Below are 112,807 nucleotides of genomic sequence, written 5' to 3' on the forward strand. Positions count from 1 at the left end.
CAGCGCGAGGGTGAGCATGATCTTCAGCGGGAAGCCCATGGCGAAGGCGTTCAGCGCCGGGGCGGCGCGGGTCAGCAGGCCCAGGCCGATGTCGGCCAGCACCAGGACCACCAGCAGGGGACCGGCGATCTGCACCGCGGCCACAAACATCTCCCCCACCGCTCCCACCAGGGATTCGGCCACGTACGGCAGCCCGATCCCGCCGCCCAGCGGGATGACGGCGAAGGAGCGGAACAGCCCGGCGAGCACCAGCTGGTAGCCGTCGGAGGCGACCAGCAGGGCCAGGGCGGCGAAGTGGAAGAAGCGGGTGAATTGGGCGCCGTTGATCATTGACTGAGGGTCGAAGCCCTGGGCCATGGCGAAGCCGCCGAAGAGGTCGATGAGGCTGCCGGCGGACTGGATGGCGGAGAAGACCAGCATGACCATGAATCCCATGGCGGCCCCTGCCACCAGCTCGGAGACGACGGCGGCCAGGAACGGCCCGGTGGCCAGCGACTCGTAGCCCCCGGACAGGCGCGGGGTGACTGCAAGGGCGAGCCCGATGCCGAGCATTCCCTTGATCCGCAGCGGGATGGCGTTGTGCGAAAAGGGCGGGGCAATGACCAGGAACGCGGTGACGCGCACCGCCGCGAGCATCATGACCTCCAGCCAGGCCAGCGGCACGGTGGCCAGCATCCTTACCCGCCTCCCAGCAGGGCCGGGATCTTCTCGAAAAGCTCGTTGGTGAAGAGCACCATCTCGGCAATCATCCAGTGCCCGCACACCAGCAGCGCGATGGCGACGGCCGCGGCCTTCGGGACGAAGGAGAGGGTGATTTCCTGGATCTGCGTCATCGACTGGAACAGCGAGATCGCGAAGCCCACCACCAGCGAGGTGATGAGCACCGGGGCGGCAAGCTTCGCGGCGACCAGCAGCCCGGACAGGCCGATGTCCAGGACGGCGTTCGGATCCATTAGCCGCCGCCGATCCGGTAGGAACCGATGAGCGCGGTGATGACCAGGCCCCAGCCGTCCACCAGCACGAAGAGCAGGATCTTGAACGGCAGGGAGATCATCACCGGCGGGAGCATCATCATGCCCATGGACATCAGCGCGGAGGAGACCACCAGGTCGATGACCAGGAAGGGCACGAAGATCACGAAGCCGATGATGAAGGCGGCGCGCAGCTCGGAGATCATGAAGGCAGGGATCAGCGTGGTCAGCGCGACGTCCGCCGGGGTGGCGGGGTTGGGCAGTTCCGCGGCGCGGGTCATCAGCGCGATGTCCGCCTCGCGGGTGTGGGCCAGCATGAATTCGCGCAGCGGCACCACGCCGACCTCCAGCGCCCGGGTCAGGTCGATGGTCCCGTCCAGGTAGGGCTGCACGCCGGTTTCGTTCATTGAGGAAAGCACCGGGGCCATGATGAACAGGGAGAGGAAGAGCGCCAGGCCGGCAAGCACCTGGTTGGGCGGGATGGTGGGCAGCGCCAGGGCGTTGCGGGTGAAGGCCAGGACCACGAAGATCTTGGTGAACGAGCTCATCATCAGCAGCAGGGCCGGGGCCACCGAGAGCAGCGTGATGGCGATGAGGGTGACGATCGCGGAGCTGGGGGTGCCGTTGGGGCCGTTGATTTCCACCGACAGCCCGCCGTTGTCCCCCGGGGTCCCGGGCTCGATGGGCGCGGCAAACGCGGAGGTGGTCCCGATCCAGGACAGCACCAGCAGGAAGGCAAGCAGCAGCCCGGCCAGAAGTGCCGGCCGGGCGCGCGAGGGCAGGGAGCGGCGAAGCAGGTTCACGAGCCGCGTCCCGCCCGGAGGGCTGCCGCGGCGTTGCGCCAGGTCTGGGCGGAGAGGATCGAGCCTGCCAGCGGGCCCGAGGGCACACCGGGTGCCGGAGGAATCGGGGTTCGGGTGCCGGCGGCCGGCGCCGCCGGGTCCGCCGGGTCCGCGGCAGGATCGTTGACGAGGGTTTGGTGTGCGGGCGCGGGGCCCAGACGCATGGCGTTCAGGCTCTGCGCGAAGGCGCGCGAGCGTTCGGCCATGGTGCCGGGCGCTCCGGCCTGTTCATGCGGTTCGGGCGCCGACGGCTCGGGGGCCTCGAAGGAATCGAGCACGCTGATGGAGGACTCGGCCACGCCCAGCAGGTAGCGCCGGCCCTGCACGTCCAGCAGCACGACCGAGGACTTGGCGCCCAGTCCCTGGCGCTCGACGATCGACAGCTGCGAGGCGCGCGGGGACCCGAAGCGCGTCAGCACGCGTTTGCGCAGGTAGAACAAGAGCCCGAATACCGCCGCGAGCGAGACGATCACCCGCAGCACCAAGAAGAAGGATTCCACCGCTAGGACTGGCCCTCGTTCACGTCGAGGATCTGGGTGATGCGCACCCCGTAGTCCTGGTCCATGACCACGACCTCGCCCAGGGCGATCAGCCGGCCGTTGAGCAGGATGTCCGCCGGTGCGCCGGCCGAGCGGTCGAGTTCCACCACGGCACCGGGTTCCAGTCCCAGCACGTCGCGCACGGACATGCGGGTGCGGCCGATCTCCACGGTCAACGCCATTTCCACGTTGTTGATCCGACCCAGCCGGCTGGCCACGTCCTCGCGCGCCTCGGCGGCGGTGCCGGCCGGCAGCGAGGCAGGTTCGTTGTTGCGGATGCGGATGGCGAAGAACCCGATTTCTTCCTCGGCGCTGCGCAATTCAAAGCACACGGTCTCGGCATCTGCGAGCATCACATCGGGGTGCACCGCGGAATCGGTTGAGAGCACGCCCGCGCCGAGCACGCCGGTGGCTGCCTCGAGGGCCGGACGCAGGATGTCCGCTGCGGACACCAGCGAGCCGGGCCCGCCCGGGGCGCCTCCCAGCAGCGGGGCTGCCACAGAAAGCAACACGTCGGCGGAGTGCTGCCCGACGAAGCCGGCGACAACCAACTCGCCGGGCCCCTCTAGCATCGAGGCGTCTCGGGACCCGGAATGCAGCACCGCGGTGACCGGGGAGGTGGTGGGCAGCATTCCTGCCAGCGCCTCGGCGGCGGCCGAATACAGCGCCGTCGAATGCAGGACCGGGATGGATGATGGTTCGGGATTCAAGAGGGACTCTCCTCGGTAGAAACGACGACGGCGGCGATCCGGCCGCCGCGGGTACCGGCTGCGGCGGTGCCCAGGCGGCGGCCGTCAACTGACAGCTCGAAGGGCCGGTGGACGGGGTGCGGCAGTGGCAGCACGTCTCCCACAGCCAGGTTCAGGATGGTGCCGGGGGTGACGAAGGCCGGTCCCAGGGCCAGGGCCACGTCCACCGGGACCCCGGCGAGCGCCTCGGTGAGCAGCTCGGTGGCGTTCTCCACCGGGGTGCGCGGGTTGGTTTCCCCGAGTTGCGGCAGCAGCATGTCAGCGGGCACCGCGACCGAGGCCAGGGTGCTGCGCTCGCCCACGCGCACGCGCAGCCAGGCGGCGATGACGATCTCCGACTTCGTGGCGGCCTGCGCGAACTGGGAGTTGTGGTGGATTCCGGAGACCACGAGCTGGCGCTGGAGCAGGGCGCCGAGCGAGTAGTGCAGGTCCTCGAGCGCCTCGTCCATCAGCCCGCGCACCAGGGTCTGCTCGATCCGCGTGTACTTGCGTTCGGGAACCTCGGTGGCGGTGGGGCTGCCGAGCATGTGCGAGACCCAGTTCAGGGCTTCCGCGGCGGGGAACTGGATGACGGCGCGCGCGCCGTGCCCCTCCGCCTCGCAGAGCACCATGGTGGTGGCCGGCGGCAGCCCGGCGACGTAGTCGTCGTAGGACTGCATCAGCACGTACTCGAGGGAGACCTGCGACATGACCCGGATCTTGGCCGTCAGCTGGGTTCCCCATTGGCGGGCGAAGGTCTCGAAGGCCAGCTCAAGCACGCGAGAGTGCTCGCGGGCCAGCGTCGTGGGCCGGCGGAAGTCATAGACCACCGCGGCAGTGGGGTCTGGAGGTGTTGGATTGGGCCCACCCGCACCGGGGTGTCCCGTAGGCAAGAGCGTCACTGGCACCACTATCGGCTGGCGACGGCCGATCGGTTAGCGGGCGGGGACAAATATTCCTCCCGGATTCCCACGGAAGCCCCGGTGGTCACCTGACTAGGGCGTTTGCGACAGAAGGTCCCTGACCGACTCGGGCTGGTTGGACAGCACCACGATGTCGACCCGACGGTTCAGCGAGAGGTCCCTGTTGCCGGGAACCGGCCGGGCGTCCCCGTAGCCGACCGAGGAGATCCGCGAGGCCTTCACTCCCCCGTCTTCGACCAGGGAACGCAGCACGCCGGTGGCGCGGGAGGCGGAGAGCTCCCAGTTGGTCGGATAGGGCTCGACCGGGCGGCGTTCGTCGGCAAAGCCCTCCACCTCGAAGTAGCGTTTGGTGGGGGCCAGCACCGGGGCGATGGAGTCGATGATCTCGCGGGCGTTGTCGGTGAGCTCGGCGCTATTGGGCACGAAGAATGTCTCGGCGCTGACCAGCCGCACGGTCAGGCCACGGTTGTCGATGGAGAAGTCCGCCGCACCCGCGTGCCCGGAGTCCTTCAGCCGCTTCTGGATGCGTTCCTTGAGTGTCAGCAGGTCGGCCTGTTCGTCCTGGGCCAGGGCGAGCAGTGCTTCCTTGGTTTGTCCGTCGATCTGGCTGCTGGCCAGCAGCCCCTCGGTGCCCACCAGTTCGGGCGGGACCACGATGCCCTCGGCGGTGTCGGCGGTGACGCTCTGCTCGGTGCCGAACCCAGTGGCCAGGGAGTTCTTCAGTTTCGTGTACTTGTCCTGGTCGACCGTGGACATGGCATAGAGCACGATGAACAGGCACATCAGCACCGTGACCATGTCCATGTAGGAGGCCATCCAGCGTTCATCGGGCCCGTCGTGCCCGGATTCGGCCGACTTGCGCCCCTTCCGGCCGCCGCGCCTGCCGCTGCTGCGCCCGCCGCTCACGCGGCTTCCTTGAAGTCATCGAGCAGGGCCTTGGACCCCACCTCCGCCGAATCCTTGCCGTTTTTCTTGCCCAGGACGTGGGGCGGGACCATGGCCTGGAGCTTTTCCTCGAGCAGGATCGGCTGGCTGCCGCCCTGGATCGCCAGCACGCCCTCCATGGCCAGGGACATCCTGTCGATCTCGAGTTCCGAGAGCCTGCGCAGGCGCGCGCCGATGGGCAGCCAGATGAAGTTGGCCGAGACCAGCCCCCAGAGCGTGGCGACGAAGGCAGCGGCGATCATGTGACCGAGCTCGTCGGGCTTGGACAGGTTTTCCAGCACGTGGGTCAGCGAGACTACGGTGCCGATGATGCCGACCGTGGGGGCGTAGCCGCCCAGGGTGGAAAAGTACTTGTGGGCAATCGCGTCGGTGCGCTCGCGGGTGGAGATCTCGTCTTCCAGCTGGTCGCGCAGCTCGTCCCCGTCCATGCCGTCGGCCATGGATTGCAGTGCCCGGCCCAGGAACGGGTCCCTGGTTTCCCTGGCCTCGGATTCCAGGGCCAGCAGGCCCTCCTTGCGCGCGAGGTCGGCCAGCTCGACCAGACGGCTGATCAGCTCGCCCACCGGGGCGATCTTGCCGCGGAAGGCCGAGGGAAGAGACTTGAAGGCGATGATGGTGTCGCTGATGGTGCCGCTGGCGATGCCCACGGCGATGGTTCCGAGGAACACGATGATCATCGGGGCCGGCAGCAGGATCGAGGAGACGTTGGCGCCCTCCATGAACAGCATGGTGAACATGGCGCCGAAGGCCAGCAGGAGGCCAATGATTGTTGCTGGATCCACGTGGGGCGTCCTCTTATCGATGCGTCAGGGGCGAAACGGATGGTTGGGGCGGCTCGTAGTGCCGCGCCAGCGAGACCACCCGGGCGCGATGAGCCGCCACCAGGGAAATGACTTCTTCCATGGTTTCGGTGACCACGTATTTGGCCCCGTTGACCATGAACACCACGGTGTCGGGGTTTTCCTGGATCCGCTCGATGAGGTCGGCATTGATCGCAAAGCGTGTGGCGTTGAGCCTGGTTACAACGATCACTGAAGCACCCCGTTCTTTCACAGGAGCACTCTCGGCAGAAAGGGCCGCCCCGTTAGCCAACGGGGCGGCCCTTCCATGATTTGCGCCGGTGGCTAGCGCTTGAGGTTGGCCAGTTCCTGGAGGACCTCGTCGCTGGTGGTGATGATCCGGGCGTTGGCCTGGAAGCCGCGCTGGGCGACGATCAGGTTGGTGAACTCCTGGGAGAGGTCGACGTTGGACATTTCCAGCATGCCGCCGGAGATGCTGCCCATGCCGGGGTCTCCGGGTGCCCCGTACTCGATGGCGCCGGAATTCGCGGTCACGGTGTAACCGGAGCCGCCGGTCTTTTGCAGGCCGGAGGGGTTGGCCACCGTCCCGAGCACGATCTGCGCGATGGCCTGCTGGGAGCCGTTGGAGAAGGTCCCGGTCAGCGTGCCGTCAGATCCCAAGGTGTAGGACTCGAGGGTTCCGGCGGAGCGGCCGTTTTGTTCCGAGATCGACACGGTCTTGAGCCCCGCGTACCCGGTGAGCACGGACAGGTCAACGGCGATGCCGCCGAGGTTCATGGTGCCGCCGTTGAGGGTTCCATCGTTGGCGAGGGTCAGCGTGGCGTTGCCGGTGGCGCCGGCGCCGTCATTGGCCGTGACATTCCAGCCGGTGGCGCTGCGCGTGAAGGTCATGGTCATGGTGCGGCTGCTGCCGTCAGCGGAGAAGATCTCAGCGTCCTGCACGATGGATCCGCCGGTGGCCGTCTCCTTGGGCAGATTGCCGGTGAGTCCGGCGGCGCTGGTGCCGACACCAGGCGCCACGAGGTCTCGCGGCAAGGCAATGTCATTCAGTGCGCCGCCGGCGGGCACCACCCCGTTAGTTGCCATGCGACCCTGCACGATGCCCCCGTCGGGGCTGGTCAGCCGTCCGTTGGCATCGAATTCAAAGGCTCCGGAGCGGGTCAGCGAGGTGGCGTTTCCCGAACGGGTGACGAAAAAGCCTTCTCCGGCAATCATCATGTCCGAGGAACGTCCGGTGCTCTGGGACGAGCCTTGCCCGAAGTTGGTGGAGATGCCGGCGACCTGCACGCCGAGGCCGACCTGGGCGGGGTTGCGTCCGCCGGCGTCGGCACCCGGGGTGGTTGCACCTTGGGTCATTTGCGAGAGGGTGTCCTGGAACTGGACGGACGATGATTTGAAGCCCGAGGTGTTGACGTTGGCAATGTTGTTGCCTGTGGTGTCGAGCATGGTCTGGTGGGCGCGAAGACCGGAAATTCCTGAATACAGTGAACGAAGCATGGTGGATGTCTTTCTGCGTAGGAGGAAATGGGGTGGATCAAGAAATCTAAGGGCGGGCGACTAGGCCCCGGTGGCTTCCTGTTCGGTGGCCTCGGGCACCGGCCCCGCGCCCTCGGGCGAGGTCTGCGGGGTCGCTTCCTGCTCCGGATCGGGAACGGGAACGGCAGGTGCCGCGACGGAGGTGACCTGGGCGTAGGGAATCTGCCGTTCCCCCACGGTAAGAACGGGTTCGCCCCCAATGAAGGACACCGCGGTGACCACACCGGAGACCGGCGGTTCACCCCCGGTGGTGACTTCCCGGCCGATCAGCGAGGACGCTGCGAGGCGCTGTTGGATGTCCAGCGAGGCTTCCTGGGTGGCGCTGAGGGTGTTCATGCGTTCCATGGAGGCCAGCTGCGTGGTTTGCGAGATCATCTGGTTGGTGTCCATGGGCGAGCTCGGGTCCTGGTTTGCCAGCTGGGTGACCAGCAGGTGCAGGAACACCTCGCCGTCCATGGACTGCTTGGGAGCGCGGACGGGAGCGGTCGTTGCGCCGAATTGCGTCGCTTCGATGGGCGGCACTGTCATGGGGTGTCCTTTCTAGGCCATCACGTCGAGATGGGAAGTGTCGTGCAGGGCCGTGGAGGTCACCTGGTCCTGTGGTTCGCGGGCGGGCTCGTCGCGGGTTCGCAATCCCGGAGCAGCGGTGGGAGCCAAGGGACGGGGGTCCCCGCCGCCAGCCCCCTGGCTGCCGCCGTGGCCGCCGGGTGTCGCGGCCGAGTCCGATCCGGCGGAGAGCGTGATGGTGCCGGATCCGCCGGCCGCCAATTCGCGGCGCAGTTCGGGCAGCATCGCCCGCAAGGCCTCGCGCCCGGCGTCCGTTGGCGCGGAGAGCTCCATGCGGATGCCCTCCCCGCCCAGGACCGCCTTGACGGTAATGGGGCCCAGCGCCTCGGGCGCGATGTTCACGCTCATTGTGCGTTCCCCGTGGGGACCGGCCGCCAGGGTCGCGATCGGCCCGAGCAACTGCCGGTGCAGTGGCGCGGGTGCCGGGGTGCGCACCACCGGGGTCTCCGCGGCCGATGCCCCGAGCGGCTCCACCGCAGCGACTCCCATGTCGGTGGAGAGCCGGGCGGGCGAAATGGAGGCGGTGGCGGCAACTCGCGCTTCTTCCTGGCCGGGTCCCACCGGGATTAACGGGGCCGTCGCGTTGGCTGCTGCGGGAGCCGCGTCCGAGCCCGGCAGTGCCTCGGCGGCTTCTCCGGCCGGTGCTTCCCCCCCGTGCCCGGGTGGGATTGGAGTGGCCGCCGCAGTGGGGGTCCGTGCGGGTTCGACAGCGTCGGGGCCCGCCCCCGGGGGAACTGGGTCTGCCGGAGATTCGGCCAAGACAGATGCAGGGGCTGCCTGCTCCAGTCGTGTGGCGGGCAGTCCCGCGTCGGAGATGGCAATCCCCGGTGTGGGTGCGACCGGCAGCGCGACCCCGGCTTCCGGCACCTGGGCAACTGCCCTGGGGACCTTGGCCACGGGAAGCGATCCGGCTCCCGGGTCCTCTGCAACCCCAGGCAGCTGCAACGTCAGCAGTGGAGTCTCCGCCACCGGGAACGGCGGTCGAGTAGCAGAGCCACGTGCCGTTTCCGCGGAAACCTGGGCAGTGGAACCTGCAAGGCCTTCGCTTCCGGTTGCCGTATCGACGTGCGCGGCAGTCGGTGTGGTGGCCGCTGCTCCTGCGGGCTGCGCCGTTGCGGCCACGAGAGCAGGATGCCGTACCCGCTCGTTCATGACGCCGCCGACAAGCGCAGTCGGTGCCGTGGTTGGCAGGGAAGCAATGTCGTTGGTTTCCGCCGGCTTCGGCTCGAGGGACGTTGCTGAGGATCGGTGGATGCCTGGTTGCCCGGTTTCGGCAGTCACCGTTTGCGCCGCGACCCCTTCCCGTGCCGGCGATGGGTGAATCCCTGGTTTCCCCGTTTCGGCAGACATCTCTTCGGCGGAGACTGCTTTCATGGCTTGCGTCTTGGTTGCCTCGGTTCCCGCGCCCGGTGTCGGCTTCGCGGGCATCGGCGGAGCGGAAACCATGGAGGCAAAAACCTCGGCGAACTCGCCGGCCGGAACCATCCCGGTGTCCTTCGGACCCCGGGCAGCGACGGATGCCGGCGTTGTTCCGCCGGCTGCCGCGGAGGCCGGCGGCAGTGCCGCGCGTGTCAAGGGAATCATGCGCCGTTCACCGCCGTGGAGAAGAGGGCACGCTGGGCCGCGACGGTGGACTCGGCCTGCAGCGCCTGCGTAGTCGCTGCTGCCGCCTTGGCCGGGGCAGGAATCTTGGACTCAGCCGGTGCTGTCGTTTCCGAGGGAACAATTCGGCGAATCGTCATGATTGTGGCATCCGTTTCAAAGAGCTCGCGGATGCTGACCGTCTCCCCCGGACGCGGGGCATGGATCATTTTGTTGTCGCCCAGGTAGATGCCGATGTGGCCACCGCCCCGGGTGACGATCAGGTCCCCCGGCCTGGCCTTTGCCAACGAGGGAACCTCGGTTCCCTCCTTGGCCTGTTGCCGGGCCACGCGCGGGAGTTCGACACCCAGGTCCCTGAAGGTGTGTTGGACGAAGGACGAGCAGTCGAGGCCGATCTTAGGGTTGTTGCCGCCCCACACGTACGGGATGCCAAGGTATTTCTTGGAGGCCTGGACCACGTCCGAGCCATCCACGCCGTCCGCCGTTGACGGCGGTTCGCCTACCGCCTTGGACCTGTCCACCGCGGTGTCGGATTTTGGCGCCGTGGCGGCAGAAGGCGTCGGGGCCGGGGCGGCGGGGGCGGCAGCCACGGAGGGTGCCATCGCCTGTTGCAGGGCCTGGGTGAAGGATGCAGGTGTCGCGGGAAGCGCACCGGAGGATGCACCGAGCCCCGGGACGGCACCGGCCAGCGCCATGGCCGTCGCGGAGCCGGCGGGCGATGCCTCGGTCTTCGCTGGTGCCGGGGTGCCGTTGACCCGGGCAAGTGTCGATTGGATCGCGCCGATGCGCGTGGCCATGTCGCTGAAGCTCACGGTGTCTTCCCTTCAAAAGCGTTGGTGGCCCCCAGGTCGTCGAGCAGGAATTGCTCGCGGGAGAGGGCTTCGGTTCGTACCTTTGTTTCGTGGCGGTCGGCCAGTTTTTCCAGGGCCTTGAGCTCCTGCCGCGCCTGCCGGTGGGCTTCGCGCGCTTGTTCCGCTTCGGTGTCCAGGGAGGAGACCAGGGTGTCCAGTTCCAGAAGCATGCCGCGTGTGGAAGCACGGGAGGCAACCAATGCCATGAGCGTCTCGCTGTCCACCGGTGCCTGTTCGGCCGTGGCCATGGCGTCTCGCATGGCGTTTCGTTCCAGGGTCCGCTGTCGCAGGCCCCTGTTGGCGGCGGCCAGCTCGCCGGCTGCCTTCGTTTCCTGCAGCCCGCGCAATCGCAGCAGGCCCGAAAGTGCAAATCCCCTGGACATCAGGACACCCCCATGTTCCGTAGCAATGAGTGAAGTTCGCCCCAGGATTGGGCGCCGGGAACGGGCTCTTCGAGCCGCTGCTGCAGGAAGCGGTTGATGGCGGCCTCATGGTCGACCGCCGCATCGGCCAGCGGGTTGCTTCCGCGCTGGTAGGCACCGACATCCAGGAGATCCTGCACGGAACGACGCGCGGCCATGAGCTTGCGCAGCGTGCCGGCGGCATTGGCTTGTTCCCTGCTGGTCACGCGGGAGGCGACGCGGGACACCGAGGCAAGCGCATCGATGGAGGGGAAATGGCCGGAGACCGCCAGCTTCCTGTCCAGGACAATGTGTCCGTCCAGCAGGGAGCGCGTGGCGTCAGCGATGGGTTCGTTGTGGTCGTCCCCGTCCACCAGCACGGTGTAGATCCCGGTGATGGAGCCTTCCGCGGAGGTCCCGGCCCGCTCGAGCAGGCGTGCCAGCAGGGAGAAGGTGGAGGGCGGGTAGCCGCGGGTTGCCGGCGGCTCCCCCGCAGAGAGCCCGATCTCGCGCTGTGCCATGGCCACGCGGGTCAGCGAATCCATCATGAGCAGCACCTGCGCACCGGACTCGCGGAAGGACTCGGCAATGCGCGTGGCCACGAAGGCCGCCCGCAGGCGCATGCGTGCGGGTTCGTCGGCGGTGGAGACCACGACGATTGAGCGGGCCAGGCCTTCGGGGCCCAGGTCTTCCTCCAGGAATTCACGGACCTCGCGCCCGCGCTCGCCGACCAGGGCAATGACGTTGACCTGGGCCGAGGTCCCGCGGGCGATCATGGACAGCAGGGAGGACTTGCCGACACCGGATCCGGCGAACAGCCCGATGCGCTGGCCGGCGCCCACCGCGGTGAGTGTATCCATGGCACGGACGCCTAGCTGCAGCGGGGTGGTGATCCGGCTTCGTTCCAGAGCGGCCGGTGCCTGGTGCTCCATGGGAACGAGCACATGCTCGCCCAGCGGACCGTGCCCGTCAATGGGCTGGCCCAACCCGTCCAGCACCCGGCCAAGCAGGCCCGTGCCGACGGGAATATAGGCGGCAGAACCCTTGCTGTGCACGAAGTCGCCGACGCGGATGTCGTCCATCGGTCCCAGCGGCATGCAGTGCAGGGTGTCGCGACGCGCCGCAACCACCTCGGCGGCGATCTTTTCATCCCCGATCTCCAACACGGTGCCCAGGGGCGCGTTCAGCCCGGAGACCTCGAGCCCCAGGCCAACCACGGAGCTCACCACTCCCATCCTCACGGGTTCGGCCGCCAGCAGGGCCGCGCCCAGGCCGGTCCAGGACCGTGCATCCAGGCTCACGGCGTTGCCCCGCGCAAGGCCTCGCAGGCCCGTTCCAGGGCGGTGGAGATGCGTGCGTCAAGGAATCCTTCGTCGAACGCGGTGAGCGCATCGCCGCGTGCCAGCGTGGCATCGGCAACCAGCGCGATCCCGGTTCCGGGAACCGTGCCCAGATCCAGCAGGGCAATGTCCTGCGGGTTCATGCGAATTTGGCGCACCGTGGCCTCGTCGATGCCGCCCATGGCGCGATCCAGTGCCGCCTTTGCCCCGAAGCGGTCGTTGGACAGTTCGGCGCCCACGATCTTCTCGGCCAGGAGGAGGGCCGATTCCACCAGCACGGTGGAGGCAGCTTCCAGCACCGGGACGGTGCGCGCATGCAGGGCATTGGCCGCGGCGCCCAGGGCGCGCACGGCCTCGGCGTGTTCGGCGGCACGTGCGGCATCCGCCCTTGCCGCTGCTAATGCCAGGTCCTCGCGCTGGGTCCTGGCCACCGCCTCGGCGGCACGGATGCCCTGCGCGTAGCCGGTGGCATATCCATGTGCCTGCGAGTTTCCCTGCTCGCGTCGGGCGGCAGGGGACGGTGCCAGGGCACCGAAGTGGGCGGGTTCGAAGGCCGCCGGATCAGAGGACATAGTCTTCCTCGTCGCCGCGCTTGATGGTGATCTCGCCGCTGGCTTCCAGCGCCCGGATGGACTGGACCACGTCGGCACGTGCCTCCTCGACCTGCGAGACCCGCACCTTTCCCATGGAGGAGATCTCGGCGTCCAGGATTTCCTTGGTGCGGTCGGAGATGTTGGCGCGGATCGTTTCCTCGACCTCGGCGGCGGCACCCTTGAGGGCGAAGGCGAGGGTCGAGGCATCGACGCCGCGCAACACGCGTTGCACGTCGCGCCGGTCGAACTTGACCAGATCCGCGAATGAGAGCATGCGCGAGCGCACCTCCTCGGCCAGCTCCGGATCGTGTTCGTCGAGGGAGGCGAGCAGGTCCTTTTCGATCGTGATGTCCGAGCGGTTCAGGATGTCGACCAGTGGTTGGATGCCTCCGACCGCTTCGAGTGGTTCGTGCGTCGTGATGACCGACCCCGTGCGTTTCTTCAGTTCCTCGGCCACCACGCGAACGGCCTCGGGCACGGCGGTGCCCATGGTGGCCAGGGACCTGGCGGATTCGGTGCGCAGCGGAGCCTCGAATCCGGCCAGGACGGCCGAGGCGACCTCGGGGCGCAGGTGGGCCAGGACCAGGGCGATGGTTTGCGGCAGTTCGCCGTCGAGCAGCGAACCGATGTGCGCCGGTTCGGTGCCGTCGAGGAATTCAAAGGTCATCCCCGCCATTGTGGAGGAAAGGCGGTTCATGACCGTGCTGGCCTTTTCGCTGCCGAAGGAGGCCTCCAAAAGTCCGGCGGCCATGTCCCGTCCGCCACGTGCGCTCGGCTTGCCGGAGGTCGCCAGATCATGGATCTCGCGGACCGTGTCTTCCACCAGGGAAGAGTCCACCCGGCGCAGGCGCACCAGCTCGGCGGCAATCTCGTCTGCCTCGAATTCGGTGAACTGGCGCATGACTTCCGCCGCGTTGTCCTGGTCCAATTGCATCAGCATGATGGCGACCTTTTGGGTGCCGGTCAGCTTCCCGGGCGTGCCGGATCCTTGGGCCATTATTCGTTCCCCTTGTCATCCATCACGGCGCGCAGGTAGTCGGCCATCTTGGCAGGGTCCCTGGCCGCGAGGGCCGAAAGTTCATCGCGCTTGACGTGATGGGGCGTGACCAGCTCGGCCACGGGCGCCACGGCCGGAACCTGGCTGATGGCCATGGTGTCCGGGTGGGCTACCTCCGCGGGCGCCGGCGGCAGCGAGGTGAATTCACGGAACTCGCCCAGGTCGACGGGTTCCCGGTTTTGCTTGTTTCGCCGCACGTACAGGGCGTAGACAACGGCAAGGATCAGGGCCAGGCCAATGACCCCCGCAATGATCAGGGAGCGCTGCAGTTCCGCGGTGCGGGCCGCCTCCTCGGCCGCGGCGGCAGCCGCGAGTGCTTCCTCCGCGGCTGCGGCGCCGTCTGCGTTGAATGGCACGACCGAGACGTTCACGGTGTCGTTGCGTTCCTCGTCGATGCCGGCGGCCGTGCTGACCATTTGGGTGATGTCGGGGATGCTCAGTCCCTGGGTGGCGGCGGAGTTCAGGGCGACGGACACGCTTTGGCGGTTGAGGTTTCCGGAGGGGATCAAGCGGTTCTCGGTCACCTTGTTCACCGCGTTGGTGCGTTGGTTGTCGGTGGAGGTGAAGGTTCCCTCGCCGGCGGTGCCGCCGGGCACCGCAATGTTGTCGGGGCCGAGCACTCCCGCGCCGGCACCGCCGGTCCCCTCGTATTCCTCTTCCTTGCTGGATTCGGTGAGCGCGGGTTCGCCTTCGGGGTTGGTAAAGGATTCTTCGGTTCGTTCCGCCGACTCAAGGCTCAGGTCCGCGGCCACCGCGACCGTGGCGTTGCCGGGCCCCACCACGCGGTCGAGCATGGCCTGGATGACGCCGGCAACCCGGGTTTCGTAGTCGGCTGCCTGCTTCTCGGCGCCGCCGGTCAACCCGACTCCCGCAGCCGACAGCAATTTTCCGGTGGAGTCCACGACCGAGATGTCCTCGGCCTTCATCCCGTCAACGGCGGCGGACGTCAGATGCACGATTGCCTGCACCTGGTCGCTGCCCAGGGTCACGTTGGGCTTGGTTTCAACGAAGATCGAAGCGGTCGGATTGGTCTTTGATTCCACGAAGACGGTTTGTTCGGGGATGGCAAGCTTGACCGAGGCCAGGTTGACGCCGTCCATGGCCTGGATGGTGGTGGCCAGCTCGCCTTCGAGGGCGCGCTTGTAGGTGACAGACTGCTGGAATTCGCTGGAGGTCACGCCCATGTCGTCAAGCAGCGAGTATCCGCTCGTGCCTGCGCTGGGCAGCCCCGCCGCGGCGGCCTTGAGCCGGGAGTCGTACACGTTGGCCTCGGGCACCAGGATGGTGCCCCCTCCCCCGGTGAGCTCGTAGGGAACCGAATCGGCCTTCAACTGCTCGACGACCCCGGAGGCATCCTCGGGCGCGAGGCCCGTAAACAACGGGGTCATCTTGGGCTGGCTCATGAAGGAAACCAGGGCGATGGTTCCCAACACCAGCACGGCAATGCCGATCAAGGCAATGGTGCGTTGCGCCAGGCTGAAGCCGCGCACGGCCTCCATGGTCTTGGCCAATGGGGCTGGAACGTTGGCCACTAGGCTTGCATCCTCATGACCTCGTTGAATGCCTCAACGCCGCGATTCCTGAAGGTCGATATCATTTCCAGCGCGACCGCGGAACGCGTCGAGGCCAGCGTTGCGGCGTGGATGTCTGTCAGGTCCCCGGTCACGGCCTTGATTGAAAGGTCGTTGGACGTCGCCTGCAGGGATTGGACCTGGTCCACTGCACCGCCGAGTGCGGTGGCGAAGGCGGAGCCGTCGGTGGCTGGTGCTCCAGCGGGTTTCAGGTACCCGGTGGCAAGGGTCGGGCTGACGCCCGCGACGGGGCCGATTTCGAAGGCCATTACTGGTTGCGTCCGATCTGAAGGGCTGCTTGGTACGTTTCCTTGGCGCGGTCCACCACGGCCGCGTTGACCTGGTAACCGCGCTGGGCCATGATCAGGGACCCCATTTGCTCGGACATGTCGATGTCCGGGTAGCGGACGTAGCCTTCCTCGTCTGCCAGCGGGTGGTTGGGTTCATGCACGAGACGGCCTTCGGCATCCCCGAATTCCGAACCGGCGACATATACGCCCGTGTTTTCGGCGCCGGCCTGGGCCAGCACATAACGGGCCCGGAATGCCTCGCCGTCCGTGGCGGTGGCCGTGTTTGCGTTGGCGAGGTTGTCGGAAACGGCATCAAGCCATTTACGGTGAACTGTCAAAGCGGTGCCGGCGATGCCGATTGCGTCAAGCATTAGTTGCTCCGAAGTGCGGTGCGGATGGAGTTGAACGGCCCCGATGCGGCCTGCGTGGCGAATTGGTAGCGCAACACGGTGTCGATGTTGGACAGTGTCTCGGTGTCCAGGTTGACGTTGTTTCCGTCGAGGCGCGTGGGCTCCAGCGAGGTGGAGGTGGTGGCAGCCGTGGCGCCGTTGCCTTCGGCGACGGACTTGGCCAGCGCGGACTCGAACTCAACGCGGCGGGCGTGGTAGCCAGGGGTGTTGACGTTCGCGATGTTGTTTGCGATGGCACGCTGCCGCAGGGCCAAGCCATCCAAGGCGCTTTCCAGCGCCAGGGATGTGACGGAATTGAACACGACGAATCGCTCCAAGGTCGTTGTGTGGCCCGTCCGTGGGCGCAAAGGGGAAATGAGCAATCCGTGCTCATAAGAGACAATCGGCCACCTAAGGTGGGCCGTTAGCTATATGGGTTATCCGACCGAATCAAGGTAAATGGAGGTCGCTCCCGCCTCCCGCGGGACCGATGTCACGGCGCGAAGCTGCCGTGCGGCTTCGTCGCGCCGCTGTTCCAGAACCGGCTTGAGCGTTTCCATTGCCTCTAGCAGTAATGTGGCCCGCGGTGCCAGCGCCGAGGGCAAATCGCCGATCCCCGCAGGTGGATGCCACGACGTGGCGGGCAGCTCCCGCTGCAGCTCTTCATCGGGGGCGCAGTCGCGCAGTCCGGCCAGCTGGTCCTCCAACTCGTCAAGCACACGTACCCATTCCCCGGAATTCCGGACCGGCACCGGCTGACTAGCCAATGTGGACTCCGCCGGCGCTCGGGACGATCGGAGCCGACGCCGCCTCGTGCCAGGTTTGCCGCAGCGGCTCCATGAGTCCGATCGCCTGCCGGGTCAACACGGTGTCGCGTTTGATGTTGGCATCAATCAGCAGCTGGGTGGCGAAAGCATAGATGCTGTGCAGCCCCGGGGCGCCCGACCATGCCTCGGCGTTCAAGCTGGAGACGAGCTCTGAAATGATGGCTTGGGCGTGCACCAGGTTTTCCGAGGCCGCCGGCCAATCCTCTGCCAGCTGCGCGGCTTCGGCGCGATTCAGGTCCACCAGCAGGCGGTCGTAGAGCATGGTGAGCAGACGTGCCGGGCTTGCCGAAAGGATGGCCTCGCGTTTGAGTTGGGCACGCTTCTGGGCGGGGTTCATCATCACTTCGATTGGTTGTTTGTCGGGAGCGAGGCCAGTTGCGAGGCCAGGTAGGACTGTTGGGAGTTGAGGTTGCTCAGCTGCACCTCAAGGGTCGAATAGATGCGCTTGAGCGTTGCTTCCCTCTTGTTCAGACGCAGATCCCAATCGGCAATCTGGTCATCCAACCGGGTCACCAGGGATTCCTGGCCGGTGATCCGGGAGGTGATTGCCCCCTCGTACTTGTCCGACAGCGCCGTAGACACGGTGGCGACTCGCGAGGAGATCGTCCGCAATACCGTCTCGACCCGTGCAGGGTCATCGGCAAGGGCCGCGGCGAATTTCTCGGCATCGAATTCGAGCTTGCCATCCTTGGTGATGGATATGCCGATTTCCGAGGGCGACCGAGAATCAATGGGCATGATCGCGGCATCCATGACGCGTTGTTTGACGTCGCGGGCGGTACTGTCCCCGGTGAAGATCATGCCCTTGGTGGCACCGCCGGCGCCGGTGGTGACAGCGGAATTCGCGGCAATGAAACCGAAGAGACTGTTGAGGGTATCCACCAGATCCGAGGCGGTCTTTGAGGTGGCTTCTGTGTCTCGTTGGACGGTAACCGTGACGGGTTCGGCCGACACCTTCGCAACGGTGACATCGACCCCGGGCAGCAGGGACGTGAAGGTGTTGGTGGTGGAGCTGATGGCCTGTTCGGCTGCGGTGCCGGACCAGAGAGTGACCTCCGCGTCCTGGGCGGCACGGACCTGCGTCATCGGAACGGTGGTTCCGGAAATCGTGAAGGAGTTCTCGACACCGGTTTCGCTGGAGGAAAACTGCACCCGGTACTGGTCGTTGCCGGCGGAGATCTTGGCGGCCTTGACTCCCGAGTCGGAGGCGTTGACGGCCGAAATGATGTCATCCAAGGAATTCGATTGTGCCGCGATGACAGTTTCGGTCCCGTCGGCCGCGGTGATGGTGAAACTGGATTCGGCCCATGCAGTGACCGGGTCCGAGACCTGCAATTGACCTTGGGCCAGTTTGGTGACTGTAATGTCCAAGGTTCCCGGGCTGGCCCCTGCGGATGCGGTTGCCTTGACTCCGTCGGTGCTGGTCGTCGTGCTGAAAAGCTGCAAGGACTCCGACTTGGCCAGCTTCATGGTCAACGTGGCCAGGTCCGCAACCTTGGTGTTCAACGCCTGCAAGGCGGATACCAAGGTCTGGGTGGCACTGACCTTGTTCTTCAGGATGTTCTGCGGGATCGCCTCGACCTGCATCAAGGATTTGATCAGTGCTGTGGTGTCGAGTCCGCTTGCTAGTCCGTCAAGTGCCAGGCCCATATTGTCTCCGCTTCTACCTTTGGTGTGGATACCGCGAATCTCCCGTGACAGGCGCCTGACTCAGTGAGTCGGTGCCTGTCACGGGAGATCGTTGGATGCTTGGCGTTTTCCGGAAACCATCCGTGGTTCCAAAAGCGCCTAGCTGCTAATCGGCTTTGGATGCTTAGCCGAGGAGCTGCAGGACACCCTGGTTGGACTGGTTGGCCTGCGCGAGCATGGCGGTACCGGCCTGGGACAGGATGTTCGAGCGGGTGAAGTTCACCATTTCGCCGGCCATGTCGACGTCGCGGATGCGGGACTCTGCAGCCTGCAGGTTCTCGCGGGAGACGTTGAGGGAGTTGATGGCGGATTCGAAGCGGTTCTGCACTGCACCCAAGCCGGCACGTGCCGTGGAGGTTGCGGTGATCTCCGTGTCGACTGCGGCAATGCTGGCCAGCGAGTTGGCGGCGGAGTCAACCGTGAGTGCCTTGACCGCTGCGCCCAGACCGGAGAAGTCGGTCATGGTGACCGCGATCTGGTCCTCTGCGGCGGTGCTGCCGGCGCCGACCTGGAAGGTCAGGGTCGGAACCGAACCATCAAGCAGCTTGATGCCGTTGAAGTTGGTCGAGGCGCCGATACGGGTGAGCTCGTCGCCGAGGGCGTCGATTTCGGTCTTGATGGCGCCACGGGATTCGGCGTTGTTCGAGTCGTTGGCACCCTGGACGGCCAGGTCACGGACGCGCTGCAGGATGGAGTGGACCTCGGTCAGGGCGCCTTCGGCGGTCTGGATGACCGAGATGCCGTCCTGGGCGTTGCGGGCTGCAACGTTCAGGCCGTTGACCTGCGAGCGCAGACCCTCGGAAATTGCCAGACCGGCAGCGTCATCGGCGGCGCGGTTGATGCGCAGGCCCGAGGACAGCTTCTCCAGCGACTTGGAGAGGTCGTTCTGCGTGTTGGAAAGGTTGCGGTGAGCGTTCAGTGCCGCGATGTTGGTGTTGATCTGCATACCCATGGTGAATTCCTCCGTGAGACGGGTGTTTGTACCGAGGTCCGTCCGTGGACCTCAATCACCGACTATCGGCAGCCGAATTACGCTTGTTAGCGATTGAAGGAAAATGTTCTTCGGGCGGGCTAGGCGGAAGGCGAGAACCTATTTGCTGGCAGACCTGCGATCCCGCCGGCGACACGCTCGCCAAGGTCCTTGAGATAGAGCTCGCGACGCTGGGTCGCGGCACGGGTCAGGGTCGTTTCGGGCGCGGGTGCCTGTTCAGGTACGTAGCGCATCTGCAGGCCCTCGTGAAGCAGCTTCATGGCCGTGGTGCGTCTCTGGGAAACCGCCGAATGAGTGACACCCATTTCGGCGGCAAGATCCTTCACCGTTGATCCCTTGAAATAGATGCGTTCGATGATGACGCGCAGGTTTTCCGGCAATGCGGCAACCGCATCCCGGATCACCTTCGTGCGCTCCGCCTCGAGCAGGGCCTCTTCGGGGGTTTCGGTTCCGGAAACCAAATAGTCATTCATGGTGTCCTCGATGGACACCACCGTGCGGGCCGAATCGCTCAAGATGGCAAGGGTGGCTTCCTGGTCCATGCCGAGGGCCTCGGATAGCTCGGAAACCGTGGGGGTTCGGCCCAGCGCTGCCGTCAGGGATTCCTGAACCGTTCGGGTCGCGGTGATTTTCTTCCGGGCTCCCCGGGTGGCCCAGTCATTTGAGCGCATGTCGTCCGCGAACGCCCCAAGGATGCGCCGGCGGGCGTAGGCACCGAAGGGAACGCCAAGGGTGTCGTCGAAGGCATCCGCCGCAGTAATGAGTGCGATGGCCCCCACCGAAGCAAGGTCTTCACGGGAGAGATGCGTGGCCTTGGCGCATAATTCCGCCGCCAGATATCCAACGAGGGGAAGGTTCTCTAAAACCATCTGGTTGCGTGCCTGTCGCTCCACCCGGATCGTCCTTGTCAATTTGAGTGATGATCAAGCCACCGGTTGTTGCCGGTGGCCACGTACGTTTTTCCCCAAACGCGAATTGCCCCAGAAATGATGTTAGCCGGAATATCCCCAAAAAGCGGATTTGAAAGCCACCTAAATCGAAGTTGTACAGCTAACGTTCACTTTGAGCCGGCCGATAGACTTCAGTAACTGGGGATTTATTGGGGGCACAACAGTCTGAAGGGATGCAAGTCATGGGAACCAATGAGCTTTCGGCCCTGTTGTGGAAAGAACGGGAACTACTGGAGCTGCTTCACTTCAAGTTGGAGGAAGAGCATCTGTTGCTGGTTTCCGGGAAGTCGCAATGGATAGCGCTGGCGACGCGGGAGATCGAGAACATTCTCGAAAAGGTCCACGCCGCCGGCCTGTCCCGCGCCTTGGAGGCGTCGCAGCTTGCGTCGAATTGGGGACTCGACGCCGCTTCACCGTTGTCCAAGATCATTGAGGCCGCACCTCCGGGTCCGTGGAATGAGATCCTCACCGCGCATCTGACCGCCCTGCGGGACACCACTGCCGAGATCACCAGGCTGCGGGACACCAACGAGCAGTTCTTGCGCGCGGCCTACCGCTCGACCCAGGAAACACTGGCGACCCTCGGCGAGGACACCTCGCTGTACGGCCCCTCCGGGGGTTCGGCATCACATGGCTCCGGTGCACACATCATCGACACGAATCTGTAGGGAACTGACATGAGTACGTTCGGCGGACTAAATACGGCCATGTCCGGCCTCAACGCGGCGCGCCTTGCCATGGAAACGGCCGGAAACAACCTGGCCAATGTGGGAACCACCGGATACACGCGCCAGCGAGCTGACTTTGTTTCGGCCGGATCCGTCGCGTCAACGGGCATGCTGGCGTCCCGGCCCGGCGTGGGCCAGGGCGTAGTGCTCACCGGCATAGCCCGACTCGCCGATGCCCACCTGGATGCGCGCGTGCGCGGGACCGTGGCCCTGGCAGCCCAGTCCGACACCCGTGCCGAGGGCCTGACTAACCTCGAAGGGATCCTGCGGGAACCGGGCGAGAACGGCCTCTCCGCGTTGCTCAATGACTTTTGGGCGGGCTGGGAGGACGTGGCCAACCAGCCCGGCGAGTCCTCCCCCGCCGCTGTCCTGCTGGAACGTGCCAAGGCCGTAGTTAACCGGATCGGCCTGTCCCGCAGCGAGCTCACCGACCAGTGGGCGGCCCAACGCCAATCCCTGGACACCATGGTCAGCGACGTCAATGCAGCAGCAAACACCGTGGCCGGACTCAACGCCCAGATCCGTTCCTCCATCGCATCCGGGGGAACTCCCAACGCCTTGTTGGACCAGCGCGCCGCGCTCACCCAAGGCATTGCCGAGCTCTCCGGGGCGAGTGTCCGGGAGTTGCCCGACGGCACCGTGGATGTCCTGATTGATGGCAACGCCTTGGTCACCGGCTCAACGGCCCGGCCGTTGGAGGTAACCGGCTCGGCAACCTTTGACGGCGGCACGGCCCCGTCCTTGCAGTGGGCCCACCGCCCCGGCCAACCCGTCGCGCTGCAAGGCGGCCGCCTCGCCGGAACCGTCTCCCTGCTTGCACCGGCCGATGCCACTGGAACCGGCGGTTCCTTGGCGGAAGCGGCGAAGTCCCTGGACGACGTGGCCCGGAAACTTGCCGAAACCGTCAACACCGCCCAGGCCAACGGCAAGACGGTGGACGGCAATCCCGGTCCGCCGTTCTTTGACATCGACCCGAACGATGCGGCCCGCTCGCTCAAGGTGGTTGCCACCGGAGCCAACGACCTGGCCACCGCCGGTGCCGGTGGCGGCAAGCTGGACGGTTCCAATGCCTCGCGCATTTCCACCTTCGGGGACTCGCCCGATGGACCGGACGCGTTGTGGGCCACCATGGTCATCAAGATCGGAACCGCCACCAAGGCTGAGGCCCAGCAGGCCGTCTCGGCTGCGGTCGCGGCGGCAGGAGCCGTCAATGCCCAGCACTCCGTCTCGGCGGTGTCAATCGATGAGGAGAACGTTGCGCTCATTGCCAACCAGCATGCCTTCCAGGGCGCCGCAAGGGTCATGACGGCAATCGACGAAATGCTCGATACCCTGATCAACCGCACCGGCCTCGTCGGACGATAAAGGAGCAGGCCCATGACCCGAATCACCACCGCGTCGCTGACCACCACCACCGAGCGCAACCTGCAGGCCGCCATGGCGCGCCTGGCCACGATACAGAACAAGGCCGGCACCCAAAAGGAAATCAGCCGGCCCAGTGACGACCCGGCAGGGACCGCCAACGTCATGGCCCTCCGCGCGAATCAGCGCCAAAATGAACAGTTCAGTCGCAATGTACAGGACGCCAACGGCTGGCTTTCCACCGCTGACAATGCCATGGCGGCCGCCACCGACCTTCTCCAGCAGGTACGCGACCTCACGGTCAAGGGCGCCAATGACGGTGCCCTGTCCCCCGATGCCAAGGAGGCCATCGCGCTGGAACTGGACGCACTTCACGACGCCCTGCTCACCGCGGCGAATACCCAATTCATGGGGCGCCACGTCTTTGCCGGCACTGCGGATGGTCCCAATGCCGTTGATTCCACCTACGTCTTCTCCGGTACCAGCGGCGTGGAACGCCGGATCGGGGCGAATTCGAGCGTCCGCGTCGATGCCGACGGCGCCCAGGTCTTCGGGCAGGGCAACGCCAGCGTCTTTCAACTCGTGAAGGACATCGCCATGGACCTGCGCAACGGGACGAATATTTCTGCACGCGTCGAAGAAGTCGATGACGGTCTCCAAAAGGTCCTCGGTGCGCAGGCGACGATTGGTGCCAGCCACGCGGCGGTCCTGGCCGCCGACGATGCGCTGCTTGCCGATTCCGTTTCCTTGGAGGCGCGGCGCAGCGGCATCGAGGACATCGACCTGGGGTCGGTCATCCTGGAACTCAAGACCCAGGAGGTCGCCTACCAGGCCGCGCTGTCCGCCGCCTCCCGCACCCTGCAGCCCTCGCTGATGGATTTCCTGCGATGAGCCGCGTATTGGTACCGGCAGCGCCGCTGCCCGGATTCCCCGAAGCCACCACGTTGTCCCTCGAGCCCGTCGAGGGTGCATTGGGGTTGTACGCGCTGGCCTCCCCGCAAGCCGCCGGACTGCGCCTCTTCGTCTTGGACGCAGCCCTGCACCTTGCCAACTACAAGCCGGTGTTCACCAACGACCAGATGGCATTGGTGGGTGACCCGGCGCCGGGTTCCCGCGGCGTACTGGTCATTGTGAATACCTCCGACCACCGGGCGAGCGTCAACCTGTTCGCCCCGCTGGTATTCAATGCCGACACCGGCAGCTGCGCCCAGGTCATCCTTGAAGGCCAAGACTGGCCCCTCCGTTCCGCACTGCCACTCTAGGCCATACTGCCGGTTGCCCCGGCGGCACGTGCTCCGTGCTTGCGAACAGCGGCCACCGCCGCGCGTCACTGCCGATTGGGGCCGTGCAGCACTTCGCTCTTCGGCCCCAGCACCGATTCCCCTCCCGCAAGTCTGTTTTATGCGGAATGCGAACCCTAGGATTGGCTGTACGCGCGAGCCCGATGCCTCGGTCTCGCCGATTGACAACCGATCGTGCATTGCGCGCGGACGGCAGGTGGTTCGGGCCTTGGGGTACGAACCACGGGCACCCGCCGGTGACGGCCCGCTGCCCCGCTCATGGCCACCCGACCATTCGGGCAGTCGGCGGCACGTCATCGACGTCCCGCCCTGTTGAAAGCAGGGGATCTTTCCCATGGCCCGCATCAAGGCACCTCGACTTCTCACGATTCTTTCCGCCGGCATCGCCGCATTCGCTTTGTCATTGGCCGGCATGGGACCCGCCACGGCCCTCGCCCCACCAACCGAAAAAAGTTCGCCCGGGGTGGTGAACTACGTCAACCTCGGCGACTCCTATTCTGCAGGGTACGGTTCGGGATCCCTGACGGCCGGCCCGCTGCCGGGTTGCCTGCAGGGCAGCGGCCCAACCCACGTGAGCAAGATTGCGGCCCTGGACCCCGTGAACCTGGAACTGAACGCAGCCTGCGCCGGTCTGACCACCACCCAAATCGCGGGAGTGGCTTCAATGGTTTCACCACAACTTGCCACCGCGGACCTGACCACCCTTACCCTCGGTGCCAATGACCTGGACATCCGGGGACTGGTCCTGGCATGCAGCACCCTGGGCTCGGATGCAGGCTGCGATCAGGCCCTTGCCGTGGGGGCATCCATGATCCCGGCAATCGGTGCCTCGGCCCGCCAAACGCTGCAATTGCTGGACTCGATGACGACCGGGGAAATCCTGGTGTTGGGCTACCCGCGGCTGTTCACCGCTTCCAACGGCGATCAACCCCTGATCACGGCCGCCCGGGCGCGGGACCTCAACGCCCTCGGGGACCTGCTCAATGAGGCCGTCCGAACCGCCGCGGACCCGACGAGTGCCAAGTTCGTTCCAGTGCTCGGACCGTTCAACAACCATGGCCTGGGTGCCGAAGATCCCTGGATTCACTTCAACCTGGCAAACCTCGCCGACCCGTTCAACCTGCACCCCACCACAACGGGCTATCTAGAGGGCTACTACCCAGCGGTGCGCAGCCACATCCACCTCAACCGGTTGGTCCGCTAGGTACCCCTGCGAAAAGGGACTGCCCGGCAACGCCTTGGGATCGCGGGGCGGGGTCGTCCTTCCGCCGCGCCGCGGACGGGCCATCATCCGTACTAGGCTTGAACCCATGGCAAATCAAAGCTCCGAGGCCGCGGCATCCCAACTGGCAATCCTGTTGACCACCCAGGGGTGGGAACTTCTGAACTCGGTCGACCCGTCCGCTGCCGGAACCAAGGAAGCGGCACTGAATCTCAACCTGTCCTTGCGCAAGGCCGGTCACCCGGTGGAATTGGTGACGGCGGTGGTCCAGCAGGCACAGCTCCGCTCCAAGGCCCGAACCAAATTCGGCCCCTTTGCCGACCGGATGGTCTTCACGCCGGCCGGACTGGAACAGGCGACGCGACTCAAGCTCGCCGGGCTCCATGCCCAGCGCTTCACGCGTGCCGGGATCAAGAAGGTTGCCGACCTCGGATGCGGAATCGGTGCCGATTCGCTCGCGCTGGCCAGCGCCGAGATCGAGGTCACCGCCGTGGAAATGGACGAAACAACCGCGGCGGCCGCCACGCTGAACCTCATGCCGTGGCCCAGCGCCACCGTGGTCAATGCGGATGCCACCGAGTTCGACCTATCCGGTTTTGACGGGGTGTGGCTCGACCCCGCCCGTCGCACCACCGACACCTCCGGCACCTCGCGGATCTTCGACCCCGAGGCCTTCAGCCCGCCACTGTCCTTCGTCGAGTCTCTTGCCGACCGCGGCCTGGCCGTGGGCGTGAAGATGGGTCCGGGCTTGCCGCATGAGGCTGTACCCGCCAATTGCGAGGTCCAGTGGGTGTCCATCAACGGCGACGTGACGGAGGCGGCGCTGTGGTTCGGCCCGCTGGCCCGCCCGGGGATCCGCCGCGCTGCCCTGGTGATTGCCGCCCATGGCGCCACCGAGCTGACCAGCCCGGTGGACTTCGATCCCGACGCCGCGCTGCGCGGCGACGTGCCGGTGGGCGAAATCGATTCCTACATCTACGAACCTGACGGTGCGGTGATCCGCGCCGGGCTGATCGATGAATTGCTCAAGAAGACCGGCGGGCACCTCATCGATCCGCGCATCGCTTACTTCAGCACTGAAGATCCCGTTGAAACTCCGTTGGCCAAGGCCTACAAGGTCCTGGCCGTGCGGCCCTACCATGTGAAAAACCTCCGCGCCTGGGTCAAGGCTGAGAAAATCGGCGTGCTGGACATCAAGAAGCGCGGCATGGACGTCACCCCGGAGGAACTGCGCAAAATCCTGCTGGCGGGCACCGGGCGCGACGCGAAGAACAAGGCCACCTTGATCCTCACCCGCGTTGGAGAGCAGCGCTTCGCCATCGAAGTCGAGCCGGTCTAGCCGCTGTGACTGCACGCACACCGTCCTGAACCGCGAAAATGCCGCCGAACCTCCATCGGTGGCGTCAAGCGCGCCCTTTCGCTCGATAGACTTGCAGGAACAACATATTGGGGTGGTTCGCCGCATAAGACATGGAGGTTCAGTGCAAATAGATTTCGCATCATCACGCCAATCCACACTTGGTGTGGAATGGGAAGTTGCATTGGTGGATCGCCATACTTCCGACCTGCGTTCGGTAGCCGAGGAAGTCCTGGCCGAATTGAACGTCCGCCACGGATCCCTGGCCATCGACGAGGAACATCCCCACGTGAAGCAGGAACTGCTGCTGAACACCGTGGAGATTGTTACAGGTGTCTGCGAAACAGTTGCCCAGGCCAAGGCCCAATTGCACGAAAACCTGGTGGCGGTCCGCGAGGTCACCGACCCCATGGACGTCGACCTGTACTGCGCCGGTTCCCACCCCTTTGCGCCTCCCAAGCTGCAGCCGGTCACCGACAAGGACCGCTACGCCAAGATGATCGACCGCACCCAATGGTGGGGCCAGCAAATGGTGATCTACGGGGTGCACGTGCACGTCGGCCTGGACTCGCGCGCCAAGGCCCTGCCGATAGTGGACGGGCTGATCAACTACCAGGCGCACTTTCAGGCGCTCTCGGCCTCCAGCCCCTTCTGGGGCGGGGAGGACACCGGTTACGCCTCGCACCGGGCATTGATGTTCCAGCAGCTTCCCACCGCCGGAATCCCGTACCACTTCCCGACTTGGGAACAATACGAGTCCTATGTCGCCGACATGTTGCACACCGGCGTCATTGACGACATCTCGGAAATCCGCTGGGACGTGCGCCCCGTCCCACGCTTCGGGACTGTCGAAATGCGCATCTCCGACGGGCTCTCGTCGCTGCAGGACATCGGCGCCATCGCCGCCCTCACCCAATGCCTGGTGGATGACATGTCCACCAACATCGACAACGGCGGCACCATCCCCGTCATGCCGCCCTGGTACCGGGTCGAAAACAAGTGGCGCGCCGCCCGCTATGGCATGGAAGCCATCATCATCCTCAACGCGGCCGGGGACGAAATGCTCGTGACCGAACACTTGCTCCAGGAACTCGTTCGCCTGGCCCCCGTTGCCGAAAAGCTTGGCTGCAGTGCCGAGCTCGCCGATGTGGAGCGCATCATCAAGGGCGGTGCAGGCTACCAGTGGCAGCACAAGATCGCCGCGGCCCACAACGGCAACCTGCGTGAAGTCGTCAAGGACAACGTGCGCCGAATGCACTTGGCCTAGGCGAAAGCCTAGTGGCACCCATGCGAAAGGGTGGATGGGCATTTGCCCATCCACCCTTTCGCGTTCCCGGCCGATTCTAGACGGCCAGTGAAATCAGGCTCACCGGCTGCCCGGAGTCGGTGGAGAACCCCAACCCGGTTGGAAGCACCCCATCGTCCACCAGCTGGGCACCCAGCGCCGCGACCATGGCTCCGTTGTCCGTGCAGAGGCTGCGCGGGGGCACTCGCAAGGTGATCCCGGCCGAGGCGCAGCGGGCCGCCAGCAACTCGCGCAGGCGGGAATTGGCGGCCACCCCTCCCCCCAACAAGAGATTGGTCAGTCCGTTTTCGCGGCAGGCACGCACGGCCTTGGAAGTGATCACGTCGACCACCGCTTCCTGGAAGCTGGCGGCGATGTCAGCCACCGGAACCTCCTCGCCACGCTTTTGGTATTGCTCGACGCAGCGCGCCACGGCGGTCTTGAGGCCCGAGAAGGAGAAATCGTGGCGGTGCCTCCCCGGGTTTTCCTCGGTTCCCACGAACTTGGGCAAAGTCAGCCCGCGCGGGAACCGGATGGCCTTCGGGTCGCCTTCCTTGGCGATCCGGTCAATGACCGGGCCCCCGGGGTAACCCAGCCCCAGCAGGCGGGCGACCTTGTCATAGGCTTCCCCTGCCGCGTCATCGATGGTGGCTCCAAGCAGCCGCACATCCGACGTCAGCGAATTGACCTGAAGGATTTCGGTATGGCCACCGGAGACCAGCAGCGCCCCGAGGTTCTCGGGCAGCTCTCCCCCGTCCAGGATGCCCACGCCGACGTGTGCGACCAGGTGGTTAATCGCGTAAAGGGGCTTGCCCGTAGCCAGGGCCAGGGCCTTGGCCGCGGAGACGCCCACCATCAGTGCGCCGGAGAGCCCGGGGCCGCTGGTCACCGCAATCGCGTCGATCTCCGCGAGCGTCACCCCGGCATCCTTGAGGGCAGATTCGAGTGTCGGAACAAAGGCATCCAGGTGGGCCCGGGAAGCAATCTCGGGAATGACACCGCCGAAGCGCACGTGTTCCTCCATCGAGGAAGCCACGGCATTGACCAACAGCTCGGTCCCGCGCACGATACCCACCCCGGTTTCGTCACAGGAGGATTCAATGCCAAGGACAAGCGGTGCAGAAAGGGACATGGAACCAATTTTAGGTTGCCCGGCCCGGTTTCGGCGAAGCGGCCTCCACTGGGCGGGCGAAAGACCGACAATCCGTTGCTTCGGGCCTCGGCCACTCCAGCTCAATCGCCCAGGATGAGCACCTTGCGCATGATCACCGCGTCGACACCGTCGCGGTAGTAGCGGGCCCGTCGGTGGATGGCATCGAAGCCATGGCGCTCATAGAGCTCCCGGGCGCGGGGATTGTCCTCCCTGACCTCCAACAACAGGTCCGTGGCGCTGCGGCCGATCGCGGTGTCGATCATGAGGCGCAAAAGATGCGTTCCGATCCCCCTGCCCTCGTAGTCGGGGGCCACCGCAATGGTCTGCACGTCGGCCAGCGGCAGCACGCACATCAGCCCGCAATAGGCAACGATCTTCCCGGCATCCAACACCACCCAGTAATTCCGGGTCTCCTTCTGGTCCAGCTCGCCAAAGAACATATCCAAGGGCCAGGCGTCGGCGGGGAAAAGGGCCTTTTCCATTTCCCAGACCTCGGCCACGTCCTCGTGAACCATCTCGCGGGTCACCAGGCCCGCCAGTGCGGGGTTGGCCATTGCCCGACTCACAGCAGTTTGCCCTTCATGACCGCGGGAACCTTCGCATCGGATTCGCGCAGGTAGAGCGGCTCGGTCCCCAACAGCGGCTGTCCGGAGGCCAGGGCCCGGACGGCACGGGTGCCCAGCGAAACCGCTCCGGGGTGGGCGGACTCGAAGCCGGGCACCACCTCGGCACCCACGGCCGCCAGGCGCTCGGCGTACAGCCCTCCGCCGGCCCCGTACACGGGTCCGGCCGGCAACTCCTCGGCAACGGTCACATACGGGCCCCCAACCAGCACTCCGGTGTTGTCGTAGCGGGCCCAATAAAGTTCCTTGCGGCGAGCGTCGATAGCCACGGTGAATTCCCCAGCCGGGCCCTGCGCAACGGCGTCAAGGGCTATCGCGTCCAAACTCATGACGCCGTGGACTCCGATTCCCCAGACAAAGCCCAGGGTCCGGGCGGTGGCCAGACCCACGCGCAAACCGGTGAAGGGACCTGGTCCCACACCGACCGCGATCGCGTCAGGGATCCGGCCGCCGGCCTGCGCCAGCAGGGACTCGATGGCCGGAGAAAGGACCTCGGAGTGGTCGTTGCCGACGCTTGAGGTAAAGGAGCCCGCCACGGTCACGGTGGAGTCCGTGGATTCGAGCAAGGCCGCCGAGGCGTTGGCGGAAGTATCAATGGCCAGTACAAGCATGTATGCGGTTCCCTTGGTGCTCTAGCGTTCGAAGTCTGTCAACAACGCGGCCAAACCGGGATCGTTCTCCCAGCGCGGGCCGAAGGCCGCGATCCGGATGGTGCGTGGCTCGTCGTCTTCGCCCTCGTTGAAGTCGAAGACCAGGTCCTCGTGGATTTCGGCCGAACCGGGTCGCAGCAGCACGATTTCGAGCCTGGAGTCGCTGAGCTGTTCCACCTTGCCCGCACCCCATTCCACCACCGTGACGGACTGGCCCATGCTCGCCTCGAGGTCGAGGTCGTCGAGTTCCGCGGCGCTGGCGAGCCGGTACGCATCCACGTGCACCAGGTCGGGTCCGTGGCCCAGTGCCGGGTGGATGCGTGAGATCACGAAAGTGGGCGAGATGATGCCTTCGCGCACCCCCATGCCCAGCCCCAGGCCCTGGGTGAAGGTGGTTTTTCCGGCGCCAAGTTCCCCGGTCAGGATCACCAGGTCCCCGGCGCGCATGATCCCTCCGAGGCGGTGGGCGAAGTCGCGAGTTTCGGCGATGTCGGCCACCGCAAGCTCGGCGGCTATCGAGGCCTCACTCACCGGATTCACCCCAGGAACCCTCCACGAGCCGACGCGGCACGCGGGGTGAAACGCGGGTCACGATTTCGTAGTTGATGGTTCCAGCCGCGTCCGCCCACTCGGTCGCACTCGGGCCGCCGTCGCCGAAGAGAATAACCTCGGAACCGAGGATTTCATCGACATCGACGTCCGGGCCCAGGTCCACCACGAACTGGTCCATAGCAATGGTGCCGCGCACCAGGTAGGTCTTGCCGTTGATGCTCACCGGAGCATTCGAGGCCGAACGCGGCACGCCGTCGGCATAGCCCATCGGGACCAAGCCCAGGTACGTTTCCCGCTCGGTGTGGTACCTCAGTCCGTAGCCCACGCCCTGGCCAGCGGGAACCTTCTTCACGTTCGCGATCCGGCTCATCAAGGTCATTGCGGGGCGCAACCCATAGCGCGAGGGGTCTTCCCCGGCAAAGGGGCTCAGCCCGTACAGGCCCAGTCCCAGCCGCACCATGTCGTAGTGGGCATCGGGACGGGTGAGGATTGCGGGGGTGTTGGCAATGTGCCGCACCTCGAGGTCAAATCCAGCATCCTCGGCCAGGATAACAGCCTGGTTGAAGGCGGCCAGCTGGTCGTCCGTTTCCGGGCGTTCGGGCTCGTCGGCCACGGCCAGGTGGGAGAAGATACCCACCACGCGCATCAGACCCTCTTCCTGGTAGCTGGCGGCACGCCCCAGCAGGAGCTCCCATTGGTCGGCCATGCAGCCGTTGCGGCCCAGACCGGTGTCGATCTTCAGGTGGACGCGGGCGGGCTGGGCGGCTGCCTGCGCCGCGCGGGCCACGTGCTCGAGTTCCCAGCCCGAAACCGCCAAGTCAATGTTCGCGGCAATGGCCGCCTCGAAGGGGGTGTCCGCGGTGTGCAGCCATGCCAGCAGCGGAGTCTCCAACCCCTCTTCGCGCAGCTTCAGGGCCTCGGTGACGTGGGCGCAGCCCAGCCAGGTGGCCCCGGCCTGCACCGCCGCGCGGCCCACGGCCACCGCCCCGTGTCCGTAGCCGTCCGCCTTGACCACGGCCATCACCGCGGCCGGGGCGACCAGCTCGGCCACGCGCTTCACGTTTTCACGGATGTTGGCCAGATCGATGACTGCGCGCCGTTCCCAGGCCGACGACGTTGTCTCATCCTGGGGGTGGGCTGGTTTTTCGGTCTGTTGGGTTGATTGTGCACTCACCCATCCATCATCCCACTATCCCCGTGGTGCATGCTTCAGGGGCACGCCACCGATGGCCGTGGCCGTCGTCCTGACGGCGCCGGGCGCGACGAAGCCCCGGTGGCCTGATCATGTGAACAGGGCCGCCAGGGCTTCGTTATTGGCTGATAGGGAAGTGTTGCAGCGAGTTTAGAGCGCTCGGCTGCGGAGCTCGTCGCGGATTTCGGCCAGCAGGGCAACCTGCGGGTCCAATTCCTCGGCGGGCTCTTCGACGCCCAGGCGGGCCTGGCGCTTTTCGCTGAGGTGCTTCATCGGCAAAACGACCACGAAGTAGATGGCGGCAGCAATGAGGATGAAGTTCACCAGGACGGTCAAGAACACACCGAACTTGATGGCAACGCCGTCGCCGATCGTGACAATCAGGAAATCGTCGAAGTTCGGCGAACCCACCAATGCGGCAATCAAAGGCATGATGATGTTCTCAACCAATGACTTGACCACGGCGCCGAAAGCAGCACCAATGACAACGGCAACGGCAAGGTCAACAACGTTGCCCTGCATAATGAAATCTCTGAATCCTTTTAACATGTGCCCAGCTTTGCACACGATGGTAGTGGTCAACAGATGGTGACGCGGATATTTTTCAAAATTTGCGATACGTTCATCCGCTGGATTCGCAAGTCAGATCTTGCGAAGAAGCATTCGTCGGATCGAATGATCAGCGGATTTACTAAGCACAAGTTGTGCGCGGCCACGCGTCGGAATGACATTTTCCCGAAGGTTCGGCTCATTGATTCTTTTCCAGATTCCGTGTGCGGTTTCCCTGGCTTCCTCGTCGCTCAGTGATGCATAACGGTGGAAATAGGATGCGGGGTCCGAGAACGCACCGGACCGCAGTTTCATGAATCGGCGGATGTACCATTCCTCGATGTCCGCTGTGCGGGCGTCAACATAGACGGAGAAGTCAAAGAAATCACTCAGGGCCAGGCCTGCAGTGCCATCAAGGCGCGCCCGTGCGGGCTGAAGCACATTTAGGCCCTCCACGATCAGCACCTGAGGAGAACGCACCACGACTTCCTTGCCCGGAACGATGTCGTAGGTGAGGTGCGAGTACCAGGGCGCGCGCACCTCCGGCGCGCCGGATTTCACCTCGGAGACGAAACGTAACAGTCGACGCCGGTCGTAGGATTCCGGAAATCCCTTGCGGTGCATGATGCCGCGTTTTTCCAGGTCCACGTTCGGATACAGGAAGCCGTCGGTGGTAATCAATTGCACGTCGGGGGTGTCGGGCCAGCGGCGCAAGAGCTCCTGCAGCACGCGGGCCGTGGTCGACTTGCCCACCGCAACGGAACCGGCCACGCCGATGACAAAGGGCGTGCGCCGGGTGCTCTCCCCCAGGAAGGTGTTGGTGGCTTGGTGAAGCGCGGCCGACCCCTGGACATAGAGGTTGAGAAGGCGCGATAGAGGGAGATAGACCTCGCGCACCTCGGCGAGATTGAGTTGCTCGCCGAGCCCGCTGAGCCGGCGCAGGTCCGCTTCATCCAGCGGTTGCTTGAGTTCGTTGGACAGTCTTGCCCAGGTTTGGCGGTCCAATTCGACGAAGGGTGTTGCACTGTAGTCGACCGCACGCTGTCCATTCACGCCTTGAATTGTGCCAACAATCCGCCCGTATTCCCAAACTTAACCTTTTGGCCATACTCCGGACGCGTGGGCATGCACACATATTTTTAAGACCAGCCGTCAGCGCAAATGAACGTGGAGGCTTGCGCGGCACGGTAATCTTTTTGGCATGTGTGGAATCGTTGGATACGTAGGTAATGCTGGACGCGCAGCCGATCACGGGGCGCTCGATGTGATTCTTGAGGGTCTTCGACGCCTCGAATATCGCGGCTATGACTCGGCCGGACTGGCCGTCGTCACCGAAGCGGGCATCGACTCGCGCAAGAAGTCGGGCAAGCTGAACAACCTCGTCGAGGCCCTGGAAGCCGATCCGCTGCCGTCCTCCCTGACCGGCATTGGCCACACCCGCTGGGCGACCCACGGCGGCCCCACGGATGGCAACGCCCACCCGCACCTGGCCGACGGAGGGAACCTCGCGCTGATCCACAACGGCATCATCGAGAACTTCGCCGAGCTCAAGGGCAAGCTGCTAGCAGAGGGCGTCGAGTTCCTTTCCGAAACCGACACCGAAGTGGCAGCTGCCCTGTTGGGCTCCGTCTACCGCGGAGCCGGCGAAGGCAACCTCACCCGTTCGATGGAGCTGGCCGCCCGCCAACTCGAGGGTGCATTCACCTTGCTGGCTGTTCACGCGGACCACCCGGGCGTCGTCGTGGCCGCTCGCCGCAACTCCCCCCTGGTCCTGGGCCTGGGCGACGGCGAGAACTTCCTGGGCTCGGATGTTTCGGGATTCATCGACTTCACCCGCCGCGCGGTGGAGCTGGGGCAGGACCAGATCGTCACGATCACCCCCGATTCCCACAGCATCACCGACTTCTCCGGCAACCCTGCCGAAGGCAAGGAATTCCACGTCGACTGGGATGCCGCCAGCGCCGAAAAGGGCGGCTTCGGCTCCTTCATGGAAAAGGAAATCTTCGACCAGCCCGCTGCGGTGGCCGACACCCTGCTGGGCCGCTCGGACGCCTTTGGCCGACTGACCCTCGATGAACTGCGCATCTCCCCCGAGGAACTCGCCGCCGTCACCAAGATCGTTGTGCTGGCCTGTGGAACCTCCGCCTACGCGGGATCCGTGGCCAAGTACGCCATCGAGAACTGGTGCCGGATCCCGGTCGAGGTCGAGCTGAGCCACGAGTTCCGCTACCGCGACCCGATCGTGAACGAGAACACCCTGGTCGTTTCCATCTCGCAGTCCGGCGAGACCATGGATACGCTCATGGCCGTGCGCTACGCCAAGGAACAGGGCGCCAAGACCCTGGCCATCTGCAACACCAACGGCTCCACCATCCCGCGTGAATCCGATGCAGTGCTGTACACGCACGCCGGACCGGAAATCGCCGTTGCCTCCACCAAGGCGTTCCTCGCGCAGATCACCGCCACCTACCTGCTCGGCCTGTACCTGGCCCAGTTGCGCGGCAACCTGTTCTCCGGACAGATCAAGGACATCCTTGCCGACCTGGGCAAGATCCCGGCCAAGATCCAGGACGTCCTGGACCGCGCGGATGAAATCAAGTCGCTGGCCCGTTCCATGCAGGAGACCGAGTCGGTTCTCTTCCTGGGCCGCCACGTTGGCTACCCGGTAGCCATGGAAGGCGCCCTGAAGCTCAAGGAAATCGCCTACATCCATGCAGAGGGCTTCGCCGCAGGCGAGCTCAAGCACGGCCCGATCGCTCTGATCGAGGAGGGCAAGCCGGTCTTCGTGGTTGTCCCCTCGCCGCGCGGCCGCGATTCGCTGCACTCCAAGGTCGTCTCGAACATCCAGGAAGTGCGCGCCCGCGGCGCCAAGACCCTGGTCATCGCCGAGGAAGGCGACGAGGCGGTTCGCGACTACGCCGAGTTCGTGTTCTACCTTCCGGAGACTCCGGTGCTGCTGATGCCGCTGCTGGCCACCGTCCCGCTGCAGCTCTTCGCCTGCGAATTGGCCTCGGCCAAGGGGCTGGACGTGGACCAGCCGCGCAACCTGGCAAAGTCGGTCACTGTCGAGTAGGTCCTGGACCAAAATACGTTCCGCTTCCGGCGGTGCCGGTGCTTCCCGAAACGCGGAAGCACCGGCACCGCCGGTTTTAAGGAACGTGCCTTCCCTCAGCCGGATTGGTCGGCGTAGATCCCACGCAGGAATTCCGCCTGACCCAAGTGCGAGGCGGTCTCGTTGAGGACGCTAATCAGCCTGACCCCGGCGGTGACGGGTGGATTCCACCGCCGGTCAATAACGGTCGAAAGGTCCGCCTCGGGCAAGGCCGACAGGATGCCCATTGCTTGTTCGTGCACATCCCGGTGGTAGCCGAGCAGGTACTCGGCGTCATACATCCCGAAATCCGCAACCTGGTCACTGCTGTGCCCGAAGCCGGTATCGAGCCGGCGGTAGGGCAGATTGAAACGGGTCACCCAGTCCCGGGCGATCCAACACTGCTCGAGCGTTGATTCCCCATCCAGTGCCCTGGCCAGATGCGTGAAGTGGTCATCCTCGATGCGGGTCAGATGCCAGATGAGCCATGCCATGGAATTCGAATGACTGCTCGCCCTAAAGCTCAGCATCCGCGGTTCGGCCTCGGCCAGGAGCCGCTGGAGGCCATCCCGAATGCGGCCAAAGCCGTCCCGCAACAGCGCAATCGCGCTTGGCTCAATTCCGATCTCATTCACCGTCACTGCCTGTCCCTTCCCATCGGTTCGCTGGACGCACTGCCTCGTAGCCTACGACTCCGGTGGTCGGCATGCCATAGCAAGAATCCGTATCCGGCATGGAGCTACTCCGGAAGCCGATAAACTCGGAGGCATGATCGTGGGAATTGGTGTTGATGTAGTGGAGGTCTCGCGCTTCAAGGCGCAACTGGAGCGGACCCCGGCCTTGCGCGAGCGCCTCTTTGTTCCCGCGGAACGCGAGCTCCACGTGAGGTCCCTGGCCGCACGATTCGCTGCCAAGGAAGCCATTGCGAAGGCATTGGGTGCTCCGGCAGGCATGAACTGGCAGCATTGCTGGATCGAGAAAGACGGCGCCGGCGACCCCTTTGTGGTGCTTGACGGCTCGGTTGCCGAGGCGGCCGCAAGAAAAGGTGTGGTGCACTGGCACCTGTCCATGAGCCACGACGGCGATCTGGCCACCGCCATGGTCGTCGCCGAACGGTAGACAGGCACCTCCCGACTGGCCATGGCTGCGGCAATTCGCCTCCGGAGTTGGGTATTCTGAACTAATGATCCCCGTCTACGCCGGTTCCCACGTTCGAGATGCCGAAGCCCAGCTGCTGCGCGATGCCAACGACCTGACCTTGATGCACCGGGCCGCAGACGCACTGGCACACCAGGCAGTGCTATTGCTCAAGGAAAATACGGGACGGCTGTACGGCTCCCGTGCTGTGGCCCTGATCGGTCCGGGAAACAACGGCGGGGACGGGCTCTTCGCCCTCGCCACCTTGGCCAAGCGCGGGGTGCAGGCCACCGCGGTGTTGCTGGGAACCGACGCCCACCAGGCCGGATTGAAGTCACTGTCACGTGCGGGCGGGCGCACGGCAACCTTGGCGGGCCTGGACGACCTCCTGGTTAACTGCGATCTGCTGATCGATGCCGGCTATGGCACCGGGGGCCGTCCCGGGGCGAAGCTTCCCGAGGTGCCCCGCGAAATCCCCGTACTGGCGTGCGACCTTCCCAGCGGGGTGAACCCCGACACCGGCGCCGCGGCGGACAACGTCATCCCGGCCGACCGCACCGTCAGCTTCGGTGCGCTGAAGACTGGGCTTGTGGTGGGATCGGGCCACCTGGTGTCCGGGAACATTCTCGTCACCGACCTGGGGCTCTCCGCAACCTTGCCCGAACCCGAGGCCTGGATGGTGCAGGGAGACGACCTCGAACTTCTGCTGGACCGAAATACCGACTGGAGCGCGGCCGGCAGGCACAAGTACCAGCGAGGGGTGCTGGGGCTGATGGCGGGCTCCGCGAAGTACCCCGGCGCTGCGGTGCTCACCGCCAGGGCCGCGGTTTCCAGCGGGCTCGGCCTGCTGCGCACTCTGGTCCCGGAGGCCGTTGCTACGGCCTTGACCACCCAGGTGCCGGAGTCCGTTCCGCTGGCGACCCCGGAGCTGACGGCCCTGTTGGCACGCAACCGCCGCAATGAGCGCGAGGGTGCGACCCGCATCGGAGCCTGGGCCATCGGCCCGGGGCTTGAGGACACCGAGGACACCCGCCGACACTTGGCCATGATCCTGGCCGCGAGCACTCCCTGTGTCATCGATGCAGGCGCGCTTTCCATGCTGGAACCGGGCGGACACCACCAGTTGCGGATTCTCACCCCGCATGCCGGGGAACTGCACGCCCTGCTGGCCAAGGCCGGCGTACGCGTCAGCTCCCGCGATATCTCCAACGACCCGATCCGCTGGGCCCGCTGGGCTGCCGTTGCCTACGACTGCGTGGTCCTTCTCAAGGGGCCCTCGACAATTTGCACCGCTCCCGACGGCTACACCCTGATCGTCCACGCCTCCACCCCTGATCTTGCCACCGCCGGCAGCGGCGACGTGCTCACGGGCATCCTCGGCACGCTGTTGGCGGCAGCGAATTTCCCCGCCACGCCCACCGCGGCCGACGTCGTGGCGCAGAGCCATCGCCTGGTGGACCTGGCCGCGGCCGGTGCCCTGGTCCATGCGCATGCGGGCGCGTTGGCGGCACACGAAGGCATGGTCAGCGCCGTCGACCTGCTGCAGGAACTCCCCCGCGCTGGCCGCGAGCTGGGGCTTTAGGGACGTCGCCGCCGGTCGGCGGGCCGGACCCGGAATGCGGCCCGGAAGCAGGACCGGATTAACGAAAGGGACCCACCAACATTGCGAGTGCTTGGTGGGTCCCTCGCATTTGCGGATACTTGGGGTACACGCAAATACTGCGTGGACAATTGGGGTAATCCACGCTCAAGTCATGCTACCCAAATTCCGGATGTTCGCCTGCCTAATTGACCACCAAAATTGAATTCGATTGTCATGGCGCGAAGCGGCGCGACGGACCGCCCAGGCACCGAGACGATGGCCGGTGCCGGAACGGAGCGGCGCATGTCCACCGCCGCGTGGCCGGCCGTCGCCAGGGCCTAGAGCTCTCCGTCGAGCGGAGCATGGTGCTGGCCCATGCCCACGATCTCCCAGCCGGACGCTTCCCACTGCTTCCGGTTCAGGACGTTTCTTCCATCGATGAGGCGCCGGGCAGCCACCAAGTGCTCGAGGTCAGCTGGAACCAGGGCCTTGAATTCCGCCCATTCGGTCAGCAGCAGCACCAAGTCGGCATCCTGCACGGCCTCGGGCAGGTCACCTGCGTACTGCAGCCGCGGAAAACGCTCGGCCGCGTTCTTGTTGCCCTTGGGGTCGTAGACGAGTACGTCGGCACCGGCGTTGTACAGCCGCACGGCGATGTCCAGCGCCGGGGAATCCCGCACGTCGTCGGAGTCGGGCTTGAAGGTGACCCCGAGGACCGCAATGCGAGCCCCGACCAGGTCGTCCTTGAGCATCACGTTCGCCAGGCGGACCACGCGTTCGCGCCGGCGCAGGTTGATCTCGTCCACTTCGGCCAGGAAGCCCATGGTGTGCGTCAGGCCCAGTTCACTGGTCCTCGCCTGCAAGGCCCGGATGTCCTTGGGCAGGCAACCGCCGCCGAAGCCCACGCCTGCATTGAGGAACTTGCGCCCGATGCGCGCGTCGTGGCCCAGTGCGTCGGCCAGCACCGTGATGTCCCCGCCGATGGTCTCGGTGACCTCGGCAAAGGAGTTGATAAAGGAGATCTTGGTGGCCAGGAAGGCGTTGGCCGCGACCTTGACCAGTTCCGCGGTCTCAAAGTCCGTCACGATCAGCGGGGTGTCCGCCTCCAGGGCATTGGCGTAGACCTCGCGCAGGATGGCCTCGGAGGTCCCGTCCTCGACACCCAGCACCAGGCGGTCCGGGGACATGGTGTCCGCCACGGCGAAGCCCTCGCGCAGGAACTCGGGGTTCCAGGCCAGGGAGATCTGCGCATCGGGGTGGGCGTTGGCCGCAATCAGCCCGCGCAGCCTGCGGGCGGTGCCCACCGGAACCGTGGACTTGCCCACGATCAGTGCAGTGCCGCGAATGCGGGCGGCAAGCTCGGCCACCGCCGCGTCGACGTAGCGCATGTCTGCCCCGTGCCCGTCGGCACGCTGCGGGGTGCCGACGCCCACGAAGTGGATGTCTGCCCAGGAGGCCACCTGCTCATAGTCGGTGGTGAAGCGCAGCCGGCCCGAGGCCACGTGCTTGCGCAACAACTCCCCCAGGCCAGGTTCGTGGAAGGGCAACCTGCCTTCGGACAGGGCCTGGATCTTTGCCGGGTCGACGTCAACGCCGATGACTTCGAAGCCGAGTTCAGCCATGCAGGCCGCGTGTGTCGCGCCCAGGTATCCGGTACCTATCACCGATATCTTCATGCTCATGCCCGTGGAACACCCTTTCGAAAATCACTGGTGCAGCCTGGGGCTGCACATTTCAAATGCGTGTGGCCGAGCGCCTGACACCGTTGGTGCCGGAACACTCGGCCACGGTCTCAATGTTGCAAAAAGAATCTATAGCGCCAGTTCGCGTGAAACGACCTCGGCCAGCGAGGTGGCCAGCGATTGGGCCATGTCCTGCGAGGTGGCTTCCACCATCACGCGCACCACGGGTTCGGTGCCCGAGGGGCGCAGCAGCACCCGGCCGTTGCTCCCGAGTTCCGCCTCGGCGGCAACGATCGCGGCGATCAGCATCTGGTTGCTTGGTGCCGCTTCCTTGTCAACGCCCTTGACGTTGATCAGCACCTGCGGCAGCACCGTCATGGCTCCGGCAAGTTCCTTCAGGGACTTGCCGGTGGCGTTGACGCGGGCCGCAATGTGCAGGCCGGTCAGCACCCCGTCGCCGGTGGTGGCGTGGTCCGCGAAGATCACGTGGCCGGATTGCTCGCCACCCAGGTTGTAGCCGCCCTCGCGCATGCCCTCGAGCACGTAGCGGTCCCCCACGCCGGTTTCCTTGATCGTGATGCCGGCCTCGCGCATCGCGATCTTCAGGCCCAGGTTGCTCATCACGGTGGCGACCAGGGTGTTGTCCTTCAGGACGCCGCGTTCCTTCATGTCCATGGCCATGACCGCCATGATCTGGTCCCCGTCCACGACGGTTCCCTCGTGGTCGACGGCCAGGCAGCGGTCGGCGTCGCCGTCGTGGGCGATGCCCAGGTCGGCCCCGTTGTCCACCACTGCCGCCTGCAGGCGTTCAAGGTGCGTCGAGCCGTAGCCGTCGTTGATGTTGATGCCGTCGGGTTCCGCGCCAATGACCACGACTTGGGCACCGGCGGCGTTGAACACCTCCGGCGAGCAGCCGCTGGCCGCGCCGTGCGCGCAGTCAAGGACGATCTTGAGCCCGTCCAGGCGGTGGGGCAGCGTCTGCAACAGGTGCATGATGTAACGGTCCTCGGCATCGGCGAAGCGCGAGATGCGTCCCACGTCCGCGCCGACCGGGCGGTGCTTGGGCTTCTCCATGGCCGCCTCGATGGCGTCCTCCAGGGCGTCGTCGAGTTTCTTGCCGCCGCGGGCCAGGAACTTGATCCCGTTGTCGGGTGCCGCGTTGTGTGAGGCGGAGATCATGACGCCGAAGTCGGCACCCAGGTCCGCGACCAGGTATGCCGCCGCCGGAGTCGGCAGGGTCCCCGCATCGTGCACGTCGACGCCGGAAGCCGCGAGGCCCGCCTCGATCGCAGCCGAAAGGAAGTCGCCACTGATCCTTGGATCCTTGGCCACCACCGCCACGGGCCTGCGCCCGTCATCTATTTGTTCGTGCCCCAGCACCATGGCGGCGGCCTGTGAAAGCGCCATCGCCAGCTCGGGGGTCAGAAGTTCGTTTGCTTTTCCGCGGACACCATCGGTCCCAAATAACCTTGCCATCGCGACTCATCATAACCCGCTCCCGGATCATTCCCCGGTATTTCTCCACGGGGCACCCTTTGGGCTGCCCACGGCTCCGGACGGGCCCGAAGCCAAGCCCCATGCCCGGGGACGGCCCGGCGCAGGGGCCCCGCGACCTGATGGCCGCAGGTCCCCTGCACCCGGTCCCCGGCACGGGGTGCCGGAACTAGCCGGCCCGCCCGGAATCCACGGTGACCCGCAGCGGAAGGGAGGTGGAGGTGCCGGCCGCGTTCTGGAGTTCGGCGGTGTAGCGGCGGTTTCCGTCCGCCCTCCCGGTGAGCCCGACCACGGCGCGTTGGGAACGCGGGCTGTCGGCCTTCAGCTGCTGGCCGTGGATCAGACGGCCGTCCTCAAAGAGACGGAAGACACTTGCATTGGTCCCGCGCGGCAGCTCCATCACCACGGAGAAGTCCCCGTCCCAGCGCGCGGCGCCGGCCTCGGGCGCCAGGGACAGCCTGCTGGTGGCCGGGACCTGGGTCTCCACGTCGGTGGGTTCCCAGGCTTCGGGGTCCAGGGGCAGCTGCACCGGGCCCAGCGCGAGCTGCGCAGTGGCCTGCCTATTGCCGTTGGACGCCGCCAGTTGCACGGTGCGTTCGGCCAGTTGGCCACTGAGGGCCTCCTGCGCCGTGAGCTCGTGGACGAGCTCGGTCTCGAGGGTGGCCCCGGGGGCGAGTGCGCCGGCGAGCGCCTGGTCCCCGGCGCGGATCCCGGTCAGCCTGACGTTGCCGGTGTTGGACAGGACCGCCGGGTGCCTCACCGTGTCCCCCGCGGAGGCATGGCCGTTGCCGTCCTCGTCGGTGAAGGTTCCCGCGGAGGCGCTTGCCGCCAGGCCGGGGGCGCGCACCAGCAGGTCGACCTCGCCGCCGTCGACGGAATACTTTTTGACGACCGTGGCGTAGTCCGGGATCCGCCCGGCGGTCCAGGTGCTGGCGGGGACGAAGAAGCCGTCGGCCACCTCCGCCTCCGTCACCGTGTGCCGGGGCGTGGCGCAGTCGTAGGAGGCGCCGGCGGCGAGCGACGAGTAGCGGCAGTTGCCCGCCGGGCTGCTCTGGCCCACCGGTGCGGCAACCAGCGGGGTGAAGTTGCCTTCGGTCGGCACCACCCAGGTGGTGGTGTTGCCGGTGTTGGCGACGTGGAAGGAGTAGGGAAGTTTCTCTCCGGCCGCGTAGGGAGCCGCGGCGAGGTCGCGGACCCCGTCGGTGCGCTTGCCCGAGACCTCGAGCGAGACGATTTCCTGCCCCTTGACCGCGACGGCCAGCGTGCCGTGCGAGGTGCGGCCGTCGGCGGCGGTGAAGCGGGCCTGCAGTTTCACGGTTCCGTTGGCCGTGGCCGGGGCGGTGACCGGGAGCCGGAGGGTGGCTTCGGCGCCGGCGGCCAGCGGGGCGAGGTCGGCGGTGCCCAGGTCCCATCCGTCCGGGCCGGTGAGTGTCAGCGTGCCCGAGAGCGCGGTGGCTTCCTGGTTGGCGATGCGCACGGATGCCTCGGCACTGCCTCCGGCGTCCAGTGCCAGCGGCGCAGCTGACAGCGGGGCGCAGGCCACATTGAGCCAGTCTTGGTCGAACGTGGCCAAGGGGAGGTCGTTGGTGTAGCTGCCCTCGTAGAAGACCCCGTAGAGCCCGTCGTCCAGCGCGGTGGCCACCGAGTAGGCGGAGAAGCCGGAGCGGATGGTGCGCAGCCCGGGCCAGCTTTCCCCGTCGTCGCAGGAGACCCGGGCCGAGACGTTGCGGCGCTCGGTGGGGTGGTTGGTCCCGGTGTAGAGCAGCATCTTCGCCTCCGCGCTGCCCTCGGCCGCTTCGGGGAACATCCGGGTCACGTGGGCGTTGTTGGTCGGGTCCACAAGCTCGGTGTCGGCTTGAACCGGCGAGTAGCTGTGGCCGCCGTCGGTGGAGATCGCCACCTTGCGCAATCCCCCGTTGTTCGAGTCGCGGGAGTTGAGCATCACCCGTCCGTCGGAGAGCTCGACGACCTTGTTCTCGTCCATCCCGGTGCCGATGAATTCCCCGCGCTCCCAGGTCTGGCCGTGGTCATCCGAATATACGGAGTAGGCCTGGATCGGCGTGCTGCCGTCGGCTTGCATGACCCGGCCGGCGTACTGCTGCACCAGCCGCCCGGCGTGGGCCCCGTAGCGCAGCTGGATGCCGGCCCCGGAGGTGGCGAAGGTGGACTTCACGTCGCCCGGTTCGGGGGTGGCGTCGGCGCCGGGCTTGGCCACGTCGGTGATCAGGCGCGGTTCGCTCCAGCTCACCCCGCCGTCGCCCGAGGAGACCACCGCGGCGCTGATGACGTTTCGGTCGGCGTCGTCGTTCCCGAAGGTGCTGCCGTGGAAGCCCTGGTCCTTGGAATAGACGAAGAAGGCAAAGACGGTGTTGGTTTGTGCATCGACCACGAAGCTGGGGTCGCTGTAGCCGTACTTCAAGGTCTCGGCGTCGCCCAGGTGGCCGGCGGCGATGGTGGTCATCTCCCCGAAGGTCTTGCCGTTGTCGGTGCTGCGGCGCATCACGATGCTGTTGGCATTGGGCGCGTCGGCGGCGGAATTGGGGCGGGCGTCCCAGGAGGCGAGCACCACGCCGTTGCCCAGGTGGGCGAGGGCGGGAATGCGGTAGAAGTAGTTTTCGCTTGTGCGGTCGGCGGCGAGGTTCGCCTCGGTGTAGGTGCCCGGGGCGGCGAAGGGGTCGGTGCCGGGTGCCGACAGGGCGGCGCCCGCGGATCCGGCCAGGGCGACGGGGGCCAACAGGGCCAGGAGCGCCGCGGTGGCCAGGGGGCGGGCCGCGCGTGAAAGTCGGGGTTTCGGGTGATCGGTCATCTCTTGGGAAGTGCCTTTCCGGCTTGGGAGGGTCGGTGAGGTCGAGCAAAGAGGTAGGACATCCGATCTATGGATACGTGACATCGCCCACATCTGTCAAGCGTCGCGCATCGCCTCAATCCCGCTTCGGGGCACCCCCGGGCGCGTTGTCCCGGGCGAAGTCGTAGTATTCGCGGTCGGCAAGCAGCGAGGCCGCGGCCTCGTCCAGGACCACCGTCGCCCGCTCATGGAGCTGCAGCGCGCTCGCGGGGCAGAAGGCGCCCAGCGGCCCTTCCGCCATGGCCGCCACCGCGGCCGCCTTGGACTCGCCGGTGGCCACCAGCAGCACCGAGCGGGCGCGCAGGATGGTGCCAATGCCCTGGGTCAGGCAATGCACCGGAACCGCCTCGACGTCTCCCCCGAAGAACCGCGCGTTGTCGCGCCGGGTGCGCGGGGCCAGGGTCTTGACGCGGGTGCGGCTGCCCAGCGACGAGCCGGGCTCGTTGAAGCCGATGTGCCCGTTGGCCCCGATCCCCAGCAGCTGCACATCGATTCCCCCGGCCGCCTCGATCGCCGCCTCGTACTCGGCGCAGGCCGCAGGCAGGTCGGCGGCCGCGCCGTGCGGGACGTGCACCTTGCGCGGGTCAAGTCCCAGCGGGAGCGTGACCTCGCGTTCGATGACGGAGTGGTACGCCTCGGGGTGCGCGGGATCCAGCCCCACGTACTCGTCCAGGGCAAAGGCGGTGGTTCGCGAGAGGTCAAGCCCCTCGCGCGCCAGGACCGCCAGCGCCGCGTAGGTGCCCAGCGGACTGGAGCCGGTGGCCACGCCAAGCACGGGGTCCCGCCGCCCGGCCAGGGTGTCGGCGATGAGGCGGGCGGCGTGGCGGCCCACGGCCGCCGGGTCTGAGAGCACGATGATTTCCACCTGCCCAGAGTACCCACTATTCGATGATTTGTCCGTACCAATATCAATATTCTGCGGGATATACTCGGAAACATGGAGAAATCACTCGAATTGGTTCGGACCGGTTCCCCCAAGTACGTGGCTCTGGCCAACGCCCTGGCCGAACAGATCCGCACGACGCTGGCCATCGGCGATCCGCTGCCGACGGAGCGGGAGCTGCAGGCCGGCTTCGGCGTCAGCCGCGACACCGTGCGCCGGGCCATCGCCCGGCTGGCCGCCGCCGGCCTGGTCTTCAACGTGCAGGGCTCGGGAACCTACGTCGCGGACCCCGCGCAGATCCGCAAGGGCCCGCGGCTAACCGGATTCAGCCAGGACATGGCCGAGCGCGGTCTCCGGGCCTCCTCCCGCACCCTGGACTGCAGGATCGAGCCCTGCTCCGCCGACACCGCCCGCGCCCTGGGCGTGGCCGAGGGCTCCGGCGTTCTGCTGCTGCGCAGGCTCCGCCTGGCGGACCAGGCGCCCATGGCCCTGGAAACCGCCCGCCTGCTGCCGGGCCTCTTTGGCGACGGACTTCCCGATCCTGAAGGTTCGCTGGATACGCAGCTGGCTGAACACGGCCAGCGCATCATGCGGGCCAGCCAGACCATCACCGCCACCAATCTCACGGCCACCGAGGCGCACCTGCTCGACCAACCGGTTGGCGCCGCGGCCCTGCGGGTGGACCGGGTCGGCTTCACCGATCGAGGGCGGGCCATCGAGGCCACCGAGACGCTTTACCGCGGGGACCGTTACGGCTACGAAACCGCCGTGGAACGGGATCCCTCCTGAGCGCGTTCGCACCGACACCACACGCTGACCCCGACCTCGAACCGGAGCACCAATGAACCGCGTCCTCATCCATTCCGCAATTCTCGCCGGGAGCGGATCCGCTGCATCACCAGATCCGTCCGGCTGGGCGCTCGTCGAGGAGGGCTCGTTGGTGGAACTGCGCACAGGCGCGGGCTGGATCCAGCGGGTGTCCCCGGGAACCGAGGTGCTGGATGCCGGAGGGGACCTGCTGGCCCCGGGCTTCGTAGACATCCACTGCCACGGCGGCGGCGGCGCGGCCTTCGAGGACCCCGGGGGCCTGGACCCCGTCCTCTCCACGCACCGCGGCCACGGCACCGGGACCCTCGTCGCCTCGCTGGTGACCAATCCGCTGCCCGAGCTGCGCCGGGCGGTGGCCCGCCTGGCCGCCGCCACCGCGGAGGGCCGGATCGCCGGCATCCATCTGGAAGGCCCGTGCCTGGCGCCCGGGCAGCGCGGGGCCCACCACCCCGACCACTTGCTGGCGCCCTCGGTGGCAGTGCTCGAACCGCTGCTGGAGGCCGCCGGCGGCGCCATCGTGCAGGTGACCCTCGCCCCGGAACTGGATCCCGGCCTGGCGGCCACGCGCTTCCTGGTCGAACACGGCGTGCGGGTGGCGGTCGGCCACACCGAGGCCGACTACGCCACCGCCCGGGCGGCCTTCGATGCAGGGGCCTCGCTGCTCGCGCACGCGTTCAACGCCATGCCGGGGCTGCACCACCGCAACCCCGGCCCGATTGCCGCGGCCTTCGACGACGGGCGGGTGGTCCTGGAACTCATCGCCGACGGCGTGCACGTCCACGACCCGCTCATTCGGTTGCTCTTCACCCAGGCGCCGGGACGCGTGGCCCTGGTGACCGACGCGATGGCGGCCGCGGGGTTCGGCGACGGCAGCTACCAGTTGGGCGAACTCGTCGTGGAGGTGCGCGATTCGGTGGCCAGGCTCGCCGCCGGCGGCTCCATCGCCGGCAGCACCCTCACCATGGACGCCGCGGTGCGCCGGGCCGTTGCCGCCGGGGTCCCGCTCGGGGAGGCGATCCGGGCCGCGACGAGTGTCCCGGCGCGGGCGCTGGGCCTGGGCCGTGGCGCCGGAACGCTGGAGCCGGGCGCGCCGGCACCCGTGCTCCTGCGTGCGGACGGATCGCTGCGGCGCGCCTTCGCGCTTGGCTGATCCCGCCCGGCCCCCTGACCGGGGCCGGGGACCTAGCCGCCAACGGTGGTGCGGATCAGCCCGCGGATCCCGTCAAAGTGCCCGGCCATCAGCCGCGCGGCGGTGGCCTTGTCGCCGGACGCCACGGCCTCGTAGATGTCCCGGTGGTTGCGGGCCGTCTCGACCAGCAGGTCGTCGGCCGGGTCCATCTGCTCGTGCAGCTTCGAGTAGGCCGACCAAAAGACCCCCAGCAGGTTGGTGAGCATCCCGTTTTCCAGCGGCTCGAACAATCCGCGGTGGAACTGCTCGTCGGCCTCGCTCAGCGGCTGGCCGGCCTCGGCCCGGGCCTCCATGTCCTCCACCGCGGCACGGACGCGTTCCAAGGCGGGCGCCGTCATCGCGTCGATGGCCGCGCCGATCAGCCCCGCCTCGAGCGCCTGGCGGACCTCGACGAGCTCGAGGGCCTCGTGGCCACTGGTGCTCAGCGAGAGCCGGGAGTGGAATTCGAGGGTTGCGGCGAGCGCGCCGAGCTGCTTGGTGGCCACGAACATGCCGTAGCCGTGGCGCACGTCCACGATGCCCAGCGCCTGGAGCACCTTGAGCGACTCGCGCACGGTGTTGCGCCCCACGCCGAGCACCTCGACAAGTTCGTGCTCGGTGGGCAGCGGATCACCAGGTACCAGCCCGCGTTCGAGGATCAGCTCCATGATTTCCTGCTGCAGGGCCTGCAGCCGGTCGGCCGCATTGGCCCTGATCCGCCGGGCGGATGGCTGTGCTGCGCTCATCGGTTTCCCTTCCTTCTGCCGCTTCGTGCCTGCGGGTCCCGCCGGGTGCGGGTCCGTGGTTGACGTTCAATGTGACTTCGCATACATTGTACTTCAGGCATAGGACATCCTACATCCGATAACCGTCCACATCCCACCCGAGGTGACCCACCATGACGCTACACAACGAAGTTTTGAACATGGCCAGCTCCCGCCGCAATTTCCTCAAACTGGCCGGGGCCATGGGCGTCGCCGGCGCGTTCGCCGCGACCCTGTCGGCCTGCGGGCCGAGCGGTTCGACCGGCACCGCCGTCTCCGGGGCCGCCGGAACCAAGCCGATCGAGGCCGGCATGTCCTACGCGCTCTCCACCGGGTTCGACCCGATGACCTCCTCCGGGGCCACCCCGATGGCAGCGAACCTGCACATCTTCGAGGGCCTGACCGAACTGCACCCGGCCACCCGCGAACGCTATCTGGCACTCGCCGCGGCCGAACCGGTCAAGGTCGGCGAGCTGGGATACGAGATCAAGCTGCGCGCCGGGGCCACCTTCCACAACGGGGACCCGGTCACCGTCGATGACGTCGTCTACTCCTTCGAGCGCGTGCTCGATGAGAAGAACGCCTCGCTCTTCGCCCAGTTCATCCCCTTCATCGACAAGGTCGCCGCCAAGGGCACCGACACGATCGCCTTCACCCTGAAGTACGCCTTCCCGCTCTTCGCCGAGCGCATTTCCATCGTCAAGATCGTCCCGAAGAAGCTGGCCTCCGCCAACCAGGCCGGCTTCGACGCCGCCCCGGTGGGCACCGGACCCTACAAGCTCGTTTCCGCGGTCAAGGACGACAAGATCGTCTTCGAGAAGTTCGAGGCCTACAACGGCCCGATGGCCGCCAAGGCCCCGGGCATGACCTGGTTCCTGCTCTCGGACGCCGCGGCCCGCGTCACCGCCGTGGAATCCGGCCGTGTCCAGGCCATCGAGGACGTCCCCTACCTGGACATCGAGCGGCTCAAGGCCAATGCCACCGTCGAGTCGGTGCAGTCCTTCGGCCTGCTCTTCCTGATGTTCAACTGCGCCGAGAAGCCCTTCGACAACAAGCTGGTCCGCCAGGCCCTGCACTACGGCCTGGACACCCAGACCGTCATCGACCGGGCCCTGCTGGGCAACGCCACCGCGGCCAGCTCCTTCGTCCAGGAAAACCACCCGGGCTACCACCGCGCCTCCACCGTCTACACCTACGACCCGGACAAGGCAGCCGCACTGCTCAAGGAGGCAGGGGTCACCGAGCTTTCCTTCGAGCTGCTGACCACCGACACCTCCTGGGTCAAGGACGCCGCCCCGGTGATCATCGAGTCCTGGAACAAGCTTCCCGGCGTCAAGGTCACGCTCAAGTCCATGCAGTCCGGTGCGCTGTACCCGGACCACGTCGACTCGGGCACCTTCCGCGTCGTCGCCGCGCCGGGTGACCCCTCGGTCTTCGGCAACGACCTGGACCTGCTGCTGTCCTGGTGGTACCGCGGCACCGTGTGGCCGCAGGACCGCTTCCGCTGGCACCAGACCAAGGAGTACGCGACCGTGCAGAAGCAGCTTGACGCCGCGGTGCGCGCCGCGGACCCGGTGGCGGCGCAGAAGGTCTGGAACCAGGTCATCGACCTGATCGCCGAGCAGGCCCCGCTCTACCCGATCCTGCACCGCATGCTCCCGACCGCCTGGAACCCGGACGCGCTGACGGGCTTCCGCCCGCTGCCGACCACCGGGCTCTCCTTCGTGGACGTCGCGCACGCCTAGCAAAAAGCCGGCGCGCCGCCGACTCCCCCATGGTCGGCGGCGCGCCATCCTTTCCCCCCTCCACCCCCGCACATCCCCGATTCCGAGGAGCACCATAAACGTGGGCAATATCCTCCGCCTGCTGGGCCGACGCCTGGCGGCACTGCCACTGATGATCCTGGGCGTGACGCTGCTGGTCTTCCTGGTCCTGCAGTTCTCCCCCGGCGACCAGGCCACCACCGCGCTCGGCGAGGGCGCCAGCGAGGAGGCCAAGGCCGCCTACCGCGCCGAACGCGGCCTCGACAAGCCGGTCCTCGTGCAGTACTTCTCCTTCCTGGCCCGCCTGCTGGTGCTTGACTTCGGCAAGACCACCCCGCCGGCCCAGCCGATCTCCGGGATTATCGCCGGGGCCTTCCCGCTGACCCTGCAGCTGACCTTCTTCGGCGTGGCCATCGCCGTGGTGCTCTCCCTGCTTCTGGGAGTCACCGCCGCGCTCTACCGCGACCGTTGGCCCGACGCGGGCATCCGCGTGCTGTCCATCGCCGCCGTGGCCACGCCCTCCTTCTGGCTGGGCATCCTGCTGATCCAGTGGCTGGCCCTGGGCACCGGGACCTTCCCCTCCGGCGGCTTCGTCCCCTTCAGCCAGGACCCCGCCGGCTACTTCCGCTCCCTCGCGCTGCCCGCCCTGGCCCTGGCCATCCCGGTCTGCGCCTCGCTGATCCGCGTGGTGCGCACCTCGATGGTCGAGGAAATGGACAAGGACTACGTCCGCACCGCCATCGGCAACGGGGTCCCGCGCCACGAGGTGATCCGCCGCAACGTGCTGCGCAACGCGCTGATCACCCCGGTCACCGTGCTGGGCCTGCGCATCGGCTACCTGCTCGGAGGCGCGGTGGTCATCGAAATGATCTTCTCGCTGCCCGGCATGGGCCAGCTCATCCTCAACGGCATCACCAACAACGACGTCTCCCTGGTCCAGGGCGTCACGCTGACCATCGCCATCACCTTCGTGCTGGTCAACATCGCCGTGGACCTGCTTTACCTGCTCATCAACCCCCGGATTAGGACGGTATGACCATGCGGTACGGACTTGCTGACCGCCTCAGCCGCCCCGGCCTCGCCTTCAGGGCCCTTCCCCTGGGCTCCAAGGCCGCCCTGCTCTTCCTGGCAGTCGTCGCCCTCGCGGCACTCTTCGCCCCCTGGCTGGCCCCGCACGACCCGCTGGCCACCGGCATCCCCGCCCAGGCACCCAGCGCCGCCAACCCCTTCGGCACCGACCGGCTGGGCCGCGACATCTACTCGCGCCTGCTCTTCGGCGCCCGCTCCTCGCTGCTCATCGGCCTGGGCGCCGTGGCGCTGGCCATCGCCGTCGGCGCGGTGCTCGGCGCGATCGCCGCCACGGCCTCGAAGTGGGTCAGCGAATCGGTCATGCGCATCATGGACATCATCATGGCCTTCCCCGGCATCGCGCTCGCCGCGGTGCTGCTGGCAACCCTGGGCAACTCCGTCCCGGTGATCATCGTCGCCATCGCCGTCATCTACATCCCGCAGCTGGCCCGCGTGGTCCGCGCCAACGTCATGGCCCAGTGGGGCGAGGACTACGTGCGCGCCGAGCAGGTGCTGGGAGCCGGACGCCTGCACATCCTGGTGCGCCACGTGGTGCGCAACACCGCCGCCCCGGTGCTGGTCTTCGCGACCGTGATGGTCGCCGACGCGATCATCTTCGAAGCCTCGCTCTCCTTCCTCGGCGCCGGCGTCCAGGACCCCGCCCCCAGCTGGGGCAACGTCATCTCCTACGGCCGCACCCTGGTGCTCAACGGCGCCTGGTGGGCCACCACCTATGCGGGCCTGCTGATCCTGCTCACGGTGCTCTGCCTGAACGTGCTCGCCGAGGGCCTCACCGACGCCATGGTGAACCCGCGGCTGCGCAAGCCGGCGAAGATCACCGAGAAGGACAACACCGCCGCCGCGGTGCTGCGCGCCGAGTCCGGCCACGGCATCGACGCCGCCTCGCCCGACGCGGCCACCCCGCCGCTGCTCGCCGCCCAACTCGAACGCCTGCGCGCCACCGAGCTGGGCCGCGGCGACAGGCTGCACCCCGACACCAAGGCCCGGCCGATCCTGCAGGTGCGCAACCTCTCCATCCGCTTCCCGGACCGCTACGGCGACACGCGGATCGTCGACAACGTCTCCTTCACCGTCAACGAGTCCGAGACCATGGGCCTGGTCGGCGAATCAGGCTGCGGCAAGTCGATCACCTCGCTGGCCATCATGGGCCTGCTGGCCCCCAACGCCGAGGTCACCGGCTCGATCATGTTCGAGGGCCGCGAACTGGTGGGCCCCGACAACCGCGAGACCACCCGCGAAAAGCTCTTCAAGGGCCTGCGCGGGGAACAGATCGCGATGGTCTACCAGGACGCCCTGTCCTCGCTGAACCCCTCGATGCTGATCCGCGAGCAGATGGAACAGCTGACCCGGCGCAACGGCCGGATGAGCCCGGAGGAATTGCTCAAGCTGGTCAAGCTGGACCCGCGCCGGACGCTGCGCTCCTACCCGCACGAACTCTCCGGCGGGCAGCGCCAGCGCGTGCTCATCGCCATGGCGCTCTCCCGCTCCCCCAAGCTCGTGGTCGCCGACGAGCCGACCACCGCGCTGGATGTCACGGTGCAGGCGCAGGTCGTGGACCTGCTCAACGAGCTGCGCGAACAGCTCGGCTTCGCCATGGTGTTCGTCAGCCACGACCTGGCGCTGGTCGCCTCCTTGGCGCACCGCGTGACGGTGATGTACGCCGGGCAGGTCGTCGAATCCGGCGCCACCGCCGAGCTGCTGGCCGATCCGAGGCACGAATACACCCGCGGCCTGCTCGGCGCGGTGCTCTCCATCGAATCCGGGGCGCAGCGCCTGCACCAGATCCCCGGGTCGGTTCCCAGCCCGCGCGACTTCGCCGCCGGGGACAGGTTCGCCGCCCGCTCCCTTGACCCCGCAGCCGACCCCGCCCGGGCCCTGTCCCTGGAACGGGTCGGGACCTCCGACCACTACTGGGCCACCGCGGCCCCGAGCACCCCGAGCACCCGCACCGAAGGAGCCAACGCATGAGCACCACCGCACCGGCCGCCGCACACCCCGCCGCGCCCGGCTCCGCCCCGGTCCTGGAACTGAAGGACCTGCACGTGCACCACCGGGCACGCGGCGGCAAGCTCTTCCACCCGACCATCGTCAAGGCCGTCAACGGGGTCGACTTCACCATCGCCCGCGGGGAGACCGTCGGCATCGTCGGGGAATCGGGCTGCGGCAAGTCGACCCTCGCCTCGGTGCTGGTGGGCCTGCGCGAACCGACCAGCGGCTCGGTGCTCTTCCACGGCGAACCGTTCTCCCGCCGCGGGCCCGCCCGCCGGGAATTCGGCAAGTCCGTTTCGATCATCTTCCAGGACCCGGCCACCGCGCTGAACCCGCGGATGACCGTGCACGACATCCTCACCGACCCGCTGCTCGTGCACGGAATCGGGACCCGGGCCACCCGCTCGGCCAAGGTCTACGAGCTGCTCGAGCTGGTCGGGCTGCCCGCCTCCGCCGCGGAGGTCTCCCCCGCCCAGATCTCCGGCGGGCAGCGCCAGCGCGTGGCCATCGCCCGGGCCCTGGCCCTTGACCCGGAACTGGTCATCGCCGACGAGCCGACCAGCGCCCTGGACGTCTCGGTCCGCGCCCAGGTGCTGAACCTGCTCACCGACCTGAAGGCCAGGCTCAACCTGGGACTGGTCTTCATCTCCCACGACATCTCCACCGTCCGCTACGTCGCGGACCGCATCTGCGTGATGAACGCCGGGCGGATCGTGGAGCAGGGCTCCGCCGCCCAGGTCTTTGACAACCCCACCAACGACTACACCCGAACCCTGCTGGGGGCCGCACCGAGTTTGCTCCAGGCCCCCGCAACCACCCGAACTCCCCTGGAGGAAGCATGAGCACCACCCCCGCATTCACCGGCGTCATCCCGCCCGTCCTCACCCCGCGCACGTCCGACGGCGCCCTGGACCTGCCGGGCCTGGAGGCGGTCGTCGAGCACCTGGTTTCCAATGGCATGCACGGCCTGTTCCCGCTGGGCTCCTCGGGCGAGACCCCGTACCTGACCGACGCCGAGCGCGAGGCCGTGCTGGCCACCGTGGTCTCGGCGACCGCCGGGCGCGTCCCGCTGCTGGTCGGCGCCAACGAGCAGACCACCGCCCGGGTGATCGAGGAGGCCCGCAAGGTCGTCTCCCGCGGGGCCGACGCCGTGGTCGCCACCACCCCGTACTACGCGATCTTCGACGCCGCCGAGGTCAAGGCGCACTTCCGCGCCATCGCCGCGGCGGTTGACGTCCCGGTCCTCGCCTACGACGTCCCGGTGCGCACCGGCTACAAGCTGGCCCCGGAGCTGCTGGCCGAGCTCGCCCACGAGGGCACCATCGCCGGGGTCAAGGACTCCTCGGGCAACGACATCGCCTTCCGCCAGCTGCGCCTGCTCACCCGCGGACTGGACGGATTCGCGCTGTTCAGCGGACACGAGGTCGTCTGCGACGCCGCCATGCTTTCGGGCGCCGACGGACTGGTCCCGGGCCTGGCCAACGTCGACCCCGCCGGCTACCGCCGGCTCTATGACGCCGCGGTGTCGGGGAACTGGGAGACCGCGGTCAAGGAACAGGACCGCCTGGCCGAGCTCTTCCGCATCGTCGAGGTCCCGGACGGATCCCGGGTCTCCCCGGGCGCCGGCGGGCTGGGCGCGTTCAAGACGGCCCTGGTGCAGCTTGGCGTCATCGGCTCCAACACCATGAGCCAGCCCATGGCATCCCTGAACGCCGAGGAGGCCGCGCGCATCCGCTCGATCCTCGCCGACACCGGGCTGCTCTAGGCCCATGGCAGCACCGCGCACCGCCGTCGGCATCGACCTGGGCGGCACCAAGATCGCCGCCGCCCTGGTGGGTGCCGACGGCAGCATCACCTCCCGGAGCTCGCTGCCCACCCCCGCGGCCGCCGGGCCCGAAGCCGTGCTGGATGCAGTCGCGGCACTCGCCGCTCCCCTGCTCGCCCGCGCCCCCGCCTCCGGTGCGCCCGCGCTCGGGGTCGGGATCGGCGCGGCCGGGGTCATCGACCCGGGCACCGCGACCGTGCTCTCGGCCACCGACCACCTGCCGGGCTGGGCGGGCACCGACCTGCGCGCCGGGCTTGGCGCCCGGCTCGGGCTTCACCCGCAGCAGGTGCAGGCGGTCAACGACGTGCACGCCCACGCGCTGGGCGAGGGCTGGCTGGGGGCCGGAACCGGAACCGACTCGGTGCTGCTGGCCGCCTTCGGCACCGGCATCGGCGGTTCGCTGCTGCTGCACGGGGTCCCCGTCTTTGGCGCCCGGCAGGTCGGCGGGCACCTGGGCCACGTGCCGGCTGCAGAGGCCGCCGGGCTGCGCTGCCCCTGCGGGGGCACCGGACACCTGGAGGCCATCGCCTCCGGACCGGCCCTGCACGCCCTCTACCTGCGCCGCGGCGGGGACCTGACGGTGCCCGACGCGCGCGCCGTGTTCGCCCGCGCCGCCGCCGGGGACCTGCTCGCCGCGGGGGCCATCGACACCGCCGCCACCGCCGCGGGCCGCGCACTGGGCGGGCTGGCCAACACCCTGGACCCCGAATCCGTCATCCTCTCCGGCGGACTGGCCGATGCCGGGGAGCGGTGGTGGGCACCGCTGCGTGCCGCCTTCGCCGCCGAACTCATTGCCCCGCTCGCCTCCCTGGTCCCGCAACCGGCGGCCCTGGGCGCCGACGCCGCCCTGGCCGGGGCCGCCTCGCTGCTGCTGCTCCGCGCCCACGCCACCACAGTCCCCGCCTAGAAGGAACCCACCACCCGTGTTACTGACAGCTTCGGACCTCACCGCCCTGAAGGGCGCGCTGGTCGTCTCCGCCCAGGCCTACCCCGGCGAACCCATGCGCGATCCGCGCACCATGGCGCAGGTCGCCGCCTCCGCGGTGATCGGCGGGGCCAAGGCGGTCCGCGTGCAGGGCCTGGCCGACATCGCCGCGACCCGCTCCGCGGTGCAGGTCCCGGTCATCGGCCTGTTCAAGGACGGCCACGACGGGGTGTTCATCACCCCCACGCTGCACCACGCGCTGGCCGTCGCGGCCGCCGGGGCGCACATCATTGCCCTGGACGGCACCCGCCGGCCGCGCCCGGACGGGCTCAGCCTGGCCGAAACCATCGCCGGGATCCGCGAACGCTCCGGGGCCACCGTGATGGCCGACTGCGGTTCGCTGGACGACGCGGTCGCGGCGGCCGCCGCCGGGGCGGACCTGATCGGCACCACGCTGGCCGGATACACCGGGGAACGGCCCAAGACCCAGGGCCCGGACCTGGAATTGCTCGAGGCGATCATCGCGGCGGACCTGGGCGTGCCGGTCATCGCCGAGGGCCGCATCCACACCCCCGCCCAGGCCCGCGCGGCGCTGGATGCCGGGGCGCACGCGGTGGTCGTGGGCACCGCGATCACCCACCCGGCGACCGTGACCGGCTGGTTCCTCGACGCCCTGGAATCGTGAGCGCCCGCCCGGCCGGCACGCACCAAACGGTGCTGGCGACCCGCGGGGCCGGCGGCCACCGGCAATACCGGATCCCCGCCCTGGCCGTGACCGCCGCCGGGACGCTGCTGGCGGTCTACGACGGGCGGCCCACGCTCGATGACCTGCCCTCCCCCGCCGACCTGGTGCTGCGCCGCAGCACCGATGGCGGGAGGACCTGGGAGGCGCAGCGCACCCTGCGCACCGGAACCGGCCTGCACGGCTTCGGCGACCCCTCCCTGCTGGTGGACGGCGAAACCGGCACGATCTTCTGCTTCCACGCCGCGACCACCCGCTGGGGGTTTTTCGAGTCCCTGCCGGGCACCGCCCAAACGCAGCACGTGGATCTCTCCGTCTCCACCGACGACGGGCTCAGCTGGAGCCACCGCCGGATCACCGGCCAGCTCAAGCGCCCCGGGATCCGCGGGATCTTCGCGGCCTCGGGCGCCGGCACCCGTGTCTCCGCGGGCCCGCATGCCGGGCGGCTGCTCCAGCCCTGCGTGGTGCTGCTGTCCGCCGGCGGACGGATCGCCGCCGCGGTGGCCCATAGCGACGACCACGGGCACAGCTGGAAGCTCGGGGAGGCGCTGGAGCCGTCCGCCGACGGCACGCACACCAACGAATCCTCCGTCGCCGCCCTGCCCGACGGCAGCGTGCTGCTGCACTCGCGGGCCACGCCGCACCGGCTGGCCGCCCGCTCGGTGGACGGCGGGGCCACCTTCTCCCGCCCCGAACCCGTCCCCGCGCTGCCTGACCCCAGCGACAACGGCTCGCTCACCGCCCTGGCCGGCGGCGGGATGGTGGCAACCCACAACGCGCACCGGCACCTGCGCCGGAACACCGTGCTGCGGCACAGCCCGGACGACGGAACCACCTGGGCCGGAAGCGTCCTGCTCTGCGCCGGCGCCTCGGCGTACTCCACGGCCGCCGAGCTGCCCGACGGCTCGATCGGCGTGCTCTATGAGCGCGGCGCCTATGAGGAGATCGTGTTCGCCCGGATCCCGCGCGCGGAGCTGAGCGCGCCGGCCGTCACAAACCCGGCCGACGACGACACCAATCTCCCGCCCGGGCCGCGCCCGCTGCCCGGGCACCCGGAGGTGCGGGTCGAGGTCGTGCCGCGCTCGATCACCCCCGCTCCCCCGGATGACTGGACATTCAGCGAGCCGCACATGGTGCTGGGGCAGGCCGATGCAGGGTACGGGGCGGCAGGAAAGGAGGTCGGCCAGGCCGAGGCGCAATTGGTCGCCAGCCGGGCGGACCTGCTGGCCAACTATGGTCCTCCTGCCCCGGGAATCCGCGCCGGGGACATCCTCACCTATTCGGCGGCCGTGACCAACAGCGGCCCGGATCCGGTGACCGTTCGGCCGCACGGCGACGTGGAAGGTCCCTCCCAATCGATCGCCCCGGGGGCAACCGCCGTGTGGCTGCACCTGAACCACCGCACCACGGCGGCAGGGGCCCGGCCGCGCATCGACTGGGCCGTCGAATCCAGCACCGATCTGCCGAACCAACCTGGTGGGCGTTAGTCGACCCGTCGCCATCTTGGCCCGTCGGCCCAACGCCCGGGTGGAAGACCACGCCAACCGAGGGTCTGCATGACAGGAAAAGAGCCGTGTTCAGTTCGTGGAGCTGAACACTGGCTCTTTTTCGCATGCCGATGGCCTGCTTAACGACCAGGGGCCCCACAACCTTGCGGTTGCGGGGCCCCTGGTTTCCGACCCCCCAGGGGGTCGGTGCAAGCGATTTAGCGCTTGGAGAACTGCGAAGCCTTGCGGGCCTTCTTGAGACCAGCCTTCTTGCGCTCGATGACGCGGGCGTCACGAGTCAAGTAGCCGGCCTTCTTGAGGGCTGCACGGTTGTTGTCGCGGTCGATTTCGTTCAGCGAACGGGCAATGCCCAGGCGCAACGCACCGGCCTGGCCCGAGGGGCCGCCACCGTGGATGCGTGCAAGAACGTCGTAGGCGCCGTCGAGCTCGAGGAGCTTGAACGGTTCGTTGACATCCTGCTGGTGCAGCTTGTTCGGGAAGTAGTTTTCCAGGGTGCGACCGTTGAGGGTCCACTTGCCGGTACCCGGGACGACGCGCACGCGGGCAATTGCCTGCTTGCGGCGGCCAACTGCTGCGCCTGCAACGGTCAGTGCCGGACGTTCCTTGACGGCTTCTGCCTCAACGGCAACGGTCTCCGAGGTGTACGAAGTCGGAGCTTCACCCTCGAATTCAGTGATCTCTTCAGTGTTCTGAGCCACGATAATCTCCTAAAGTCTTGTTCTCGGGGCCCAGCGCTACTGCGCGACCTGGGTGATTTCGAAGGTCTGCGGCTGCTGTGCAGCGTGCGGGTGCTCGGCACCGCGGTAGACCTTCAACTTGGACAGCTGATCTGCAGCCAGCGAGTTCTTCGGGAGCATGCCCTTGATGGCCTTCTCCACGGCCTGGACCGGGTTCTTTTCAAGAAGCTCGGCGTAGGTCACGGACTTCAGGCCGCCCGGGAAACCCGAGTGACGGTAGGCGCGCTTGTTTTCGAGCTTGGCGCCGGTGAGGGCAACCTTCTCGGCGTTGATGATGATGACGTGATCGCCCATGTCCATGTGGGGGGCGAAGGTAGCCTTGTGCTTGCCGCGCAGCAGGGTTGCGGCCTGGACGGCGAGGCGACCAAGTACAACGTCGGTGGCATCAATGATGTGCCACTGGCGGGTCTGGTCAGCCGGCTTTGGAGTGAACGTACGCACTGTAATTGCCTTTGTTTTATTGGTTACTGGTCAAGCACAGTTCCAAGCAGCGGCTGTGAGATCCACTGTTGTAGATGTGCTGTGTTCGATGCGCTGTAACCAGTTCGCCAGGTGAGGACTGAAAAGACCGGCCGTCCATGAATGTTCGCAATCCCAGCAGACCAGTGGCTCTGCAACTGAGCCGTCACGCGGAGAAGGTTGTGTCGAACAAAGGACACGCACAACAGCCCATAGTCTATCGGATTAACCCCGACACCGCCAAAGCGCCCGAAGTGAGCCTGCCGACACGACGACTTATGCCAGTGGATTGCGCCGCATTCCCCCGGCCTACAGGTCGATTCCGCGCAATTCCGGCAGGTCCTTGGTGATCTCATGCGGCGTGCGACGGGTGCGCGTCAATTCCGCGCGCCTGGCGATCTCGTGCGCATCAAGAGGATAGGCGACTTCCTCCAGGACCAGTGCCCGCGGGTCTGCAAGCATGATCCGGGAATCGCGCACGGCCTCCTCCAAGCGCATCGCCACCCACCCCGGGACCTCGCGCCCGTCCCCGACCTTGATGCAGGCACCGATCATGGCCCTGACCATGTTGTGGCAAAAAGCATCGGCCTTCAGGTGCGCCACGATGATGCCCTCGGCATCACGGTCGAACTCGAATTCCGTCAGCGTGCGGATGGTGGTGGCATGCTCGCGCGGCTTGCAGAAGGAGAGGAAGTCGTGGCGTCCGAGCAGGCTTGAGGCCTCCGCGTTCAGCAAATCGACATCCAGGTCCGTCTTGTGCCACATGGTGAAGGCGCGGGTCAGCGGATCGAAACGTGCAGGTCCGTCGGCGATGCGGTAGGAGTAGCGGCGCCAGAGTGCGGAAAAGCGTGCGTCGAACCCGTCGGGGGCGATCCAGACGTCGTGGACCAGGATGGCACCGTGTTCGCGGCCGAGTACACCGCGCAGCCGGCGAAGCAGGGCAAAGCCGGGTTCGATGTTCGCCCCGCGGGCCAGGCCCGCAACCTCGGTCGGCGTCAGGTCGAAATGCGCGATCTGGTTTCGGGCATGCACCCCGGCATCCGTGCGACCGGCCACGACGGTGCGGATGTCGCGGCGGATGAGCATGGCCAGGGCGGCTTCGAGCACTCCCTGCACGGTGGGCAGGCCCGGCTGCAGCGCCCAGCCGTTGTAGGCGGTTCCGTCATAGCCGATGCGAATGGCCAGGCGCACGGTGGCAGGCTCGGCGGCGCTTCCGGCCGGCGCGAGACCGGGGTGCTGGGCGTCAAAGGCGGAAGTATTCATCTCACGGTCCTCATTCGGTGGCCTGCTCCACTTGTCACGGGAGCGGTCCTCCCCCCGAAATTGCGAGCGGCCGCGGGCGGGCCCGTCGCGGGGGTCTTCAGTACTTAAAACGTTGGCCCGGTGCATAAGTGCACCGGGCCAACGTTTCAGCTATTGCCGAGGAAACAAGGACTAGGCCTTGTTCTCCTCTGCGGCTTCGGTCTCTACAACCTCTGCAGCTTCGGTTGCTTCGGTCTCAACGACCTCTTCAACCGGAGCAGCCACTGCGGCAGCCTTCTCGGCTTCCTTCACAACGGCCTGCTTCGGGGAAACCGGCTCCATGACCAATTCGATGACAGCCATCGGAGCGTTGTCGCCCTTGCGGTTGCCGATCTTGGTGATGCGGGTGTAGCCGCCCGGGCGCTCGGCCATGAGCGGTGCGATGTTCTCGAACAGCTCGTGAACGATCGACTTGTTGGTGCGGCTGCGCGAGGCAATGACTGCCTGGACGCGGCGACGCGAGGCCAGGTCTCCGCGCTTGGCGAAGGTGATCAGGCGCTCTGCGTGCGGACGAAGGCGCTTGGCCTTGGTCAGCGTGGTGGTGATGGACTTGTTCTCGAACAGCTGCGCGGACAGGTTCGCGAGCATCAAACGCTCGTGAGCTGCGCTGCCGCCGAGACGCGGACCCTTGGGAGGGGTAGGCATAGTGTTCTCCTATTATGGTGGCCTTTGCGCCCGGTGCCCCGGGGGATCCCGGGCGCAAAGGTTTAAGTTCTATAGCTGGTGGGCCAAGAAGTCTTAGACTTCTTCGTCACCGTAGACGTCATCGTCGCCAATGGCGGCGGCACGTGCTGCAAGATCGAAGCCCGGAGGGGAATCCTTCAGGGCCAGACCCAAATCGATCAGCTTCGCCTTGACCTCGTCGATGGACTTCGCACCGAAGTTACGGATGTCCATCAGGTCGGCCTCGGAGCGTGCAACGAGTTCACCCACGGAGTGGATGCCCTCACGCTTGAGGCAGTTGTACGAGCGAACGGTCAGTTCGAGGTCCTCGATCGGCAACGCCATGTCGGCTGCGAGGGCGGCGTCCGTCGGGGACGGGCCGATCTCGATGCCTTCAGCGGCGGTGTTCAGCTCGCGAGCCAGTCCGAACAGTTCAACCAGGGTGGTGCCGGCAGATGCAACTGCATCGCGCGGGGCCATCGAATCCTTGGTCTCGACATCGACGATGAGCTTGTCAAAGTCGGTGCGCTGCTCGACACGGGTGGCCTCCACGCGGAAGGTCACCTTGAGTACCGGCGAGTAGATCGAATCCACAGGGATGCGACCGATCTCGGCGTCCACGTTCTTGTTCTGCGCTGCAGAAACATAGCCGCGGCCACGCTCGATGGTCAGTTCCATGTCGAACTTGCCCTTCGCGTTCAACGTCGCGATGTGCAGGTCCGGGTTGTGGAATTCCACGCCGGCTGGCGGGGTGATGTCGGCTGCGGTGACGACGCCCGGGCCCTGCTTGCGCAGGTAGGCGACGACCGGCTCGTCATGTTCGGAGGACACAGAGAGATTCTTGATGTTCAGAATCAGCTCGGTGACGTCTTCCTTCACACCGGCTACGGTGGTGAACTCGTGCAGTACGCCGTCGATCCGCACACTGGTGACAGCTGCACCAGGAATGGAGGAGAGAAGGGTACGGCGAAGCGAGTTGCCCAGGGTGTAGCCGAAGCCTGGCTCCAACGGTTCAATTACGAAACGGGAGCGGTTCTCCGCTACGACTTCTTCGGTCAGGGTAGGGCGCTGTGCAATGAGCACTTACATTTCCTTTCAGCGAGCGTCCGCTATATGACGCAACACAGGGGGTGGAAACGACGTATGCCTCGTCGGCGTTCGTCTGGTTCGGTCTGGCTAGCCGTGGCGATCATGCCGCCGCGCCCAACTCCCTTGCGGGAGAAAGACGCGGCGGCATCAAAGCCAGACAGTCATTTTTAGACGCGGCGACGCTTTGGCGGGCGGCAGCCGTTGTGAGCGCTTGGGGAAACGTCCTGGATGGACCCGACCTCAAGGCCAGCAGCCTGCAGCGAGCGGATCGCGGTTTCGCGTCCCGAGCCCGGGCCCTTGACGAAAACGTCAACCTTGCGAAGACCGTGCTCCTGTGCGCGCTTTGCAGCGGCCTCGGCGGCCATCTGTGCGGCGTACGGAGTCGACTTACGCGAGCCCTTGAAGCCAACCTCGCCGGCCGAGGCCCACGAGATTACAGCACCGTTCGGATCCGTGATGGAAACGATGGTGTTGTTAAAGGTGCTCTTGATGTGCGCCTGTCCGAGCGCGATATTCTTTTTGTCCTTGCGACGCGGCTTGCGGACCGCTCCACGAGTCTTGGGGGGCATGCTTACTCCTACGAGAAAATTGGCTTAGTGACGACCGCTAGATTTAGCGGGTCTTCTTCTTACCGGCGACGGTGCGCTTCGGGCCCTTGCGGGTACGAGCGTTGGTCTTGGTGCGCTGACCGCGGACCGGCAGGCCCTTGCGGTGGCGGATGCCTTCGTAGGAGCCGATCTCAACCTTGCGGCGAATGTCAGCTGCCACTTCACGGCGGAGGTCACCCTCAACCTTGAAGCTGCCTTCAATGAAGTCACGCAGCTGAACCAGCTCAGCGTCGGTCAGATCCTTCACGCGAGTGTCCGGGTTGATCCCGGTCTCGGCGATGGTCTGTTCTGCACGGGTCTTGCCCACGCCGTAAATGTAGGTGAGCGCAATGATCACGCGCTTTTCGCGCGGGATGTCTACGCCAGCTAGACGAGCCATATGCTGTCTACCTTTCGATGTGCGGAGGTCTAAAGCAGCACATTCCTGGGTGTTCCCAGTCCACGGCCTCCGTGCCGTGGGTATGCATCGCGCGGTGGATGCTGTGCTGCCAATTACTTTTACTACGCGCAGGATTTCCCGTGAGGGAAATTAGCCCTGACGCTGCTTGTGGCGTGGGTTTTCGCAGATCACCATGACCACGCCATTACGACGGATCACCTTGCACTTATCGCAGATCGGCTTCACGCTAGGGTTAACCTTCAAGGCTTTGTCCTTTTGCGGTTGCGGTTTCAAGTGGAGCGTAAATTCCTTTGTCGCCCGTCCCAAGGGAAGGAGAACAAAAATCTTTACTTGTAGCGGTAAACGATACGTCCGCGGTTGAGGTCATACGGACTGAGTTCCACCACTACGCGATCCTCAGGGAGGATTCGAATGTAGTGCTGACGCATCTTTCCCGAGATAGTTGCAAGTACAACGTGCCCGTTGGGCAGCTCAACACGGAACATCGCATTGGGCAGTGCCTCTGACACGGTGCCTTCTACCTCGATGACACCCTCTTTCTTGGCCATATCCTCCGCTAACTTTTGTTGCCGGCGGCTTTTGCCACCGACAGGTTTATGGTCTTGGCCATCAATAACAGAGGCACCCTAAGCGCGAGCTTTTGGGCACCAAGGAACAGACAACCAACAGTCAAGCCTACGCGCTGGGAGGCTTAAAGGGAAATCCCTTGACCGGCTCGATTTGTTAGATCCACCACATTTTTCCGTGCAGCACCCGCGCGCGGGCGCTGCACGGAACATCAGGAAACGATCGGGGAAGGCGTTACGCCGAAGGGGGCGAGGCCCGCCACTCCCCCGTCATGGGCCGTGAGCACCCAGATGCCGCCCATGTGAACGGCAACCGAGTGCTCCCACTGCGAGGCGCGGGCGCCGTCAACGGTGACGACGGTCCAGTCGTCCTCGAGCACCTTGGTCTCAAGTCCCCCGCGCACCAGCATCGGTTCGATGGCCAGGCACAGGCCCGGCTTCACCCGGGGCCCGCGGTGCCCGGTGCGGTAGTTGAGCACGTCCGGGGCCTGGTGCATTTCCGAACCGATGCCGTGGCCCACGTAGTCCTCCAGGATGCCCAGCGGCTTGCCCGGCACTCCGGAGACGAAGTCGTCGATGGCATCGCCGATCTGGCCCACGAAGCGGGCCTCTGCCAGGGCGGCGATCCCCCGCCACATGGCTTCCTGGGTGATGTCGGACAGGCGCTGGTCTTCCGGGTCGGCGGTGCCCAGGATGACGGTGCGTGCCGAGTCGGCGTGCCAGCCGTCGATGATGGCTCCGCCGTCGATCTTCAGCACGTCGCCGTCCTTGAGCTCGTACTGGCTGGGGAAGCCGTGGACGACCTCGTCGTTGACGGAGGCGCAGATGGTGGCGGGGAAGCCGTGGTAGCCCTTGAAGTTGGACTTTGCGCCATGGCGTTCGAGCACCGAGGCAAAGACCTCGTCGACGTGCGCGGTGGTCACGCCGATCTGTGCGGCTGCCACTGCCTCGTCCAATGCCTCGGCCAGCACCAAACCGGCTTCACGCATCTTCAGGATCTGCGGGTTGGTCTTGTACTCGATTTTGGGTTGGCCGAAAGCCATGGTGTGGTTCCCCTTTCAAGGAATTTTCTCTGCGTCGTTAGCGCAAAAACCGCGGGGATGCAGGCACTGGTGTGCCGATCCCCGCGGTTTGCGCGTGTGCAAGCTACTTAGACGTTCTGTCCCAGCGCGTCCATGACGCGGTTGGTGACTTCGTCGATTTCACCGATGCCGTCGACCAGGCGCACGATGCCGCGCTCCTGGTAGCGGTTGACCACGACTGCGGTTTCCTCGTGGTACAGGCCCAGGCGGTGGCGGATGACCTCTTCGTTGTCATCGGCGCGGCCCTCGATCTCCGCGCGCTTGAGCAGGCGGGCGACGAGTTCGTCGTCGTCGGCGGTCAGCTGCAGCACTGCGTCGAGTTCCACCCCGGCGTCGGCCAGGATCGAGTCCAGCTCGTCGACCTGGGCGCTGGTGCGCGGGTAGCCGTCCAGCAGGAAGCCGTCCTTGACGTCGTCCTGGGACAGGCGGTCGCGGACCATCGAGTTGGTGACCGAGTCGGGAACGAAGTTGCCGGCGTCGATGTACTTCTTGGCCTCGACGCCCAGCGGGGTGCCGCCCTTGACGTTGGCGCGGAAGATGTCACCGGTGGAGATGGCCACAACGTTGAGGCGCTCGGAGATGCGGTCCGCCTGGGTGCCCTTGCCGGCGCCGGGTGGTCCAATGATCAACAGTCTTGTCATCGCAGAAGTCCTTCGTAGTGTCGCTGCTGCATTTGTGCGTTGATTTGCTTGACGGTCTCAAGACCCACACCAACCATGATGAGGATCGAGGTGCCGCCAAATGGGAAGTTCTGATCGGCGTTGATCAGCACGAAGGCGATCAACGGAATCAGGGCCACGAATGCCAGGTAAATGGCACCGGGGAACGTGATGCGGCTGAGGACGTACTCGAGGTACTCGGCCGTGGGGCGTCCGGCGCGGATGCCCGGGATGAATCCGCCGTACTGCTTCATGTTGTCGGCAACCTCGGTCGGGTTGAACGTGATCGCGACGTAGAAGTAGGTGAATCCGATGGTCAGCAGCGTGTAGGCCACCATGTAGAGCGGGGAGGAACCGGAGAAGTTCGTCTGCACCCACAGGGCCCAGTCCGGCAGCGTGCCGTCGGCGCGCGTGTTGAACGAGACCAGCATGGTCGGCAGCGCCAGCATCGAGGACGCGAAGATCACCGGGATGACCCCGGCCATGTTGACCTTGATCGGGATGTAGGTCGAGGTCCCGCCGACGGTGCGGCGCCCGATCATCCGCTTGGCGTACTGCACCGGGATGCGGCGCTGGGACTGTTCCACGAAGACAACCAGGGCAATCACGGCGAGGCCGATGAGGATGACGCCGATGAAGACGCCCCAGCCCTGCGAGGTGGCGATGGCGCCCATGGCCGAGGGGAAGCCCGAGGCGATGGAGACGAAGATCAACAGCGACATGCCGTTGCCGACGCCGCGCTCGGTGGCCAGTTCGCCCATCCACATGATCAGGCCGGTTCCGGCGGTAAGCGTGAAGATCATCAGCACGATGACCCAGAGGCTGTCATCCGGGACGATCGGCAGCTGGCAGGAGGGGAAAAGCATCCCGCTGCGTGCCAGCGAAACCAGCGTGGTGGCCTGAAGCAGGCCCAGCGCGATGGTCAGGTACCGGGTGTACTGGGTCAGGATCGCCTGCCCGGACTGGCCTTCCTTGTGCAGCTCCTCGAAGCGAGGGATCACCACGCGCAGCAGCTGGATGATGATCGAGGCCGTGATGTACGGCATGATGCCCATGGCGAAGATCGAGACCTGCAGCAGCGCACCGCCACTGAACAGGTTCACGAACTGGTACAGCCCGCCGGTGGTGTTACCCGCGGCTAGGCACTGCTGGACGTTCGAGTAGTCCACACCGGGAGCAGGGATATAGACACCCACGCGGTAGATCGCGATGATGGCGAGCGTGAACAACAACTTGCGTCGCAGGTCAGGCGTCCGGAATACCCGGGCAATGGCGGCGAACAAGCGTCCTCCTGAGTGATGGTGGCCCGGCATACCCGGGGGTTGACCTATCGATTCTAGCGGGTGGTCAGCGTTACTCGCCAAATGCGCCGCGGCAAAGACTGTAATCATTTCCCGGCTGATCGATATATTCAGCGGAGAGGCACCCCGGGATCGCGTTCTCGGCGTCCAGTGGATGCCGGCCGTCCCAGGGCTGTGAGGAAGGAAGAAAAAAAGGGGTGGTCCCGGGAATCCGCAATGCGAATTCCCGGGTCCACCCCTTCTCACTGTGTGATCAAGAGATCACGTAGCTTAGAGCTCTACTGCAGAGCCGCCGGCTGCGACGATCTTTTCCGCTGCGGAGGACGAGAAGGCGTTGACCTTTACGTCGACCTTGACGGTCAGTTCGCCCGAGCCAAGGACCTTGACGGGCTCGTTCTTGCGAACGGCGCCCTTCGCGATCAGTGCCTCAACGGTGACTTCGCCACCTTCGGGGAACAGCTCCGAGATCTTGTCCAGGTTAACAACCTGGAACTCGACGCGGAACGGGTTCTTGAAGCCGCGAAGCTTCGGAAGGCGCATGTGCAGCGGCAACTGGCCACCGGCGAAGCCGGCCTTGACCTGGTAGCGCGCCTTGGTGCCTTTCATACCGCGACCCGCGGTCTTACCCTTGGATCCCTCACCACGACCCACACGGGTCTTGGCCTTCTTGGAACCTTCGGCCGGACGCAGGTGGTGTACCTTCAGTGCGTTTTCTTTTTCAGCCATGATTACTTCGCCTCCTCAACCTTTACGAGGTGCGGAACCGTGTTGATCATGCCAACGGTCACTGCATCAGCGGTACGGAACACGGTGTGTCCGATGCGCTTCAAGCCAAGCGAGCGAAGGGTATCGCGCTGGTTCTGCTTTACACCAATGATGGACCTGATCTGGGTGATTGCCAGATTTGCGTCGCTAGGGACAAAATTCTTCGCCACTACTTACGCACCTGCCTTCTGGTTCTGGATGTTGCGCAGCATCTGAGCCGAGACAACCTCGTCCAACGGCAGTCCACGGCGGGCTGCGACGGCTGCAGGCTCTTCAAGGGCCTTCAGCGCGGCAACGGTGCCGTGAACAATGTTGATCTGGTTGGTCGAGCCCATGGACTTCGACAGAACATCGTGGATGCCAGCGCATTCCAGGACGGCGCGAACCGGACCACCGGCGATAACGCCGGTACCCGGGGCGGCCGGACGGAGGAGAACGACGCCGGCAGCGGCTTCACCCTGCACCAGGTGCGGGATGGTGGTGCCGACGCGGGGAACGCGGAAGAAGGACTTCTTGGCTTCTTCAACGCCCTTGGCGATAGCTGCCGGAACTTCCTTGGCCTTGCCGTAGCCGACGCCAACGAGACCGTTGCCGTCACCCACGACGACAAGTGCGGTGAAGCTGAAGCGACGACCACCCTTGACGACCTTGGATACGCGGTTGATTGCTACAACGCGCTCAAGGAACTTGTCCTTGTCTTCGTTGCGGCTGTCCTTCGAGTCGCGGCCACGGCCACGACCCTCGCCACGTCCACGGCCTTCGCCGCCGCGTCCACGGCCTTCGCCGCGAGCGGCGCCGGCCTTGTCCGTGGCAGGAGCAGCAGCAGTCGAGGCTGCCTCAGTAGCTTCAGACACCTGAGTTTCCTTCTTGTTAGTTGCTTCGCTCACAGTGCCAGCCCACCTTCGCGTGCACCGTCAGCAACAGCAGCCACGCGACCGTGGTACTTGTTGCCGCCGCGGTCGAAGACCACGGATTCGATGCCTGCAGCCTTGGCGCGCTCGGCGACGAGCTCGCCAATGCGCTTGGCCTTGGCGGTCTTGTCACCATCGAATGCGCGCAAGTCGGCTTCCATCGTCGACGCGTAGGCAACGGTGATGCCCTTGCTGTCGTCTACGATCTGGACGAAGATGTGGCGTGCCGAGCGGTTGACGACCAGGCGCGGACGCACCTCGGTGCCGGTGATGCGCTTACGGACGCGCAAGTGGCGGCGGCCGCGTGCGGCTGCCTTGCTCTTACCCTTGATTCCCAGAGCCATGGTTACTTACCAGCCTTTCCGACCTTGCGGCGGATGATTTCGCCAGCGTACCGAACACCCTTGCCCTTGTACGGGTCAGGCTTGCGGAGCTTGCGGATGTTGGCGGAAACTTCGCCAACCTGCTGCTTGTTGATACCCGAGACGGTGATCTTGGTGTTGCCGTCGAGCGCGAAGGCAATGCCCTCGGGAGCTTCGACAACCACCGGGTGCGAGTAACCCAGGGCGAACTCAAGGTTCGAACCCTTTGCCACAACGCGGTAACCGGTACCGTGGATTTCGAGCTTCTTTTCGTAGCCAGCGGTGACACCGATGATCATGTTCTCGATCAGGGTGCGGGTCAGGCCGTGCAGCGAACGCGAATCGCGCTCGTCGTTCGGGCGCGACACGGTTACGGTGTTCTCTTCGAGAACCACTGCAATCGGGCTGGGTACGGTGTGGGTCAGTTCGCCCTTGGAGCCCTTGACGGAGACAACGTCGCCATCAATCTTGAGCTCGACGCCGGCAGGAACAGTGATCGGAAGACGTCCAATACGTGACATGGTTTCTTTCTCCCTTTCCCGTTACCAGACGTAGGCGAGGACTTCCCCACCTACACCCTTCTTGGCTGCCTGGCGGTCGGTAAGCAGACCGGAGGACGTGGACAGGATTGCAATGCCGAGGCCACCAAGGACGTGCGGCAAGTTGGTGGACTTTGCGTATACACGCAGGCCCGGCTTCGAAATACGGCGAACGCCAGCGATTGAACGCTCGCGGCTCGGGCCGAACTTCAGGGTGATGGTCAGCTTCTTGCCAACCTCTGCTGCTTCCTCAACGAACGAGGCGATGTAGCCCTGTTCCTTCAGGATCTGGGCAACGCGTACCTTCAGCTTGGACGACGGCATGGAAACCGTGTCGTGGTAAGCCGAGTTGGCGTTGCGCAGACGAGTCAGCATATCTGCGACAGGATCTGTCATTGTCATTTGGGCTTCTGCCCTTCCTCGCTACGGTTTCCGCGCAAGCGCGGACCTGCAACGTAGTTGATCTAGTTGGCGGTCTTGAACGGGAAGCCCAGGGCCTTGAGCAAGGCGCGGCCTTCGTCGTCGGTCTTCGCGGTGGTCACTACGGTGATGTCCATGCCGCGAACGCGGTCGATGGAATCAACATCGATTTCGTGGAACATGGACTGTTCCGTGAGACCGAAGGTGTAGTTGCCGTTGCCGTCGAACTGCTTCGGGCTCAGGCCACGGAAGTCACGGATACGCGGCAGTGCCAGCGTAACCAAACGGTCCACGAATTCCCACATGCGATCTCCGCGCAGAGTGGCGTGGGTACCAATGGGCATGCCTTCGCGCAGCTTGAACTGTGCGATCGACTTGCGTGCCTTGGTAACCAACGGCTTCTGGCCGGTGATGGCGGTGAGGTCGCGAACTGCGCCTTCGATGAGCTTGGAGTCCTTGGCGGCTTCGCCGACACCCATGTTCACAACAACCTTGACCAGGCCCGGGACCTGCATCGGGTTGGCGTAGTTGAACTCGTTCGTCAGGGTTTCGCGGATTTCGGCGTTGTACTTGGCCTTAAGGCGAGGCTGGATGTTCACAGCTGCTTCAGTCATTACAGTGCCTTTCCGGAAGACTTGGCGAAGCGAACACGGACGGTCTTGGACACGCCGTTCTTCTCCACGGTTTCCTCGCGGAAGCCAACGCGGGTCGGCTTCTTGGTTTCCGGGTCAACGATTGCGACATTCGAGATGTGCATCGGGGCCTCAACGACCTCAATGCCACCGGTCTGCGTGCCACGCTCGGTCTGGCCGGCCTTGGTGTGCTTGGTGACGCGGTTGACGCCCTCAACAAGAACGCGCTGTGCTGCCGGGAATACCTTCAGCACCTTGCCCTGCTTGTTGCGGTCGGAACCGGCGATGACCTGAACGAGGTCACCCTTCTTAATCTTTGCACCCATGGTTACAGTACCTCCGGAGCCAGGGAAACGATCTTCATGAACTTCTTGTCGCGAAGTTCACGACCCACCGGACCGAAAATACGGGTACCGCGGGGCTCGCCGTCAGCCTTGAGGATGACAGCTGCGTTCTCGTCGAACTTGATGTAGGAACCGTCGACGCGGCGACGTTCCTTCTTGGTGCGAACGATGACAGCCTTGACGACGTCACCCTTCTTTACGTTTCCGCCCGGGATTGCATCCTTGACGGTGGCGACGATTACGTCGCCGATGCCTGCATAGCGACGGCCAGAGCCACCGAGAACACGAATGGTAAGGATTTCCTTAGCACCGGTGTTGTCGGCAACCTTCAGTCGCGATTCCTGCTGAATCACTTTTTACTCCTGTCGTCTCGCTGGTTCTCCTAGGGAGCCTTGCGGAACGGATATGGTCCATCTCAGCTTCTGCTTACCCCCACCTCCATACACCGCTGTTCGCAACGCACGAGTGCGCAACAACATGATGCTGGGGAAGCAGGGCCGAGGCTTAGGCTCAGAGCTATGCCGCACGACTTTCGGGCCCGTAAAAAACCGTCCGGCCGCACTATGCGTCAGGCAGGAGGTGGATAGTCCCCATACATAACGCGCACAGAAAATAAAGTCTACCGCAAAGATGCGCGATCCCGAAACCGTGTGCTAAGGGGAAACCGGGGGTCGTTGCTCACACGAACCCCCTGGATCCGGCACCCATCGCGGGCTGTCGGTCACCGGCAGGAAGACAGGTGCGCGACGATGCCGTGGTGGTCGGTGCCGGATACGGAAAAGCGTTCGGCGGCGCGCACCGCGAGCCCGCGCGCCAGGACGTGGTCGATGCCCGCGAATGCCGGAATGGCCGAATCGGCGGGCCAGGTGCCTGCCGCCCATGGCCCCCACGCCGGGGAGGCATCGACGAGGCCCGCGGCCAACGTCCGGAATTGGGGGTGCGCGGTCGTGGCGTTGAAGTCCCCCGCCAGGACCAGCGGCATGCCCGCGTGTTCCGCTTTCCAGGCAGCGAGGCGGCGCAGGGAACCCGCCCAGGACGACGGCGCGTGGGTCGGCGGCGCCGGGTGGATCCCCGCCACCCGAATTCGCCCTGCCTCCGGATGCTCTATGACGGCCACCGGCGCATCGAAGAGTGCGCCCTGCGATTGCAGCACCGCCGGCGTTTCCTCTCGCAGCGGGTGCCTGGAGAGGATCACGGTGTCAACGCTGCCGCCGGTGAACACCTCGCCGGTCCGGTGGACGTAGGCCCAGCCCGGGACTTCGGCCTCCAGCGCCTTGAGCTGCGGCTCGCCGGCTTCGACAAGCACAAGAATGTCCGGGTCCGATTCACCGATCACCGCCGCGAGAGACGACGCATCGGCGTGGCCGCGCGCGGCATTGAGTGACACCACCGTCAGCGGCGCACCCGGGCTGCACGTCGTTCCGGCTGACGGCGCGAGAACCGGAACCATTGACGTAGCGGCAAGGACCAGGAGCACCACGGCCGGGGCGAAGTAGCGGCGGAACGCCAGCACCACGCACAGCCCCAGCGTCGCGAGAAACAGCAACGGCAGTAGCGCCTGGAGCACCGCCAGGATCCCGGAGGAGCCGATCGACAGGTGCGGCAACACGGCCAGGAACACCCCGGGAACCGACACTGCCAGCAGGCTCCGCGACAGCGGCACACGCAGATCCGACGACTCCCCCGTCCGCTCCCTTGCCATTGGTGGTCCCCCGTTCATGCAACTACGTCGCTGCGGCGACAGCTCCGGCTCTCCCCCGGCCACCCATGCTACCTGCGTGACATGGGCGGAAACGCAAAACACCCCGGCACCGGCTGGATAGTCCAGCGGTTCCGGGGTGTCTTGCTTGGTTCACGTCAGAGTGAAAACCAGCGAGAGGGCTTACTTGGCCTTTTCGAGGATTTCCACGAGGCGCCAGCGCTTGTCGGCAGACAGCGGGCGGGTCTCGGCGATGAGAACGAGGTCGCCGATGCCGGCGCTGTTCTCTTCGTCGTGAGCCTTGACGTTCTTGTTGCGACGCATGACCTTGCCGTAGAGGGCGTGCTTTACACGGTCCTCGACGTCAACGACGATGGTCTTCTGCATCTTGTCGGAAACCACGTACCCGCGGAGGGTCTTGCGGTCGTTGCGCTCTGCGGCTGCATCCACGACGTTCTCCTTCTCGCTCATTACTTGGCTTCCTCAGTTGCTTCAGCAGCTTCGGCCTTCTTCGAAGACTTCTTGGCCTTCGTGGCTTCCTCTACTGGGACAACAACGTCCGGACGAATGCCCAGCTCGCGTTCGCGCAGCACCGTGTAGATGCGAGCGATATCGCGCTTGACAGTCTTCAGGTTGCCATGCGATTCGAGCTGGCCGGTAGCCGACTGGAAACGGAGGTTGAACAACTCCTCCTTGGCCTTCTTAAGCTCCTCGACCAGACGGGCGTTATCAAAGCCGTCCAGTGCTTCGGTTGCTAGATCCTTGGATCCGATTGCCATTCCTATTCACCACCTTCGCGACGCACAATGCGTGCCTTCAACGGCAGCTTGTGGATTGCAAGGCGCAGTGCCTCGCGTGCTACCTCATCACTGACACCGGAGAGTTCAAAGAGAACCCGTCCCGGCTTTACATTTGCGACCCACCATTCCGGCGAACCCTTACCGGAACCCATGCGGGTTTCGGCAGGCTTCTTCGTCAGCGGACGGTCCGGATAAATGTTGATCCAGACCTTGCCGCCACGCTTGATGTGGCGGGTCATTGCGATACGAGCTGCCTCGATCTGGCGGTTGGTAACGTAGGCCGGTGTAAGGGCCTGGATACCGTACTCACCGAAGGCTACCGTGGTACCGCCCGAAGCTGCGCCACTCCGATTGGGGTGGTGCTGCTTGCGGTACTTTACTCGGCGTGGGATAAGCATTTAAGCCTGTCCTCCTTCTGCAACTGCTGCTGCAGGAGCCTCGACAGCCGGAGCTGCTTCTGCACCTGGAGCGGCGTTGCGCTCGGGGCGACGACGACGCTCGCCACCTTCGGGACGTCCACCCGGACGTCCACCCGGACGATCGCCGCGGCCGCGGGCCGGAGCTGCAGCAGCCTGGGCTGCCAGTTCCTTGGAAGTGACGTCGCCCTTGTAGATCCAGACCTTCACGCCGATGCGGCCGAAGGTGGTCTTGGCTTCGAACTTGCCGTAGTCGATGTTCGCACGCAGGGTGTGCAGCGGCACACGGCCTTCGCGGTAGAACTCCTTGCGGGACATTTCTGCACCGCCAAGACGACCGGAGCACTGTACGCGGATGCCCTTGGCACCTGCGCGCATTGCCGACTGCATGGCCTTCTTCATCGCGCGGCGGAAAGCCACACGCGAAGCAAGCTGCTCGGCAATGCCCTGGGCAACAAGCTGGGCTTCGATCTCGGGGTTCTTGACCTCGAGGATGTTCAGCTGAACCTGCTTGGCGGTGAGCTTTTCGAGCTCGCCGCGGATGCGGTCGGCTTCGGCGCCGCGGCGACCGATAACGATGCCGGGACGTGCGGTGTGGATATCCACACGAACACGGTCACGGGTACGCTCGATCTCCACGCGGGCGATGCCGGCGCGTTCCATGCCAACGGTCATCAGTTCGCGGATACGGATGTCTTCTTTTACGAAGTCCTTGTAACGCTGACCGACCTTGGTGCTGTCGGCGAACCAGTGCGAAACATGGTCGGTAGTGATACCGAGTCGGAACCCATGCGGGTTAACCTTCTGTCCCATTTACTCTTCCCCACCCTTCTTAGGGGTTGCGACGACCACAGTGATGTGGCTCGTGCGCTTCTTGATTTGGTATGCCCGACCCTGAGCACGCGGCTGGAACCGCTTCATGGTCGGACCCTCGTCAACAAACGCTTCGCTGATGAACAGCTCGTCTTCGTTGAACGCGACACCCTCGCGGTCTGCGGCGGCACGGGCGTTAGCCACTGCCGATGCTACAACCTTGAACACTGGCTCTGAAGCTGCCTGCGGGGCAAACTTCAGGATCGCCAGTGCTTCGTTCGTCTGCTTGCCACGAACAAGGTTGACGACGCGCCGGGCCTTCATAGGCGTCACGCGGATATGGCGCGCAATTGCCTTGGCTTCCATTGCTTTCCTTCTCTCGTCTCTCGAAGAAGTGCTAAGCACTCGCTAAACCCTTGCGGGTTAGCGGCGCTTGCCCTTCTTGTCGTCCTTCACGTGGCTGCGGAACGTCCGGGTCGGGCTGAACTCGCCGAGCTTGTGCCCGACCATCGACTCGGTGACAAACACGGGGATGTGCTTACGTCCGTCGTGTACGGCGATCGTGTGCCCGAGCATGTCGGGGATGATCATCGAACGGCGGGACCACGTCTTAATGACGTTCTTGGTGCCCTTTTCGTTCTCAGCAGCGACCTTAACAAAAAGGTGCTGATCGACGAAGGGGCCTTTCTTCAGGCTGCGTGGCATGTTTCCAGGCTCCTATCGCTTGTTCTTGCCGGTACGGCGACGGCGGACAATCATCTTGTCGCTGTCCTTGTTCGGACGACGAGTGCGTCCTTCGCGCTTGCCGTTCGGGTTGACCGGGTGACGGCCACCGGACGTCTTGCCTTCGCCACCACCATGCGGGTGGTCAACAGGGTTCATGGCAACGCCACGCACGGTCGGGCGAACGCCCTTCCAGCGCATACGGCCGGCCTTTCCCCAGTTGATGTTCGACTGCTCGGCGTTTCCGACCTCGCCGACGGTTGCGCGGCAGCGCACGTCAACGTTGCGGATTTCGCCGGACGGCAAACGCAGCTGAGCGAAGCGACCCTCACGGGCCACCAGCTGAACCGAGGCACCTGCGGAACGAGCCATCTTGGCACCGCCACCGGGACGCAGCTCCACAGCGTGGATAACAGTACCCACCGGGATGTTGCGCAACGGCAGGTTGTTGCCGGGCTTGATGTCGGCGTTTGCGCCGGCCTCAATGGTGTCACCCTGGGAGAGCTTGTTCGGTGCAATGATGTAACGCTTGGTGCCATCAATGTAGTGAAGAAGCGCAATGCGGGCGGTGCGGTTCGGGTCGTACTCGATGTGAGCGACCTTTGCCGGCACGCCGTCCTTGTCGTGACGACGGAAGTCGATCAGACGGTACTGGCGCTTGTGTCCGCCACCCTTGTGACGAGTGGTGATCTTACCGGTGTTGTTGCGGCCGCCAGTCTTGTGGAGCGGGCGAAGCAGCGACTTTTCCGGAGTTGATCGCGTGATTTCTGCGAAGTCGGCTACGCTCGAGCCGCGAAGGCCCGGGGTAGTCGGCTTGTATTTACGGATTCCCATAGTTTAATTCCTCGTTAAAGTGGTCTCCGCTTAGGAAAGCGGACCGCCGAAGATGTCAATCGAGCCTTCCTTCAGGGAGACGATCGCACGCTTGGTAGCCTTGCGCGTCCCCCATCCGAACTTGGTGCGCTTGCGCTTGCCGGCACGATTGAGGGTGTTTACGGAGTCAACCTTGACCGAGAAGATGGCTTCCACGGCGTTCTTGATTTCCGACTTGTTTGAACGCGGGTCAACCAGGAAGGTGTACTTGCCTTCGTCGATCAGACCGTAGCTCTTTTCCGAAACGACGGGTGCGATGACCACATCGTGCGGAGCCTTAGAGAAGGTGCTCATTTGGCTTCCTCCTTCTGGACCAGGGCATCAAAAGCGGCCTTGGTGAAGACAACGTCGTCGGAAACCAGCACATCGTAAGTGTTGAGCTGGTCTACGTACAGGACGTGGACCTCGGGGAGGTTACGGACCGACAGGGCCGCAACATCGTTGGCGCGCTCGATGACTACGAGCAGGTTCTTGCGCTCGGACAGAGCGCGCAGGGTGGCCAGTGCGGCCTTGGTGTTCGGCGTGGTGCCTTCAACCAGGGCTTCAATGACGTGAATGCGGTTGTTGCGAGCGCGGTCAGACAGGGCGCCGCGCAATGCAGCAGCCTTCATCTTCTTGGGGGTGCGCTGGCTGTAATCGCGAGGAGTCGGACCGTGGACAACGCCACCGCCGGTCATGTGAGGAGCACGGATTGAACCCTGACGGGCGCGGCCGGTGCCCTTCTGCTTGAACGGCTTGCGACCGGCACCGGAAACTTCGGCGCGGTTCTTGGTCTTGTGCGTACCCTGGCGAGCAGCTGCCAGCTGGGCCACGACGACCTGGTGCAGCAGCGGAACGTTGGTCTGAACGTCAAAGATCTCCGAAGGGAACTCGACGGTGAGTGCGTTAGACATTTAGTTATGCTCCCTTCACAGCGGTGCGCACGAGAACGACGCGGCCGCGGGCGCCGGGAACGGCACCCTTGATCAGCAGGAGGTTCTTCTCGGCATCCACTGCGTGAACGGTGAGGTTCTGCGTGGTGACGCGCTCGGCGCCCATGCGACCGGCCATCTTCTGGCCCTGGAACACGCGGCCCGGGGTCGAAGCGCCGCCGATGGAGCCCGGCTTACGGTGGTTCTTGTGAGCACCGTGCGATGCCGGAGCACCGTGGAAGCCGTGGCGCTTCATGACGCCGGCGAAGCCCTTACCCTTGGAAGTTCCGACGACGTCGACCTTCTGGCCAGCGGCGAAGATTTCGACGGTGAGTTCCTGGCCTGCGGCGTAGGAATCGGCGTCGGCAGTGCGCAGTTCAACGACGTGGCGGCGCGGGGTGACCCCTGCTGCCTCGAAGTGGCCTGCCAGCGGCTTGGTGACCTTGCGCGGGTCGATCTGGCCGTAGCCGATCTGAACCGCTACATAGCCATCGCGCTCGGCGTTACGCAGCTGAGTGACGACATTGCTGTCGGCCTGTACGACGGTTACCGGGATGAGGTTGTTGTTCTCGTCCCAAACCTGGGTCATGCCGAGCTTCGTGCCCAACAGTCCCTTGACATTACGGGTTGCGGTCATAGTTTTCTCGCCACCTCCCCTAGAGCTTGATTTCGATGTTGACATCCGCCGGCAGGTCAAGACGCATCAGCGAATCTACGGCCTTCGGGGTCGGATCGATGATGTCGATCAGACGCTTGTGCGTGCGCATTTCAAAGTGCTCACGGCTGTCTTTGTACTTGTGGGGCGAACGGATAACGCAGTACACGTTCTTTTCCGTTGGCAGCGGCACTGGGCCGACTACGGTTGCGCCAGCGCGCGTCACCGTCTCAACGATCTTCCGGGCAGAAACGTCAATGACCTCGTGGTCATACGACTTCAGCCGGATGCGGATTTTTTGTCCCGCCATGGCGTGATGCCTCTTTCTAATTAGCACTCTCTGTACAGTTACTGTGCCCTACGGGTCCAATAGTGGACCGGCACGCCTCGCATCGAACTGAATCCGGATAAATCCGGGTTCCTCAATCCGCCGAAGCCCGACCCCCGCGCTCGGGCGTGTCGCGTTTGAAAGCGATACGAATCCGATGGATACGTGGGGGACATTGTTAATGTTTCCAAAAATTCGGTTGTATTGCTCCCCAGCCCCGGGCATTATCCCGGGTGAGACACAATCTCGGTTGAAACCCCGTGCCCCGGTGTCGGTTTCCCGATCAGCAGACACAGAGCATGGAAATACTCATGAACAACTTGTCTAGTGTGTCAGGTTTCTGTCCGAAACACCAAATCTGCTTTCTCCCCCGCCGGAGGCCGCCGGGCGCGTAGGCGTCCCGAACGGAACTTCACGCGGTGCCGGAGGAGGGAAAATCGGCGGAATTCCGGTCGGAGCATCCGCACCGGTGTCGTAACCGGGGCATCGGCGCGTGAACAAGCTCACTGCGCGTTTCCGCCTTGGCTAGTGTTCGTCGCCGTTGGCCCGCCGGATGTCCTTCGCCCGCGCGATCTCACTGGAGAACTGCTTGCGCACGCGCATGACGACCACGACGACTACCACCACGATGAGCACAACTATCAAGAACTTCATGCTGCCAGCCTAGCGTCCGACCGGGCACCGGTCACCACTTGCGGGGTCAGCGTGATTCATCGCCGGTGTCCTGGCCGCGCGGCCGCATCCACGGCATGCCGCTTGGCTGCTGTTGGGCTCCCGGTTCCTGGACTTGGGTCTCCTTCGGCGCCTCGCGTCCAGGTTCTGTCCGTCCTCCGGGGAATTCGGCAGTCCGGTGGGGGGCGTTGGTGCCTTCGACAGTTGGTTCAACGCCACCTGCCGGCGGATACCCGTGGCCCGGGGCTGCCTGGTTTTGCGCACCCTTGTTCATCTTCCCAAGCTTCCACAAGGCCAGGGCAATCAGGCCCGCGGCGATGAGCAGCAACAGGAGGAAAGTGAATCCGCGCAGGAACCACAGCACTGCCACGGCGACCCCGACGGCTCCCCAGATGGTAAAGATCTTGCGGGTGGTCAGCAAGCCAAAGACGAGCAATACGGTGAAGCTCAGCAAGACCACCAGCTGCTGGGCCACGCTGGAGGAAACAATTGTCCCCAGACCCGCCATCGACAGCAGCGCTGCGGAGGCGCCCAGGACGACTGTCGCGTTCCGCTCGCGTTTGCGCGAAAACTCGTAGACAGCCAGGAGCGCCAGCACAATGATCCAGTAGTAGAAGGCCGCGAAGGAGCTTGTCCCGTCGACGCCGACCCACCAACAACGGTGGATGATCGCGGCACCGGCCAAGGCAGCGACCTCGTATCCGGTTTCCTTCCATCGCGCCGGCACCTCCAGGGCCGCGGCCGCGAAGACCGCAATCATCAGCATCAATCCCCCGGCATAGACGTACCGATCCACGCCATCGACGTGGCCCAGCAATCCGCCCAGGCCCAGTGCCGCCAGTGAAGAGGTAAAGAGCACCCGCGCGTGGGCCGGCCCCCAGCCCGTTCCCCGTCTGGCCACCGACGCGAAGCCCACCGGCTCCGCGCCAAAGCGCCCGCCGAAGACCGCCATGATCAACAGGATGACAGAGGTCGCGCCCAGCCCGATCATGCCGTCAAGCGGTTCGCTCCCCGGTTCCCCGGCCAGGGCGTGGATGAGCTCCACGCCGCGCAGCGAGGCCAGCAGCACCAGCATCGCGGTGCCGAGCAAGAGCAACGGGACGCCCCAGGTGGCAGCGAAGATCGTGACACCTGCAGCCCCGAGCAGGCCTGCGATGACCTGCCATCCGGGTTCGGAGCTCCCGTGCATTCCGATCAGCGGGACCCAGTACATCACCCCCACCGTTGCCCGCACCCAGCGGTACCCGGCCCCGCCCACGCCGCGAAGTTCCGCCACCAGGATCCCAACCAGCAGCAGCACCAGCATGGTGCTCGCCGCTTCCTCGCCCCACAACGGGATGGGCAGCCAGCCGCCGGACCGCAGGTCCCCGTCGAGGGCAGGAGTCAGCACCAGGCCGAGGAACCCGAGTGCAGCGGGAATGAACGCATAGCGGAAGGCCGCAGCGCGTGCGGCCTGGGTCTTCACGAGCACTCCGGCGAAGACCGACAAGCACAGGCACTGAATAAGCAGGCTGGCCTGGTCAAGTCCGCCGGACCGGTCAGCCAGATAGGCGGCCGGGATCAACAGCAGCAGCGCCAGCGCAGCAACGCTCAGGACGGTGCGTGGGTCGCCCAGCCCCGCCGCGGCGGCGCGCCGGCCCAGCAGCGCGCGCACGGTTTGCGCCAAGGCAATGGTGAAGGCCAGGAGCGCGTACTGCCCGTGCCCGTCCATGTGGAAACGATCCGCGACATGCCAGGCCGTGCCGGAGAACAGCACCTGGGCCAGAACCGCATAGCCGACACGTACGCGGGTGTCGGAGCCCGCCAGGATGCGGATTCCCGCAAACGCCAGTCCCAGCAGCGCAACAAGTTCCACCATCCACGACGGGTGCCTGTCCGAAGAGATTGCCAGGCCGGCGGCCAGGGCGACCAACCCGCCCAGGTGAACGAGGGCGGCAGGGCCCAATTTCGCTCGCGGCGAGGACCCGCTGGCGGGCTTGCCCTTGGCGTTGTCCGCGGCAACCGGTGCCGCCGGGCGGCCATGGCCCAGGACCAAGGTGGCACCAACAAGCCCTACGACAACCAGCAACCACATCAGGATCAGGTCCCACTGGTAGCCCAGCCACAACAGCGTGCTCCAACCAACGACGCTCCTGTCCACGTCCGCGTGGATCAGTGGGCCACCCCAGCGCATATGTGCCGCCAGCAACCAGAGCGTGCCCGAAGCGCATGCAACTCCCCCGGCAAAGATGAGCGATTCACCCGCCTCGTGGAAACGGGCCGTCCCCGCGGGCCCTGACACCGCACCGACCGGTCCGCTCCTGCGCAGCGCGGCGGCGGCCCATCCCGCCTGAAGGAGCAGCGCCAACGTGACACCGACCAGGCTTGCCACTTCGATGGCACTACCCAGCGCCGCCGAGTCGCCGGAACCGGAGCCGGTCCCCAGGATCCCGGAATGCCTTGGCAACAGCACCCACCCCGCCGCGGCGAAGGCGAACAGCGCCCCGGCCGCAACGACGGAGGAGATCCGCGCCGCCCAACGCAGCAGGTGCCGCCCCCTGCCGGTGGCTCCGCGCGCCAACAGCCAGGTGGCGATCACGGCGGCGGCGATCACGATGCCTTGGCGCCCCTGGCTTCCATCGCCGGGTTCGGCGAATGAGAGTGCGGCCGCTCCCAGCGAAATCCAGCGGAAGTTTCCACCCAGTTTTACCCCGACAACAAGTCCGCAGAGCACCAGCAGTGCCAGCGCCCAGTTCAGGTCCAGCCGCTGCCCGGCGCCGGTGCTTCCGGGGTCGCGCAGGAATTCCTCGGCCCCCAGGACGGTGCAAACCCCCGCAAGGGCGACCAGCACCCAGGTTTCCCGCTTGACCAGGCGCGGGTGCACCCGCAGCTTGCGTGAATACTGCCCGGCCCGGTGTGCCAGCAACACAAGCTGCAGCAACAGCAGGGCTGCCATGATGCGGAAGATGTCCGTCGAGGACACCTCGGCAGCATGCAGGAAGGAGCCGATGCTGAACATCCCCGCCGCACGGGCCGCGGCCAAATGCCAGAAGCGCTCGCGGGCAGGGGACGAGAAGAGCGCCACCGCGTAGTACACGGCAGCCGCCGCAAAAATCCAGGCGTAGTCCATGGCATCAAGCACCGCCGCCGACAGCACTGCCGCCAGCACCGTCGCGGGAACCAGGTACCGGTGGGCAATCGTGAAGGACTGCAGGTAGATGTTCGCTATCCAGCGGGGCCGCAGGAAGCCCACCAGCGTGATGGCGGTGGCCAGCAGCATGCTGAAGAGGAAGTAGTAGATCAGCCCGCGGTTGAGCACCGCGCCTCCGGAATAGGCGGTGGAGACCAGGAAGGTCGTGGCGAGCCCGGCGACGACCTTGGACTGCAGCCGTCCCGCGGCATAGACGAAGGCCGCGGTGCCCACCATGGAGGTGGCGAACCAGCTGGCACCGGGGGTTTCGGAGAGCAGCAGGTAGTGTGCCAACCCGGTCATCGGGATCAGCGCCAGTCCGGTAGCGGTGAAGGCCGCGGCCGCCGGGCGAAGTCGCTCGCTTTGCGCATGCATCACCAGTCCCGCGACGTAGAATCCGAGGGCCACGATGCCCAGGCCCACGACCTTGGCCTGCGCAGGCAGGGCGAGGGCGATGAACAGCGATGCCGAGGCCACCAGCAGGAGCGCGGCGACATACAGCGTGATGTTGATGTTGCGCAGTGCCCGCACCCGCGGGTCGACCGGCACCGGTGGGACGTATGGAGGCGCCGCGGGCCGCATCGTCGGCGCGGATTCGGGAGGAACCGGTGAGACGGGGCCGCCCGGGGAGAACGGTTGCGCGACGGCCGGTGCCTGGCGGCGTTCCGCTCCGGGCGCCACCGGTGCATTCGCCTCCGGGAGCGGCAAGTCGGCCGGGGCGTCCGAGGGATGGGTGGCCCGCGTGGCCGCGTCGAAGCCGAGTTGCCAGGCCTCCGCCAGCTCCGTGCGATCCGGCGACTTCACCGCGGCGGGCCGGCGGGCCGCCTCCCTCGTGGCCGAAAGGCGCTTCCCCAGGAAGAGCCCCGCGAAGAACATGAGCACCGCCACGACGACCCCGATGAACCAATCCATCTCGGTTTCCTGCCTTCACCTATGAGTTTGCGCCCCCCCGGCGATCCGGTTCGGCATGCGTCTTACAGCGTAGCGCATTCAAACTATCTGATGGATATAAATGTCCGGGCAGTTTTCCACATGTCCGCGGGCACATGAAAAGACCCCCGCCGCACTGTCGAAACAGTGCTGCGGGGGTCTCTTCTAGACCGTTAGGTCAAGATCTGCGAAGTAAACTTACGCGGTGATCTTGGTAACGCGTCCCGAACCAACGGTGCGGCCGCCTTCGCGAATTGCGAAGCCGAGGCCCTCTTCCATGGCGATCGGCTGGATCAGCACGACAGACATTTCGGTGTTGTCGCCGGGCATAACCATTTCCGTGCCTTCCGGCAGGGTGATAACGCCGGTGACGTCCGTGGTGCGGAAGTAGAACTGCGGGCGGTAGTTCGAGTAGAACGGGTTGTGACGTCCGCCTTCATCCTTGGAGAGGATGTAGACGTTGGCCTCGAACTCGGTGTGCGGGGTGATGGAACCCGGCTTCACGATGACCTGGCCACGCTCTACGTCTTCGCGCTTGATGCCGCGAAGCAGCAGACCACAGTTCTCGCCGGCCCATGCCTCGTCGAGCTGCTTGTGGAACATCTCGATACCGGTAACCGTGGTCTTCTGGACCGGGCGGATGCCGACGATCTCGACCTCGGAGTTGATGGCGAGGGTTCCACGCTCGGCGCGGCCCGTAACAACGGTGCCACGACCGGTGATGGTGAAGACGTCTTCAACCGGCATCAGGAACGGCTTGTCGCGGTCACGAACCGGGTCCGGCACGTGGTTGTCGACAGCTTCCATCAGGTCCTCAACGGCCTTGACCCAAACCGGGTCGCCTTCGAGTGCCTTCAGACCGGAAACGCGCACAACAGGTGCCTCGTCGCCGTCGAAGCCCTGCGAGGAGAGAAGTTCGCGAACTTCCATTTCCACGAGGTCCAGGAGCTCTTCGTCGTCAACCATGTCGGACTTGTTCAGTGCGACCAGCAGGTAGGGAACGCCAACCTGGCGGGCGAGCAGAACGTGCTCGCGGGTCTGAGCCATCGGGCCGTCAGTGGCGGCAACCACGAGGATTGCACCGTCCATCTGTGCAGCACCGGTGATCATGTTCTTGATGTAGTCAGCGTGACCCGGGGCGTCAACGTGCGCGTAGTGGCGCTTCTCGGTCTGGTACTCGACGTGAGAAATGTTGATGGTAATGCCGCGCTGGCGCTCTTCCGGTGCAGAGTCAATCTGCGAGAAGTCGCGCTGCTCGTTCAAATCCGGGTACTTGTCAGCAAGCACCTTCGAAATGGCGGCCGTCAACGTGGTCTTACCGTGGTCAACGTGACCAATGGTGCCGATGTTGACGTGCGGCTTGGTCCGCTCGAACTTTGCCTTTGCCACAGGTTCCTCCTAGAAACGTTTACAGAAGACGTACCTCGCCCACTCGGATCGCGGGCGAACTTATGCAAGTCTACTGGGGGCTTAGTGAAATGTTTAAATTGTGGTTAGCTGCGGGATCCTACTGTGGATCCGTTAGTTGGCCTGACGGGGCCGGATTGGATTTCTCTGATCCGGCCCCATCGTGCGGCCACTCACCCGGGAACCGGGCTCACGGCCAATGTTGGTCCTAGACGATTACTCGCCGCGGTTCTTCTGGATGATCTCGTCGGCAACAGCCTTCGGGACCTCGGAGTAGCTGGAGAAGGTCATCGAGTACACGGCACGGCCCTGGGTCTTGGAACGCAGGTCACCAATGTAACCGAACATTTCAGACAGCGGAACCGTCGCGCGAATGACCTTGACGCCTGCTGCGTCTTCCATCGAGGCGATGGAGCCACGGCGGGAGTTCAAGTCACCGATGACGTCGCCCATGTACTCCTCGGGAGTACGGACCTCGACATCCATGACCGGCTCGAGGATGATCGGCTGGGCGCGGCGTGCGCCTTCCTTGAACACCTGGGAGCCGGCGATCTTGAATGCCATTTCCGAGGAGTCAACGTCGTGGTAGGCACCGTCGAGGAGGGTCGCCTTGACGCCCACCATCGGGTAGCCGGCCAGGATGCCGAACTGCATGGCGTCCTGGATACCTGCGTCGACCGAAGGGATGTATTCGCGAGGAATACGGCCGCCGGTTACGCCGTTCTTGAACTCGTAGATGACACCTTCAACAACTTCCAGGGGCTCGAACGAGACCTGGACCTTTGCGAACTGGCCGGAACCACCGGTCTGCTTCTTGTGGGTGAAGTCAACCTTCTCCACAGCCTTCTTGATGGTTTCGCGGTAAGCAACCTGCGGCTTGCCGACGTTGGCTTCGACGCGGAATTCGCGGCGCATGCGGTCCACCAGGATGTCCAGGTGGAGCTCGCCCATGCCGCCGATTTCGGTCTGGCCAGTGTCTTCGTTGAGGGAGACGGTGAACGTCGGGTCCTCGGCCGAAAGCTTCTGGATCGCAGTCGAGAGCTTCTCCTGGTCACCCTTGGTCTTCGGCTCAATGGCAACGAAGATCACGGGATCGGGGAAGGACATCGACTCAAGAACGATCGGGTGTGCCGGATCGCACAAGGTATCACCGGTGGTGGTGTCCTTGAGGCCAATGACTGCGTAGATGTGGCCTGCGTGGACCTCGTCTACCGGCATTTCCTTGTTGGCGTGCATCTGGAAGAGCTTGCCAATGCGTTCCTTCTTCTGCTTGGTCGAGTTCAGCAGCTGGGTACCCGGAGTTGCCTTGCCGGAGTACACGCGGATGAAGTTCAACTGGCCGAAGAACGGGTGGGTTGCAATCTTGAAGGCAAGTGCCGAGAAGGGATCGGTTTCATTCGGCTCGCGCTTGAGCTCGATCTCTTCGTTCCTCGGATCGTGACCGATCGTCGCGCCAACATCCATCGGATTCGGCAGGAAGTCGATAACGGCATCAAGCATCGGCTGAACGCCGCGGTTCTTGAAGGCGGAACCACAGAAGACCGGGTAGATCTCCGAGTTGACAACCATCTTGCGGATGCCGGCCTTGAGTTCAGCAATGCTGATCTCTTCGCCTTCGAGGAACTTCTCCATGAGCTCGTCGGATGCCTCAGCGACATCCTCAACCAGCTTGGCGCGGTATTCCTGGGCCTTTTCCAGCAAGTCGGCCGGAATTTCGCGGGTCTCGTAGGCGGCACCCATGGTGACGTCACCCTTGGAGTCGCCTTCCCAAACGAAAGCCTTCATCGTCATCAGGTCGACAACGCCGGTGAACTCTGACTCGGAGCCGATCGGCAGCTGCATGACCAGCGGCTTGGCGCCAAGACGCTTGATGATGGTGTCTACGGTGAAGTAGAAGTCGGCACCAAGCTTGTCCATCTTGTTGACGAAGCAGATACGCGGCACGTTGTACTTGTCGGCCTGGCGCCAAACAGTCTCGGACTGCGGCTCCACGCCTTCCTTGCCATCGAACACGGCAACGGCGCCATCGAGGACGCGCAGCGAGCGCTCAACCTCAACGGTGAAGTCAACGTGGCCCGGGGTGTCAATGATGTTGATCTGGTTTTTGTTCCAGAAGCAGGTCACGGCGGCAGACGTGATAGTAATGCCGCGCTCCTTCTCCTGCTCCATCCAGTCAGTCGTCGAGGCACCATCGTGCGTTTCGCCGAGCTTGTGGTTCACACCCGTGTAGAACAGGATGCGTTCCGTAGTAGTGGTCTTACCGGCATCAATGTGAGCCATGATACCGATATTGCGGACCTTGTTTAGGTCGGTAAGCACGTCCTGTGCCACGATGTCTCCCTTTGTAGGTTAAGTCCGAAATGTTGGCGGAACTGATCTGCGATCAATCCCGCCAACTGGACTAAACGCTTTTTACCAGCGGTAGTGGGCGAATGCCTTGTTGGACTCTGCCATCTTGTGGGTGTCTTCGCGACGCTTGACAGCGGCACCAAGACCATTCGAGGCGTCGAGGATCTCGTTCATGAGACGTTCGATCATCGTCTTCTCGCGGCGAGCCTTGGAGTAGCCAACGAGCCAGCGAAGAGCCAGCGCGGTGGAGCGTCCGGGCTTGACCTCGACGGGAACCTGGTAGGTTGCGCCACCGACACGGCGGGAGCGAACTTCGAGGGCCGGGCGGATGTTATCCATGGCCTTCTTCAGGGTCACGACCGGGTCGGTACCGTTCTTGGCCAAGGCACCTTCGAGTGCACCGTAAACGATACGCTCTGCAGTGGACTTCTTACCATCAACCAAGACCTTGTTGATCAGCTGGGTAACAAGCGGGGAACCGTAAACCGGATCCGAGACGAGGGGGCGCGCTGGCGCCGGGCCCTTACGAGGCATTACTTACCTTCCTTCTTGGCACCGTAGCGAGAACGAGCTTGCTTACGGTTCTTCACACCCTGGGTATCGAGGGCACCACGTACGATCTTGTAGCGCACACCCGGAAGGTCCTTCACACGACCACCGCGAACGAGCACGATGGAGTGTTCCTGAAGGTTGTGACCAACACCAGGGATGTAAGCGGTCACTTCAACGCCACCTGCAAGGCGCACGCGTGCGACCTTACGAAGTGCGGAGTTCGGCTTCTTCGGGGTCGTGGTGTACACACGGGTGCATACGCCACGACGCATCGGGTTGCCCTTGAGGGCTGGGGCCTTGGTCTTTTTGACCTTCGGCGAGCGGCCCTTGCGGACCAGCTGCTGAATAGTAGGCACTTTCGTGTCCTCCGGTTTCTTGTTCTGCGGCGACGCCCACAATCAAACTGCTTGGAGACGCTGCGTTTATAGTCGTTTCATCACAGCGACTTCGGAATTGACCTTAGGCGTGCGAAAGTGTGGCATCTGTTGCGCAACCTACCCGCAACCCGGACCGTGTCCATTTGCCACACATGAAAAACAATTACCTCTAGCTTAGCACGCACATCCGGCCAGCCATGACACCGAGACTCTCGAGGCATGCCAAGCATTTTGGCCGCGTCTCTCCGCGCGGCCTCACGGAAACGCGGGATTTGCCGCGAATCGCGGGAATTCCGCCGACAACCCGGCGCACAGGCATGACATGGATGCAGTGCACGTCACTTAATCCCGCCCAGGCGTCTCCGGTTGATGCCGAGAATATTCACCAGTCGGCCACCGGGGTGACGCCGCACTTTTAGCCAAGGTTGTCCACATATTTGCCAAGCCCAGTCACGGCGGGCCAGGAAAGGGCCCATGGTGGAGACATGGAATCACTGGCGGCGCTCACCACTGCCGGGCTGGCCGCATTGCTGCCGGCCGGGCTCGCGTCCGCGGACACCTCGGACGACACCACGTTCGAACTATCCGCGGACGACAAGTTGCGCCTGCTGGCCATGCTCAATCCGCTCGTCAAGCGACTCATCGACGACATCGCGGACGACGTCGGGAATTCAGCGGTTCGGGCGCTCCTGCTGGCCCTCCTGGCTGAGGATCTTGGCCGAACCACGGGCCGCGCACAAATCGTTGCCGCGGGCAAGATCGAGGAGACCGACGCCCACACCTTGTGCGAGAAGCCACTGGAGGAACTGCATGATTTGCACAGCCATCTGGAGGACTTCGTCGGAGGGGCAACAGCCCTGCCCGCTGACGAATACCACCGACCCGGCAGCAAGATGCCCTGCCGGGATGCCGTCGGTTTCCTGAAGGACCGGTTGAACCTCTCCTACAGCCAGGCCAGGCAGCGGCTCATCAGCCGCGACCTGCTCCTTCCCCGCAGCGGGTTCAACGGCGCCGCCATTGCTCCCCGCTTCGAGCATCTGGGTAAGGTTTTCAACGACGGAATGGCGGACCCTCATCGAGTCGCAGGTGCCGCCCGCCGGCTGCGCTCGCTCCAACCCGGCATCGATGCCCAGGCCAACCCCGACGAAGCCCTCGGTCGAATCGAGTCGGAGCTGGCCGAGTCCCTCGTGGCCCGAAACCAGACGGGCACGGATCAACTGCTTAGGCACCTCTCCGCGCAGCTCGATGCAACCGCACTCGAACGCAGCGAGGCACTGATGGAAACCAATTTCGGCCTGCGCTTCCAGGGCAAGAGGGCACGTGGATTCATTTGGGAGCTTTGCACCGGCGTCGAGGGGCACGAATTGCTCTCGACGCTGGCCGACCAGCTGGCCAACCCGCATTCCGCCTTCGGCACGGGCACCCAATCCCCTGACGATGCCGGGCCAACTGCAACGCAAGACGGTGAAGGACAGCCAGCGCTTCCCGGCCTGCCCAGCACCTCGCTCTCCCCCGATGCGGAAACCATCCCATCCTGGGCCATTGATCCAGAAACCCCCATTGACCAACGCCCCCGGGCGGGATTCACCGATCTCGGCCAGCCGATCATGACCGGCGCGCAGGGGGCCGACATCGAAGTCCTCCCAGGGGAGACACTGGCGGAAGCCCGAGAACGACACAAGGCCAGAAATTTGCTTCAGGCCTTTCTCGACAGCATGCGGTTCGCCATCAACCGGGATGGGGAGACGGAACCGGGCCTCCCCGCAAAGCCCAACATCGAAATGATCGTGACAATTTCATGGGAGTCACTGGTCGGAAAACTCAATGATCCAGGCATCACCACCCACGGGCACCTGGTTTCCGCCGGTTACGCTCGCAGACTCGCCTCCGTCGCCAACGCGATTCCCGCGGTGTTGGGCACTGAGTCCCAACCTCTGGACCTGGGACGGACCCAACGCTTCTTCAGCCGGGCGCAACGGCGCGCCCTGGCACTGAGGGACCGTGGATGCATCAACCCTGGCTGCACCATGGCCGCGCACCGCTGCGAGGCCAACCACATCGATCCGTGGTACCTCGGCGGCAAGACAAATCTTTCGAATGGTGCACTGCTCTGCCCGGTATGCCACGCGTCCTTCCATGCCGGGCACTTCAAGATCATCCTTGTGGACTCGATCCCCCACGTCCTGCAGAGCAAGGCCAGGGATCCCGAGCAACGACTCAGACGAAATTGGATTTTCCATCCCCAAAGTGTCCCCATCCGTTAACTGGAACTGGCAGCGGGCAACCACTGCGGGAATCTATTGGGCACTTATCCACTAGTTGCAGGTGCGACTGGTTTGGGGTTCAAGACACTTGTCCTCGCTCAGTTGCGCGCATTCAAGGCAAGACCCGGAGCCCCGCACCTTCCCCGGAGCTCCCGGCAGGCAAAGTGGGTCCACCGGCCACAGATTTGTACTAGATGTAATTTCACCCAGTCTCGGAATCGCCGCTCCCCAACCATGGTCCATGGACACTGCTGCCGGACGCCGCCCGGGTTCCCATGACGGGGCACGTGTACGGCAATGCCGCATTTCGGGCACTAAAAGGCCGGCCCGTGCCGCACTCCCCCGCACCTCTTGCGAGGAAAGGGAAGCGCGGCACGGGCCGGCCTTGTTACGTGCTCTTCTCCCCGGCACGGCCGGGGAGAAGAACTACGCCTTAGCGGAAATCGTTGCCGAGATCGTAGTCATCCATGGCGATGGCGTGGAATTCCGGGCTGAGGCCCGGCTCCAGACCTTCGTAGTCCATGCCGGTGGAGAAAGCGGACTGTCCGGTGAACAGCGAAGCCTTCGCCGCCTCGGTCGGTTCCACGTTCACCTGGGTGTAGCGATCCAGGCCGGTGCCGGCCGGGATCAGCTTACCGATGATGACGTTTTCCTTCAGGCCGAGCAATGGATCGGACTTGCCTTCCATTGCGGCCTGGGTCAGGACACGCGTGGTCTCCTGGAAGGACGCGGCCGAGAGCCAGGAATCGGTGGCCAAGGAGGCCTTGGTGATACCCATCAGCTCGTCGCGACCCGATGCCGGACGCTTGCCCTCGGAGACGGCCTTACGGTTCTCCGACTGGAAGCGTGCCTTGTCCGCAAGCTCGCCCGGCAGCAAGTCGGTGTCGCCCGACTCGATGACGGTGATGCGGCGAAGCATCTGGCGAACGATGACTTCCACGTGCTTGTCGTGGATGCCAACGCCCTGGGACTGGTAGACCTCCTGGACTTCGCGGACGAGGAACTTCTGTGCCTCACGCGGGCCAAGAACTCGCAAGACCTGCTTCGGGTCGATGGCACCGGCAACCAGCTGCTGGCCAACGGCGACGGACTCGCCCTCGACGACCAACAGACGTGCACGACGCAGAACCGGGTAAGCGATCTCTTCGTCGCCGTTGTCCGGGGTGATCACGATGCGGAGCTGCTTTTCGCTGTCCTCGATCGTGACACGACCCGCAACCTCGGAGATCGGGGCGACACCCTTGGGTGTACGTGCCTCGAAGAGCTCCTGGATACGGGGCAGACCCTGGGTGATATCTTCCGCGGAAGCAGCACCACCGGTGTGGAAGGTACGCATGGTCAGCTGGGTACCGGGCTCACCAATGGACTGTGCGGCGATAATGCCCACTGCCTCACCGATGTCCACGGTCTTGCCGCTGGCCAGGGAACGACCGTAGCAAAGTGCACAGGTTCCAACGGCCGATTCACAGGTCAGCACGGAGCGGACCTTGATCTCGGTGACGCCGGCTGCGAACAGTTCGTCGATGAGCACGTCGCCCACGTCGGATCCACCCTCGGCCAGCACGGTGCCCGAGGCATCGGTCACGTCAGTGGCCAACGTACGGGTGTACGCCGAGTTCTCAACGGTTTCGTGCATACGCACGGTACCGATTTCGTCGGTGTAGGCAATCGGCACGTTCAGGCCGCGGCTGGTGCCGCAGTCGAGCTCGCGCACGATGACATCCTGCGAGACGTCCACCAGACGACGGGTCAGGTAACCCGAGTTGGCGGTCTTCAGCGCGGTATCGGCCAGGCCCTTACGGGCACCGTGGGTAGCGATGAAGTACTCGAGAACCGACAGGCCTTCGCGGTACGAAGACTTGATCGGACGCGGGATGATCTCGCCCTTAGGGTTGGACACCAGGCCACGGATACCGGCAATCTGGCGCAGCTGCAGCCAGTTACCACGAGCCTTGGAGGTCACCATTCGGTTAATGGTGTTCAGCTCTTCCATGCCGGCGCGCATTGCCTCGGCAACCTCGTCGGTCGCCTTGGTCCAGATGTCGATCAGGTCCTGGCGGCGTTCGGAGTCCGCAATCAGGCCCTTGTCGTACTGGGACTGCACGCGGGTTGCCTTTACCTCGTACGGTGCAAGGATGGCTGCCTTGTCCATGTTCGAGGTGATGTCCGAGATGGCTACGGTGACACCCGAGCGGGTGGCCCACTTGAAGCCGGCGTCCTTCAGGTTGTCCAGCGTTGCCGCCGTAACCACCTTCGGGTAGCGCTCGGCCAAGTCGTTGACGATCTCGGAGAGGGCATCCTTGCCGGCGACACGCTCAACCCACGGGTAGTCCGCGGGCAGGGTCTCGTTGAACAGCACCTGACCCAGCGAGGTTTCGATAAGCGCCTCGGTGCCCTCAACCCAGCCTTCCGGAGCCGGCTGTTCCGCGGACGGGACAAAGCCCGTGACGCGGATCTTCACCGGCGAGTTCAGGTGCAGCTCGCCGCGGTCCATGGCCATGATCGCCTCGGCGGCCGAGGAGAACGCACGACCGGCGCCCTTCTCGTCCAGGCGCTTGGTGGTCAAGTGGTGCAGACCGATGATCATATCCTGCGAAGGCAGGGCAACCGGGCGGCCGTCGGAGGGCTTCAGGATGTTGTTGCTCGAGAGCATCAGAATCCGGGCCTCTGCCTGTGCCTCGGGGCTCAGCGGCAGGTGGACTGCCATCTGGTCACCGTCGAAGTCGGCGTTGAAAGCAGCACAAACCAGCGGGTGCAGCTGAAGGGCCTTACCTTCAACCAACTGCGGTTCAAACGCCTGGATGCCCAAACGGTGCAGGGTAGGTGCACGGTTCAGCAACACCGGGTGCTCGGTGATGATCTCTTCGAGAACGTCCCAAACCTGCGGACGGTAACGCTCGACCATGCGCTTGGCGCTCTTGATGTTCTGGGCGTGGTTGAGGTCAACCAGGCGCTTCATCACGAACGGCTTGAAGAGCTCCAGCGCCATCTGCTTGGGCAGACCACACTGGTGCAGCTTCAGCTGCGGGCCGACCACGATGACCGAACGGCCCGAGTAGTCAACACGCTTGCCGAGGAGGTTCTGGCGGAATCGTCCCTGCTTGCCCTTGAGCATGTCGCTCAGGGACTTCAGCGGACGGTTGCCCGGACCGGTCACCGGACGGCCACGACGGCCGTTGTCGAAGAGCGAGTCCACAGCTTCCTGCAGCATGCGCTTTTCGTTGTTCACGATGATTTCCGGCGCGCCCAGGTCCAACAAGCGCTTGAGGCGGTTGTTGCGGTTGATGACGCGGCGGTACAGGTCGTTGAGGTCGGAGGTCGCGAAGCGGCCACCGTCCAACTGAACCATCGGGCGCAGTTCCGGCGGGATCACCGGGACGGCGTCCAGGACCATGCCCAACGGGGAGTTGGTGGTGGTCAGGAACGCGTTGACAACCTTGAGGCGCTTCAGGGCACGCGTCTTGCGCTGGCCCTTGCCGTTCTCGATGATCTCGCGAAGGAGCTCGGCTTCCGCTTCCATGTCGAAGCCCTCGAGGCGCTTCTTGATGGCTTCGGCGCCCATGGAGCCTTCGAAGTACAGTCCGTAGCGTTCGCGCAGCGAACGGAACAGGCCTTCGTCTCCCTCGAGGTCGGCGACCTTGAGGTTCTTGAAGCGGTCCCAGACCTGGTCAAGACGCTCGATGTCGGCGTCGGCGCGCTTGCGCACCTGGGCCATGGTCTTGTCGGCCAGGTCGCGGGCCTTCTTCTTCTCCGCTGCCTTGGCACCGTCGGCTTCGAGGGCAGCAAGCTGGTCCTCGAGGTCGCGGGCAATGGCGGCGATGTCGGAGTCGCGGGTGTCAACCAGCTGCTTGCGTTCCAGGTCATGCTGGGCCTGGAGGTTCGGCAGCTCGGCGTGGCGGCGCTCTTCATCAACGGCGGTGACCATGTAGGCCGCGAAGTAAATGATCTTCTCAAGATCCTTCGGGGCCAGGTCGAGCAGGTAGCCCAAGCGCGAGGGAACGCCCTTGAAGTACCAGATGTGGGTCACCGGGGCGGCGAGCTCGATGTGGCCCATGCGTTCGCGGCGGACCTTGGCACGGGTGACTTCGACGCCACAGCGTTCGCAAATGATGCCCTTGAAACGCACGCGCTTGTACTTGCCGCAGTTGCACTCCCAGTCACGGGTCGGACCGAAGATCTTTTCGCAGAAAAGACCGTCCTTCTCCGGCTTGAGGGTGCGGTAGTTGATGGTTTCGGGCTTCTTTACCTCGCCGTAGCTCCACCCGCGGATCTCGTCCGCAGTTGCCAGGCCGATGCGCATGAGGCCGAATGAGGATTCGCTGGACATATGGTCCTTATCTCTCTTCTAAGTTCTCTGAAGTCTAATTTGGTGAGGTGTTCGCGGATCCGGTGCGGATCCGCGCTCACCGTTGGGTCTGGAAGATGTCCAGTTCGGTGCCGTGTTCCCGGGCTGGGGAGCGATGCGGGCCCTTGGACCCCCAGCGCTCCCCCGACCCATGGACACGGGGTTGGAACTAGACCTCTTCGACGGAGTTCGGTTCCGACCGGGAAAGGTCGATGCCGAGTTCTTCCGCAGCCCGGAAGACTTCTTCGTCCGAGTCTCGCATTTCGATGGTGTTGCCGTCGGTTCCGAGGACCTCGACGTTCAAGCACAACGACTGCATTTCCTTGATCAGGACCTTGAACGATTCCGGAACGCCAGGCTCCGGGATGTTCTCGCCCTTGACGATCGCCTCGTAGACCTTCACGCGACCGTGGATGTCATCGGACTTGATCGTGAGCAGTTCCTGCAAGGTGTATGCGGCACCGTAGGCCTCCAGGGCCCACACTTCCATCTCACCAAAGCGCTGGCCACCGAACTGTGCCTTACCACCCAGCGGCTGCTGCGTGATCATGGAGTACGGGCCGGTGGAGCGGGCGTGGATCTTGTCGTCCACCAGGTGGTGGAGCTTCAAGATGTACATGTAGCCAACGGACACCGGGTCCGGGAACGGCTCGCCGGAGCGGCCGTCGAACAGACGGGCCTTGCCGGAGTTGCCGATCAGGCGCACGCCGTCACGGGTCACTGCCGTGTGGTCGAGCAGTCCGCGGATTTCGTCCTCCGAAGCACCATCGAAGACGGGGCTGGCAACCTTGGTGGATCCCATTTCACGCGGGAGCGCTGGCAGGTTCTTGACCCACTCCGGCTCGCCCTCGATCTTCCAGCCCTGCTTCGCGGCCCAGGCCAGGTGGATTTCCAGGACCTGTCCGACGTTCATTCGGCCCGGAACACCCAGCGGGTTCAGGACGATGTCGACGGCGGTTCCGTCTTCCAGGAACGGCATGTCCTCGATCGGCAGGATCTTGGAGATGACGCCCTTGTTGCCGTGGCGGCCAGCGAGCTTGTCACCGTTGGTGATCTTGCGCTTCTGGGCCACGTAAACGCGGACCAGCTGGTTGACGCCCGGGGGCAGGTCGTCGTCGTTGTCGCGATCGAAGATGCGAACGCCGATGACCACGCCGGACTCGCCGTGCGGCACCTTCAGGGAGGTGTCGCGCACTTCGCGGGACTTCTCACCGAAGATGGCGCGCAGCAGGCGCTCTTCCGGGGTCAGCTCGGTCTCGCCCTTGGGCGTGACACGGCCAACGAGGATGTCGCCTGCTTCAACCTCTGCACCGATGTGGATGATGCCGCGCTCGTCGAGCTGGGCAAGGATCTCTTCGGAGACGTTCGGGATGTCGCGGGTGATTTCCTCGGCACCGAGCTTGGTGTCGCGGGCATCAACTTCGTGCTCCTCGATGTGGATCGAGGTCAGCACATCGTCGGAGACCATGCGCTGGGAAAGGATGATTGCATCCTCGAAGTTGTGGCCTTCCCAGGACATGAACGCCACGAGGAGGTTCTTGCCCAGGGCGAGCTCGCCCTTGTCGGTGGACGGGCCGTCGGCAATGATCGAGTTGTAGTCAACCCGGTCGCCCTCGGAAACCATCACGCGCTGGTTGTAGGCGTTGCCCTGGTTGGAGCGGGCAAACTTCATGATCGGGTAGGCCGTCTCGGTGCCGTCGTCGTTCATGACGGTGACCAGGTCGGCCGAGACCTCGGAGACGACGCCGCCGGTGGAGGCAACGACGGAATCGCCGGCATCCACTGCAGCGAACTTCTCCATGCCGGTGCCCACGAGCGGGGACTCGGAGGCCAGCAGCGGCACGGCCTGGCGCTGCATGTTGGCGCCCATCAGTGCGCGGTTGGCATCGTCGTGCTCGAGGAACGGAATCAGGGCGGTTGCCACCGACACCATCTGGCGCGGGGAAACGTCCATGTATTCGATCTCGCGCGGTTCGGCGATGACCGGCTCGCCGCCACCACCCTTTTCGCGGACCAGGACGCCCTCTTCGATGAAGTGACCGTCTTCGCTCAGCGGCGCGTTGGCCTGCGCAATGAAGCACTCGAGCTCGTCGTCGGCGGTCAGGTAGTCGATCTGGCCGGTGACCCGGCCGTCGACGACCTGGCGGTACGGGGTTTCGATGAAGCCGAAGGCGTTGATGCGGCCGTAGGTCGCCAACGAACCGATCAGGCCAATGTTCGGGCCTTCAGGGGTTTCAATCGGGCACATGCGTCCGTAGTGGGACGGGTGGACGTCTCGAACTTCCATGCCTGCACGGTCACGGGACAAACCGCCCGGGCCCAGCGCGGAAAGACGACGCTTGTGCGTCAGACCGGCCAGCGGGTTGTTCTGGTCCATGAACTGCGAGAGCTGGGAGGTTCCGAAGAACTCCTTGATCGCTGCAACAACCGGGCGGATGTTGATCAGCGTCTGCGGGGTGATTGCCTCGACGTCCTGCGTGGTCATGCGTTCGCGAACGACGCGCTCCATGCGGGAGAGGCCCGTGCGGACCTGGTTCTCGATCAATTCGCCAACGGCGCGGATACGACGGTTGCCGAAGTGGTCGATGTCATCGATGCTCACGGTCAGGTCGACGGGCTTGCCGTCGCGGATGCCCGGGGTGGTCTTCTCGCCGGCGTGCAGCGCCACCAAGAACTTGATCATCGCGACGATGTCGTCGATGTTCAGGACCGAGGCGTCGGGGCTGTTCAGCGGGGTGTCAACACCGAGCTTGCGGTTGATCTTGTAACGACCAACCTTGGCCAGGTCGTAGCGCTTCGCCTCGAAGTAGAGGTTCTTCAGCAACGCCTGTGCAGCATCGACCGTCGGCGGTTCGCCCGGGCGAAGCTTGCGGTAGATATCCAGGAGTGCTTCTTCCTGGGTATCGGTGGTGTCCTTCTCGAGGGTGGCACGGATCGAGTCGTACTGCCCGAACTCCTCGAGGATGCGGCCTTCGGTCCAGCCAAGGGCCTTGAGAAGAACCGTGACCGACTGCTTGCGCTTGCGGTCAAGGCGGACGCCGACCTGGTCGCGCTTGTCGATTTCCAGTTCGAACCAGGCACCGCGCGACGGGATGATCTTCGCGGTGAAGATGTCCTTGTCGCTGGTCTTGTCCGGGGTGCGCTCGAAGTAGGCGCCCGGGGAACGAACGAGCTGGGACACCACGACACGCTCGGTGCCGTTGATGATGAAGGTGCCCTTGTCGGTCATCAGCGGGAAGTCGCCCATGAACACGGTCTGCTGCTTGATTTCGCCCGTGTTGTTGTTCATGAACTCGGCCTTGACGTACAGCGGAGCCGCGTACGTTGCGTCGCGGTCCTTGCACTCGGCCATGGTGTACTTTGGGTCAGCAAATTCCGGCTCCGAGAAGCTCAGGGACATGGTCTCCTGGAAGTCTTCAATCGGGGAGATCTCTTCGAAGATCTCGGCCAGGCCGGAGATGCTGGCTACACTGGTGTCACCAATGGTCTGGGCGTATGCCAGACGGTTCTTCCAGCGCTCGTTGCCGATGAGCCAGTCGAAGCTCTCGGTCTGCAGCGCCAGCAGGTTTGGGACGTCAAGTGGTTCGTGAATCTTTGCAAAAGAAAGTCGGCCAGCATATTCCGCGCTGCGGGCCGAACTAGCGGTTTGGTTGTTAGAGGTGCTCGAGGCGACCAAGATGGATCCTTCCACAGACCGTCAGGTTTCCGGCGTCGTCTCTCTGTGAAGAGTTTCACTGATCACAGCACCGCTGAGCAGGCCCACCGCTATATGAAGGCCGGAGATGAAAAGAGAAGACGCAAAGTTCCACGTTACACGATGCGACCTACCATGTCCAGCGGTCCGCTTGCAACCCGGCACCCCAGCCCGGGATTGGGCTGAGAGATCCATCACGGTTAACTGGAAACCATGTGGCGCAAACCACAGCGCGCTAGCCTAGAGGTAAGTACTGATTCCCGGTAACCCCTGAAAGCGAGAGTTCGATCATGTCCTCACCACGAGACGCAGTGCTGGTCGCCGGCGCCCGCACGCCCTTCGGCCGGCTCAACGGCCAACTTGCCAGCCTGAGCGCCGTCGACCTGGGTGCCGCCGCCATCCGTGGCGCGCTTGAACGATCCGGGGTCCCATCCGGCGACGTGGAGGCAGTGATCATGGGCCACGTGGTGCAGGCCGGCTGCGGCCAGAACCCCGCGCGCCAGAGTGCCATAGCGGCCGGGATCGGCTGGGACGTCAATGCCACCACCTTGAACAAGGTCTGTCTCTCCGGCCTGGCCGCCATCACGGATGCCGCAAGGCTGATTCGCGTCGGCGATGCCGACGTCGTGGTTGCCGGCGGACAAGAATCCATGACGCAAACCCCGCACCTGCTGCCCGGTTCCCGCCAGGGCTGGACCTACGGAAACATCTCGGCCATCGACTCGGTCGCCAACGATGGGCTGACAGACGCCTTTGACGGCAATTCCATGGGTGTGAGCACCGAAACGAAGAACTCGGTCCTGGGGCTGACCCGCACCCAGCAGGACGAGGTTGCGGCGGCCTCACACCAGCGCGCCGCGGCCGCCATCGAATCGGGCGTCTTTGCGGAGGAAATCGTTCCGCTCAGTATTCCGCAGCGCAAGGGCGACGCCTTGCTGATCGACACGGACGAGGGAATCCGCCCGAACACGACGCTCGAGACCCTGGCGGGGTTGAGCCCGGCGTTCGCCAAGGACGGCACCATTACCGCGGGAAACTCCTCTCCCCTGTCCGACGGAGCTGCCGCCGTCATCGTCACCTCACGCGAATACGCCCAGTCCCACAACCTTGAGATCCTGGCGACCATCGGAGCGGCCGGCCAGGTCGCCGGCCCGGACAATTCGCTGCATTCGCAGCCGTCAAATTCGATTGCCGCGGCCCTGAAGAACCAGGGATGGCAGACCTCGGACCTCGACTTCATCGAGATCAACGAGGCATTCGGGGCCGTGGCTTGCCAGTCCCTGAAAGACCTTGGATACCCGCTGGAAAAGACCAACATCCACGGAGGCGCCATTGCGCTGGGGCACCCGATCGGCGCCTCCGGTGCGCGCCTGGCCCTGACCGCCGCCCTGGAGCTCAAGCGCCGCGGCTCGGGCAAGACGGCGGTCAGCCTATGTGGCGGCGGCGGCCAGGGCGACGCCCTGCTACTGAGTCGCGAGGCCTAGGGCCTTGGCCGATCCGTTGCCCGCAGGCGTGGAACGCATGCGCCAGGACGCGGCCAGGCGCGGGCTGGACGTCGAGGTCGTTTCCCGCCCGCCAGCCCGAAGCCTGGCGGAGGCCGCGGCGCTCTTGGGCGTCGAACCGCGGGAGATCATCAAGTCGCTGGTAGTCAAGCACAAGGACGGATCGTTCTTTTTCGCCCTGATTCCCGGAGACAGGGTCATTTCCTGGCCGAAGTTGCGCTCCCTGCTGGGCGTGAACAAGTTGTCAATGCCTCACTCCGACGTTGCCTTTGCGGCGACGGGATATGAGCGCGGCACCATCACCCCGCTGGGTTCGAGTACGCCGTGGCCTGTCTACGCCGACGTGGGAGTCGAGCCGGGTCGCATCTGCATCGGGGCCGGGGCCCACGGGCATTCGGCCTTCGTGGATTCAACGGCGTTGATCGCCGCCCTGGGGGCGACGGTCGCGGACATCAGCGACCGCGAGCCGGTGTCCCAGCCTTCTTCCTGAGGGCAAGACGGGTGCCCAGGTAGCCCAAACCCCTGGTGGTGGCCGCCGCCAGGGGTTTGGCCAAGGGCCGTTCGATGAAGCGATTGACCATGAAGGCCGCCAAGAACACGATCCCCATGACCAGCGGCAGGGTGGCGTACTGCCCCAGCAACGGCGTGAAATGGTCGATCATCCACCAGCCCCAGATCTGGTGCAGGAGGTAAACCGGGTAGGTCAGTGCCCCAAGGATCCCCAGGAATCTCCACTGCACGTTACCCAGGCGCGTGAGCGACAGCAGGGCTACCGCGGCAAAAAGACCTACCATGATGGCCCAGTAGTGCCAGGCCGGGACCACATAGCCCACCAGTTCCAGGGCCTCGGCGGGACCCTTCACTCCGGTGAAATAGGCGGCAATTCCGACGTTTAGCGCCAGCACCGACCAGCGCAAGATGCTGTGCCCGAAACGGTAGATCATGAACAACATGATCCCGCCGCAAAAGAGAGGGGCGTATTCACTCATGAGGTTCTCGACCGCCACCTCACGGTCCATGAGGTCTGCTGCCAGGCCCAGCACTGGCCAGATGACGGCGAGGATGGTCATGCCCCGGATGGTAAGCAGCCGCAAGACAATAAGCGCGAGAATGAGCAGGTAGAAGCGCATCTCGACCCACAGCGTCCAGTAGACCCCGTCGATGTGCCGCAGTTCCATGAGCGGATGGAACATGGTGAGGTTCGCTACGAGTTCCTTGGCGCCTAGCCCGGATCCCAGTTGGGGCCACATGACGATGACCAGGAATCCCGTCGTCAACACCGCGAACCAGTAGGCCGGGTACAACCGGCCTACCCGCGATCCGACAAACCGCCCGGCGCTCTTCCCGTAGGCGGACAGCAGGATGACGAAACCGCTGATGATGAAAAACAGCTGAACGCCCATGTTGCCATAAACGGTGAGCTTTGAGAGGACGGGCCAAGCGTCCTTGGCCGCGGCGGTGCCCCAGAATCCGTGGTGCCAGGCCGTGTAGTGGAAAAGGACCACGAGGGCAGCTGCGACGAATCGCAGGCCGTCGAGCAGGGCCAGTCGGGGTGGCCTTCGAGCACTTGACGCGGTGGTTTCGGCCCCCTGCTTCGGGATCGCCGTTGCCGGGGCGTCGATGAGCGCCGTTCCGTTGCTCGACATCGCTGCTCTCCCTACATTTGCGCCAAGTTCGTTACCTATCTGTTATCTACGATATCAAAAAACATTAGTATCGCGGAGGCAAGTGGTAAGTGTCACCGAAAACACGGCAAAACCACAAGTCTTTTTCGAGTGCAATCGGCGTTAAAAGACCGCTGGCCCGCAGAACCAAAATGGTTCTGCGGGCCAGCGGTTAGGGAGCGAAGAGTTACTTGACAGTAACGGTTGCGCCGGCAGCCTCGAGGGCTTCCTTTGCCTTTTCTGCAGCTTCCTTGGTGGCGCCTTCCAGGACAGCCTTCGGAGCCGAGTCAACGACCTCCTTGGCTTCCTTCAGACCCAGCGAAGTCAGGGCGCGAACTTCCTTGATCACTGCGATCTTCTTGTCGCCGGCTGCTTCGAGGATAACGTCGAATTCAGTCTGCTCTTCGGCTTCAGCGGCACCAGCGGCCGGGCCGGCAACTGCAACAGCAGCTGCGGAGACCTCGAAGGTCTCCTCGAAGGTCTTTACGAACTCGGAGAGCTCGATGATGGTCATTTCCTTGAAGGCTTCCAAGAGCTCTTCGGTGGACAGCTTAGCCATGATGGGCAGCCTTTCCGTCGGCGGCACATAAGTGCCGCAAGTTACTTGAGTGAGGGGTTGAAGAAAGCTTAGGCTTCTTCGGTGGCGGCTTCGGCAACAGGTGCCTCGGCCTCGGCAGGTGCTTCAGCAGCGCCACCGTTTGCTTCTTCGAGCTTGACGCGCAGTGCTTCGATGGTGCGGACTGCGGCGGAAGCCGGAGCCTGCAGCACACCGGCAACACGTGCCAGCTGGAACTCACGCGATTCAAGTGCTGCCAGTGCGGCAACCTCGGCTGCGTCAAGGGCCTTGCCCTCGAAGTAACCGGTCTTGATGATGAGCTGCTTGTTTTCCTTAGCGAAATCCGTGAGGCTCTTAGCGGCAGCAACTGCGTCGCCCTTAATAAAGGCGATAGCAGTCGGACCAGCAAGCTGGCCTTCGAATGCTTCGATGCCGGCTTCCTTTGCTGCGATACCAGTCAAGGTGTTCTTCACAACCGCGTACTTGGTATCTGCACCAAGTGAACGGCGAAGCTGCTTGAGCTGCGCAACAGTAAGCCCACGGTATTCGGTCAGGACAGCGGCGGTCGACTCCTTGAAGTCGGCGGTGATTTCCTCTACTGCGGAAACCTTAGTCGGCGTTGCCATAACACTCCTTCCGGGGTATAGATCTGATAACCAGTCGATCCAGCCCGGCCAGGAGTACTGACATAAAAAACGCCCCATGCAGATGCACGGGGCGGAAAGCACGCAAATAAATGCGGGAGATTCACTTCGTTCACCTGCGCAGGTCGTCCTTTGTGGGACTTTCGGAGTCTTGCGGCGTGAACAGCAATCCTCGACCGACGGTCTTCGGTATCACCAAGCCTAACAGCGTGGCGCCCCTGGCTCCAAATCGGAGCCAGGTGTTGTAGGCAACTTCCCCGAGGGGCGAACCTGCCGTGGACAGACGACAGGCCCCTCAGGTTCCGCAACTTGGGGGATAGCGGAAGGGAGGGGCCCGTCTATGCAGCAATGCAACTTGGGGGAACGCATTGCTGCGGTAACACGCTCGGGCGGGGCTTGGGGTCTCCGCCATGGAGCGCGTGGTGACGTAGTCACCTGGCCGCGATCAGATCGCGACCCCTTAACCATATCAGGAATGTGGCATCCCACAACTCACAATTTTGGCGATTAAGCGAATTCGCGCCGAGTCGGCCCGAGATTCCGCCACGCACTGCCCGCAGTCGGGCGTCGTGCCAAGACCTCTTCACTGCTCCACAGCCCGGCTCCTCAGGCAGAACCACCGTGCTGCATCCGGAGGGCTGTGATGGGGATTGCCGCGCCTCGACCCTGGAGCTTGAGGCACGGTGCCCGGCCGGGCGTTTGTGGTCTGCACGACCCGAAGTCGGACGCGGGCACCGGGTCAGTCATTCGAGGTGGCTTCGAGCCGCCATCACCAGGACGAATCGGGGCCGGCCCGATTCGTCCTGGTGCATCGGTTAAACGACCGGACCCGGCACCAATCCCCCGTGGGGATGGTGCCGGGTCCGGAACGCAGAGGCGCTATTAGGCCTCGGAAAGCACGCGGGTCACGTTCGCATCGACCGGGACGCCCGGGCCGAAGGAGGTGGCCACGGTGGCCTTGGTGATGTAGCGGCCCTTGGAAGAGGAAGGCTTCAAACGAAGAACCTCGTCCAGTGCTGCTGCGTAGTTTTCTGCAAGCTTCTGCGCATCGAAGGAAACCTTGCCGATGATGAAGTGCAGGTTCGAGTGCTTGTCGACGCGGAAGTCGATCTTGCCACCCTTGATCTCGTTGACGGCCTTGGCGACATCCATGGTCACGGTACCGGTCTTCGGGTTCGGCATCAGGTTACGGGGACCCAAGACCTTACCCAAGCGGCCGACCTTGCCCATGAGGTCAGGGGTTGCAACCGCTGCGTCGAAGTCGGTCCAGCCGCCGGCGATCTTGGCGATCAGGTCGTCCGAGCCAACGAAGTCGGCGCCGGCTGCAATTGCAGCTTCTGCCTTGTCGCCGTTTGCGAACACGAGGACACGGGCGGTCTTGCCGGTGCCGTGGGGAAGGATCACGGTGCCGCGAACCATCTGGTCAGCCTTGCGAGGGTCAACGCCCAAGCGGAAAGCAACCTCAACGGTCTCGTCTGCCTTCGAGAAGGCGATCTCCTTGGCGAGGGCAACTGCCTCGGCCGGAGCGTAGAACTTGTCTTCTTCGATCTTCGCCGCGGCGGCTACGAATGCTTTACTGCGCTTTGCCATCTGCTTTTTCTCCTTATGCAGTCGTGGTCATGTATGGGTCGCGCGCGACCCTGCCACTTGCAATGCGGTGCGCCGGATTCATCCGGCTGGTTCCGCATCGACTTGGTTGTTTTGGGGGTGCGTTCCCGGAATTCCAGGCGCGCGGGTGTGGAAGGCGGAATTAGCCTTCTACGGTGATGCCCATCGAGCGGGCGGTGCCGGCGATGATCAGGGCAGCAGCCTTGATGTCGTTGGCGTTGAGGTCTTCCATCTTCACGGTGGCGATTTCCTCAACCTGTGCCTGGGTCAGCTTGGCAACCTTGACGGTGTGCGGGGTAGCGGAACCCTTGGGCACGCCTGCGGCCTTCTTGATGAGCTCAGCTGCCGGCGGGGTCTTGGTGATGAAGGTGAAGGAACGGTCTTCGTAGACAGTAATTTCAACCGGAACCACGTTGCCGCGCTGCGACTCGGTGGCGGCGTTGTACGCCTTGCAGAATTCCATGATGTTGACGCCGTGCTGACCAAGCGCCGGGCCGATCGGAGGTGCCGGGTTGGCGGCGCCTGCCTGGATCTGCAGCTTGATGAGTCCGGTGACCTTTTTCTTGGGGGCCATGTCGGGTCCTTCTTCTTTTGCGTTGCCCCGATGCACAGGAGCGTGCCTCGGGGGGTTGACCGCCGTGGCGCGGCGGCCGAGTCATGCCGATTTCCCGGTAAAGCAAACCGGGAAGGCACGAAGTCTTTAATGTTACTGGATCTTGGTGACCTGGCTGAACGACAGGGTCACGGGGGTCTCGCGCTCGAAGATCGAGACCAGGACGACCAAGGTGGAGGACTCCAGCTTGATCTCGCTGATCGTTGCCGGCAACGTCTCGAACGGGCCATCATTGACGATGACCGATTCGCCGACCTCGAAGTCGACGTGGACCTCGGTGATCGGGGCGCGGCCGGCCTTCGTGTGCTCGCCCTCTTCTTCGGTGACGATGGTGTGCTCGAGCATCGAGAAGACTTCCTCAAGACGCAGCGGCACGGGATCGTGGGCGTTGCCGACGAAGCCGGTGACACCGGGAGTGTGGCGAACCGCACCCCAGGAGGCGTCGGTCAATTCCATGCGGACCAAGACGTAGCCGGGGATCCGAACGCGGCGCACGATCTTGCGCGTGGTGTTCTTGATCTCGACGACCTCTTCCATCGGGACCTGGATTTCATAAATGAAATCCTCCATCCCCAGGGTCTGGATACGGGTCTCGAGGTTCACCTTGACGCGGTTTTCGTAACCGGCGTACGAGTGGATGACGTACCAGTCGCCGGGCTGGCGGCGAAGCTTGGTGCGGAATTCTTCAATGGGATCCACGGCCGGGGCTTCCTCGGCTGCGGCATCCTGCTCGGCATCCTCGGGAGCCTGCTCGGCGTCCTCGGAAACCTCGGGAGCCTGCTCGGCGTCCTCGGAAACGACGGAATCGGCCGACACCTGATCGGTATCAGCCTCTACTGCCTGGCCTTCGAATTCTTCGGTGGCCTGCGGTTCGAGTTCCTGCTCGGACACTGCGGTTCCTGCTTTCTGTTACTGGTTCACCAGAAGTGTGGGGCGAATGGTCCCGTGTTACTGTTCGGGCGAATTGGTGAAGATGAGAATTGATCCGTTTCCGAACACGAAATCCAGGGCGGAAATGATCAGCATCATCAACACCACAAAGGCGATGACTACCAAGGTGTAGTTGACCAGCTCACTGCGGGTCGGGGTGACGACCTTCTTCAGCTCGGAAATCATCTGACGGAAGAAGAGGGCCATGCCCGCGAAGAAACCGGCTTTCGACGGCTTCTTGTTGTGCCCAGCGCCGTGCGAATCGCTCGCAGTCGTTTCGGTCACCGATTCCTCGTTTCAGATTATCCCACTTGAAACAATCACGGTGTGCCGCAGCCGTATCGACCACAACACACCGTGACGTGAATATTCGCCGAGCAACCGTAGATGATTGCCACTGCGCAGGGCAGACAGGACTCGAACCTGCAACCTGCGGTTTTGGAGACCGCTGCGCTACCAATTGCGCCACTACCCTTCGAGCATAATGCTCGCGGACCATCAAATCCATTGCGGACTTGGTGCTCCAGATGTTTTCCAACACCGAGGAACAAGTCTACGCAAAGAATGTGCCGATTGTCGAACCGGGCACTCCGGGCCCGGCTTCATGCGCAATTTGGCACCGAATCGTGACTGCTAGGTTGGGTTCATGCTCCCCCCGACACCCCGGAACGCCGGCCCGGACCATGCCGGCGCCCTGATCCTATTGGTCTTTGCAGGCGGCTCCGTACTCGATGCCATCCTGCGCACCACCTCACGCTATTCGCCTGCCGCAGGATTCCTGCCGCAGCTGCTGCTGGCAGCAGTCCCACTGTTCATTGCCCTCGGCGCCTGGGCGTCCCTGCGCAACCGCCGGGATCTCTCCGGGCACCTGTTGCTGCAATTGCTGCTGGCAATCGCCATAGGCATCCTCACCATGCGATCGCCCCTTCCGCTGTCTTGGTACCTCGGCATCGGGTTGGTCCTTTGGGCGATGCGCCTGGGAGTGAACCTGCTGACGTGGGTGGGAACCGGACTGCTGGTGCTGGTTGCCGGCGCGCAACTCGGGTTGATCTCCTACACCGGGGTCCTCTTCCTGCCCTTCGTGGCAACCCCGGCCCTCTTCCTGGGGGCGGCGGCCTACGTCCAGTGGCACCAGGTGCGCCACCGGCAGCAGGAGGCGGACCCCGCGGCCGATTTGGCCAGCGAACTGCATCGGAAGCGCTACGGCCGCGAGCCCGGCCTGTAGCCCGCAACCGACCCGCCGCACCGGCAAGTTCGTCGGCTTTAACCCTTGCCCGACATGGGCGCCGCGACGCGACGCTTCACACTCGCCCGGCGCGTCCCCAAAAAATCGTGCTCCCACCACTGCGCCCACTAAGCTTGACTCATACGTTCACCCACAACTCCCTTCCAGGAAGCGACGACATGGCACGCATTTCCCGACGTATCGGGTCCATCGCAGAATCCGCCACACTGGCCGTAGACGGCAAGGCCAAGGCCTTGAAGGCGGCGGGACGTCCCGTCATCGGCTTTGGCGCCGGCGAACCGGATTTCCCCACCCCCGACTACATCGTTGAGGCCGCGGTAGCCGCGGCCCGCAACCCCAAGTACCACCGCTACTCCCCCGCGGCCGGGCTGCCGGAACTGCGCGCGGCCATCGCGGAAAAGACCATGCGCGACTCGGGCTACCGGATCGATGCCTCCCAGGTCATGGTCACCAACGGCGGCAAGCAGGCCGTGTACAACGCGTTTGCCACCCTGCTGGATCCGGGAGACGAGGTCATCGTGCCCGCCCCCTACTGGACCACCTACCCCGAGGCGATCCGCCTGGCCGGCGGTGTCCCCGTCGAGGTGTTCGCCGGCCCCGAGCAGGGCTACAAGGTCACCATCGACCAGCTTGAGGCAGCGCTCACCGAGAAGACCAAGGTGCTGCTCTTCGTCTCCCCGTCGAACCCGACCGGTGCCGTGTACTCCCCGGAACAGGTCGCCGAGATCGGCCGCTGGGCCGCGTCCAAGGACCTCTGGGTCATCACCGACGAGATCTACGAACACCTGACCTACGACGATGCGGTGTTCACCTCGATCGCCACCGCCGCCCCGGAACTGGGCGACAAGGTCATCATCCTCAACGGCGTGGCCAAGACCTACGCCATGACGGGCTGGCGCGTGGGGTGGATGGCAGGGCCCCTGGACGTCATCAAGGCAGCCACGAACCTGCAGTCGCACGCGACCTCCAACGTCTCGAACGTCTCGCAGATCGCCGCGCTGGCAGCCGTGTCCGGCCCGCTGGATGCCGTGGCCGAGATGCGTACCGCCTTTGACCGCCGCCGCAAGGCCATGGTCTCCGCGCTGAACGCCATCGACGGCGTGAACTGCCCCGTCCCCGAGGGCGCGTTCTACGCGTACTCGGATGTGCGCGGGCTGCTGGGCCGCGAAATCCGCGGCGTCGTGCCCAACACCAGCGCCGAGCTGGCAGCGCTGATCCTGGAACAGGTGGAGGTGGCGGTGGTCCCGGGCGAGGCGTTTGGCCCCTCGGGCTACATCCGCATGTCCTACGCGCTGGGCGATGCCGACCTGGCCGAGGGCGTGGGCCGCCTGGCCACCCTGCTGGGCGAGGCCAAGTAGGGGCCGGAAGGCCTGGCCGGATCTTCCGGCAGATATTCGACGGCCGGTGGCCGGGTCCTGGATTCCAGGGCCCGGCCACCGGCCTTTTGGCTGCCCGCACGAGGTGCCCTGCGGGTGCCCGGGGCTAGAGGATCCGGCGGTCCACGGCCCAGCGGGTGAGTTCATGCCGGTTGGAGAGCTGGAGCTTGCGCAGCACCGAGGAAACGTGGGTTTCCACGGTCTTGACCGAGATGAACAGGTCCTTGGCGACCTCCTTGTAGCTGTAGCCGCGCGCGATCAGGCGCATCACCTCCAGTTCGCGGGCACTGAGCAGATCCAGTTCCTCGTCGGCGCTGATCGCCGCCTGCGTGCCGAAGGCGTCGAGCACGAAGCCGGCCAGCCGCGGGGAGAACACCGCGTCGCCGCCCGCCACCCGCAGCACCGCATCGGAGATTTCCGCACCCGAGATCGACTTGGTGACGTACCCGCGGGCCCCGGCACGGATCACCGTGACCACGTCCTCCGCGGCGTCGGAGACGCTCAGCGCCAGGAACTTCACCTGCGGAAATACATCCACGCAGCCGGCGAGCACCTCCGCGCCGCCGCCCCCGCGCCCGCCCGGCAGGTGCACGTCGAGCAGCACGACGGCCGGCATTTCCCGGTGCACCACCGCGACGGCGTCCTCGACCGTTGCGGCCTCGCCGACAACTTCCACGCGCGCGTCGAGGTCGGCTTTGAGCCCGGAGCGGAAGATCCCGTGGTCATCGACCACCACCACGCGCACCGGGGCGATCGCGGGGTCCTGGGTTGGCTCAGTCATTGTCTTCTCCGTCGTCTACATCCATGGACAGGTGCACCTCGGTGCCCTCCTCATTGCTCTTGATGGTGGCGTGGCCGCCGTTGCGTTCCATGCGCCCGATGATCGATTCGCGCACGCCGTGCCGGTCCGCCGACACCGCGTCGGGATCGAAGCCGTCGCCGCGGTCGCGCACGAACACCTCGATGCGCTGCTGGCCCGCCTCCACGTACACCGAGATGGTGCCGCCGGCGTGCTTGGCGGCGTTGGCCATGGCCTCCCGCGTGGCCTGCAGGAGCGCGTCGTGCTGCGGCAGCCCGGTGCGTTCCCCGACGCCGACCATGTCGATGGACACCAGGTAGAGTTCCTCGATCTCCCCGGCGGCGGCGCGGATCGCCGCGGCAATGCCGTCCGCGCTGCGCTCGTGCTCGTCGTAGAGCCAGGAGCGCAGTTCGCGTTCCTGGGCGCGGGCCAGGGTGAGGACCTTGGCGGGGTCCGCGGCGCGCTTCTGGATCAGGGCCAGGGTCTGGAGCACCGAGTCGTGCAGGTGCGCGGCGATGTCGGCGCGCTCCGCCGCGCGCACGCGGTTGGTGCGCTCGGAGACGAAGTCGCGCCAGAAGCGCAGCGCCCAGGGCAGCAGCACCAGCAGCAGGCCGGCGATGACCGCCACCGCCACGGCGAGCCCGGACAGCAGCGAGCCCACGCCCACTGCCCCGCTGAAGAGCAGCAGCACCCCGGCCACCACCAGCCCGACGCCCACCAACAGGCGGGTGATCCCGGCGGCGCCCAGCGCCCCGGTGCTCCTGCGCAACCCGGCGCGCCCGCCCTCGTCCAGCTGCATCCAGGCCAGCACGGCACCGGCGATGACCACGAGCACCGGCCACACCAGGTCCCAGCGGATGGAGACGCCCAGCAGCTGCGCTCCGGCGAGCCCCGCCACCAGCAGCAGCGCGATCCCGATGACGACCTGGCGCAACGAGGCCTGGCGGGCGGCACCCAGCGGGTCCTCCGCCTCGGCCGACTTCGGGGCCAGCCCCTCGGCCAGGGTGAAGCGGCGGGTTCCGGTGCCGCGGGCGGCGTCGCGTTGCGCATCCCCCGCGCTCGGCACAAAGATCCACAACCAGGCGTAGAGCACCACCCCGGCGCCGGCGAGCAGGGCCGCAAGCACGAAGCCGATGCGCACCCAGGATGCCTTCAGTCCCAGATGGGCGGCAACACCTGAACACACCCCGGCAATGATGCGGGTCTCCCCGCGCAGCAGCGCGGGACGGAGAGGTGTTTGGCTCATGTATCCATCCAAGCACGCCCGCGGGCCGGTTGGGGCCCGCGGGCGTGGATCCCGGGGTTGGCCTCAGGGTTCAATCAGGGGCGACCCCCATAGCGGCGGCACCCGGGCAGGCACGAGGATTGAGGCATGAGAGAAGCATCAATGGAACACGGGTTTTTCCGCTGGGTGAGGGAACTGGGGCTGCAACGCGGCGAGGACCACTGGGTCGGCGGCGTCGCCTCCGGGGTGGCGCAGCGCTTCGGCATCTCCCCCATACTGGTGCGCGGCGCTTTTGTGGCGCTGTGCTTTGTCGCCGGCCTGGGGTTGCTGGTCTATGGCGTCGGCTGGGCATTGATGCCCGGTCCCGACGGTAAGATCCACGTGCAGGAGGCAATCGCGGGGCGCTGGAGCAGCGGCATGAGCGGGGCAGTGGTCTTCACCGTCGTCGGCGCCGTGAGCTCCCCCGCACTCTTTGGATGGTGGGACGGCGGCTTCTGGACGCTGCTGGTGATCGCCGGCATCGCCTTCCTGGTCTTTTCCCGGCGCGGAAGCTTCGCCGGGGGGACGCAGCCGCCCGGGACCCCGACACCGGCAGGTCCCGCCGACTTCCAGTCCGCCACGCCGCCGTCCACCGCGGCCCATTCCCCGGCCCCGGGCACCGCCGGCCCAACGCCGGTGGTCTCGGCAACCACGGTCATTCTCCCGGGCACCGTGCAAGAGGGTCCCGAACCCCGGGGCGCGGCCGGAAATGCAGATGAACCGGGCAATTCCGATGACCCCGACGATCCCGCATCAACGAACAAGCCCGCGGAAGCCGCCGACCCGGCGGGGACCGGGGCACCGACCACGCCGCTGCCCGGCACCCGGCAGGGAACCGGACCCAACCCCCAGGAGCACACCATGCCACTGCCATCACCCGAGGCCCCAGCCTTCCCGGGTCGCGCGACGGGCCCCGGCAACCAGCCGCCTGCCGCCGGATTCGGCCCGCCGCCCACCGCCCCGCTCCCGGGTTCGGCCGCCCCGTGGCCCGGCAAATCGCCGAAGCCGGTGCGCCACAAGGCGCTGCCGGGCTATGCGGCAACCATTGTGCTGGGGCTCGCGGTGCTCCTGTTCGCCTTGGTCACCGGCCTGTCCCACCTGGGGCTGCTCGAGCTTCCGGCCGACGCAGTCGCGGTGGGGTTCGCCGTCGCACTGATCGTCATAGCCTTGGGACTCATCGGTGCGGCGCTGAACCAGCGCACCGGAGGGGCACTTGTCGGCTTCGGGATCGTCGCGCTGATCTTCTCCCTGCTCTGGGGCGGCGGATCGCTGCGCGATTCCGGACCCATGAACGGATTCATGGGAATCACCAGCACCGACGGCGACGGCACCACCAACGTCTTCAACTCCGGGGAGCTTGACCTGCGCTCCTACTCGACCATCACCTCCGACACCACCGTGAAGCTCGACAACGTCTTCTCCTCCATGAAGTTGACTGTCCCGGACAACATCCCGGTGGTCATCGATTCGCAGGGCGCCTTCGGCTCGATGCAGGTCAACGGGGCCAACACCGGAATCCGCGACGGCGAAACCGTGCTCAATGCCGACAGGGGCGGCCCCGAACTGCGCCTGGAGATCGACGGGGCATTCAGCAGCATCCAAATCAACGTAGAGAAGGCCGAGGTTGCACCATGAGCCAGCACACCGAACAACAGCACTCCGCGGGCGAGCCGGCCGGGCAGTTCCCCACCGGGACCCTGGTCTTCGGCCTGATCCTGCTGGCCATCGGCATCGCCCTGCTCGCGGGCCTGCTGCTGAACTTCCAGATCAGCGCGCCGCTGCTCTTCATCTCCCTTCTCGGCGGTGCAGGGGTGATCCTGATCGTCGCCGGCATCCTGGCCGCGCGCCGCACCGAGTGAATCGGGCAGCACCGCACCCGCAGTTCACAGCAAATTCCCGCCCCGGCATGAAAGACTTTGACACCATGGACACCTTTTTCAATTCCCTTCGCTCGATCCCCTTCCGCCGCGGCCCCAAGCGGATGGTCGCCGGCATAGCCGGGGGCATCTCCGAGAAGTTCGGCTGGGACGTCACCCTGGTCCGCATCGGGCTGCTGCTCAGCTTCCTGCTGCCGGTCCTGGGCATCGGGGCCTACCTCGTCGCCTGGCTGCTGCTTCCGGCGCAGGACGACACCATCGTGCTGCAGAAGCTGATCCGCAAGGTCAGCTAGCGCACGCCAGCACCGCGCACCACCCGGCCGCCCGCCCTCCCCCCGCCACCAGGCGCGGGGCCGGCGGGCGGCGCTGCGTGGGCCGGAAGGGCCCGCCCCGGCGTAGCACTTTGGCTTGGTGTTGGCGATCACATGTGCCCGGTGGCTAGACTGGTGGCTGGCGAGCCCAGCGTCGCGCTCCATCACCACACCACCGCCCCGGCACCGCAACGCGCTGCCGCGGTGATCGAGCAGCGAAGGAATTGAGTGAGCATGCGCATCGGGATCATGACCAGTGGCGGGGACTGCCCCGGATTGAACGCCGTCATCCGCGGGGCCGTCCTGAACGGCATCAAGAGCTACGACCACGAGTTCGTGGGATTCCGCGACGGCTGGCGCGGGGTCAAGGACGGGGACTTCGTCGAACTCCCCCGCACCGCGGTCCGCGGCATCTCCAAGCAGGGCGGCACCATCCTGGGCACCTCGCGCACCAACGCCTTCGACGGCGAGAACGGCGGGGCGGCGAACATCGCCGCGACGCTGCAGCGCCTCGGCGTGGACGCGTTGATCGCCATCGGCGGCGAGGGCACCCTGGCCGGGGCCAAGCGGCTGACCGACGCCGGGCTGAAGATCGTCGGCGTGCCCAAGACCATCGACAACGACCTGGACGCCACCGACTTCACCTTCGGCTTCGACACCGCCAACCAGATCGCCGTGGAGGCCATCGACCGGCTGCGCACCACCGGCGAATCCCACCACCGCTGCATGATCGCCGAGGTCATGGGCAGGCACGTGGGCTGGCTGGCGCTGCACGCGGGCCTGGCCACCGGCGCGCACGCAATCCTGATCCCCGAGCAGTCAACCACCATGGAACAGATCTACGCCTGGGTGCGCGAGGCCCACGACCGCGGGCGCGCGCCGCTGGTGGTGGTGGCAGAGGGCTTCGTGC

Annotated in this window: 118 protein-coding genes and 1 tRNA gene (2 of these 119 running past the window's edge); 29 read left to right on the forward strand and 90 right to left on the reverse strand. The window is 65.2% G+C overall.

What is annotated here, in order from left to right:
- The 26 genes from AC6CHY_RS04275 to AC6CHY_RS04400 form a co-directional block, all read right to left on the reverse strand.
- Positions 1–675 carry the 5' portion of a flagellar biosynthetic protein FliR gene (locus AC6CHY_RS04275; RefSeq protein ID WP_217389493.1) on the reverse strand. The gene continues 90 nt to the left of window position 1, outside the view, so only the first 675 of its 765 coding nucleotides appear in the window; the start codon lies at positions 673–675; its stop codon lies off the left edge, out of view.
- A gap of 2 nt (positions 676–677) precedes the next feature.
- Positions 678–953 (reverse strand): flagellar biosynthesis protein FliQ, encoded by a 276-nt coding sequence (gene fliQ, locus AC6CHY_RS04280; protein ID WP_411730573.1) that lies wholly within the window; start codon positions 951–953, stop codon positions 678–680.
- Positions 953–1,774 carry a flagellar type III secretion system pore protein FliP gene (fliP, locus tag AC6CHY_RS04285; protein ID WP_498225655.1) on the reverse strand — a complete coding sequence of 274 codons (822 nt, stop codon included), beginning with the start codon at positions 1,772–1,774 and terminating at the stop codon, positions 953–955. Before fliP ends, fliQ begins: the two co-directional genes overlap by 1 nt.
- Positions 1,771–2,313 (reverse strand): FliO/MopB family protein, encoded by a 543-nt coding sequence (locus AC6CHY_RS04290; RefSeq protein ID WP_498225657.1) that lies wholly within the window; start codon positions 2,311–2,313, stop codon positions 1,771–1,773. Before AC6CHY_RS04290 ends, fliP begins: the two co-directional genes overlap by 4 nt.
- 2 nt (positions 2,314–2,315) lie before the next feature.
- Positions 2,316–3,062 carry a flagellar motor switch protein FliN gene (fliN, locus tag AC6CHY_RS04295; protein WP_498225659.1) on the reverse strand — a complete coding sequence of 249 codons (747 nt, stop codon included), beginning with the start codon at positions 3,060–3,062 and terminating at the stop codon, positions 2,316–2,318.
- On the reverse strand, positions 3,059–3,910 hold the full coding sequence (locus AC6CHY_RS04300) for a flagellar motor switch protein FliM (RefSeq protein ID WP_498225661.1): 852 nt from the start codon (positions 3,908–3,910) through the stop codon (positions 3,059–3,061). Before AC6CHY_RS04300 ends, fliN begins: the two co-directional genes overlap by 4 nt.
- A gap of 165 nt (positions 3,911–4,075) precedes the next feature.
- Positions 4,076–4,909, reverse strand: coding sequence for an OmpA/MotB family protein (locus tag AC6CHY_RS04305; RefSeq protein ID WP_498225663.1), 834 nt, complete (start codon positions 4,907–4,909; stop codon positions 4,076–4,078).
- Positions 4,906–5,730, reverse strand: coding sequence for a motility protein A (locus AC6CHY_RS04310; RefSeq protein WP_498225665.1), 825 nt, complete (start codon positions 5,728–5,730; stop codon positions 4,906–4,908). The genes AC6CHY_RS04305 and AC6CHY_RS04310 overlap by 4 nt, the downstream gene beginning before the upstream one ends.
- Positions 5,731–5,743: 13 nt before the next feature.
- Positions 5,744–5,980 (reverse strand): flagellar FlbD family protein, encoded by a 237-nt coding sequence (locus tag AC6CHY_RS04315; RefSeq protein WP_498225667.1) that lies wholly within the window; start codon positions 5,978–5,980, stop codon positions 5,744–5,746.
- Between the two features lie 92 nt (positions 5,981–6,072).
- Positions 6,073–7,245, reverse strand: coding sequence for a flagellar hook protein FlgE (locus tag AC6CHY_RS04320; protein WP_498225669.1), 1,173 nt, complete (start codon positions 7,243–7,245; stop codon positions 6,073–6,075).
- A 60-nt stretch (positions 7,246–7,305) separates the two neighbouring features.
- Entirely contained in the window at positions 7,306–7,812 is a 507-nt protein-coding gene (locus AC6CHY_RS04325; RefSeq protein WP_498225671.1) for a flagellar hook capping FlgD N-terminal domain-containing protein, read from the reverse strand.
- Between the two features lie 12 nt (positions 7,813–7,824).
- The gene (locus AC6CHY_RS04330; protein ID WP_498225673.1) at positions 7,825–9,435 is read right to left on the reverse strand and encodes a flagellar hook-length control protein FliK; all 1,611 of its coding nucleotides are present in this window, start codon (positions 9,433–9,435) and stop codon (positions 7,825–7,827) included.
- A complete protein-coding gene (locus AC6CHY_RS04335) occupies positions 9,432–10,265 on the reverse strand; it encodes a C40 family peptidase (RefSeq protein ID WP_498225674.1) in 834 nt (277 codons plus the stop codon). Before AC6CHY_RS04335 ends, AC6CHY_RS04330 begins: the two co-directional genes overlap by 4 nt.
- Entirely contained in the window at positions 10,262–10,687 is a 426-nt protein-coding gene (locus tag AC6CHY_RS04340; RefSeq protein WP_498225676.1) for a flagellar FliJ family protein, read from the reverse strand. The genes AC6CHY_RS04335 and AC6CHY_RS04340 overlap by 4 nt, the downstream gene beginning before the upstream one ends.
- The gene (locus AC6CHY_RS04345) at positions 10,687–11,940 is read right to left on the reverse strand and encodes a FliI/YscN family ATPase (RefSeq protein WP_498225764.1); all 1,254 of its coding nucleotides are present in this window, start codon (positions 11,938–11,940) and stop codon (positions 10,687–10,689) included. The genes AC6CHY_RS04340 and AC6CHY_RS04345 overlap by 1 nt, the downstream gene beginning before the upstream one ends.
- A gap of 62 nt (positions 11,941–12,002) precedes the next feature.
- Complete coding sequence (locus tag AC6CHY_RS04350) at positions 12,003–12,617, reverse strand: FliH/SctL family protein (RefSeq protein WP_498225678.1); 615 nt, start codon at positions 12,615–12,617, stop codon at positions 12,003–12,005.
- Entirely contained in the window at positions 12,607–13,635 is a 1,029-nt protein-coding gene (gene fliG, locus AC6CHY_RS04355) for a flagellar motor switch protein FliG (RefSeq protein ID WP_498225679.1), read from the reverse strand. Before fliG ends, AC6CHY_RS04350 begins: the two co-directional genes overlap by 11 nt.
- On the reverse strand, positions 13,635–15,227 hold the full coding sequence (fliF, locus tag AC6CHY_RS04360; protein WP_498225680.1) for a flagellar basal-body MS-ring/collar protein FliF: 1,593 nt from the start codon (positions 15,225–15,227) through the stop codon (positions 13,635–13,637). Before fliF ends, fliG begins: the two co-directional genes overlap by 1 nt.
- Complete coding sequence (fliE, locus tag AC6CHY_RS04365; RefSeq protein ID WP_498225682.1) at positions 15,227–15,535, reverse strand: flagellar hook-basal body complex protein FliE; 309 nt, start codon at positions 15,533–15,535, stop codon at positions 15,227–15,229. The genes fliF and fliE overlap by 1 nt, the downstream gene beginning before the upstream one ends.
- Entirely contained in the window at positions 15,535–15,927 is a 393-nt protein-coding gene (locus AC6CHY_RS04370) for a flagellar basal body rod protein FlgC (protein ID WP_498225684.1), read from the reverse strand. Before AC6CHY_RS04370 ends, fliE begins: the two co-directional genes overlap by 1 nt.
- Positions 15,927–16,268 (reverse strand): flagellar basal body rod protein FlgB, encoded by a 342-nt coding sequence (locus AC6CHY_RS04375; protein ID WP_498225686.1) that lies wholly within the window; start codon positions 16,266–16,268, stop codon positions 15,927–15,929. The genes AC6CHY_RS04370 and AC6CHY_RS04375 overlap by 1 nt, the downstream gene beginning before the upstream one ends.
- Before the next feature lie 114 nt (positions 16,269–16,382).
- Positions 16,383–16,664, reverse strand: a complete 282-nt coding sequence (locus AC6CHY_RS04380) for a hypothetical protein (protein WP_498225688.1) — start codon at positions 16,662–16,664, stop codon at positions 16,383–16,385.
- A 40-nt stretch (positions 16,665–16,704) separates the two neighbouring features.
- A complete protein-coding gene (gene fliS / locus AC6CHY_RS04385) occupies positions 16,705–17,112 on the reverse strand; it encodes a flagellar export chaperone FliS (protein WP_498225690.1) in 408 nt (135 codons plus the stop codon).
- Positions 17,112–18,422, reverse strand: a complete 1,311-nt coding sequence (gene fliD / locus AC6CHY_RS04390) for a flagellar filament capping protein FliD (protein WP_498225692.1) — start codon at positions 18,420–18,422, stop codon at positions 17,112–17,114. Before fliD ends, fliS begins: the two co-directional genes overlap by 1 nt.
- Positions 18,423–18,585: 163 nt before the next feature.
- On the reverse strand, positions 18,586–19,413 hold the full coding sequence (locus AC6CHY_RS04395) for a flagellin N-terminal helical domain-containing protein (protein ID WP_498225694.1): 828 nt from the start codon (positions 19,411–19,413) through the stop codon (positions 18,586–18,588).
- Between the two features lie 119 nt (positions 19,414–19,532).
- The gene (locus tag AC6CHY_RS04400) at positions 19,533–20,345 is read right to left on the reverse strand and encodes a sigma-70 family RNA polymerase sigma factor (RefSeq protein WP_498225695.1); all 813 of its coding nucleotides are present in this window, start codon (positions 20,343–20,345) and stop codon (positions 19,533–19,535) included.
- A 239-nt stretch (positions 20,346–20,584) separates the two neighbouring features.
- On the opposite strand from AC6CHY_RS04400, the gene AC6CHY_RS04405 reads away from it, so the two are divergent.
- From AC6CHY_RS04405 to AC6CHY_RS04435, 7 genes are all read left to right on the forward strand, one after another.
- Positions 20,585–21,070, forward strand: a complete 486-nt coding sequence (locus AC6CHY_RS04405) for a flagellar protein FlgN (RefSeq protein ID WP_498225696.1) — start codon at positions 20,585–20,587, stop codon at positions 21,068–21,070.
- 9 nt (positions 21,071–21,079) lie between these two features.
- Positions 21,080–22,495, forward strand: a complete 1,416-nt coding sequence (gene flgK / locus AC6CHY_RS04410) for a flagellar hook-associated protein FlgK (RefSeq protein ID WP_498225697.1) — start codon at positions 21,080–21,082, stop codon at positions 22,493–22,495.
- Positions 22,496–22,507: 12 nt separating this feature from the next.
- Positions 22,508–23,383: a flagellar hook-associated protein FlgL gene (flgL, locus tag AC6CHY_RS04415; RefSeq protein ID WP_498225698.1), complete on the forward strand. Its 876-nt coding sequence runs from the start codon at positions 22,508–22,510 to the stop codon at positions 23,381–23,383.
- On the forward strand, positions 23,380–23,754 hold the full coding sequence (fliW, locus tag AC6CHY_RS04420; protein ID WP_498225700.1) for a flagellar assembly protein FliW: 375 nt from the start codon (positions 23,380–23,382) through the stop codon (positions 23,752–23,754). The genes flgL and fliW overlap by 4 nt, the downstream gene beginning before the upstream one ends.
- A gap of 373 nt (positions 23,755–24,127) precedes the next feature.
- Positions 24,128–24,997: a GDSL-type esterase/lipase family protein gene (locus AC6CHY_RS04425; RefSeq protein ID WP_498225702.1), complete on the forward strand. Its 870-nt coding sequence runs from the start codon at positions 24,128–24,130 to the stop codon at positions 24,995–24,997.
- A gap of 106 nt (positions 24,998–25,103) precedes the next feature.
- Positions 25,104–26,354 carry a class I SAM-dependent methyltransferase gene (locus AC6CHY_RS04430; protein ID WP_498225703.1) on the forward strand — a complete coding sequence of 417 codons (1,251 nt, stop codon included), beginning with the start codon at positions 25,104–25,106 and terminating at the stop codon, positions 26,352–26,354.
- 142 nt (positions 26,355–26,496) lie between these two features.
- The gene (locus AC6CHY_RS04435; RefSeq protein WP_498225704.1) at positions 26,497–27,639 is read left to right on the forward strand and encodes a glutamate--cysteine ligase; all 1,143 of its coding nucleotides are present in this window, start codon (positions 26,497–26,499) and stop codon (positions 27,637–27,639) included.
- Between the two features lie 76 nt (positions 27,640–27,715).
- Here AC6CHY_RS04435 and tsaD read toward each other — a convergent pair whose 3' ends face one another.
- From tsaD to coaA, 7 genes are all read right to left on the reverse strand, one after another.
- The gene (gene tsaD, locus AC6CHY_RS04440) at positions 27,716–28,789 is read right to left on the reverse strand and encodes a tRNA (adenosine(37)-N6)-threonylcarbamoyltransferase complex transferase subunit TsaD (protein WP_498225706.1); all 1,074 of its coding nucleotides are present in this window, start codon (positions 28,787–28,789) and stop codon (positions 27,716–27,718) included.
- Between the two features lie 101 nt (positions 28,790–28,890).
- Positions 28,891–29,364, reverse strand: coding sequence for a ribosomal protein S18-alanine N-acetyltransferase (gene rimI / locus AC6CHY_RS04445; RefSeq protein WP_217389463.1), 474 nt, complete (start codon positions 29,362–29,364; stop codon positions 28,891–28,893).
- An 8-nt stretch (positions 29,365–29,372) separates the two neighbouring features.
- Positions 29,373–30,044: a tRNA (adenosine(37)-N6)-threonylcarbamoyltransferase complex dimerization subunit type 1 TsaB gene (gene tsaB, locus AC6CHY_RS04450; protein ID WP_498225707.1), complete on the reverse strand. Its 672-nt coding sequence runs from the start codon at positions 30,042–30,044 to the stop codon at positions 29,373–29,375.
- 21 nt (positions 30,045–30,065) lie between these two features.
- Positions 30,066–30,614 (reverse strand): tRNA (adenosine(37)-N6)-threonylcarbamoyltransferase complex ATPase subunit type 1 TsaE, encoded by a 549-nt coding sequence (gene tsaE, locus AC6CHY_RS04455; RefSeq protein WP_418888841.1) that lies wholly within the window; start codon positions 30,612–30,614, stop codon positions 30,066–30,068.
- Entirely contained in the window at positions 30,607–31,809 is a 1,203-nt protein-coding gene (gene alr / locus AC6CHY_RS04460) for an alanine racemase (RefSeq protein ID WP_498225708.1), read from the reverse strand. The genes tsaE and alr overlap by 8 nt, the downstream gene beginning before the upstream one ends.
- A gap of 168 nt (positions 31,810–31,977) precedes the next feature.
- A complete protein-coding gene (mscL, locus tag AC6CHY_RS04465; protein WP_217389524.1) occupies positions 31,978–32,376 on the reverse strand; it encodes a large conductance mechanosensitive channel protein MscL in 399 nt (132 codons plus the stop codon).
- Positions 32,377–32,469: 93 nt separating this feature from the next.
- Positions 32,470–33,429: a type I pantothenate kinase gene (gene coaA, locus AC6CHY_RS04470; protein WP_217389459.1), complete on the reverse strand. Its 960-nt coding sequence runs from the start codon at positions 33,427–33,429 to the stop codon at positions 32,470–32,472.
- Positions 33,430–33,577: 148 nt separating this feature from the next.
- On the opposite strand from coaA, the gene glmS reads away from it, so the two are divergent.
- The gene (glmS, locus tag AC6CHY_RS04475; RefSeq protein WP_217389458.1) at positions 33,578–35,449 is read left to right on the forward strand and encodes a glutamine--fructose-6-phosphate transaminase (isomerizing); all 1,872 of its coding nucleotides are present in this window, start codon (positions 33,578–33,580) and stop codon (positions 35,447–35,449) included.
- A gap of 95 nt (positions 35,450–35,544) precedes the next feature.
- On the opposite strand, the gene AC6CHY_RS04480 is transcribed toward glmS, so the two are convergent.
- Positions 35,545–36,108, reverse strand: a complete 564-nt coding sequence (locus tag AC6CHY_RS04480; RefSeq protein WP_217389457.1) for a mycothiol transferase — start codon at positions 36,106–36,108, stop codon at positions 35,545–35,547.
- Between the two features lie 127 nt (positions 36,109–36,235).
- Here AC6CHY_RS04480 and AC6CHY_RS04485 point away from each other — a divergent pair, with 127 nt between their 5' ends.
- Positions 36,236–36,586 carry a holo-ACP synthase gene (locus AC6CHY_RS04485; RefSeq protein ID WP_217389456.1) on the forward strand — a complete coding sequence of 117 codons (351 nt, stop codon included), beginning with the start codon at positions 36,236–36,238 and terminating at the stop codon, positions 36,584–36,586.
- 64 nt (positions 36,587–36,650) lie between these two features.
- Complete coding sequence (locus tag AC6CHY_RS04490; protein ID WP_217389455.1) at positions 36,651–38,186, forward strand: NAD(P)H-hydrate dehydratase; 1,536 nt, start codon at positions 36,651–36,653, stop codon at positions 38,184–38,186.
- Positions 38,187–38,524: 338 nt separating this feature from the next.
- On the opposite strand, the gene AC6CHY_RS04495 is transcribed toward AC6CHY_RS04490, so the two are convergent.
- From AC6CHY_RS04495 to nagB, 4 genes are all read right to left on the reverse strand, one after another.
- Complete coding sequence (locus tag AC6CHY_RS04495; protein WP_498225709.1) at positions 38,525–39,868, reverse strand: UDP-glucose dehydrogenase family protein; 1,344 nt, start codon at positions 39,866–39,868, stop codon at positions 38,525–38,527.
- 129 nt (positions 39,869–39,997) lie between these two features.
- Positions 39,998–41,344: a phosphoglucosamine mutase gene (glmM, locus tag AC6CHY_RS04500; protein WP_217389453.1), complete on the reverse strand. Its 1,347-nt coding sequence runs from the start codon at positions 41,342–41,344 to the stop codon at positions 39,998–40,000.
- A gap of 187 nt (positions 41,345–41,531) precedes the next feature.
- A complete protein-coding gene (locus AC6CHY_RS04505; protein WP_498225711.1) occupies positions 41,532–44,168 on the reverse strand; it encodes an exo-alpha-sialidase in 2,637 nt (878 codons plus the stop codon).
- A 115-nt stretch (positions 44,169–44,283) separates the two neighbouring features.
- The gene (gene nagB, locus AC6CHY_RS04510) at positions 44,284–45,072 is read right to left on the reverse strand and encodes a glucosamine-6-phosphate deaminase (RefSeq protein WP_498225712.1); all 789 of its coding nucleotides are present in this window, start codon (positions 45,070–45,072) and stop codon (positions 44,284–44,286) included.
- 72 nt (positions 45,073–45,144) lie between these two features.
- Here nagB and AC6CHY_RS04515 point away from each other — a divergent pair, with 72 nt between their 5' ends.
- Together AC6CHY_RS04515 and nagA are read left to right on the forward strand one after the other, a co-directional pair.
- A complete protein-coding gene (locus AC6CHY_RS04515) occupies positions 45,145–45,879 on the forward strand; it encodes a GntR family transcriptional regulator (protein ID WP_498225713.1) in 735 nt (244 codons plus the stop codon).
- A 52-nt stretch (positions 45,880–45,931) separates the two neighbouring features.
- Complete coding sequence (nagA, locus tag AC6CHY_RS04520) at positions 45,932–47,068, forward strand: N-acetylglucosamine-6-phosphate deacetylase (protein ID WP_498225715.1); 1,137 nt, start codon at positions 45,932–45,934, stop codon at positions 47,066–47,068.
- Between the two features lie 32 nt (positions 47,069–47,100).
- Here nagA and AC6CHY_RS04525 read toward each other — a convergent pair whose 3' ends face one another.
- Complete coding sequence (locus AC6CHY_RS04525; RefSeq protein WP_217389448.1) at positions 47,101–47,832, reverse strand: FadR/GntR family transcriptional regulator; 732 nt, start codon at positions 47,830–47,832, stop codon at positions 47,101–47,103.
- Between the two features lie 152 nt (positions 47,833–47,984).
- Here AC6CHY_RS04525 and AC6CHY_RS04530 point away from each other — a divergent pair, with 152 nt between their 5' ends.
- The 8 genes from AC6CHY_RS04530 (at position 47,985) to AC6CHY_RS04565 (ending at position 57,670) form a co-directional block, all read left to right on the forward strand.
- Positions 47,985–49,595, forward strand: coding sequence for an ABC transporter substrate-binding protein (locus tag AC6CHY_RS04530; RefSeq protein WP_498225717.1), 1,611 nt, complete (start codon positions 47,985–47,987; stop codon positions 49,593–49,595).
- A 100-nt stretch (positions 49,596–49,695) separates the two neighbouring features.
- A complete protein-coding gene (locus AC6CHY_RS04535) occupies positions 49,696–50,649 on the forward strand; it encodes an ABC transporter permease (protein WP_498225719.1) in 954 nt (317 codons plus the stop codon).
- A 2-nt stretch (positions 50,650–50,651) separates the two neighbouring features.
- Positions 50,652–52,670, forward strand: coding sequence for a dipeptide/oligopeptide/nickel ABC transporter permease/ATP-binding protein (locus AC6CHY_RS04540; protein WP_498225721.1), 2,019 nt, complete (start codon positions 50,652–50,654; stop codon positions 52,668–52,670).
- Complete coding sequence (locus tag AC6CHY_RS04545; RefSeq protein WP_217389445.1) at positions 52,667–53,533, forward strand: ABC transporter ATP-binding protein; 867 nt, start codon at positions 52,667–52,669, stop codon at positions 53,531–53,533. The genes AC6CHY_RS04540 and AC6CHY_RS04545 overlap by 4 nt, the downstream gene beginning before the upstream one ends.
- A complete protein-coding gene (locus tag AC6CHY_RS04550; protein ID WP_217389444.1) occupies positions 53,530–54,456 on the forward strand; it encodes a dihydrodipicolinate synthase family protein in 927 nt (308 codons plus the stop codon). Before AC6CHY_RS04545 ends, AC6CHY_RS04550 begins: the two co-directional genes overlap by 4 nt.
- A 4-nt stretch (positions 54,457–54,460) precedes the next feature.
- On the forward strand, positions 54,461–55,423 hold the full coding sequence (locus AC6CHY_RS04555; RefSeq protein WP_217389443.1) for an ROK family protein: 963 nt from the start codon (positions 54,461–54,463) through the stop codon (positions 55,421–55,423).
- Positions 55,424–55,445: 22 nt separating this feature from the next.
- Positions 55,446–56,126: an N-acetylmannosamine-6-phosphate 2-epimerase gene (locus AC6CHY_RS04560; RefSeq protein WP_498225767.1), complete on the forward strand. Its 681-nt coding sequence runs from the start codon at positions 55,446–55,448 to the stop codon at positions 56,124–56,126.
- A complete protein-coding gene (locus AC6CHY_RS04565; RefSeq protein WP_498225723.1) occupies positions 56,123–57,670 on the forward strand; it encodes a sialidase family protein in 1,548 nt (515 codons plus the stop codon). The genes AC6CHY_RS04560 and AC6CHY_RS04565 overlap by 4 nt, the downstream gene beginning before the upstream one ends.
- Before the next feature lie 218 nt (positions 57,671–57,888).
- Here the strand turns inward: AC6CHY_RS04565 and rpsI are convergent, their stop codons facing one another.
- The 39 genes from rpsI to rpsL all read right to left on the reverse strand — a co-directional run bounded on the left by rpsI (position 57,889) and on the right by rpsL (position 87,183).
- On the reverse strand, positions 57,889–58,389 hold the full coding sequence (gene rpsI, locus AC6CHY_RS04570; protein WP_217389440.1) for a 30S ribosomal protein S9: 501 nt from the start codon (positions 58,387–58,389) through the stop codon (positions 57,889–57,891).
- Positions 58,390–58,425: 36 nt separating this feature from the next.
- Positions 58,426–58,869 (reverse strand): 50S ribosomal protein L13, encoded by a 444-nt coding sequence (rplM, locus tag AC6CHY_RS04575; protein ID WP_071212959.1) that lies wholly within the window; start codon positions 58,867–58,869, stop codon positions 58,426–58,428.
- 327 nt (positions 58,870–59,196) lie between these two features.
- Positions 59,197–60,150 (reverse strand): tRNA pseudouridine(38-40) synthase TruA, encoded by a 954-nt coding sequence (gene truA, locus AC6CHY_RS04580; RefSeq protein ID WP_217389439.1) that lies wholly within the window; start codon positions 60,148–60,150, stop codon positions 59,197–59,199.
- A 171-nt stretch (positions 60,151–60,321) separates the two neighbouring features.
- Positions 60,322–60,834, reverse strand: a complete 513-nt coding sequence (gene rplQ / locus AC6CHY_RS04585) for a 50S ribosomal protein L17 (protein WP_217389438.1) — start codon at positions 60,832–60,834, stop codon at positions 60,322–60,324.
- Positions 60,835–60,927: 93 nt separating this feature from the next.
- Positions 60,928–61,935 carry a DNA-directed RNA polymerase subunit alpha gene (locus tag AC6CHY_RS04590; protein ID WP_217389437.1) on the reverse strand — a complete coding sequence of 336 codons (1,008 nt, stop codon included), beginning with the start codon at positions 61,933–61,935 and terminating at the stop codon, positions 60,928–60,930.
- 173 nt (positions 61,936–62,108) lie between these two features.
- The gene (gene rpsK / locus AC6CHY_RS04595) at positions 62,109–62,510 is read right to left on the reverse strand and encodes a 30S ribosomal protein S11 (RefSeq protein WP_217389436.1); all 402 of its coding nucleotides are present in this window, start codon (positions 62,508–62,510) and stop codon (positions 62,109–62,111) included.
- A 43-nt stretch (positions 62,511–62,553) separates the two neighbouring features.
- Positions 62,554–62,928, reverse strand: coding sequence for a 30S ribosomal protein S13 (gene rpsM, locus AC6CHY_RS04600; protein WP_071212955.1), 375 nt, complete (start codon positions 62,926–62,928; stop codon positions 62,554–62,556).
- A gap of 150 nt (positions 62,929–63,078) precedes the next feature.
- On the reverse strand, positions 63,079–63,192 hold the full coding sequence (rpmJ, locus tag AC6CHY_RS04605) for a 50S ribosomal protein L36 (RefSeq protein WP_013349661.1): 114 nt from the start codon (positions 63,190–63,192) through the stop codon (positions 63,079–63,081).
- An 83-nt stretch (positions 63,193–63,275) separates the two neighbouring features.
- The gene (gene infA / locus AC6CHY_RS04610) at positions 63,276–63,497 is read right to left on the reverse strand and encodes a translation initiation factor IF-1 (protein WP_068731548.1); all 222 of its coding nucleotides are present in this window, start codon (positions 63,495–63,497) and stop codon (positions 63,276–63,278) included.
- Positions 63,498–63,727: 230 nt separating this feature from the next.
- Complete coding sequence (gene map, locus AC6CHY_RS04615; RefSeq protein ID WP_498225728.1) at positions 63,728–64,558, reverse strand: type I methionyl aminopeptidase; 831 nt, start codon at positions 64,556–64,558, stop codon at positions 63,728–63,730.
- A 107-nt stretch (positions 64,559–64,665) separates the two neighbouring features.
- Entirely contained in the window at positions 64,666–65,238 is a 573-nt protein-coding gene (locus tag AC6CHY_RS04620) for an adenylate kinase (RefSeq protein ID WP_217389434.1), read from the reverse strand.
- A complete protein-coding gene (secY, locus tag AC6CHY_RS04625) occupies positions 65,235–66,569 on the reverse strand; it encodes a preprotein translocase subunit SecY (protein WP_418888839.1) in 1,335 nt (444 codons plus the stop codon). The genes AC6CHY_RS04620 and secY overlap by 4 nt, the downstream gene beginning before the upstream one ends.
- Before the next feature lie 258 nt (positions 66,570–66,827).
- Positions 66,828–67,283, reverse strand: a complete 456-nt coding sequence (gene rplO, locus AC6CHY_RS04630; RefSeq protein ID WP_217389432.1) for a 50S ribosomal protein L15 — start codon at positions 67,281–67,283, stop codon at positions 66,828–66,830.
- Positions 67,284–67,285: 2 nt separating this feature from the next.
- Entirely contained in the window at positions 67,286–67,492 is a 207-nt protein-coding gene (gene rpmD / locus AC6CHY_RS04635) for a 50S ribosomal protein L30 (protein ID WP_217389431.1), read from the reverse strand.
- A 3-nt stretch (positions 67,493–67,495) separates the two neighbouring features.
- Positions 67,496–68,176: a 30S ribosomal protein S5 gene (gene rpsE, locus AC6CHY_RS04640; protein ID WP_217389522.1), complete on the reverse strand. Its 681-nt coding sequence runs from the start codon at positions 68,174–68,176 to the stop codon at positions 67,496–67,498.
- 29 nt (positions 68,177–68,205) lie between these two features.
- Complete coding sequence (gene rplR, locus AC6CHY_RS04645) at positions 68,206–68,577, reverse strand: 50S ribosomal protein L18 (protein WP_217389430.1); 372 nt, start codon at positions 68,575–68,577, stop codon at positions 68,206–68,208.
- A gap of 2 nt (positions 68,578–68,579) precedes the next feature.
- Entirely contained in the window at positions 68,580–69,116 is a 537-nt protein-coding gene (gene rplF, locus AC6CHY_RS04650) for a 50S ribosomal protein L6 (RefSeq protein WP_217389429.1), read from the reverse strand.
- Positions 69,117–69,137: 21 nt separating this feature from the next.
- Positions 69,138–69,536, reverse strand: coding sequence for a 30S ribosomal protein S8 (rpsH, locus tag AC6CHY_RS04655; protein WP_007271041.1), 399 nt, complete (start codon positions 69,534–69,536; stop codon positions 69,138–69,140).
- Positions 69,537–69,598: 62 nt separating this feature from the next.
- On the reverse strand, positions 69,599–70,168 hold the full coding sequence (gene rplE, locus AC6CHY_RS04660; RefSeq protein WP_217389428.1) for a 50S ribosomal protein L5: 570 nt from the start codon (positions 70,166–70,168) through the stop codon (positions 69,599–69,601).
- Positions 70,168–70,512: a 50S ribosomal protein L24 gene (gene rplX, locus AC6CHY_RS04665; RefSeq protein ID WP_071212944.1), complete on the reverse strand. Its 345-nt coding sequence runs from the start codon at positions 70,510–70,512 to the stop codon at positions 70,168–70,170. Before rplX ends, rplE begins: the two co-directional genes overlap by 1 nt.
- 2 nt (positions 70,513–70,514) lie before the next feature.
- The gene (gene rplN, locus AC6CHY_RS04670; protein ID WP_071212943.1) at positions 70,515–70,883 is read right to left on the reverse strand and encodes a 50S ribosomal protein L14; all 369 of its coding nucleotides are present in this window, start codon (positions 70,881–70,883) and stop codon (positions 70,515–70,517) included.
- Between the two features lie 368 nt (positions 70,884–71,251).
- Positions 71,252–72,193 carry an endonuclease/exonuclease/phosphatase family protein gene (locus tag AC6CHY_RS04675; RefSeq protein WP_498225733.1) on the reverse strand — a complete coding sequence of 314 codons (942 nt, stop codon included), beginning with the start codon at positions 72,191–72,193 and terminating at the stop codon, positions 71,252–71,254.
- 219 nt (positions 72,194–72,412) lie between these two features.
- On the reverse strand, positions 72,413–72,700 hold the full coding sequence (gene rpsQ, locus AC6CHY_RS04680; RefSeq protein WP_132358666.1) for a 30S ribosomal protein S17: 288 nt from the start codon (positions 72,698–72,700) through the stop codon (positions 72,413–72,415).
- A complete protein-coding gene (rpmC, locus tag AC6CHY_RS04685) occupies positions 72,700–73,008 on the reverse strand; it encodes a 50S ribosomal protein L29 (protein WP_217389426.1) in 309 nt (102 codons plus the stop codon). The genes rpsQ and rpmC overlap by 1 nt, the downstream gene beginning before the upstream one ends.
- Before the next feature lie 2 nt (positions 73,009–73,010).
- On the reverse strand, positions 73,011–73,427 hold the full coding sequence (rplP, locus tag AC6CHY_RS04690; RefSeq protein ID WP_217389425.1) for a 50S ribosomal protein L16: 417 nt from the start codon (positions 73,425–73,427) through the stop codon (positions 73,011–73,013).
- The gene (rpsC, locus tag AC6CHY_RS04695) at positions 73,428–74,258 is read right to left on the reverse strand and encodes a 30S ribosomal protein S3 (RefSeq protein WP_217389424.1); all 831 of its coding nucleotides are present in this window, start codon (positions 74,256–74,258) and stop codon (positions 73,428–73,430) included. It abuts the gene before it with no gap.
- Positions 74,259–74,624, reverse strand: coding sequence for a 50S ribosomal protein L22 (rplV, locus tag AC6CHY_RS04700; protein WP_071212937.1), 366 nt, complete (start codon positions 74,622–74,624; stop codon positions 74,259–74,261).
- Between the two features lie 57 nt (positions 74,625–74,681).
- Positions 74,682–74,963, reverse strand: a complete 282-nt coding sequence (rpsS, locus tag AC6CHY_RS04705; RefSeq protein ID WP_068731512.1) for a 30S ribosomal protein S19 — start codon at positions 74,961–74,963, stop codon at positions 74,682–74,684.
- Between the two features lie 12 nt (positions 74,964–74,975).
- A complete protein-coding gene (rplB, locus tag AC6CHY_RS04710; RefSeq protein ID WP_217389423.1) occupies positions 74,976–75,815 on the reverse strand; it encodes a 50S ribosomal protein L2 in 840 nt (279 codons plus the stop codon).
- Between the two features lie 30 nt (positions 75,816–75,845).
- On the reverse strand, positions 75,846–76,148 hold the full coding sequence (rplW, locus tag AC6CHY_RS04715; RefSeq protein ID WP_217389422.1) for a 50S ribosomal protein L23: 303 nt from the start codon (positions 76,146–76,148) through the stop codon (positions 75,846–75,848).
- The gene (gene rplD / locus AC6CHY_RS04720) at positions 76,145–76,747 is read right to left on the reverse strand and encodes a 50S ribosomal protein L4 (RefSeq protein ID WP_217389421.1); all 603 of its coding nucleotides are present in this window, start codon (positions 76,745–76,747) and stop codon (positions 76,145–76,147) included. The genes rplW and rplD overlap by 4 nt, the downstream gene beginning before the upstream one ends.
- Before the next feature lie 4 nt (positions 76,748–76,751).
- Positions 76,752–77,402, reverse strand: a complete 651-nt coding sequence (gene rplC, locus AC6CHY_RS04725; RefSeq protein ID WP_217389420.1) for a 50S ribosomal protein L3 — start codon at positions 77,400–77,402, stop codon at positions 76,752–76,754.
- A gap of 19 nt (positions 77,403–77,421) precedes the next feature.
- The gene (gene rpsJ, locus AC6CHY_RS04730; RefSeq protein ID WP_003803825.1) at positions 77,422–77,730 is read right to left on the reverse strand and encodes a 30S ribosomal protein S10; all 309 of its coding nucleotides are present in this window, start codon (positions 77,728–77,730) and stop codon (positions 77,422–77,424) included.
- 543 nt (positions 77,731–78,273) lie between these two features.
- On the reverse strand, positions 78,274–78,402 hold the full coding sequence (locus AC6CHY_RS04735) for a hypothetical protein (RefSeq protein WP_256449173.1): 129 nt from the start codon (positions 78,400–78,402) through the stop codon (positions 78,274–78,276).
- 46 nt (positions 78,403–78,448) lie between these two features.
- Positions 78,449–82,501 (reverse strand): hypothetical protein, encoded by a 4,053-nt coding sequence (locus AC6CHY_RS04740; protein WP_498225738.1) that lies wholly within the window; start codon positions 82,499–82,501, stop codon positions 78,449–78,451.
- Positions 82,502–82,717: 216 nt separating this feature from the next.
- Positions 82,718–83,908 carry an elongation factor Tu gene (gene tuf, locus AC6CHY_RS04745; RefSeq protein WP_217389418.1) on the reverse strand — a complete coding sequence of 397 codons (1,191 nt, stop codon included), beginning with the start codon at positions 83,906–83,908 and terminating at the stop codon, positions 82,718–82,720.
- A gap of 234 nt (positions 83,909–84,142) precedes the next feature.
- The gene (gene fusA, locus AC6CHY_RS04750; protein WP_217389417.1) at positions 84,143–86,257 is read right to left on the reverse strand and encodes an elongation factor G; all 2,115 of its coding nucleotides are present in this window, start codon (positions 86,255–86,257) and stop codon (positions 84,143–84,145) included.
- 81 nt (positions 86,258–86,338) lie between these two features.
- Entirely contained in the window at positions 86,339–86,809 is a 471-nt protein-coding gene (rpsG, locus tag AC6CHY_RS04755) for a 30S ribosomal protein S7 (RefSeq protein WP_217389416.1), read from the reverse strand.
- Positions 86,809–87,183, reverse strand: coding sequence for a 30S ribosomal protein S12 (gene rpsL, locus AC6CHY_RS04760; protein WP_068731493.1), 375 nt, complete (start codon positions 87,181–87,183; stop codon positions 86,809–86,811). Before rpsL ends, rpsG begins: the two co-directional genes overlap by 1 nt.
- Before the next feature lie 506 nt (positions 87,184–87,689).
- Here rpsL and AC6CHY_RS04765 point away from each other — a divergent pair.
- Positions 87,690–89,468 (forward strand): HNH endonuclease signature motif containing protein, encoded by a 1,779-nt coding sequence (locus tag AC6CHY_RS04765; protein WP_498225741.1) that lies wholly within the window; start codon positions 87,690–87,692, stop codon positions 89,466–89,468.
- A gap of 433 nt (positions 89,469–89,901) precedes the next feature.
- Here AC6CHY_RS04765 and AC6CHY_RS04770 read toward each other — a convergent pair whose 3' ends face one another.
- Positions 89,902–93,795 (reverse strand): DNA-directed RNA polymerase subunit beta', encoded by a 3,894-nt coding sequence (locus AC6CHY_RS04770; RefSeq protein ID WP_217389414.1) that lies wholly within the window; start codon positions 93,793–93,795, stop codon positions 89,902–89,904.
- Between the two features lie 187 nt (positions 93,796–93,982).
- The gene (rpoB, locus tag AC6CHY_RS04775; protein ID WP_498225742.1) at positions 93,983–97,489 is read right to left on the reverse strand and encodes a DNA-directed RNA polymerase subunit beta; all 3,507 of its coding nucleotides are present in this window, start codon (positions 97,487–97,489) and stop codon (positions 93,983–93,985) included.
- A 308-nt stretch (positions 97,490–97,797) separates the two neighbouring features.
- Between rpoB and AC6CHY_RS04780 the strand changes: the two genes are divergently transcribed.
- Together AC6CHY_RS04780 and AC6CHY_RS04785 are read left to right on the forward strand one after the other, a co-directional pair.
- Entirely contained in the window at positions 97,798–98,991 is a 1,194-nt protein-coding gene (locus AC6CHY_RS04780; RefSeq protein WP_498225743.1) for an acetyl-CoA C-acetyltransferase, read from the forward strand.
- Between the two features lie 37 nt (positions 98,992–99,028).
- Positions 99,029–99,499 (forward strand): aminoacyl-tRNA deacylase, encoded by a 471-nt coding sequence (locus AC6CHY_RS04785; protein ID WP_498225769.1) that lies wholly within the window; start codon positions 99,029–99,031, stop codon positions 99,497–99,499.
- Here AC6CHY_RS04785 and AC6CHY_RS04790 read toward each other — a convergent pair.
- The 8 genes from AC6CHY_RS04790 to AC6CHY_RS04825 form a co-directional block, all read right to left on the reverse strand.
- A complete protein-coding gene (locus AC6CHY_RS04790; protein WP_498225744.1) occupies positions 99,462–100,655 on the reverse strand; it encodes an acyltransferase family protein in 1,194 nt (397 codons plus the stop codon). The two genes, AC6CHY_RS04785 and AC6CHY_RS04790, sit on opposite strands and share 38 nt — an antisense overlap.
- Before the next feature lie 205 nt (positions 100,656–100,860).
- Positions 100,861–101,232 (reverse strand): 50S ribosomal protein L7/L12, encoded by a 372-nt coding sequence (gene rplL, locus AC6CHY_RS04795; protein ID WP_132358704.1) that lies wholly within the window; start codon positions 101,230–101,232, stop codon positions 100,861–100,863.
- A 68-nt stretch (positions 101,233–101,300) separates the two neighbouring features.
- Positions 101,301–101,855, reverse strand: coding sequence for a 50S ribosomal protein L10 (gene rplJ / locus AC6CHY_RS04800; protein WP_217389410.1), 555 nt, complete (start codon positions 101,853–101,855; stop codon positions 101,301–101,303).
- Positions 101,856–102,755: 900 nt separating this feature from the next.
- A complete protein-coding gene (gene rplA / locus AC6CHY_RS04805; RefSeq protein ID WP_217389409.1) occupies positions 102,756–103,463 on the reverse strand; it encodes a 50S ribosomal protein L1 in 708 nt (235 codons plus the stop codon).
- Positions 103,464–103,623: 160 nt separating this feature from the next.
- A complete protein-coding gene (gene rplK / locus AC6CHY_RS04810; RefSeq protein WP_217389408.1) occupies positions 103,624–104,055 on the reverse strand; it encodes a 50S ribosomal protein L11 in 432 nt (143 codons plus the stop codon).
- Between the two features lie 132 nt (positions 104,056–104,187).
- Positions 104,188–104,985, reverse strand: coding sequence for a transcription termination/antitermination protein NusG (gene nusG, locus AC6CHY_RS04815; protein ID WP_217389407.1), 798 nt, complete (start codon positions 104,983–104,985; stop codon positions 104,188–104,190).
- Positions 104,986–105,042: 57 nt separating this feature from the next.
- Positions 105,043–105,309 (reverse strand): preprotein translocase subunit SecE, encoded by a 267-nt coding sequence (gene secE, locus AC6CHY_RS04820; protein ID WP_217389406.1) that lies wholly within the window; start codon positions 105,307–105,309, stop codon positions 105,043–105,045.
- 117 nt (positions 105,310–105,426) lie between these two features.
- Positions 105,427–105,499, reverse strand: a tRNA-Trp gene (locus AC6CHY_RS04825).
- A gap of 171 nt (positions 105,500–105,670) precedes the next feature.
- Between AC6CHY_RS04825 and AC6CHY_RS04830 the strand changes: the two genes are divergently transcribed.
- Both AC6CHY_RS04830 and AC6CHY_RS04835 read left to right on the forward strand, forming a co-directional pair.
- Positions 105,671–106,249 (forward strand): hypothetical protein, encoded by a 579-nt coding sequence (locus AC6CHY_RS04830; protein WP_217389405.1) that lies wholly within the window; start codon positions 105,671–105,673, stop codon positions 106,247–106,249.
- A gap of 179 nt (positions 106,250–106,428) precedes the next feature.
- Complete coding sequence (locus AC6CHY_RS04835; RefSeq protein ID WP_217389404.1) at positions 106,429–107,628, forward strand: pyridoxal phosphate-dependent aminotransferase; 1,200 nt, start codon at positions 106,429–106,431, stop codon at positions 107,626–107,628.
- 124 nt (positions 107,629–107,752) lie between these two features.
- Here the strand turns inward: AC6CHY_RS04835 and AC6CHY_RS04840 are convergent, their stop codons facing one another.
- The gene (locus tag AC6CHY_RS04840) at positions 107,753–108,427 is read right to left on the reverse strand and encodes a LuxR C-terminal-related transcriptional regulator (protein ID WP_217389403.1); all 675 of its coding nucleotides are present in this window, start codon (positions 108,425–108,427) and stop codon (positions 107,753–107,755) included.
- Positions 108,420–109,691: an ATP-binding protein gene (locus AC6CHY_RS04845; protein WP_217389402.1), complete on the reverse strand. Its 1,272-nt coding sequence runs from the start codon at positions 109,689–109,691 to the stop codon at positions 108,420–108,422. The genes AC6CHY_RS04840 and AC6CHY_RS04845 overlap by 8 nt, the downstream gene beginning before the upstream one ends.
- A gap of 126 nt (positions 109,692–109,817) precedes the next feature.
- Between AC6CHY_RS04845 and AC6CHY_RS04850 the strand changes: the two genes are divergently transcribed.
- From AC6CHY_RS04850 to AC6CHY_RS04865, 4 genes are all read left to right on the forward strand, one after another.
- Positions 109,818–111,344 (forward strand): PspC domain-containing protein, encoded by a 1,527-nt coding sequence (locus AC6CHY_RS04850; protein ID WP_498225748.1) that lies wholly within the window; start codon positions 109,818–109,820, stop codon positions 111,342–111,344.
- Positions 111,341–111,568, forward strand: coding sequence for a hypothetical protein (locus tag AC6CHY_RS04855; protein WP_217389400.1), 228 nt, complete (start codon positions 111,341–111,343; stop codon positions 111,566–111,568). Before AC6CHY_RS04850 ends, AC6CHY_RS04855 begins: the two co-directional genes overlap by 4 nt.
- A gap of 65 nt (positions 111,569–111,633) precedes the next feature.
- The gene (locus AC6CHY_RS04860) at positions 111,634–111,879 is read left to right on the forward strand and encodes a PspC domain-containing protein (protein ID WP_217389399.1); all 246 of its coding nucleotides are present in this window, start codon (positions 111,634–111,636) and stop codon (positions 111,877–111,879) included.
- Between the two features lie 252 nt (positions 111,880–112,131).
- Positions 112,132–112,807 carry the 5' portion of a 6-phosphofructokinase gene (locus AC6CHY_RS04865; RefSeq protein ID WP_217389520.1) on the forward strand. Its footprint extends 353 nt past the window's final position, so the window shows 676 of its 1,029 coding nt (coding positions 1–676); the start codon lies at positions 112,132–112,134; the stop codon falls past the right edge of the window.

The sequence above is a fragment of the Paeniglutamicibacter sp. GQ140 genome (assembly GCF_059759235.1).

Excerpts from the sequence above, each read along its gene's own strand:
- fliQ (WP_411730573.1), bottom strand. The coding sequence starts at position 953 with ATGGATCCGAACGCCGTCCTGGACATCGGCCTGTCCGGGCTGCTGGTC.
- AC6CHY_RS04320 (WP_498225669.1), bottom strand. The coding sequence starts at position 7,245 with ATGCTTCGTTCACTGTATTCAGGAATTTCCGGTCTTCGCGCCCACCAG.
- AC6CHY_RS04325 (WP_498225671.1), bottom strand. The coding sequence starts at position 7,812 with ATGACAGTGCCGCCCATCGAAGCGACGCAATTCGGCGCAACGACCGCT.
- AC6CHY_RS04330 (WP_498225673.1), bottom strand. The coding sequence starts at position 9,435 with ATGATTCCCTTGACACGCGCGGCACTGCCGCCGGCCTCCGCGGCAGCC.
- AC6CHY_RS04340 (WP_498225676.1), bottom strand. The coding sequence starts at position 10,687 with ATGTCCAGGGGATTTGCACTTTCGGGCCTGCTGCGATTGCGCGGGCTG.
- AC6CHY_RS04345 (WP_498225764.1), bottom strand. The coding sequence starts at position 11,940 with ATGGGAGTGGTGAGCTCCGTGGTTGGCCTGGGGCTCGAGGTCTCCGGG.
- AC6CHY_RS04350 (WP_498225678.1), bottom strand. The coding sequence starts at position 12,617 with ATGTCCTCTGATCCGGCGGCCTTCGAACCCGCCCACTTCGGTGCCCTG.
- fliG (WP_498225679.1), bottom strand. The coding sequence starts at position 13,635 with ATGGCCCAAGGATCCGGCACGCCCGGGAAGCTGACCGGCACCCAAAAG.
- fliE (WP_498225682.1), bottom strand. The coding sequence starts at position 15,535 with ATGGCCTTCGAAATCGGCCCCGTCGCGGGCGTCAGCCCGACCCTTGCC.
- AC6CHY_RS04370 (WP_498225684.1), bottom strand. The coding sequence starts at position 15,927 with ATGCTTGACGCAATCGGCATCGCCGGCACCGCTTTGACAGTTCACCGT.
- fliS (WP_498225690.1), bottom strand. The coding sequence starts at position 17,112 with ATGATGAACCCCGCCCAGAAGCGTGCCCAACTCAAACGCGAGGCCATC.
- fliD (WP_498225692.1), bottom strand. The coding sequence starts at position 18,422 with ATGGGCCTGGCACTTGACGGACTAGCAAGCGGACTCGACACCACAGCA.
- AC6CHY_RS04395 (WP_498225694.1), bottom strand. The coding sequence starts at position 19,413 with ATGGGTATGCAGATCAACACCAACATCGCGGCACTGAACGCTCACCGC.
- AC6CHY_RS04405 (WP_498225696.1), top strand. The coding sequence starts at position 20,585 with ATGGGAACCAATGAGCTTTCGGCCCTGTTGTGGAAAGAACGGGAACTA.
- flgK (WP_498225697.1), top strand. The coding sequence starts at position 21,080 with ATGAGTACGTTCGGCGGACTAAATACGGCCATGTCCGGCCTCAACGCG.
- flgL (WP_498225698.1), top strand. The coding sequence starts at position 22,508 with ATGACCCGAATCACCACCGCGTCGCTGACCACCACCACCGAGCGCAAC.
- fliW (WP_498225700.1), top strand. The coding sequence starts at position 23,380 with ATGAGCCGCGTATTGGTACCGGCAGCGCCGCTGCCCGGATTCCCCGAA.
- AC6CHY_RS04425 (WP_498225702.1), top strand. The coding sequence starts at position 24,128 with ATGGCCCGCATCAAGGCACCTCGACTTCTCACGATTCTTTCCGCCGGC.
- AC6CHY_RS04430 (WP_498225703.1), top strand. The coding sequence starts at position 25,104 with ATGGCAAATCAAAGCTCCGAGGCCGCGGCATCCCAACTGGCAATCCTG.
- tsaD (WP_498225706.1), bottom strand. The coding sequence starts at position 28,789 with ATGTCCCTTTCTGCACCGCTTGTCCTTGGCATTGAATCCTCCTGTGAC.
- rimI (WP_217389463.1), bottom strand. The coding sequence starts at position 29,364 with ATGGCCAACCCCGCACTGGCGGGCCTGGTGACCCGCGAGATGGTTCAC.
- tsaB (WP_498225707.1), bottom strand. The coding sequence starts at position 30,044 with ATGCTTGTACTGGCCATTGATACTTCCGCCAACGCCTCGGCGGCCTTG.
- mscL (WP_217389524.1), bottom strand. The coding sequence starts at position 32,376 with ATGTTAAAAGGATTCAGAGATTTCATTATGCAGGGCAACGTTGTTGAC.
- glmS (WP_217389458.1), top strand. The coding sequence starts at position 33,578 with ATGTGTGGAATCGTTGGATACGTAGGTAATGCTGGACGCGCAGCCGAT.
- AC6CHY_RS04485 (WP_217389456.1), top strand. The coding sequence starts at position 36,236 with ATGATCGTGGGAATTGGTGTTGATGTAGTGGAGGTCTCGCGCTTCAAG.
- AC6CHY_RS04490 (WP_217389455.1), top strand. The coding sequence starts at position 36,651 with ATGATCCCCGTCTACGCCGGTTCCCACGTTCGAGATGCCGAAGCCCAG.
- AC6CHY_RS04495 (WP_498225709.1), bottom strand. The coding sequence starts at position 39,868 with ATGAGCATGAAGATATCGGTGATAGGTACCGGATACCTGGGCGCGACA.
- glmM (WP_217389453.1), bottom strand. The coding sequence starts at position 41,344 with ATGGCAAGGTTATTTGGGACCGATGGTGTCCGCGGAAAAGCAAACGAA.
- AC6CHY_RS04505 (WP_498225711.1), bottom strand. The coding sequence starts at position 44,168 with ATGACCGATCACCCGAAACCCCGACTTTCACGCGCGGCCCGCCCCCTG.
- AC6CHY_RS04515 (WP_498225713.1), top strand. The coding sequence starts at position 45,145 with ATGGAGAAATCACTCGAATTGGTTCGGACCGGTTCCCCCAAGTACGTG.
- nagA (WP_498225715.1), top strand. The coding sequence starts at position 45,932 with ATGAACCGCGTCCTCATCCATTCCGCAATTCTCGCCGGGAGCGGATCC.
- AC6CHY_RS04525 (WP_217389448.1), bottom strand. The coding sequence starts at position 47,832 with ATGAGCGCAGCACAGCCATCCGCCCGGCGGATCAGGGCCAATGCGGCC.
- AC6CHY_RS04530 (WP_498225717.1), top strand. The coding sequence starts at position 47,985 with ATGACGCTACACAACGAAGTTTTGAACATGGCCAGCTCCCGCCGCAAT.
- AC6CHY_RS04540 (WP_498225721.1), top strand. The coding sequence starts at position 50,652 with ATGCGGTACGGACTTGCTGACCGCCTCAGCCGCCCCGGCCTCGCCTTC.
- AC6CHY_RS04545 (WP_217389445.1), top strand. The coding sequence starts at position 52,667 with ATGAGCACCACCGCACCGGCCGCCGCACACCCCGCCGCGCCCGGCTCC.
- AC6CHY_RS04550 (WP_217389444.1), top strand. The coding sequence starts at position 53,530 with ATGAGCACCACCCCCGCATTCACCGGCGTCATCCCGCCCGTCCTCACC.
- AC6CHY_RS04555 (WP_217389443.1), top strand. The coding sequence starts at position 54,461 with ATGGCAGCACCGCGCACCGCCGTCGGCATCGACCTGGGCGGCACCAAG.
- truA (WP_217389439.1), bottom strand. The coding sequence starts at position 60,150 with ATGAATACTTCCGCCTTTGACGCCCAGCACCCCGGTCTCGCGCCGGCC.
- rplQ (WP_217389438.1), bottom strand. The coding sequence starts at position 60,834 with ATGCCTACCCCTCCCAAGGGTCCGCGTCTCGGCGGCAGCGCAGCTCAC.
- rpsK (WP_217389436.1), bottom strand. The coding sequence starts at position 62,510 with ATGCCCCCCAAGACTCGTGGAGCGGTCCGCAAGCCGCGTCGCAAGGAC.
- rpsM (WP_071212955.1), bottom strand. The coding sequence starts at position 62,928 with ATGGCTCGTCTAGCTGGCGTAGACATCCCGCGCGAAAAGCGCGTGATC.
- infA (WP_068731548.1), bottom strand. The coding sequence starts at position 63,497 with ATGGCCAAGAAAGAGGGTGTCATCGAGGTAGAAGGCACCGTGTCAGAG.
- map (WP_498225728.1), bottom strand. The coding sequence starts at position 64,558 with ATGGCTTTCGGCCAACCCAAAATCGAGTACAAGACCAACCCGCAGATC.
- AC6CHY_RS04620 (WP_217389434.1), bottom strand. The coding sequence starts at position 65,238 with ATGACAAGACTGTTGATCATTGGACCACCCGGCGCCGGCAAGGGCACC.
- secY (WP_418888839.1), bottom strand. The coding sequence starts at position 66,569 with ATGCCGGGCCACCATCACTCAGGAGGACGCTTGTTCGCCGCCATTGCC.
- rplO (WP_217389432.1), bottom strand. The coding sequence starts at position 67,283 with ATGGCTGAAAAAGAAAACGCACTGAAGGTACACCACCTGCGTCCGGCC.
- rplR (WP_217389430.1), bottom strand. The coding sequence starts at position 68,577 with ATGGCTCTGGGAATCAAGGGTAAGAGCAAGGCAGCCGCACGCGGCCGC.
- rplF (WP_217389429.1), bottom strand. The coding sequence starts at position 69,116 with ATGTCACGTATTGGACGTCTTCCGATCACTGTTCCTGCCGGCGTCGAG.
- rpsH (WP_007271041.1), bottom strand. The coding sequence starts at position 69,536 with ATGACAATGACAGATCCTGTCGCAGATATGCTGACTCGTCTGCGCAAC.
- rplE (WP_217389428.1), bottom strand. The coding sequence starts at position 70,168 with ATGACTGAAGCAGCTGTGAACATCCAGCCTCGCCTTAAGGCCAAGTAC.
- rplX (WP_071212944.1), bottom strand. The coding sequence starts at position 70,512 with ATGGGTGCAAAGATTAAGAAGGGTGACCTCGTTCAGGTCATCGCCGGT.
- rpsQ (WP_132358666.1), bottom strand. The coding sequence starts at position 72,700 with ATGAGCGAGAAGGAGAACGTCGTGGATGCAGCCGCAGAGCGCAACGAC.
- rpmC (WP_217389426.1), bottom strand. The coding sequence starts at position 73,008 with ATGGCAATCGGATCCAAGGATCTAGCAACCGAAGCACTGGACGGCTTT.
- rplP (WP_217389425.1), bottom strand. The coding sequence starts at position 73,427 with ATGCTTATCCCACGCCGAGTAAAGTACCGCAAGCAGCACCACCCCAAT.
- rpsC (WP_217389424.1), bottom strand. The coding sequence starts at position 74,258 with ATGGGACAGAAGGTTAACCCGCATGGGTTCCGACTCGGTATCACTACC.
- rplV (WP_071212937.1), bottom strand. The coding sequence starts at position 74,624 with ATGGAAGCCAAGGCAATTGCGCGCCATATCCGCGTGACGCCTATGAAG.
- rpsS (WP_068731512.1), bottom strand. The coding sequence starts at position 74,963 with ATGCCACGCAGCCTGAAGAAAGGCCCCTTCGTCGATCAGCACCTTTTT.
- rplB (WP_217389423.1), bottom strand. The coding sequence starts at position 75,815 with ATGGGAATCCGTAAATACAAGCCGACTACCCCGGGCCTTCGCGGCTCG.
- rplW (WP_217389422.1), bottom strand. The coding sequence starts at position 76,148 with ATGAGCACCTTCTCTAAGGCTCCGCACGATGTGGTCATCGCACCCGTC.
- rplD (WP_217389421.1), bottom strand. The coding sequence starts at position 76,747 with ATGTCTAACGCACTCACCGTCGAGTTCCCTTCGGAGATCTTTGACGTT.
- rplC (WP_217389420.1), bottom strand. The coding sequence starts at position 77,402 with ATGACCGCAACCCGTAATGTCAAGGGACTGTTGGGCACGAAGCTCGGC.
- rpsJ (WP_003803825.1), bottom strand. The coding sequence starts at position 77,730 with ATGGCGGGACAAAAAATCCGCATCCGGCTGAAGTCGTATGACCACGAG.
- AC6CHY_RS04735 (WP_256449173.1), bottom strand. The coding sequence starts at position 78,402 with ATGAAGTTCTTGATAGTTGTGCTCATCGTGGTGGTAGTCGTCGTGGTC.
- AC6CHY_RS04740 (WP_498225738.1), bottom strand. The coding sequence starts at position 82,501 with ATGGATTGGTTCATCGGGGTCGTCGTGGCGGTGCTCATGTTCTTCGCG.
- rpsG (WP_217389416.1), bottom strand. The coding sequence starts at position 86,809 with ATGCCTCGTAAGGGCCCGGCGCCAGCGCGCCCCCTCGTCTCGGATCCG.
- AC6CHY_RS04765 (WP_498225741.1), top strand. The coding sequence starts at position 87,690 with ATGGAATCACTGGCGGCGCTCACCACTGCCGGGCTGGCCGCATTGCTG.
- AC6CHY_RS04770 (WP_217389414.1), bottom strand. The coding sequence starts at position 93,795 with ATGTCCAGCGAATCCTCATTCGGCCTCATGCGCATCGGCCTGGCAACT.
- AC6CHY_RS04780 (WP_498225743.1), top strand. The coding sequence starts at position 97,798 with ATGTCCTCACCACGAGACGCAGTGCTGGTCGCCGGCGCCCGCACGCCC.
- AC6CHY_RS04785 (WP_498225769.1), top strand. The coding sequence starts at position 99,029 with ATGCGCCAGGACGCGGCCAGGCGCGGGCTGGACGTCGAGGTCGTTTCC.
- AC6CHY_RS04790 (WP_498225744.1), bottom strand. The coding sequence starts at position 100,655 with ATGTCGAGCAACGGAACGGCGCTCATCGACGCCCCGGCAACGGCGATC.
- rplL (WP_132358704.1), bottom strand. The coding sequence starts at position 101,232 with ATGGCTAAGCTGTCCACCGAAGAGCTCTTGGAAGCCTTCAAGGAAATG.
- rplJ (WP_217389410.1), bottom strand. The coding sequence starts at position 101,855 with ATGGCAACGCCGACTAAGGTTTCCGCAGTAGAGGAAATCACCGCCGAC.
- rplA (WP_217389409.1), bottom strand. The coding sequence starts at position 103,463 with ATGGCAAAGCGCAGTAAAGCATTCGTAGCCGCCGCGGCGAAGATCGAA.
- rplK (WP_217389408.1), bottom strand. The coding sequence starts at position 104,055 with ATGGCCCCCAAGAAAAAGGTCACCGGACTCATCAAGCTGCAGATCCAG.
- AC6CHY_RS04830 (WP_217389405.1), top strand. The coding sequence starts at position 105,671 with ATGCTCCCCCCGACACCCCGGAACGCCGGCCCGGACCATGCCGGCGCC.
- AC6CHY_RS04835 (WP_217389404.1), top strand. The coding sequence starts at position 106,429 with ATGGCACGCATTTCCCGACGTATCGGGTCCATCGCAGAATCCGCCACA.
- AC6CHY_RS04840 (WP_217389403.1), bottom strand. The coding sequence starts at position 108,427 with ATGACTGAGCCAACCCAGGACCCCGCGATCGCCCCGGTGCGCGTGGTG.
- AC6CHY_RS04845 (WP_217389402.1), bottom strand. The coding sequence starts at position 109,691 with ATGAGCCAAACACCTCTCCGTCCCGCGCTGCTGCGCGGGGAGACCCGC.
- AC6CHY_RS04850 (WP_498225748.1), top strand. The coding sequence starts at position 109,818 with ATGAGAGAAGCATCAATGGAACACGGGTTTTTCCGCTGGGTGAGGGAA.
- AC6CHY_RS04855 (WP_217389400.1), top strand. The coding sequence starts at position 111,341 with ATGAGCCAGCACACCGAACAACAGCACTCCGCGGGCGAGCCGGCCGGG.
- AC6CHY_RS04860 (WP_217389399.1), top strand. The coding sequence starts at position 111,634 with ATGGACACCTTTTTCAATTCCCTTCGCTCGATCCCCTTCCGCCGCGGC.